This is a genomic window from Streptomyces sp. NPDC001292 (assembly GCF_042896465.1).
In the GTDB taxonomy this organism is placed as follows: Bacteria; Actinomycetota; Actinomycetes; order Streptomycetales; family Streptomycetaceae; genus Streptomyces.
This window is the reverse complement of the sequence record NZ_JBIAXG010000006.1, coordinates 55,367-168,896: the sequence shown is the minus strand read 5'-3', so window position 1 is coordinate 168,896 and position 113,530 is coordinate 55,367. Positions and strand designations below refer to the sequence as shown.

Genomic DNA, 113,530 nt, shown 5'->3' with positions numbered 1-113,530 from the left:
GCCCTCCGGGCACACCCCCGGGCGTACCCGGGCGCCGAGGCGGACGGCGCGGGCAGACGTCCGGCGGCCTGTCCGCGGCGGGGGCCACCCTACGGCGGTCCGCCGCGCCATGAAATCGGCCGGGCACACGGGATCCGGTCGTCCGGCGGTCCGCATCCTCCCCAGCCCACCCCGTTTCTGACGCTGCGTCAGGTATGCATGGATATCCGGGAGTACAGAATCCCGGCCGGTGTCACACCACCTGGCCGGGCCGCCCCTCGTCGGTCACGACGGGCCGGCCCGAGGCGGCCCACACCTGCATGCCGCCGTCGACGTTCACCGCGTCGACGCCCTGCTGGACCAGGTACATCGCGACCTGCGCCGACCGCCCGCCGGAGCGGCAGATCACATGGATCCGCCCGTCCTGGGGCGCGGCCTCGGTCAGTTCGCCGTACCGGGCCACGAACTCGCTGAGGGGAATGTGCAGCGCCCCCTCGGCGTGACCCGCCCGCCACTCGTCGTCCTCGCGGACGTCCAGCAGGAAGTCGCCGTCCTCGAGGTCCTGGACCCCGACCGTGGGCACACCAGCTCCGAAATGCATGAGTCGACGCTACCCGAAGCACACCGGAGGGATCCGGCTCGGACCGCCACGGACCCGGCACCCCGCCGGTGACGAGTGACGCGGGTCACGCGGGACAGGGGCACCACGTCACTTATGACACGCAGGACACATGGGTCACGTGTGGGTCACTCCTGGCTCAGCAGCGCGGCCAGTTCCGCCTCCCGCTCCGCGACCTCCTTGCGCAGCTGCTCGGCGATCTCGTCGAGGAGACGGTCGGGATCGTCGGGGGCCAGCCGGAGCATCCCGGCGATCGCGCCGTCCTCCAGCCCCTTGGCGACCACCGTGAGCAGTTCCTTGCGCTGGGCGAGCCATTCGAGGCGGGCGTAGAGCTCCTCGCTGCGGCTCGGCCGCTGCTCCTTGGGCTTCGGGCCGGCCGCCCACTCCGCGCCCAGCTCCCGCAACTCGTCCTCGTCGCCGCGCGCGTAGGCGGCGTTGACCCGGGTGAGGAACTCCTCGCGCCGCTTGCGCTCGTCGTCCTCCTGCGCCAGGTCGGGGTGGGCCTTGCGGGCCAGCTCGCGGTACAACCGGCGGGCCTCCTCGCTGGGGCGCACCCGCCGCGGAGGCCGCACGGGCTCGCCGGTGAGCATCGCGACGGCCTCCGGATACAGGCCGCCCGAGTCCATCCAGCCGTTCAGCAGCTCCTCGACCCCAGGGATCGGCTGGAGATCGGCCCGCGCCTCCCGCGCCTTGCGCAGGTCCTCGGGGTCACCGGTGCGCGCGGCCCTGGCCTCGGCCGTCAGCGCCTTCAGCTCCTCCAGCCGGGCGTAGAGCGGTCCGAGTCTCTGCTCGTGCAGCCGGGCGAAGTTCTCGACCTCCACCCGGAAGGTCTCCACCGCGATCTCGTACTCGATGAGCGCCTGTTCGGCGGCCCGTACGGCCCGCTCCAACCGCTCCTCGGGCCGCGCCGAGGCGCCCTCGGACGTCGCCCGGTCCGACCCGGCGACGTCACCCTGTTCAGCTTCCGGGGTCGTCACCCGACCAGACTAGCGCCGCGCGGGGCAGGCCCCGGTCCACCGCCGCGACGGCCGTCTACCCCGGCTCCCGCGACCCTGTCCGCCGGGCCGCCCATAACGCCGGACAGGGGGACACAACGACATCTCCTCCGGCGTGACCGGCGCGATTACCGTCGTCGGCGGCCCCCGCCGGAGCGCGACCGCGCGCCGAGCACACCGCGCCGAGCGCACCACGCTCTCCGTGTCATGCGCGGTCCGTCCTTCTCCCCCCACTCGAGGAGACCGAGGAGCCGCCATGACACCAACAAACCCCGACGGCTCCGCGTCCGAGCACCGGATCAGCCGCAAGAGCCTGCTCAAGGCGGCCGTCGCCGCCGTGCCGCCATCCCGCCGGCCACCGGCACGGCGGCGCTCACCCGGGGCTCCGCCGCCCCGGACCGGTCCCTTCCGCCGACGCCGACGTGCGACGACGGGGACGGCCCGACCCACGACCGGATCGAGGGCCCCTGCTGCACGCCGAACTCACCACTGCGCACAGCCCCGGTGACACCGGGCACCCCCGGCACCCGGCTGACCGTCAGCGGCCATGTCCTCGGCCGCAACTGCGTCCCGCTGCCCGGCGTACTGCTCGACTTCTGGCAGGCCGACGACGCCGGCGCCTACGACATGAGCGGATACACCTTGCGGGGCCACCAGTTCACTGACCCCACCGGCGCGTACTCGCTGAGCACGATCGCGCCGGACCCCCACCCCGGCCGCACCCGGCACCTCCACGTCAAGGCGCGGGCGCCCGGCCGGCCGGTGCTCACCACCCAGCCGTACTTCCCCGGCGATCCACGCAACGGCAACGACGCCCTCTTCACCTGGCCCTGCTGATGAACGTCCGCAAGGCCGGCAACGCCAAGCAGGGCACCTTCGGCTTCCTCCTGAACGTCGACGGCACACCGGGCCCGAGCGACCCCGGCACCCCGCCCAGCGGCACCTGGGCGCCCGGCCGCTCCTACGCCGCGGGCGACCGCGTCACGTACGCCGGCACCGCCTACCGCTGCTTCCAGGCCCACACGTCCATGACCCCCTGGGAGCCGCTGAACGTCCCCGCCCTCCGGCGGCGCGAGTGAGACCGTTCCGGCAGCAGACAACGGGCCCCGGTACGTGAGATACCTCACGTACCGGGGCCCGTTGTCCGTCGGCCGAGTTGTGCGATGCCCCACACCGGCCGACACAACGAGAAACGGGCCCCCACCGTGACTTCCGTCACTGGCGGAGACCCGTTCCATCGGTATCTCATGGTGCGCGAGGGGGGAGTTGAACCCCCACGCCCTTGCGGGCACTGGAACCTGAATCCAGCGCGTCTGCCTATTCCGCCACCCGCGCATTGGGTGTGTCCTCCGACTCCCTCCCCCTTGGGGGCTGGCGCCTTCCGACATCCAGAACATTAGCACGCCACGGAGGGTGGATTCACATCGCTTTCCCAGGGCAGGCGCCCGGCACGGGCCGCACCCGTGTCCGCCCGCCGCGGCGGCCCGCCGGCCCCGGGCCGCGCCGCCCGGACAGGACCTCGTTCCGTCTCGGGACGCGCCCGTTCACGTATCAACCTCGTACCGGTCGCGCCCGTCTGCCCAGGAGCCGGACAAGGTCCGCAGTCAGGTGCGGGACACTGGTCTGCGAGCCCCTCTACGATCCTGTGCAGAAGTACCGAGCGACACCGGGTACGCAGCAGGCGTCGACACCCGTCGACAGGGCCGACAGGGGGAACCAGCCGATTTACCGGCGCGTGGATACGATCAGTAAGCAGTACCAGGCAGGCAATACGCAGCACGACGGCAAGACCCGCAGCGACGGCAACGACGGAGGAGGTGCCCCATGGGAGTCCTGAAGAAGTTCGAGCAACGTCTCGAAGGTCTGGTCAACGGCACCTTCGCCAAGGTCTTCAAGTCCGAGGTCCAGCCCGTGGAGATCGCGGGTGCGCTCCAGCGCGAGTGCGACAACAACGCGACCATCTGGAACCGCGACCGCACCGTCGTACCCAACGACTTCATCGTGGAGCTCAGCGCGCCCGACTACGAGCGCCTGAGCCCCTACTCCGGCCAGCTCGGCGACGAGCTCGCCGGCATGGTGCGCGACTACGCCAAACAGCAGCGCTACACCTTCATGGGGCCGATCAAGGTTCACCTGGAGAAGGCGGACGACCTGGACACCGGCCTGTACCGGGTGCGCAGCCGTACGCTCGCCTCCTCCAGCAGCCAGCAGGCGCCCCAGGCCCCCTCGGCCGGCCCGGGCGGCCGTCCCGCAGCCCCGGGCGGATACGGCTACCCGCCCGCCGCCGGCCCCTCGGCAGCGCCCCCCATGCCGTCCGGGCCGCCGCCCGGCGCCCGCCCCGGCGGCTACGGCTACCCGCCGCCCGCCGCCCAGCGGCCCGCGCCCGCCCCGACGGGCGGCGGCCGCACCCGCTACTGGATCGAGATCAACGGCACCCGCCATCAGATCTCCCGCCCGACCCTGGTGCTCGGCCGCAGCACCGAGGCCGACGTGCGGATCGACGACCCCGGCGTCTCCCGCCGGCACTGCGAGATCCGGACCGGAACGCCCTCGACGATCCAGGATCTCGGGTCCACCAACGGCATCGTGGTGGACGGGCAGCACACCACCCGCGCTACGCTCCGCGACGGCTCGCGGATCGTCGTGGGCAGCACCACCATCATTTACCGGCAAGCCGAAGGGTGAAGCGGGGGCAATGTCAGAGCTGACCCTCACGGTCATGCGGCTGGGTTTCCTGGCCGTACTGTGGCTGTTCGTGATCGTGGCCGTGCAGGTCATCCGCAGCGACCTGTTCGGTACGCGCGTCACCCAGCGGGGGGCCCGCAGGGAGACAGCCCGGCCGCAGCAGGCCGCGCGCCAGGCGCCGCCACAGCAGCGCGGTCAGCAGGGCGGCGGCCGCCAGCGCCGCAACGCCCCCACCAAACTCGTGGTGACCGAGGGCATCCTCACCGGCACCACCGTCGCGCTGCAGGGCCAGACCATCACCCTGGGCCGCGCGCACGACTCCACGATCGTGCTGGACGACGACTACGCCTCCAGCCGCCATGCCAGGATCTACCCGGACCGCGACGGCCAGTGGATCGTCGAGGACCTCGGATCCACCAACGGCACATACCTGGACCGGACCCGGCTGACGACCCCCACACCGATCCCGCTGGGCGCGCCGATCCGCATCGGCAAGACCGTCATCGAGCTGCGGAAGTAGTACGACTAATGAGCGAGCGGAGCGAGCACGCAGCGGTGGCCGGCACCCCGGGCCCCGGCGCGCTCCCGACCGGAGGGTGGGCACCGTGCGGATGTACCCGGAGCCGACGGGCGAGGTGCGCATGAGTCTGTCACTGCGCTTCGCCGCCGGATCGCACAAAGGCATGATCCGCGAGGGCAACGAGGATTCCGGCTACGCCGGTCCGCGCCTGCTCGCGATCGCCGACGGAATGGGCGGCCAGGCCGCCGGCGAGGTCGCCTCCTCCGAGGTGATCTCCACCATCGTCGCCCTCGACGACGACATCCCCGGCTCCGACATCCTCACCTCGCTCGGCACCGCCGTACAGCGCGCCAACGACCAGCTGCGCGCCATGGTCGAGGAGGACCCCCAGCTGGAGGGCATGGGCACCACGCTCACCGCCCTGCTGTGGACCGGCCAGCGACTCGGCCTCGTGCACGTCGGCGACTCGCGCGCCTACCTGCTGCGCGACGGCGTGCTGACCCAGATCACGCAGGACCACACCTGGGTGCAGCGCCTCGTCGACGAGGGACGCATCACCGAGGAAGAAGCCAGCACCCACCCGCAGCGCGCGCTGCTCATGCGCGCCCTCGGCAGCGGCGAACACGTCGAGCCCGACCTGTCCATCCGCGAGGTGCGCGCCGGCGACCGCTACCTGATCTGCTCCGACGGCCTCAGCGGCGTCGTCTCCCACCAGACGATGGAGGAGACCCTCGCCGGCTACCAGGGCCCGCAGGAGACCGTGCAGGAGCTGATCCAGCTCGCGCTGCGCGGCGGCGGCCCCGACAACATCACCGTCATCGTCGCCGACGTCCTGGACCTGGACACCGGCGACACCCTCGCCGGACAGCTGTCCGACACCCCGGTCGTGGTCGGCGCGGTCGCCGAGAACCAGCACCACCTGCACGACAACGGCATCATGCAGACCCCGGCCGGACGCGCCTCCGGCCTCGGCCGCCAGGTGCCCGGACAGGGCGGCGGTGGCGGCGAGTTCGGCCCGCCCGGCTCCGGCGCCACCGCCGGCTACGCCCCCGCGGCCGGCTTCGGCGACTACGACGACGATGACTTCGTCAAACCCCGCAAGAGCCGCAGGTGGCTCAAGCGGTCCCTCTACGGCGTGCTCACGCTCGCCGTCCTCGGCGGCGGCCTCTACGGCGGCTACCGCTGGACGCAGACGCAGTACTTCGTCGGCGCCAACGAGGAGCACGTCGCGCTGTACCGGGGCATCAGCCAGGACCTGGCCTGGCTGAAGCTGTCGAAGGTCCACACGGACCACCCCGAGATCGAACTCAAGTACCTGCCGCCCTACCAGCAGCAGCAGGTCAGGGCGACGATCACCGAGGGCGGTCTGGAAAACGCCCGGAAGAAGGTCGACGAGCTGTCCGTGCAGGCCTCCGCGTGCAAGAAGGAGACCCAGCGCCGCACCGCCGAGGACAAGAACGGCGCCAAGACGGGCCAGGGCCAGGCCGGCGGCACCACGGGAACCACCCGTACCGCCTTCACGTCCAAGGCGACGCCGACGCCGAACCCGTCGACGGCCAAGTCCCCGTCCTCCCCGTCCACGTCCGCCACCGCGTCCACTCCCAGCCCCGGCCCCACTCTCTCGGAGGAAGAGCAGAAGGTCGTCTCGCTGTGCGGTAAGCAGTAGGCAAGCCGTGAGAGGCCCTGTCACACGATGAGCAGCACTACCAACCCGTCGACGCACCACACGTCCACGATCGGCGCGATCGGCGCGCCCAGCCGACGCAACACCGAGCTGGCGCTGCTGGTCTTCGCCGTCGCCATCCCGGTGTTCGCCTACGCCAACGTGGGCCTGGCCATCAACGGCCGGGTGCCCGCAGGCCTGCTGAGCTACGGCCTGGGCCTCGGTCTGCTGGCCGGCGTCGCCCACCTCGTCGTCCGCAAGTTCGCCCCGTACGCGGACCCGCTGCTGCTGCCGCTGGCCACGCTGCTGAACGGGCTCGGACTGGTCGTCATCTGGCGCCTGGACCAGTCGAAGCTGCTCCAGGCCATCAACCAGGCGGGAACGGCCGCGCCACGGCAGCTGATGTACACGGCCCTGGGCATCGCCCTGTTCGTGGTGGTGCTGATCTTCCTCAAGGACCACCGCGCCCTTCAGCGCTACACCTACATCTCCATGGTCGGCGCGCTGATCCTGCTGCTGCTGCCGCTCGTGCCGGGCCTCGGCGCCAACATCTACGGCGCCAAGATCTGGATCTCGGTCGCCGGATTCTCCATCCAGCCCGGTGAGTTCGCCAAGATCGTGCTCGCCATCTTCTTCGCCGGCTACCTCATGGTGAAGCGGGACGCGCTCGCCCTGGCCAGCCGCCGCTTCATGGGCCTGTACCTGCCCCGCGGCCGCGACCTCGGACCCATCCTGGTCGTCTGGGTGATCTCGATCCTCATCCTGGTCTTCGAGACCGACCTCGGCACCTCGCTGCTGTTCTTCGGCATGTTCGTCGTCATGCTGTACGTCGCCACCGAGCGGACCAGCTGGATCGTCTTCGGTCTGCTGATGTCCGCCGCCGGCGCCGTCGGCGTGGCCAGCTTCGAGCCGCACGTCCAGCAGCGCGTCCAGGCCTGGCTCGACCCGATGAAGGAGTACAAGCTCAGCCAGGCGGGCGTCGGCGGCCACTCCGAGCAGTCCATGGAAGCGCTGTGGGCGTTCGGCTCCGGCGGCACCCTCGGCTCCGGCCTCGGCCAGGGCCACTCCGACCTCATCAAGTTCGCCGCCAACTCCGACTTCATCCTCGCCACCTTCGGCGAGGAGCTGGGCCTGGCAGGCATCATGGCGATCCTGCTGGTCTACGGCCTGATCGTGGAACGCGGTGTGCGCACCGCGCTGGCCGCCCGCGACCCCTTCGGCAAGCTGCTCGCCATCGGCCTGTCCGGCGCCTTCGCGCTTCAGGTCTTCGTCGTGTCCGGCGGCGTGATGGGCCTCATCCCGCTCACCGGTATGACGATGCCGTTCCTGGCGTACGGCGGCTCCTCCGTCATCGCCAACTGGGCCCTGATCGGCATCCTGATCCGGATCAGCGACACCGCCCGCAGACCCGCGCCCGCGCCCGCCTCCAACCCCGACGCCGAGATGACCCAGGTGGTCCGCCCGTGAACAAGCCCCTGCGCCGAATCGCGATCTTCTGCGGCCTCCTCGTCCTCACGCTGCTCGTCCGCGACAACTGGATCCAGTACGTCAAGGCCGACACCCTCAGGGAGGACAAGCACAACCGCCGCGTCACCATCGCGCGTTACGCCACCCCGCGCGGCGACATCATCGTCGGCGGCAACCCGGTCACCGGGTCGGTCGAGACCAAGAGCAACGGACTCAACGACCTCAAGTACAAGCGCACGTACAAGAACGGCCCGATGTGGGCGCCCGTGACCGGCTTCACCTCCCAGGCCTACGGCGCCACCCAGCTGGAGAGCATCGAGGACGGCATCCTCACCGGCAACGACGACCGGCTCTTCTTCCGCAACACCCTGGACATGATCACGGGCAAGCCCAAGCAGGGCGGCAACGTGGTCACCACGCTCAACGCGGCCGCTCAGAAGGCGGCCTTCAACGGTCTGAAGAACGTCGGCGGCAAGGGCGCCGCGGTGGCCCTGGACCCCTCCACGGGCAAGATCCTCGCCCTGGCGTCCTACCCGTCCTACGACCCGTCGTCGTTCGCCGGCACCTCCGACAAGGACGCCAAGGCCTGGCAGAGGCTCCAGAAGACGTCCGACGCCAACGACCCGATGCTGAACCGGGCACTGCGCGAGACCTACCCGCCGGGCTCCACCTTCAAGGTGGTCACCGCGGCCGCCGCGCTGGAGAACGGCCTGTACAAGTCGGCGGACGAAGCCACCGACTCGCCGCTGCCGTGGACCATGCCCGGCACCACCACCGAGCTGCCGAACGAGGGCAACATCCCCTGCAGGAACGCCACCATGCGCGAGGCGCTGCGGGTCTCCTGCAACACCGTCTTCGGCAAGATCGGCGCGGACCTCGGCAACGAAAAGATGCTCCAGGAGGCGAAGAAGTTCGGCTTCAACAGCGAGCAGTTCACGCCGGTGCGCGCCAACGCCTCGGTGTTCTCCCACGACATGAACAAGTCGCAGACCGCGCTGTCCTCCATCGGCCAGTTCAACACCGCGGCCACCCCGCTGCAGATGGCCATGGTCGCCTCCGCCGTCGCCAACGACGGCAAGCTGATGAAGCCGTACATGATCGACAAGCTCCAGTCGCCCAACCTGGACACCCTGGAGCAGACCCAGCCGCAGGAACTGAGCCGGCCGCTCAGCTCGCAGAACGCCCAGATCCTGCAGTCGATGATGGAGACCGTCGTCAAGGACGGCACGGGCAAGAACGCACAGATCAACGGCATCACGGTGGGCGGCAAGACCGGTACCGCCCAGCACGGCGTCGACAACAGCGAGAAGCCGTACGCCTGGTTCATCTCCTACGCCAAGCTCGCCGACGGCAGCTCGCCGGTCGCCGTGGCCGTGGTGGTCGAGGACAACAACGCCAACCGCGACGACATCTCCGGCGGCGGCCTGGCGGCGCCCATCGCGAAGAACGTCATGGAGGCGGTCATCAACTCCAGGCAGTGACCTGCTGTCACGTTCCCTTCACATCGGTGCACGTTGCGATACCGGTCCTGTATCGGGTGACGGGCTTGGCCAGGTCACACAGAGCTAGCCGGGTACGGTAGGCCCGGGACAGCAGCCTCCGGCGGCACAAGCGGTGCCGGTCGGGACCGACGGAGAGGGCTGGTAGGTAGCTATGGAAGAGCCGCGTCGCCTCGGCGGCCGGTACGAGCTGGGCCATGTGCTCGGCCGTGGTGGCATGGCGGAGGTGTACCTCGCGCATGACACCCGGCTGGGACGCACCGTGGCGGTGAAGACGCTGCGCGCCGACCTGGCGCGCGACCCTTCCTTCCAGGCCCGGTTCCGCCGGGAGGCCCAGTCGGCCGCCTCGCTCAACCATCCCGCGATCGTCGCGGTCTACGACACGGGCGAGGACTACATCGACGGGGTCTCGATCCCGTACATCGTGATGGAGTACGTCGACGGCTCCACGCTCCGCGAGCTGCTGCACAGCGGCCGCAAGCTGCTGCCGGAGCGGTCCATGGAGATGACCATCGGCATCCTCCAGGGCCTGGAGTACGCCCATCGCAGCGGCATCGTGCACCGCGACATCAAGCCGGCCAACGTCATGCTGACCCGCAACGGCCAGGTCAAGGTCATGGACTTCGGCATCGCCCGCGCCATGGGCGACTCCGGCATGACCATGACCCAGACCGCGGCCGTCATCGGCACCGCCCAGTACCTGTCTCCCGAACAAGCCAAAGGCGAGCAGGTCGACGCGCGCTCGGACCTGTACTCGACGGGTTGCCTGCTCTACGAGCTGCTGACGGTCCGCCCGCCCTTCGTGGGCGACTCCCCGGTCGCGGTGGCCTACCAACACGTCCGCGAGGAGCCGCAGCCGCCCAGCGTCTTCGATCCCGAGATCACGCCCGAGATGGACGCGATCGTGATGCGGGCGCTGGTCAAGGACCCCGACTACCGCTACCAGTCAGCCGACGAGATGCGCGCCGACATCGAGGCCTGCCTCGACGGCCAGCCGGTCGCGGCCACGGCGGCCCTGGGCTCCGTCGGCTACGGCGCCTACCCCGACGACCAGCCGACCACCGCGCTGCGCCCCGACGCCGGTCCCGCGGGCGCGACGACGATGCTGCCGCCCATGAACCCGGACGACGGCGGCTTCGGCTACGACGACCGCCCCGACCGGCGGCGTCAGAAGAAGTCCAACACCTCGACGATCCTGCTGATCGTCGCCGGCATCCTGGTCCTCGTCGGCGCCATCTTCATCGGCATGTACGCCTTCGGTGGGAAGGGCGCCAACAACGACCTGGTGCCCGTGCCCAACTTCGTCGGCCACACGAAGATCGACGCCGAGAAGATGGCCACGAACGGCAGCGTCGCAGTGGCCTTCACCCAGGACACCTGCGAGGACCAGCCCAAGGGCAGGGTCTGCTCACAGGATCCCAAGGACGGCGAGATCAAGAAGGGCGAGACGGTCAACCTGGTGCTCTCCACCGGGGCGCCGAAGGTGACGGTTCCCGACGTCCGCGGCCTGACCTTCGACAAGGCGCAGTCCCAGCTGGTGGAGAAGGGCTTCAAGGTCGAGAAGCGGACCCAGGAGTCCGACCAGTCCCCCGACGTGGTCATCGACCAGGACCCCAAGGGCGACACGGAGAAGGAAAAGGGCTCCACCATCACCCTCACGGTCGCCAAACCGGCCGAGAAGGCGACGGTCCCCAATGTCGTCGGCGCGACCTGCGACGAGGCCATGGCCCAGATGCAGCAGAACAACCTCGTCGGTGAGTGTTCCGATGAACCCGTCAGCGACCCCAACCAGGACGGCAAGGTCATCCAGACCTTTCCGAACTTCAACCAGCAGGTCGATAAAAACTCCAAGGTGACCATCAAGGTCGGCAAACTGGCCCAGCAGAGCAAGGTCGCGGTACCTGACATCCAGAACAAGAAGCTGAAGGATGTCAGGCAGATGATCGCGCAGGCGAATCTCCAGGTCGGCAAGATCAACGGCTCCGAGGACGACAACGCCGTCGTCATCGCCTCCAACCCGCCCCAGGGCAGCCAGGTCGACCCGGGCAGTCCGATCGAGCTCTGGACCGTGGACAAGGGCCCAGGCAACAACGGAGGCGACGGCGGCTTCTTCGGCGGCTGACCCCGAGCCCTAACGCTCAGCCCTGACGCTCAGAGCCCCGGCCCCCTCCCACGAGGGGAGCCGGGGCTCCGTCGTACGCCCGCCCCGTCACCACATACCTGTACGCAATCCGATCGTGTCTTCATATGTCACGACTCGTTGATCGGATGGGGCGGGGAATCGGAACGCTCTGCCCCGGCCATGTGGCCCGCACACGACAGAAGGGCAGAACGTGATCAACGATGCGGCGCTGTTGGAATCAAGAAGCCTGCGCAACAGCGTGCTCGACCGCATGGACGTCCTCGACAAGGTGAAGGCGCTGTCACTGCTGCCGGACGGGACGCATGTCACGACGGCGATGGTGGCGGCGTACTTCGGAGTCACCTCGGAGGCGATCCGTCAGCTGAAGGCACGGCACTACGAGGAACTCGCATGCAATGGAATGGTGACGCTCCAGGGCCGTGACCTCGCAGAATTTAAGCGTGACGTCTTGTCACGCTATCCGGGAGGTTATCCACAGCCTCGGTCGAGCCTCACGCTCTACTCACGCCGAGCCGTCCTCAACGTCGCCATGCTTCTCCGCGACAGCGACGTCGCCCGCCAGGTACGCACATACCTGCTCGACATGGAGTATCCGGCCCGCACACAGCCTGTGGAAAACCCTCCCCAGTCGGACGTCGTCTCCCTCGACGACCGCATCGACCAGCGCATCACCCACATCCTCGGCAAGACCGTCGTCCCGATGTTCAACGCGCTCATCGCCACCTCCGGCGAACACCGCCGCGAGCTCATCGAACTCCGCCAGGACATCGAGAACGTCGAACGCAGGCTGTGTCAGCAGCATCAACGCATCAGCATCCTGGAGGAGGAACCCCCCACAGGACATGCCAGGACACTACTCAACTCAATGACCTGGCAGGCCCTCGAACGTCACGCCGCTGGTCTCCTGCGCCGTGACGGCTGTACGGACGTCATCGTGAGGCAGGCAAACAGGGACCGGGGCGTCGACATCACCGCACGCACCGCCGACGGCCGCACCGTGGCCGTCCAGTGCAAGAACTACACCGGCCGCCGGGTCGTCCCCAGCGCCGCCATGCAGAAGTTCGCGGGCGCAGCACGAGCCGTCATTCGTGTGGAGGTCCCGATCTTCGTGGCCACGTGCAACTTCAGCAGCGAGGCGCAAGCGATCGCCGGCCTGAGCGGGATCACCACGGTGGACCGTGACGAGTTGGAGGCGTGGAGCGCAGGCTCGCGTCTCAGGGTGCTGCGCTAGCCCTGGAACCACGAGGCCCGAAGCCGCAAGACGAAGTTGCGGCTTCGGGCCTCCTCCATGTTAAAGGACCGAGCTCCTTCAGGGGGCTCAGTCAGCTTCGCAGTTCCTTGGGCGGTGTCCGCTTGGCGTCCACCTTCTCCGTCCGGACCAGTTCGCCCCAGACCACGTAGCGGTAGCGCGAGGTGTACACCGGTGTGCAGGTCGTCAGGGTGATGTAGTGGCCGGGCTTCTTGACGCCCGACTCCTTGGGGACCGAGGACAGGACCTGGACGTTGTACTTGGAGGTCTCGGGGAGGATGTCGTAGACCTTGTAGACGTACCACTTGTCCTTGGTCTCGAAGACGACCGGATCGCCCACGCGCACCTTGTCGATGTTGTGGAACTTCGCGCCGTGGCCGTCCCGGTGGGCGGCGAGGGTGAAGTTGCCGGTCTTGCCGGACGTCGGCAGGGTCGCCTTGGCGGGGTCCACGTAGTAGCCGGCCACGCCGTCGTTCAGCACCTCCGGCGACGTGCCCTTCTCGACCAGGACCTCGCCGTTGCGCATCGACGGCACGTGCAGGAAGCCGATGCCGTCCTTGGTGTCCAGCGTCCCGGGGCCGCCGGCCACGGACTGGGCCCACTCGTCGCGGACCTTGCCGCCCTCCCGGTCGGCCTTGCGGTCCGCCAGGACGTTCGTCCACCACAGTGAGTAGACGACGAACAGGCCGAGGACCAGGCCGGCCGTGATGAGGAGTTCCCCGAAGACACTGACGGCGAGGGCCAGCGGGCCGGTACCCCGGCGGCGCCGCGCGCGGCCGCCGCCCGACGCGTCACCGTGCCCTTCGCGGCTGTCGGTGTGCCCTGCCGTGTCGTCCGTGGTCGCTGCCACTGTTCATCCGCCCTTTAACTGACGAGCGCATCCGGCTTGCCCTTGCTGCGCGGCCGTTCCTCGACCATCTTGCCCCAGACGATCAACCGGTACTTGCTGGTGAACTCCGGTGTGCAGGTGGTCAGCGTGATGTAGCGGCCGGGCCCGGTGAAGCCCGATCCCTTCGGGACGGGATCGAGGACACTGATGTTGGCCGGCGACGTCACCGGCAGTATCGACGCCATCTTGTAGACGAAGTACGTGTCCTGCGTCTCCACGACGATCGCGTCGCCCGGCGAGAGCCTGTTGATGTAGCGGAACGGCTCACCGTGCGTGTTGCGGTGGCCCGCGAGCCCGAAGTTGCCCGTCTTCGCGTCCGGCATCGCCGTGTTGAGGTCGCCCTGCCCGTAGTGCCCGACCATGCCCTTGTCCAGCACCTTCGCCTTGCTGGTGCCCTCCGCGATGGGCACCACCACGTCCAGCTTCGGGATGTGCAGGAGGGCGAAGCCCTGCCCCGGCTCGAACGTCCCGGGATTGCGCTTGCCGCTCGCCCAGTCGTCCTGCAACTGGTGCGCCTCACTGCCCGCCTGGGCGGCCGCCCGGACGTTCGTCCACCACAACTGGTAGGTGACGAAGAGAAGCATCACCACACCGGTGGTGATGAACAGCTCGCCGATGACCCGGCTGGCGATGACGGCCGGGCTCGCCCTGCGTGCCCGCGCCTGCCGTCGCGCCTCCACGCGGGACAGCGGCGCGGACGGCCGGCCGGCCGGGCTGTCCTCCTCCGACGGCGGGCCCGCCGTGGCCCCACGACGGCCGTGACGGCGCCTGGCGGCCTTTCTGCGGGCCGCGCGTCCACCCGGCGGCGGTGCGGGGGCCCGCGCGGCGGAAAACGCCCCAGGCGGCGGATCCGGGATCCGCAGCGCCATCGTCTCCTCGTCGACGGGAGGCAGATACGCCGTCGCGTCTTCCGGGGGCCCGTACGGCGCCCCCACCGCGCTCTGCTGGGGTGCCGCGTTCCGCGGGGGCCCGTTCCCCCCGGGAGACCCGTAGGACGCCGCGTAGGGGTCCTGGGGCGCGCCCTGCGCCCCAGCCCCGTACCACTCCTCGAACGCGTCCGGCCCCCCGTACGACTGCTGCCCGTACGAGGTGTCCGTCTCGCGCTCGGGGCGCAGCGCGGTCACGCCGTGGCCCTGCCCACCACCGGGGCGAGCCCCGCCGACCTCGCCACGGCCTCCTTGTCGCCGCACTCCGCCAGCCAGTTGGCCAGCATCCGGTGCCCGTGCTCGGTCAGCACCGACTCGGGATGGAACTGCACGCCCTCGACGGGAAGTTCACGGTGGCGCAGGCCCATGATGATGCCGTCGTGCGTGCGCGCCGTGACCACCAGCTCGTCGGGCACGGTCGCCGGCTCGGCGGCCAGGGAGTGGTAGCGGGTCGCCGTGAAGGGGGAGGGCAGGCCCGCGAAGACGCCCGTGCCCTCGTGCTCCACCAGCGAGGTCTTGCCGTGCAGCAGCTCGGGCGCGCGGTCCACCACACCGCCGTAGGCCACCTGGATCGACTGCATGCCCAGGCACACACCGAAGACGGGAACACCGGTCGCGGCGCAGTGCCGGACCATCTCCACGCAGACACCTGCCTGCTCGGGCGTGCCCGGCCCCGGCGAGAGCAGCACGCCGTCGAAGCCGTCCTGCGCGTGCGCCGTCGACACCTCGTCGTTGCGCAGCACCTCGCACTCGGCCCCGAGCTGGTACAGGTACTGGACCAGGTTGAAGACGAAGCTGTCGTAGTTGTCGACGACGAGAATCCGCGCACTCACTGGTTGTCCACCGTCACATCGTTGAAGGGAAGCAGCGGTTCGGCCCACGGGAAGACGTACTGGAACAGGGCGTAGACCACGGCCAGGACCAGCACCAGTGAGATCAGCGCCTTCACCCACGCGTTCCCCGGCAGATGCCGCCAGATCCAGCCGTACATGCCGTCCCTTCCGTCTCCCACGGCACCAGATTCACGCCGTACGCCACCAGACTAACGGCGCGGCGCCCGAGGTTTCCCGGCCTCCGCGAGCTGTGCGGAAACCGCACGCGCCCGGACGTACGTGGCACAGAGTCGATCAGCTCAACGACCGCGGACGCGGTTTTGTACGGCCCTTTGTCGATCCGATACGCGAACCAGGCCGTTCCGTTCATCAGTACGACCATCAGTACGACGTGTACGACGGCGACGGCCGCCCGCACCGGCAGCCCTGCGCTCCGGCACCCGCGCCTACTCCACGGGCTTCGCGTAGTGCAGGTCCACCGTGCCCGAGTAGCCGGGCAGCGTCACCGTTCCGTCGTCGGTGACCTTCCAGCCGAGGCCGTAGACGTTGACGTACACCATGTAGTTCTGGATCGCCGGGGAGTCCGCGAGCGCCTTCTGGAGCTTCCCCGGATCGCCGACCGCCGTGATCTTGTACGGCGGCGAGTAGACGCGGCCCTGGAGGATCAGCGTGTTTCCCACGCAGCGCACCGCGCTGGTGGAGATCAGCCGCTGGTCCATCACCTTGATGCCCCGGGCGCCGCCGTTCCACAGCGCGTTGACCACGGCCTGGAGGTCCTGCTGGTGGATCACCAGGTAGTCGGGCTGCGGCTCGGGGTAGCCGGGGAGCTTCGCGGTGGCGTCGGGCGGCGCGTCGTTGAGCGTGACCGTGATCGCCCGGCCCGTGAGCCTGCGGGTGCCCGCGCTCTTCTCCAGACCGGTCAGCCTGCCGTCCTGGGGCTTGCCGCCGTCGTCGCGCGCGGCGAGGGACTCGATGTCGTCGCGCAGGGCGGCGTTGGACTCGTCGAGCTCCTTGTTCTTCCGGCTGCGCTCATGGACGAGGTCGGACAGCTTCAGAAGGGACGTGTCCGTGCGGATGTTGGTGCCCTTGGCCGTGTTGAAACTGGTGAAGAAGATCACCCCGGCGAGGGCGAAGACGGCCACGGTCATGATCCGCACGGGCCTCGGGCGGCGCGTGCGGGCCGGGTCGGTACCCGTCCCCGGGAAGTCGGCAGAATTGCTCAACGTACCCTTATCTCCTTCGGCGCCGCGGAAGCACTACGCTAACGGACATCCGGGGGAGTGCTCAGTGTGCCCTTGTACGCTGCCCCGGAACCAGCCCAGGACCCCGCGCGGCCACCAGCGCATCGACAGGAGAGACCCTCGTGCCGAAGTCACGTATCCGCAAGAAGGCCGACTACACGCCGCCGCCCGCCAAGCAGGCCGCGAGTATCAAGCTGGAGAGCCGCGGCTGGGTGGCGCCGGTCATGCTGGCGCTGTTCCTCATCGGCCTGGCCTGGATCGTCGTCTTCTACGTGACCGACGGCTCACTGCCTGTCGACGCCCTCGGCAACGCGAACATCGTCGTGGGCTTCGGCTTCATCGCCGCCGGATTCGCCGTCTCCACGCAGTGGAAGTGACGTCGGCCTCCCGGTGAACACAGCTCTGCCCACGGCTATCCGCTGAGTTATCCACAGGCCGGAAGAATTTCCACATGCAGGCTGGGGAAAACGCCGATGATCTGTGGATAACCCGTCCGCCGTTGACACCGGTACGATTGTCACACTGCCCGTGCAGGGCGTGCACGCCCCCTGCCTGACCTGCGACAACACAGGTCAACGGCAGGGGGCACACCTGTTCCCGCACGCTGTGCACAAGATCGGACACGCTGTGGACAACGGACGCTCTCAGGTGAGCTGAACCGTTCTGAGCAGCGTCAACACGGCGACCACCACCAGCACCAGCCCACAGGTGCCGTACTGCACCAGGGCCCGTCGCTCGCGCGGGGCGTGCACCATCGCGTAACCCACCACCACACCGGCGACCAGACCGCCGATGTGCGCCTGCCAGGCGATGCCTCTCCAGCTGAAGGTGAAGATCAGATTGATCACCAGCAGGACGATGATCGGCCGCATGTCGTAGTTGAGTCGGCGCATCAGCACCGCGGTGGCGCCGAACAGTCCGAAGATGGCGCCCGAGGCACCGAGCGTGGCCTGGCTGGGCGAGGCGAGCAGATACGTCAGCGCTCCGCCCGCGAGCCCGGAGACGAAGTACAGCGACAGGTAGCGCAGCCGGCCCAGGGCCGCCTCCAGGGGGCCGCCCAGCCACCACAGGCTCAGCATGTTGAAGCCGATGTGCCAGATCTCCTGGTGCGTAAACATCGAGGTCACCAGGCGGTACCACTCGCCGGCCGCGACACCCGAGATGGCGGTCAAGGGCTGCGGCGGCCACGCGCCGATCAGGACCAGATCCCCCAGGAGCGAGGAGTCGACGCTGACCGCGATGAACACCGCGACGTTGATCCCGATGAGGATCTTGGTGAGCAGGCGGGGGTCGGCGGTCATGGTGCCGCCGGCCAGCGTGCGGGGCCGGGTCGCGGCGGGCGGATGGCCGGTGCCGGAGCCGCCGCGGACGCAGTCCGGGCACTGGAAGCCCACGGAGGCGTCGACCATGCACTCGGGGCAGATCGCCCGGTCGCAGCGGGCGCAGCGGATGCCGGTCTCGCGGCCCGGATGGCGGTAGCAGGTGGGCAGGCGGTGGGCGTCCGGCGGGCCCTGGTCCGCCGGGTCCTGGCCCGTCGGGCTGCCTGGTGCCTGGTCCATGGGGTTCCCCTCGATTCGTCCTGCGCGGAGCACGGCTGCGGCTGCTCGTGGGCAATGCACCGCCCCGCCCATCCTTACGGACAAGCGGGGCGTTTGGTTCCCTCGGGGAGCTGTCGGGACGAGCCCTTCACTCAGCCTTCGCGGGTCTCGACGACGACCGACTCGATGACGACGTCGTTGAGCGGGCGGTCGGTGCGCGGGTTGGTCTGCGCGGTCGCGATGGAGTCGACGACCTTCTGGCTGGCCGCGTCGGTGACCTCGCCGAAGATGGTGTGCTTGCGGTTCAGCCAGGACGTCGGGGCGACGGTGATGAAGAACTGCGAGCCGTTGGTGCCCGGGCCCGCGTTGGCCATCGCCAGCAGGTAGGGCTTGTCGAAGGAGAGGTCCGGGTGGAACTCGTCCTTGAACTGGTAGCCGGGACCGCCGGTGCCGTTGCCCAGCGGGTCACCGCCCTGGATCATGAAACCGCTGATCACCCGGTGGAAGACCGTGCCGTCGTAGAGCTTCGCCGTGGACTTCTCGCCGGTGGCGGGGTGGGTCCACTCACGCTCGCCCTTGGCGAGTTCGACAAAGTTCCGGACCGTCTCGGGGGCGTGGTTCGGCAGGAGCCGGACCTCGATGTCGCCGTGGTTGGTCTTCAGGGTGGCGTAGAGCTGCTCAGCCACGATCTGCCTTCCGTTGTCCTCCTGTGACTCCCCGATCCTCGCACGGCCCGCGCCGTGCGTCGCCCGACGGTCGCTTCCGAGGGGAGATCCGCCGGATTCGGTTGCGGAAAACCGGGTGAGTCCTCCCGGCCGGGAGCGCGGCGCGGCGATCCGTGGCATTGTCGACGACAAGCTTCTGTTGCTCCATTTTCATCCCCTATCGCACGTGATCGTCTCCCGGCGGACTCCCGATCGGCAGGGCCACCGCGGTGACCGCGGTCGTCGTCCGTGACCCGGATGCCCGTTCGCACATGCCGCCGGGCCCGTTGGCAGGCATGATCCGTAAAAGGGTGGAAAGTCGAAATACCGTACGCCACCGAGGAGGAGGAACCCGTGACCCGCATCGACAGCGTGCGCGCCGCGACCGGCTCGGCGAAGGACAGCGTGCTGCACGCCGCGGAAGTGGTGGCGCCCTACGCCGACACGGCCAGGGAAAGGGCCGCGCACTACGCACACGAGGCACGCGTACGGCTCGCGCCGAAGGTGACGCTGGCCGCCGACCAGGCCCGCGTCCAGTACGGCGCCCATGTCGCACCACGGCTGGAGCAGGCCCGTGCGCAGGCCATGGCCCATGTGCCGCCGAAGGTCGACCATGCGGCCCAGGAGGCCGCCGAGCGGACGCGCAGGGTCGCCCGGCAGGCCGCCGAGTACTCCCGGCCGCGGATCGAGCAGGCGATGGCCGCGGCGGCGCCGGTCGCGGACGAGGCCGCCGCGCGCGGTGCCGCCGCGCTGGTGGCACTGCGCGGCCAGGTCCCGGCCCGGAAGATCCAGAAGCTGGCCCGCACACACGAGCGGCGGGCGAAGGCCGGGCGTGTCGTGAAGCTGCTCGCGCTGGCGGGCGCGCTCGCCGGCGGTGCCTTCGCCGCCTGGAAGTGGTGGGACAAGCAGGCCAACCCCGACTGGCTGGTGGAACCGCCGGCCGCGACGGAGGTGCCCGAATCGGGCCGGCTGACGTCCGTGGACGGCACCGGCCAGTCCGTACTGGACCCCGAGGTCCAGGCGAAGCAGGCCGAGGAGGAAGCGGCGGACCGCGACGAACAGGGCTGACCGCCAGGGACGAAAGGGCCCGCCTGACCGGTGTTTTCACAGGTCAGGCGGGCTTTTTTCAGGTGGAGCCTAGGGGAGTCGAACCCCTGACATCTGCCATGCAAAGACAGCGCTCTACCAACTGAGCTAAGGCCCCGGATGACAGCATCCGGCCGGAAGGTCCGCCCACCGGTCGGGTGCCGCAGACCAGAGTACCGGGTCACCCCCCGGATCTCGCAAAAAGATTGGGGCTCCCCGCGGCCGACCACTCTCCGTAAGATGCTCCGCGTGGTTCGCTACAGCGAACCGCGGTACTCGGGGAAGCGATGGGGAGACGCAATGGACGCCGCACAGCAGGAAGCCACCGCAAGAGCGCGGGAACTGCAGCGGAACTGGTACGGGGAGCCGTTGGGGGCGCTCTTCCGCAAGCTCATAGACGACCTCGGGCTCAACCAGGCCCGGCTGGCGGGGGTACTGGGACTGTCCGCCCCGATGCTGTCGCAGCTGATGAGCGGGCAGCGCGCGAAGATCGGTAACCCGGCGGTGGTCCAGCGGGTGCAACTGCTTCAGGAGCTGGCGGGCCAGGTGGCGGACGGCAGCGTCAGCGCGGCCGAGGCGACCGAGCGCATGGAGGAGATCAAGCGGTCGCAGGGCGGCTCGGTGCTCAGCAACACCACGCAGACGACGAGCACTTCGGGGGCGCCGACGGTCAAGCGGGTGGTCCGCGAGATCCAGTCGCTGCTCCGCTCGGTCGCGGCGGCCGGTGACATCATCGAGGCCGCGAACACCCTCGCCCCGACCCACCCGGAACTGGCGGAATTCCTCCGGGTGTACGGCGCGGGCCGCACCTCTGACGCGGTCGCGCACTACCAGTCCCACCAGAACTGACGCCGCGGCGGTCGTATCGCGCGTCGAGGGGGATGCAAGAGGGACAACCTCAGGGGGAGGAGCGACGCACAGCCATGGGTGAGGTCTTCGCCGGCCGGTACGAGCTGGCCGACCCGGTCGGACGCGGGGGAGTCGGCGCGGTCTGGCGGGCCTGGGACCACCGCCGCCGCCGGTACGTGGCCGCCAAGGTCCTTCAGCAGCGCGACGCGCACTCCCTGCTGCGCTTCGTGCGGGAGCAGGCGCTGCGGATCGATCACCCCCATGTGCTCGCACCGGCCAGTTGGGCCGCTGACGACGACAAGGTCCTGTTCACCATGGACCTGGTGGCCGGCGGCTCCCTGGTCCACCTGGTCGGGGACTACGGCCCGCTTCCCCCGGCGTTCGTCTGCACCCTGCTCGACCAGTTGCTGTCGGGGCTCGCCGCGGTGCACGCGGAGGGTGTCGTGCACCGCGACATCAAGCCCGCCAACATCCTGCTGGAGGCCACCGGGACCGGTCGGCCCAGGCTGCGGCTGTCGGACTTCGGCATCGCCATGCGGCTGGGCGAACCCCGGCTGACGGAGGCCAACCTGGTGGTGGGAACGCCTGGTTACCTCGCTCCCGAGCAGATGATGGGCGCCGAACCGGACTTCCCCGCCGATCTGTTCGCCACCGGGCTGGTCGCCCTCCATCTGCTTCAGGGGGCCAAGCCGGACGCCAAAGCGCTCGTGGAGTATTTCGCGGAGCACGGAACGCCCGGTGCGCCCAAGGGTGTTCCCGAGCCGCTGTGGCAGGTCGTGGCCACCCTGCTGCAACCCGATCCGCAGGCCAGGTTCCGTACGGCGACGGGTGCGCGCAAGGCCCTCGTCGCGTGCGCCGAGCTCCTGGCGGAGCCGGGCCCGGACGATGAGCTGATCGAGATCTTCGACCAACTGGGCCCGCTGCCACCGGGGTTCGGACCCGAGGGTCCGCTCACCCGGAGCCCTGGGATGACGGCCGGGCATACGGCGGCGTCCCCCTCCGCCGGTTCGGCCACCGGTTCTGTGGTTCCCGGCACCGGTGCGGCCGCTTCCGGTACCGGCTCCGCGGCTTCCGGTACAGGCACCGCTTCCGGTACCGGGGGCGTGCCGGACCCGCGTCTCGACCCCCGGGAGGGGACCGGGTCGACGCCGAGGACGGACGGCAGCGGCTTGTCGCCCGGACCAGCCCAGCCCTCCACCAAGTCGGACACAGGCAGCTTCCACCTGCCGCCGCCCCAGACCGCCGCCACGGAGCGGGAAGTCCCGCCGCACCAGGCCGCTCCCCCGCAGGCTGTTCCACCCCCCACTGTGCCCCCGCAGGCCGTCCCCCCGGCACCGGCCGCCCCGCCCTTCGGCGGCGTGCCGCTCGAACCTCCGGTCCAGTCCCCGGTCCAACCCGCGGTCCAGCCCGTGGTCCACGTCTCCCCTCACGACCCCACCCATGTGCTGTCCTCCCCCGATCCTCGGCAGCGTGCTGACGTCTCTACTGCTTCGTACACCGCCCAGTCCCCGCAGGTTCCCGTTCCGGCGCGGGGAATCTCGCGCCACCGCGCCGGACGCTCCCGCCGCCCCGGCCCGCCCGCGACGGTGGCGATCCCGCTGCTGCTCCTGGCGCTGGCCTGCTACGCCGTCGGTTTCTGGGCGCTGAGCCGTCTGTGAGGCCCGCCAGGGGCCCGATGCAGGCCGACCGCGGCCCCGCGCCACTCCCGCCGCCCTACAGGGCTTCGGCCCTGCGCCGGGCGAGCACCGTCCACACCCCGAGGGCAGCCAGCAGGACCGTTCCCGCGCCGATCCCGCCGACGGCGAGCGCCCGGAGTGCCGTGGAGCCGTCCGCCGCCCCGGCCGGGGTCGCCGCGGCCCGGTCGTGGGCGGTGACGTCGAAGAGCTGCCCGGGTTCGGACCGGCCCGCGTAGTCCGGCCCTGGCTGCGCCGTGCCGTCCACCCGCACCCGCAGGATCAGGCCGTAGGGCCCCTCGCCGAAGGAGTCGGCGGTCTGGGCGGCGAGGTGCACGACCAGGTAGTGGAGACCGGCGAACCGCATCCCCTTGACCTGGTCGGCGAAGCCGTGGCGGTTGGCGTGGGCGACGGGCGGCACGGGTGCGAGGGTGGCGGACGTCTGCCGGCCGGTGTATCCGGCGTACGCCTCCTCGACGTGTCCGCGCACCGGGTTGTAGAGCGACAGGGTCAGCGCGCCGCTCACATAGCCGCTGCCGCCGCTGGAACTGCCCAGCTCGACGGTGGCGTTCGGCTGCTGTCCCCAGTCGACCGGGACCTTGTAGAAGAGCGTCTGGCCGGGCCGGATCCGGGTCCGCCACACGCCTTGCCCGACCGTGCTCGCCGCGTCGAACCCGGCGCCGCCGGCCCGGCCGACCGCCTGGCCGGTGACCGGCTCGGGCGAAGCGGAGTTCCACGACTCGGGCGCGCTCGTGGCCCCAGTGCGTTTCAGCGGCGGCTCCGAGACCGCGGCGAGCTCCAGGGGCCAGGTGTCGGACGAGGATCCCTTGGCGCCGACGCGTTCGACGAGCACGTAGTACGCCCCGGCGCCCTGGCACAGGGTGCGGCCGGAGGAGACCTCGCGCGCGCCCCACGCGGCGATGGGGTGCGGACTGCGGCTCGGGCCGAAGCGAGCGGCCTGCAAGGAGCAGGAGGTGCCTCGGGCGTCCTGCACCGAGATCGTGAGGCCGTCGGTGGCGGCGACCGTGGTGTCTGCACCGGGCGCCGCCGTGGCGGAGACGTAGGCGGTGGAGGTGGCGTCGAGGTCGAGGCGGTAGTAGAGCTTGCCGCTGCCCGGCAGGGAACTCCGGTAGGTGTGGCCGGGCTCGAGGCGTACGGCGTCCGTGGTGCTCGTGGCTCCGGAGACGGACCGGGCGCCGTCGGTGAAGGCGTACGGGCCCGGTGGCCCGGCCGCGAACGCGCTCGGCCCGGTGACGGCCGCCGTGAGGCACAGCGCCGCCGCGGCCACGGCCAGGCGCACGGCGAGGCGGTGCGCGGGACATCGGCCGCGCCGGTCACGCCGGGGGCGCCCTGACCTCGCCAGCCGTCCCGTCCCACGCCGTACCATGCCGCGCCACCCCTCGCGTTCCGTCGCTCCGGACGTCGCCCATCCTGCCCCGCCGGCCGCTAGGCCATCCGCGCCTTTCCCCGGCGCATGTGAAACACCGGCCTCAGGAAGCGACCCCTACCCCACGGTCCGCGACCGCGCAACACGAGACCTGGCCCGCCCGGTCTCGGACCACAACACAAAACCCCGACCGCTACGGCGGTCGGGGCCTGCTCAGTTCGGGATGTCAGTGCTCACGAACCCGTGGGCACGGAGTCAGTCGCCTCCGTCCACAGATCCTGCTCGGCGCGATCCGCCTGGATCTGGCGGTACACGAGGAGCCCGCCGATGGCGGCCAGTGCGACCAGGAGAAGCTTCTTCACCGCGCGACCTCGTCTTTCCTTGACGTAGGGGACCTCTGGCGCCCGACTATACACACCGGCCGATACCGATCGGTGACCTGCGTCGGCTGTCAACTGCCGTGCGCGGGAGCGCAATAGATGAGGTCGAAACCGCTCCGATCGGAGGGTGATCACACCCGCACGGACGGTGACTTTGATCACCCTCCTCCCACCTTCGCACCTTTTCACCGCTCATGCGCCCATCCGAGTGGTGTTCATCCGAAGATCGCTGCGCCACGGGCGTCGGTCCACCACTTCGCGGCCCTCATACACATGATGAGCAAAGTACGCAAATCGCCCAACCCGAAAGTGAGGGGCCATGGACCAGCACAAGGTCATGAAGTTGTGGACAGCCATCGTCACCGCCTTCCTCGCGCTCTGCACGGCGCTCGGACTCATCACCCCGACCGCCGCCTCGGCGGCCGCGGCCGCACCGCGGCCCAAGGCGGCGCCCAAGCGCACCGCACCGGTGCCGGCACAGACGACGTCATCCTTGTCCAGTCCCCACACCCGGTCCCTACCCCCCACGATGAAACAGCGCATCCGCGCCGAGGCCCACGGAAGGACCCCCGGCTGCCGCCACCGCCCGCCGACCGACGCCTTCTCCCTCGCCGCCGCACCCCGATGCCTCCCGGCCGAACCGCCGGCCCGCCCGACCATCCCCCTCCAGCGCTGACAGGGCCGCACCGGCCCAGCCGGTGCCACCACCAGCACCCATGACGTAACGGCGATTTGCGTACAGCACCAGCCGCAGAACGCGAAGCTCCCCGGTCACCACGGCCGGGGAGCTTCGCCTGCGTCCGCGGCGCCCTTCGGCTGCTCCGCCCCGGGCTCTTCGTACCCTGTCCGAGACGCCCCCCGACCTTCACCCGCCAGCTTCACCGACCAGGCGTCAGGCGTCTTCCCTTCGCCCACCGTGCGCCCGTCGGCTTCCACGCGGCTGCCCTGCGGTTGCCGGGTGATGCCGACTCCGTGGCGACGGACGGCAGCCCGTGCCGGCGGTATCGAGCCTGGCGGCGGAGCGCCGCCCTGGCCGCGGGCGTCGGCCGCAGACGCGAAAGACCCCCAGCCCATACGGACCGGGGGTCTTCTCGCTGGTGGGGCTAACAGGATTTGAACCTGTGGCCTCATCCTTATCAGGTCGATCACGGCGGGCTTGGAACGTCGGTCAACCAGCTCTATACCTCGGCGGTTCGTCCGTTAGGGTCCAGCGGCAACCGCCGCTGTCCGTGCTTGTTGGTGTCAGACGGTGATGTCAGCCACTGCATGCGGCCTTGACAAGGGGGATGAGGTTGTTCCTGTTCGGACTCTTGATGCTGATCACGCTGTCCATCATCTTCGCCGTTGTAGGGGCACACGCTCTGCTCCTCGGCCGCATGCCGGGCCAGTGGCTCCAGCAACGGGTGCGGCAACCCAGGCTCTGGGGAGCGGGTGCGCTGCTGATGCTGATCAGCTGGAACCTCCACTCGCTGTCACTTCTCGCCGTGGGAATCGGCCTCGTCGCGTTGGGCCATGTCCTGAAGCCCATGCAGTGACAGCGAAGGCCGGCGGACCTCAATGGACGTGGCAAGCGCTGGCAACTGCGGTCAGTAGCCGAAGAAGTGACAGGCCGAGTCTCTGACCTGCCGCCGTGCAATCGATCAACGCTGCGACCTGCGACTTAGCTGTCGCTGGTTGTCAGCGTTGGTCGTCGTTGAGCACCCTCCGACGGCCCCGGGACGGCCCGGCGAAGCTAGAACGGCCGGAACGCCTCGTGCGGCCAGCCGTCTGGAAGCGTGTTCGTGAAGTGCGCGTAGATCGGCCCGTGAGCGGACTCGGTGACGAGGTTCTCCCACTGATCCAGTTCGTAGTGCAGGTAACGGCGCAGCAGGTTGGTGAACTGCTGAAACTCTTCGTCTGACAGCGGGCCCGTCTGATCCTGTATAGCGTCCATGCGGCTCAAGGTATCCGGAGGGCAGGAGAACGGCGTTGGGTGAGAGCCCCAGTTTGGAAGATCGCGTACGCGGATGGCCACTGAGCTGGCAAGACGCTGACCTGCACGTTCGCGGGACCCTTGCCGGTGCTCCCCGCTGCTCCCCGTCCGTGACTGTTCGACCGGGCACGGAAGGGGCACGGCTTTAACTTGCGTGCCGGATCTCGTCTTCGTCGGTGACGCACAGCAACCGATGATGCGGGAACACCAGCTCGTTGGGCAGCGGGTCGATGCCTCGCACGCGTACCGCCACGAAACCGGCGGGCGTCGGGACCAGACGCCAACGGTATCGTTCCGGGACATCCTTGGCGGGCATCTCCCGGGTGGCCAGACTCACCCAGCGGTCGTAGTTGGTCGGGTAGATGCGGATCGCGGCGCCGCACTGGTCACACATCGGTGGTTCGATCCATGACACGTCGTCGGGGTCTGGGTCTGGTAACGGCGTCGCTGTGGCGTCTTCCTCCTCGGCGATGTCGTTGACCAGCCTGTTCCAGCAGGAGTCGCAGAGCTCGACCAAGAGCCCGATCCGGCCGCGTCCTCGTACGGCGGGATCGTGCGTACCACACATCTGGCATAAAGCCCACTCGTTGCCCCGAGTCGCCCCCATGTGTTCGAGTGTGAACAGACGTGTAGAACCTCGACAGGTCGCGATTTGGCCTCTTTCGGTCAGGCACTCGCGCGGTCGGTGGCCTCTTCCTCCCCCGGCCCACCACTCACCCCAGCTCCCATCCCGTCCGCCGTCGACCCACACACCGTGGAGCGGGCGTGGTTCCTGGCGTCCAGGTGGAGCGCGCCACTGTACGAACGACCTGGACGCCAGGTGCCGCGTCTGCTCGGCTCTGCCTGGGTCGGCGGTGGACGGGATGGGAGCTCCCCGCGCACGCCACGATGGACCCGCAGTCGGGTACGGCGCCCCCTCCATCCCGGTGTCGGCCGATCCCCCGCCGGAGGCACTGTTCTGACCTCGGCTGTGCCGTCTCAGTCCAGCCCCGGCCTGGTCTTCGCCCCCTTGTGGGCGCGGGCGGGCGACGGCGCGCGGCCCCGGTGACGAAGGCAAGGAGGGGTGGCGCGGCGGCGACCGACCGGCGCCGCCGCGCTGTGCGCGGCACCTTCGATCTTCGATCGGACTGCTTACAGTTCAGGAGGCCGGGAGCGACGGCGAGCGAAGCGAGCCCTTGATGAAGTAGGGAAACTCTTACCGCGCTTGGATCAGGTGCTTGCCATCATGGCTCCGGACATGAGGCCCGTTGCCGTCCAGCGCATCGAGCAGGCGTACCGCGTAGACCTCGGCCATGCGCTCGGCGACCTCTTCGGGCGTGAGCCAGTCCACCGCTGTCGACTCCGCGGAAGTGCGCTCGGTGCCTCCCGAGGGCTTGCACCGGAACACCAGGGCGACGACGCCTCGTGTCGTGTTCTTGTAGACCCCGGTGAGCTCGTCGACCTCGACGCGGATGCCGGTCTCTTCCCAGACCTCTCGGGCTACGCCGTCTTCCGGGGACTCGGAGAGCTCCAGTACGCCGCCCGGCAGCTCCCACGTCCCGTTGTCCGCTCGGCGGATCGCCAGAAGTCGTCCGTCCTCGCGCACCACGACTCCCGCCACGGACACGGAGTGCAGTGGCGTTGACTGGGTCTCTCGGACGCTGTTACTCATGTACAGGAGCATAGGAGAGTGAGAAGGACTATGGGAACAACCGTAGGAGGTGGCAGGGCCGTACCTCGGTACGTTCAGATCGCCGACGAGATCATTCAGCAGATCCGGGCTGGTGTCCTCAAGCCTGGCGACATGGTGCCGAGTGAGTCCGAGCTGGTCGAGCGTTACGGCGTCTCCGGCGGGACCATCCGTAAGGCCATGGCGGAGGTCCGTGCCAGTGGCCTGGTGGACACCCGCCACGGCAAGGGCTCGATCGTGAAGGACCGTCCGCCGGTGCGGCTTCGTTCCTCCGACCGGTTCCGGGCCTCGCATCGCCGAGCCGGGAAAGCCGCGTACCTCGCTGAGTCGGCACAGTCGGGCGCCACGGCCAAGGTGAGCGTTCTGTACATCGGCCCGATGGAAGCCCCGGAGGAGATCGCCGACCGGCTCAACGTTCCCGTCGGCACTCAGGTCCTCGCCCGGCGGCGGCTCTACTTCCGCAACGGCGTCCCGGTCGAGACAGCCAACTCGTACCTGCCGTGGGACGTGGTCAAGGACATCCCCGAGCTGTTCGCCGAGAACCCCGGGCCCGGCGGCATCTATGCCCGCCTGGAGGACGACGGCCACGTGTTCGCCGAGTTTATCGAGACGCTGACAGCGCGTCCGGCCTCTAAGGCTGAAGCCTCCGAACTGGCGCTGAGCCCTGGCGCGCCTGTCGTTCACCTCATCCGCAACGCGGTCACCGAAGCGGGCCGGGTGGTGGAGGTCTGCGACACCCTCATGGCTGCTGACCAGTTCGTTTTCGAGTACCGCATCCCCGCGACCGACTGACGCTCGCTCACATCTCCTCAACCCGCCGGGACTTCTTCGCCCTGACGGGTTGACTCATGTACAGGAGTCAGGCACTCTTCTTCAAGTCACTCATGTACATGAGTGACGGAGTCCAACACTTCTAGAGGAGTGATCTCTGTGCGTCAGATCCCCGTCGACACCTCCGCCGCCACCGTGATGGTGGCCCAGCCCCCGCAGCCCAAGGTGAAGGACCGCCGCACCGGCGAGCGTGCGATGGACGCCGAGACCGGTGCCGCGCTGTCGACCGTGGACGTGATGTTCGCGGCGAACGGTGCGGTGGAGATCCTGTCGGTGACCGTGCCGGAGTCGGGCGTCTCCGAGGACCTGACCATGGGCACCCCGGTCGCGCTGACCGGTCTGGTCGCCCGTCCGTGGGAGAACGAGTTCAACGGCCAGAAGCGGCACGGCATCGCCTTCCGTGCGGTCGCGGTGACCTCGCTGGTCGCCACCGGCTCGGCCTCGAAGGCGGCCTGAGCCATGACGTGGCTGATCGTCGCCCTGGTGCTGGTCGTCGCCGCTGCGGGTCTCCTGCGGTGGCGGCGCCCCGCCTGGTACTGGCTGACCTTCGGGGTCACCCTCGCCGCGGTGCAGGTCCTGGTCCGCTACGGCTCGGTCATGGACGCCTGCGGCCTGACGGTCCCGGCCTCCCGCTGGCGCCTCACCGTGGCCCGGATGGCCAACCGGCCGGTTCCCGCTCCCCGTGCCCCGCGCATCCTGCGGGTGCGGCCGACCCGTACCGGCCTGGTGCTGCGGCTGGGGCTGCGGCCCGGTCAGGACGCCTTCGACGTGGCTGCCTCGTCTGACCGGCTGCGGCACTCCTTCGGCCTGTACGGCGTCACCTCGCGTGAGCTGCGCTCCGGCGTCGTTGAGGTGCGGATGACCGGCTATGACGTGCTCAAGCGGGTGCAGATGCCGACGCAGGTCGACAACACCCGGCCGATGCGGATTCCGGTTGCCCTGCGCGAGGACGGCTCCGTGCACTTCCGCGACTACCGGGCCGTGCCCCACGCCCTGACGCTCGGGGCGACGGAGTCGGGGAAGTCGATCTATCAGCGCAACCTGGTGGCCGGGCTCGCGCCGCTGGACGTCGCGCTGGTGGGCATCGACTGCAAACAGGGTGTCGAGCTGTTCCCGCTGGCCCGCCGGTTCTCCGCGCTGGCCGACAACCCCGACACCGCCGCCGAGATCCTCGATGCCCTCGTGGCGCACATGGAGGACGTCTACCGGCTCATCCGCGCCAACCAGTCCATCAGCGTGAGCGTGCCGGATGCCGAGATCGCCGCCGACATCTGGGACCTGCCCGCCGACATGCGGCCCGTCCCGATCGTCGTCCTGGTCGACGAGGTCGCCGAACTCGCGCTGTTCGGCAACAAGGAGCAGGAGAAGCGGCGGGACCGGATCATCACCGCCCTGGTCCGTCTGGCCCAGCTCGGCCGCGCCGCCGGGATCTATCTGGAGATCTGCGGGCAACGCTTCGGCTCCGAACTCGGCAAGGGCATCACCATGCTCCGCGCCCAGCTCACCGGCCGGACCGCGCACCGCGTCAACGACGAAACCAGCGCCAACATGGCCTTCGGCGACATCTCCCCGGATGCCGTGCTCGCCGCGATCACGATTCCCGCCGAAGCGCGCGGGGTCGCCATCGCCGGTGACTCCACCGGCGGCTGGCACCGCATCCGCGCTCCGCACACCTCGCTACGGCAGGCCGTGAACCTCTGCAACAAGCACGCCGACCGCACTCCCGACCTGCCCGGCCTGGAAGCCTTCCGCCCCGTCACGGGCCACTTGAAGCCAGTCACCGCCCCGGCTGTCGAGTCGGCCCCGGCCGCCGCCTGAGCCGGAAGGAGAAGCCACCATGCCTCGCTCTGCCCTGCGTGTGGATGCCGTCCTGGTCCAGGCCGTCATCGCCGGTGCCCTGTCCTTCGCCCACCTGCACGACCTGGCCGCCGCAGCCGGACAGGACGGCTGGAAAGCCTGGGCCTACCCCGTTTCGGTGGACCTGCTGCTGGTCGCCGCCTGGCGTCGGCTGCGCTCCGACGGGCCGTCCCGGCTGGCCTGGTGCTGGTTCCTGATCGCCTTGGTCGCCTCGCTCGGCGCGAACGTCGCCACCGCCGGACTGCTCGACCTGAACGACGTTCCCGCCTGGCTGCGCATCCTGGTCGCCGCTTGGCCCGCCCTGGCCTTCATGGGCGGCACCCTCCTCGCCCACTCACCCGCCGGGCACACCCCGGATCGGCTGGCACCCCCCGCCCCTGATTCGGACCCCGTGCCCGAGGTGGAGCGCGAACCGGCCGCCGTGGCTGAGCCGGACCCGGTGCCCGAACCCGTGACGGTCCCGGCGCCCGAGGAAACCCCGGCCCTGCCCACCGCCGAACCGCCCCCGGCCGTGCCGGTCCCGGCAGCGCTGGTCGAGCACGCCCGCAAGGTCGCCGACGACCACCACTCCCGCACCGGCACCCGCATCGACATCGACACCCTCCGCGCCCGCCTCGGCGTCCCCGCCCCCATGGCCGACGCCATCGCCGCCCAACTCACCTGAACCGAAAGGAGATCAGCACATGCCTGCCCGCGACTTCTTCCACTCCGTGATGCGGATCGGACCGGTGCAGATCGGCACCCACCGCGACCGCCACGGCACCACCAAGCACGCCGCCGTCTGCGGCTCGGACGGCTGCGGCTGGTCCGCCGACTACTCCAGCCAGTCCGCCGCCCAGCTCGCCGCCCGCACCCACCGCTGCACCGTCCGCTAGGAGGCCACCGTCATGGACGTCCCGCTCTGGTTCGCCCTGATCGTCGTCGGCTGGCTCGGCGTCAAGCTCATCCGCCCGCCGCTGTGGCTGGTCCTGGTGCTGCTGCTCGGCGGCTACCTCCTCGCCGACAGCCTCCTGTCCCCGGTCATCGACACCGCCGTCAAGTAACCCGCCGCGAAAGGAGACTCGCTCATGTTCCGGCCCAAGCTCCCGACCATGCCCCAGCCCACCGGCCTGGTCACCCCGCCCGCCGTCGTCGAGCCGACCACCATCACCCCCGGCACCCCGGGCACCTCGACCCCGCCGACGGCCCCCGTCGCCCCGGCCCCGGCCTCGACCCGGACCACGGCCCAGCTCACGCCCGGTACCGTGCTCGCCCTCGTCGGCAGCGGCACCGCCGTCGTCCTGGTCGTCGGCGCCGTCCTGGTCTCCATGCTCCTCGCGGTCGCCATCACCGGCGCTTCGGTCGCCGTGTGCGCCCTGGTGATCCGCTCCCTGATCAGCGCCGACAACCGGCGCCGCTGAACGGCCCCCGGAGCGGCCTCGGTCGCCAAACTTCGTCCGCTCCGGGCGCCTTCCCACCCTCCAGATCCAACGGACCCGAAAGGCAAGCCCATGATGCCCCAGCACGCCCCGACCGCGCGGATCTGCCGCGACTGCGACGGCTTCGCCGCCGCCGCCATCACCACCGGCACCCGCCACCCGGACGGCACCCGCGTCACCCTCCGCATCACGTGCCCGACCTGCCAGGGCACCGGCCACACCACCCCCGCCACCGGCCTCGTCCGGGCCGGGAGGTGACCGCGTTGAAGACCATCACCACCTCGGCGCACCTGGAGCCGGGCACCACCATGCGCGTGACCGTGTTCGACAGCACGCCCGACGGTGAAGGCTTCGTCAGCCTCCGCATCGGCGGCGACTCCATCGACCTCGCGCTCCTCGCCCGCCCCGGCACCGCCGACGCCCTGCGCGCCCTGGCCCGTGCAGCCACCGAAGCCGCCGCCGCGCTCGACCGGCTCACCGGACCCGCCTCGGACGGTGCCGCGTGACCGACACCGCCACCCCGGCGGGCCTGGACCCGGTCACCCTCGGCGATCTGCTGCGGGTGGCCGGGTCCCCCGGCTTCGACCGCTGGCAAGACCAGATCCGCCGCACCGGAGGATGCGCCGACCCCATCCGGCTGACCGGCTGGGTCCTGCACAAGGACAAGACCACCGGCGAGACCCTGCACCGCTACTCGACCGAGGGGGAGCCGGGCGGACGGCTCCGCGTCGCCTGTGGCAACCGCCGCGCCTCCCGCTGCCCCGCCTGCGCCTGGACCTACGCCGGGGACACGTATCACCTGATCCGTGCGGGCCTGGCCGGGGACGACCGACGGGACATCCCCGCCACCGTCCGCGATCACCCGCGCGTGTTCGCCACCCTCACCGCGCCCTCGTTCGGCCGCGTGCACAACCGGCCCGACCATGGCACCTGCCGCTGCGGCACCCGCCACGCTGCCGATGACCCCGCCCTCGGCGCCGCCCTGGACCCGGCCACGTACGACTATGCGGGCGCCGTGCTGTTCAACAACCATGCCGGGCAGCTGTGGCAGCGCTTCACCAACCGGCTCCGCCGTGAGATTGCCGCCCGTGCCGGCATCACCCAACGGGAGCTGAAGGAGTGCGCTCGGCTGTCGTACGGCAAGGTCGCCGAGTTCCAGAAGCGGGGCGCCGTGCACTTCCATGCCGTGGTCCGCATCGACGGACCCGATGGCCCGGACACCCCGCCGCCGTCCTGGGCCACCGTTGATCTCCTCGCCGACGCGATCCGGGCCGCCGCCGCGCATTCGTACACCTCGGTCTCCGTCCCGGCCGCCGCCGACCAACCCACCCGCACCTTCCGCTGGGGCCGACAGCTCGACGTCCGGCCGGTCAAGGCGTTCGGGGACGGCTCCGACATCACCGAACAGGCGGTTGCCTCCTACGTCGCCAAGTACGCCACCAAGGCCGCCGAGAACACCGGCACCCTGGACCGCCGCATCGGCGAACTGTCCGAACTCGACCGCCACGGCGTGCCCGACCACACCCGCCGCCTGATCACCGCATGCCGTGACCTGGACAGCCTGTATCCCGACCGGCGGCTGTGGGCCTGGGCTCACATGCTCGGCTTCCGCGGCCACTTCTCTTCCAAGTCGCGCCGCTACTCGACCACCCTCGGCGCCCTCCGCCAGGCCCGCGCCGACTACCGCGCCGCCCAGGAAACCGCCGCCCTCGGCCTGGACGACCGCGAGCCGGACACCGTCCTGGTCCTGACCGACTGGCAGTACGCCGGACACGGCCACACCCCCGGCGAATCCGCGCTCGCCGCCACCATCGCCCGCGACCTCCAACTCAACCGCGAAACCGCCCGCGAAGCCCTACGCGACCAACTCGTCCAGGAAGGAGCCGCAGCATGACCACTGCAACCGATGAGCTGCTGACCGTGCCGGAGGTCATGGCGCGGCTGAAGGTCGGGCGTACCAAGGTCTACGACCTGATCCGTACCCGCCGCCTCGTGTCCTTCAAGGTCGACGGATGCCGCCGCATCCCGGACCACGCGCTCCGCGACTTCATCGCCCGCCAGATCGGGGAGGCTGCCTGATGGCGAAGCGTCGGCCCAACGGCGGCGGCACGATCACCAAACGGTCCGACGGTCGCTACCAGGGCGCTGCTTACGTGACCGACACGGACGGCAACCGGGTGCGCAAGTACGTGTACGGCCGGACCTGGGACGAAGCGAACGAGAAACTCGGCAAGCTCCAGGACCAGGAGCGCAACGGCGTCCCCGTGCCGTCCCGGTCCTGGACGCTCGGCGAGTGGCTGTCCTACTGGCTTGAGCACATCGTCGCTCCGGAGCGCGAGCACAACACGTACGTCAAGTACGAGTCCAAGGTCCGCCTCTACCTGGTGCCGCACCTCGGCAAGAAGTCACTGGTCAAGCTCACTCCGGCACAGATCCGCGTCTTCATGGCCGCGCTGAGGCGTGAGAAGGTCGGCGCCTCCGCCCGCTTCGAGGTCCTGCGCGTTCTCCGCAACGCCCTCAACCGGGCCATCCGCGAGGAGCTGGTGACGCGCAACGTCGCCCTCCTGGTCGACATGCCCAAGGTCGCCAAGGACAAGGGCAAGGCGTGGAACGCTCGGGAGGCGATCGCCTTCCTTCGGTCGGCCCGTGCCCACCGGCTCTACGCGGCCTGTGTCCTCGTCCTGGTCCTCGGGCTGCGGCGGAGCGAGGTGCTCGGGCTTCGCTGGCAGGACATCGACTTCGAGGCCGGCCACTTCACCCCGGTCAAGCAGGTGCAGCGGGTCAAGGGCGTGGGCCTGGTCCTCAAGGACCTCAAGACGGAGTCCTCACAGGCGGTGCTCCCGCTTCCGAAGTTCTGCGCCCGTGCCCTGGAGGAGCGCCGGGAGCTGCAAGAGCTGGAACGGAAGATCGCCGGTGAGCACTGGTCACAGGAGCCGGGCCATGACCTGATCTTCTCGTCCGAGCACGGCGGCATGATCGACCCGATGGGCTTCTCTCGCACCTTCGATCGGCTCGTCAAGCGGGCCGGTGTCCGCCGCATCACGGTCCGCCTCGCCCGGCACACCTGCGGGACCCTGCTCGCCTTCCTGAAGGTGCACCCCAAGGTGGCTCAGGCGATCCTCCGGCACAGCCAGATCAGCATGACCATGGACGTGTACACGCACGTGGTCGGCGAGAGTGAGCGGGAAGCAGTCGGCATGCTCGCCGAGCTTCTGGAAGATCCACTCATCGGCTGATGTCACCCGTGGATGTCAAAGACCCCCAACCGTAACCGGCTGGGGGTCTTTTGGCTGGTGGGGCTAACAGGATTTGAACCTGTGGCCTCATCCTTATCAGGGATGCGCTCTAACCAACTGAGCTATAGCCCCGCCGCGCTCTGCGGTGTGTGTCCCGCGCGCTGACTCCTGAAGATTAGCGCACGAGGGGGGCAGTCCCAAAATCGGTTGTCGGAGGATCGTCGGCGGACGTTTCGCGACACCGGCGCAAGCGCGGTCAGCCGGTCTACTCGTCCTCGGCCAGCGTCAGCTCGACGCCGCCGACGAAGCCCGCGGACAGGTTGTAGATGAACGCTCCGAGGGTCGCGAGGGCCGTCGCCAGCACCACGTCGATCACGGCGATGATCGACGTGAACATCAGCACGTGGGGGAGGGACAGGAAGGACTGGAGGTCGAAGCCGTTCGACTCGTTCGAGCCGGTGGCCTCGGAGATCGTCCCGCCGACCGTGGAGAACACGCCCATCGCGTTCATGACCATCCACAGCACGGCGGAAGCCACGATCGTGCAGATGCCCAGGGCGATGGAGAGCAGGAAGCTGACCTTCATCACCGACCACGGGTCGGCCTTGGCCACGCGCAGCCGGGCCTTGCGGGTGCGCGGTGTGGTACGCGCGCCCGTGCGCGGCCGGCGCACCGCCTGGGAGGCGGACTCGGCCGACGGGTAGGCCTGCGGCGGGTGGTACGGCCCGGAGGGCTGCTGCGGCTGCCGCTCCCCCGGCAGCGGAGAACCCGCCGCCTGCTGGCCGGACGCGGCGTTCGCCTGCTGCGCCTGCGGGCCTCGGGTGTCCGTCACCGTTCCCCCCTGGGATCCATGAGTGTGGGGCGTGTGTGCATCGGTCGCGGGCGACTTGATCGCTTGCAGATTGGTCGTACGCGTGTCCGTCGCAGGCGCGGCGGAGCCACGGCCGCCGCCGCCCGCTCCCGTACCAGTGGAGGTACCGGCCGATCCGGCGCCCGTGGCTCCGCTCACGATGACTCTCTCCTCGTGCTACTCGGCCGAGGGCACCTCGCCCTCGTCCGTGCCGCTGGTCGCGGCCCCCTCGACGGTCTCGTCCACGGCCACGTCGCCGTCGACTTCCTCCGCCTCGCGCCCCGCCTCGGCGTTACGTGCGATGCCGACGACGGCATCGCGCTTCCCCAGGTTGATCAGTTGGACGCCCATGGTGTCACGGCCCGTCTCCCTGACCTCGTTGACTCGCGTACGAATCACACCGCCCGAGAGCGTGATGGCGAGGATCTCGTCGGTCTCCTCGACAATCAGCGCCCCCACGAGCGAACCGCGGTCCTCCACGATCTTGGCGGCCTTGATGCCGAGGCCGCCGCGCCCCTGGACGCGGTACTCGTCGACTCGGGTCCGCTTGGCGTACCCACCATCGGTGGCAGTGAACACGAACGTACCGGGTCGAACAACATTCATCGAGAGCAGTTCGTCGCCCCCGCGGAAACTCATGCCCTTGACACCCGAGGTTGCGCGGCCCATCGGACGCAGGGTGTCGTCGGAGGCGGTGAACCTGATCGATTGCGCCTTCTTGCTGATCAGAAGCAGATCGTCCTCGGCGGAGACCAGCTCGGCCCCGATCAGTTCGTCGTCGGAACCGTCCTCCTGCTCGCGCAGGTTGATCGCGATGACGCCGCCGGAGCGAGGCGAATCGTAATCCTTCAGAGGCGTCTTCTTGACCAGGCCCGCCTTGGTGCCGAGCACCAGGTACGGCGCCGCCTCATAGTCGCGGATCGCGAGGATCTGGGCGATCGCCTCGTCCGGCTGGAAGGCCAGCAGGTTAGCCACGTGCTGGCCGCGCGCGTCCCGGCCGGCGTCCGGCAGCTCGTAGGCCTTCGCCCGGTAGACACGGCCCTTGTTGGTGAAGAACAGCAGCCAGTGGTGCGTGGTGGAGACGAAGAAGTGGTCGACGATGTCGTCTTCCTTCAGCTTCGTACCGCGCACGCCCTTGCCGCCGCGCTTCTGGGCGCGGTAGTCGTCGGTCTTGGTGCGCTTGATGTAGCCGCCGCGGGTGACCGTGACGACGATGTCCTCCTCGGCGATCAGGTCCTCGATGGACATGTCGCCCTCGTAGGGGATCAGCTTGGTCTGGCGGTCGTCGCCGTACTTCTCGACGATCGCGGCCAGCTCCTCGCTGACGATCCCGCGCTGGCGGACCGGAGAGGCGAGGATCTGGTTGTACTCGTTGATCTTGGCCTGGAGCTCGTCGTGCTCCTGGACGATCTTCTGCCGCTCCAGGGCGGCCAGTCGCCGCAGCTGCATCTCGAGGATGGCGTTGGCCTGGATGTCGTCGATCTCCAGCAGGCTCATCAGGCCCTCACGCGCCACCTCGACGGTCTCGCTGCGCCGGATCAGCGCGATGACCTCGTCGATGGCGTCCAGGGCCTTCAGCAGACCGCGCAGGATGTGCGCCCGCTCCTCCGCCTTGCGCAGCCGGAACCGCGTACGGCGGACGACGACCTCGACCTGGTGCGTCACCCAGTGGCGGATGAACGCGTCCAGCGAGAGGGTGCGCGGCACCCCGTCGACCAGCGCCAGCATGTTGGCGCCGAAGTTCGTCTGCAAGTCGGTGTGCTTGTAGAGGTTGTTCAGGACGACCTTGGCGACCGCGTCCCGCTTCAGGACGATCACCAGGCGCTGGCCGGTGCGCGAGCTGGTCTCGTCGCGGACGTCCGCGATACCGCCGATCTTGCCGTCCTTCACCAGGTCGGCGATCTTCTGCGCGAGGTTGTCCGGGTTGACCTGATAGGGCAGCTCTGTGACCACCAGGCACTGGCGGTTCTGGATCTCCTCGACCTCGACCACGGCGCGCATGGTGATCGAGCCGCGGCCGGTGCGGTACGCCTCCTCGATGCCCTTGCGGCCGACGACGAGCGCCCCGGTGGGGAAGTCCGGGCCCTTGATCCGCTCGATCAGCGCGTCGAGGAGCTCCTCGTGGGAGGCTTCCGGGTTCTCCAGGTACCACTGGGCACCGGAGGCGACTTCGCGCAGGTTGTGCGGCGGGATGTTGGTCGCCATGCCCACCGCGATACCGGCCGAGCCGTTGATCAGCAGGTTCGGGAAGCGGGAGGGCAGGACGGTCGGCTCCTGGGAGCGGCCGTCGTAGTTGTCCGTGAAGTCGACGGTCTCCTCGTCGATGTCGCGGACCATCTCCATCGACAGCGGCGCCATCTTGCACTCGGTGTAGCGCATGGCCGCCGCCGGGTCGTTGCCCGGCGAGCCGAAGTTGCCGTTGGAGTCCACCAGCGGCATCCGCATCGCCCACGGCTGCGCGAGGCGGACCAGCGCGTCGTAGATCGAGGAGTCGCCGTGCGGGTGGTAGTTGCCCATGACGTCGCCGACGACGCGGGCGCACTTGTAGAAGCCGCGGTCGGGGCGGTAGCCCCCGTCGTACATCGCGTACAGCACGCGGCGGTGGACGGGCTTGAGACCGTCCCTGACGTCCGGCAGCGCACGCGAGACGATGACGGACATCGCGTAGTCGAGGTACGAGCGCTGCATCTCCGTCTCGAGGCCGACAGGCTCGATACGGAGGGTGGTCTCGCCTTCTTCTTCAGGCGTGGACGGAGTGTTCTCGTCGGCCATTGCTGGTGGGGATCCTTCCTGGTGCGGTCAGCTGAGACCGACTCAGATGTCGAGGAAGCGGACGTCCTTGGCGTTGCGCTGGATGAACTGCCGGCGGGCCTCGACGTCCTCGCCCATCAGGACCGAGAACAGATCGTCGGCCTGGGCGGCGTCGTCGAGGGTGACCCGGCCGAGGACCCGGTGGTCGACGTCCATGGTGGTCACACGCAGCTCCTCGGCGTTCATCTCGCCGAGGCCCTTGAAGCGCTGGATCGAGTCCTCACGGACCCGCTTGCCGCGCTGGCGGCCCATCTCCAGCAGCGCGTCGCGCTCCCGGTCGGAGTAGGCGTACTCGATGTCCTCCCGGCCCCACTTGATCTTGTAGAGCGGGGGACGGGAGAGGTACACGTGGCCCCGCTCCACCAGGTCCCGCATGAAGCGGAAGAGGAAGGTCAGCAGCAGGGTGTTGATGTGCTGGCCGTCGACGTCGGCGTCCGCCATCAGGATGATCTTGTGGTAGCGGAGCCTCTCGATGTCGAAGTCCTCGTGCACACCGGTGCCGAACGCGGAGATCAGCGCCTGGATCTCCTGGTTCTGCAGGATCTTGTCGAGGCGTGCCTTCTCGACGTTGAGGATCTTGCCGCGGATCGGGAGGATCGCCTGGTACTCCGGGTTCCGGCCGGACTTGGCCGAGCCGCCCGCGGAGTCACCCTCGACGATGAAGATCTCGCACTTGGTGGGGTCGTTCGACTGGCAGTCGGACAGCTTGCCCGGCAGCGACGCCGACTCCAGCAGGCCCTTGCGACGCGTCAGGTCACGCGCCTTGCGGGCCGCCACGCGCGCGGTGGCCGCCTGGATGCCCTTGCGGACGATGTCCGCGGCCTCGACCGGGTTGCGGTCCAGCCAGTCGTTCAGGTGCTCGTAGACCGCCTTCTGCACGAAGGTCTTGGCCTCCGTGTTGCCCAGCTTGGTCTTCGTCTGGCCCTCGAACTGCGGCTCGCTCAGCTTCACCGAGATGATCGCCGTCAGACCCTCGCGGATGTCGTCACCCGTGAGGTTGTCGTCCTTCTCGCGCAGCAGCTTCTTGTCACGCGCGTACTTGTTGATCAGCGACGTCAGCGCGGCCCGGAAACCCTCTTCGTGCGTACCGCCCTCGTGGGTGTGGATGATGTTCGCGAACGAGTACACACCCTCGCTGTAGCCGCTGTTCCACTGCATCGCGACCTCGAGGGACAGGCTCCTGTCCTTGTCCTCCGCCTCCAGGTCGATGACGGTGTTGTGCACCACCTCTCCCTTGCGGGAGTTGAGGTACTTCACGAAGTCGACGATGCCGCCCTCGTAGTGGTACGTGACCGACTTGACCTCGGCCTTCTCGTCGGCTCCCGCCTCGTCCGCACCGCTGGTGGCCTTCGCCGACTCGCGCTCGTCGGTGAGCTTGATCGTCAGGCCCTTGTTGAGGAACGCCATCTCCTGGAAACGCCGGGACAGCGTCTCGAAGGAGTACTCGGTGGTCTCGAAGATGTCGGGGTCGGCCCAGAAGGTGACCGAGGTGCCGGTCTCGTCCGTCTCCTCGTGCTGGGCGAGCGGGGCCGTCGGGACACCGAGCTTGTAGTCCTGCGTCCAGCGGTGACCGTCGGTCCTGATCTCGACGGCGACCTTCGTGGACAGGGCGTTCACGACGGAGACACCGACACCGTGCAGACCACCGGAGACCGCGTAGCCGCCGCCGCCGAACTTGCCGCCCGCGTGCAGCACGGTCAGCACGACCTCCACGGCCGGCTTGCCCTCGGACGGCACGATGCCCACCGGGATGCCACGGCCGTTGTCGACCACACGCACGCCGCCGTCGGCCAGGATCGTCACGTCGATGGTGTCCGCGTACCCGGCCAGCGCCTCGTCGACGGAGTTGTCGACCACCTCGTACACGAGGTGGTGCAGGCCGCGCTCACCGGTGGAACCGATGTACATGCCGGGTCGCTTGCGGACCGCGTCCAGACCCTCGAGGACGGTGATCGCGCTGGCGTCGTAGGAGGCCGTGACCTCACCGTTCGAGGATGCGGCCCCGTTCGCGCCGGCTTCGGTGGACGGGATGTTCTCGTTGGGGTTGCCGGAATCGGCCACGAAGCGCCCTTTCTGGCACAGCACGAGCCGGGCTCGTCGGCGGGTTGCCGGAGCGGCTGCGGCATGTTGCGTTGGTAAGCCTTGATCAGCGTTGCTCAGCTTTTCCCGGACGGTCCCCACGATTGGGGCGGGATTGCCTTCCAGTCTACCGGTAGCGCTGACAGTGATGGGGGTTTGCCGGTACCTGAGTACGCATGTGGCGCCCTCAACCGGTCTTGGCCGGGTCCCGATATGCACAAGGGGTCTCCAAGAGGCTCACAGCGGCACTCAGCGCTTCCGGACGTCAACACTTCGCTACTCCCGGCTCGGGTCGGGATTCGCAAGAGCGTGCGGTTGTACGAAGGACGGCGGTCATGCACCCCGAGAGGACCACCACAACCCCGTTGTGTGACGTCTGTCACCCATAGGTGTCGCCGGGGCCCGTGCTGCCCGGCACCCGCAGCGGACCGTACCGGCGGCCACCGCCGCCCGGCCCCAACACCTTGATCGTCCGCACCGAGCCGTGCCCCAGGTCCTCGTTGAGCCGGGCCACCAACGTCGGAGCGAGCAGCCGCAGGTTCGTCGCCCACGCCGTCGAGTCGCAGCGCACCGTCAGCACCCGCTGGTCCTCGTCGTACCGGTCCGGCACACAGTGCTTGGCCACATCCGCCCCGACCATCTGAGGCCAGCGCCCCATCACACCGCCCACCGCGGCCGGCGCCTCCCAGCCGCGCTCGGTGATCAGCCGGTTGATCGCGGCACCGAGAGCCATCGGATCACGGCCGTCGGCCCGCGCGCCGGAACGCAGCCCGCCACGCCGCGCCTGCCTCCGCTGCTGCGCCACGTCCCCACGCGCGCGTGCCGCCTCCTTCGCCGCGCGCAGCGCCACACGCGCGAGGTCGACGCCCGACGGCTCGGGCACCTTCCCCCCGCCCGGGTCCCGCTCGCCGCTCATACGCGCTCCACCGTCCCGTCCGACACGTCGAACCGCGTACCCGTCAGCACGTGCGGCACGTCGTCGTCGACCGCGGCGGTCACCAGCACCTGCTCACCGGGCGCCACCAGCTCCGCCAGGCGCTCACGACGACGGGTGTCCAACTCGGCGAAGACGTCGTCGAGGATCAGCACCGGCTCATTGCCCTCCGCGCGCAGCAGGTCGTACGACGCCAGACGGAGCGCCAGCGCGAACGACCAGGACTCGCCGTGGGAGGCATACCCCTTGGCCGGCAGCTGACCGAGTCTGAGCACCACATCGTCCCGGTGCGGCCCCACCAGCGTCACGCCCCGCTCGATCTCCTGCTTGCGGACGTCCGCGAGCGCCGCCATCAGCTGCGCGAAGAGATCCTCGCGCGTGTGTGCCTCGCCCGGCGCCGACGGCTTGTACTCCAGCACGACCGGACCACCGCCCGGAGCCAGCTGCTCGTACGCCTTGTCCGCCAGCGGCTCCAGCGCGCCGACCAGGTCCAGGCGCTGGGCCAGCAGCTCGGCGCCCGCCCGCGCCAGGTGCTGGTCCCACACGTCCAGCGTGGACAGGTCCATCGAACGGCCGCCGTGCCGACGCGCCAGCGCGGCCGACTTCAGCAGCGTGTTGCGCTGTTTGAGCACTCGCTCGTAGTCGGAACGCACCCCCGCCATGCGCGGAGAGCGCGCCGTCACCAACTCGTCGAGGAAACGCCGCCGCTCCCCCGGATCGCCCTTGACCAGCGCCAGGTCCTCGGGCGCGAACAGCACGGTCCGCACGATGCCCAGCACATCCCGCGGCCTGACCTGCGAGGACCGGTTGACACGGGCGCGATTGGCCCGGCCGGGGTTCAGCTCCAGCTCGACCAGTTGCTGCCGCTCCCCCTGCCGCACCTGCGCCCGGATCACCGCACGCTCGGCGCCCATGCGGACCAGCGGGGCGTCGGAGGTGACCCGGTGGCTGCCGAGCGTGGCCAGGTAGCCGATCGCCTCGACGAGGTTCGTCTTGCCCTGGCCGTTGGGGCCGACGAACGCCGTGACGCCCCGGTCGAGCGGGACCTCGGCCCGGACGTACGAGCGGAAGTCGGCCAGCGACAGATGCGTGACGTGCATGGTCGTTCGCCGACCTCCCCCGGCGTTGCGGACCGCCGAGGCGGTCCGGTGAACTACTTCTTCTCCACGGCGTGACCGCCGAACTGGTTGCGCAGCGCGGCGATCATCTTCATCTGCGGCGAGTCCCCCTGACGCGAGGAGAACCGCGCGAACAGCGAGGCAGTTATCGCGGGCAGCGGCACGGCGTTGTCGATGGCGGCCTCCACGGTCCACCGGCCCTCGCCGGAGTCCTGCGCGTAACCCCTCAGCTGCTCCAGGTGCTCGTCCTCGTCGAGGGCGTTCACCGCCAGGTCGAGCAGCCAGGAGCGGATGACGGTGCCCTCCTGCCAGGAGCGGAAGACCTCGCGGACGTTCTCCACGGAGTCGACCTTCTCCAGCAGCTCCCAGCCCTCGGCGTAGGCCTGCATCATCGCGTACTCGATGCCGTTGTGGACCATCTTGGCGAAGTGGCCCGCCCCGACCTTGCCGGCGTGCACCGCGCCGAAGTCGCCCTCCGGCTTGAGCGCGTCGAAGACCGGCTGCACCTTGGCGACGTTCTCCGCGTCGCCGCCGTACATCAGCGCATAGCCGTTCTCCAGGCCCCACACGCCGCCGGAGACGCCGCAGTCGACGAAACCGATGTCCTTGGCGGCCAGCTCCTCCGCGTGCCTCTCGTCGTCCGTCCAGCGGGAGTTCCCGCCGTCCACGACCACGTCGCCGGGCTCCAGCAGCTCGGCGAGGGCGTCGATCGTGCCCTGGGTGGGCTCGCCCGCCGGGACCATCACCCAGACCACGCGCGGGCCGTGAAGCTTGTCCACAAGCTCTTCCAGGCTGTGGACATCGGCGAGGTCCGGGTTGCGGTCGTATCCGATGACGGTGTGGCCGGCGCGGCGGATCCGCTCGCGCATGCTGCCACCCATCTTGCCGAGGCCGACGAGACCGAGCTCCATCAGTTGCGTTCCTTAGGTTTCACGACGTGGCGTTCCGGCACTTTCGTACCTGCGTCCGAGCCTAGACCCGGACGCTCACGCACATCCGTGGGCATACGCGCTCATACGTATGCCCGGACCTGGGGTCGCCACCTGGGGAAAAGCGCCCGGCCGTCAGCCCGCTCAGCCGCTCAGCCGCACCGGCATGATCAGGTACTTGTAGGCCTCGTCCGCCTCGGCGTCCACTGCGGGCTTGCCGCTGAGCAGCGCCGGCTTGGTGGACGTCGTGAAGGCCAGCTGCGCCACCGGGGAGTCGATCGCGCTCAGGCCGTCCAGCAGGAACGTCGGGTTGAAGGCGATCGAGATGTCGTCGCCCTCCAGCTGCGCGTCGACCCTCTCCACAGCCTGTGCGTCGTCGCTGGAGCCGGCCTCCAGGATCAGCACGCCCTGCTCGAAGCTCAGGCGCACCGGGGTGTTGCGCTCCGCGACCAGCGCCACGCGCTTGACGGCCTCCACGAAGGGGGAGGTCTCGATGACGGCCACGGAGTTGAACTCCGTCGGGAACAGGGTGCGGTACTTCGGGAGGTCGCCCTCCAGCAGACGCGTGGTCGTCCGCCGCCCGGCACCCTCGAAGCCGATCAGGCCCTCACCGGCACCCGAGCCGGACAGCGCCAGGATCACACTGTCGCCGCTGGTCAGCGCCTTGGCGGTGTCCAACAGGGTCTTGGCGGGCACCAGGGCGACCGCGGAGGCGTCCGGGTTCTCCGGCTTCCACAGGAACTCGCGGACCGCGAAGCGGTAGCGGTCGGTCGAGGCCAGCGTGACGGTGTCGCCCTCGATCTCGATGCGGACACCGGTCAGCACGGGCAGCGTGTCGTCGCGGCCGGCCGCGATCGCCACCTGCTGCACGGCGGAGGCGAAGACCTCGCCGGGGACCGTGCCCGTCGCGTTCGGCATCTGCGGGAGCGCCGGGTACTCCTCCACAGGCAGGGTGTGGAGGGTGAAGCGCGAGGAGCCGCAGACCACCGTCGCCCGTACACCGTCTGTGGAGATCTCCACCGGGCGGTTGGGCAGGGCGCGCGAGATGTCGGCGAGCAGGCGGCCGGAGACGAGGACCGTGCCCTCCTCCTCGACCTCGGCCTCCACGGACACGCGCGCGGAGACCTCGTAGTCGAAGCTGGACAGGCTCAACTGGCCGTCCTCCGCCTTGAGCAGCAGGCCGGCGAGAACAGGCGCCGGCGGACGGGCCGGGAGGCTGCGTGCCGCCCAGGCCACTGCCTCCGCGAGTACGTCGCGTTCCACCCGGATCTTCACCGTAAGCCGCCTCCTGCTGTTGCTACTGAGTCCTCCGACTCGGTGTCACCGCCCACTGGGACGGGAAGGACACCGGGGACCAGTCTGACGCACGGCGCTGACAGTGGGCGCCCGTCGGGGTCAAGTCGCTCCGAGGGGCGGTCGGGCTCGAGAGCTCGAGTTGTGCACAGGCCCCGCTTCGAAACGGATTCCGCACTCTCTCTGGTTGGGAGTAGTAGTAGGGGCTGTGGATACCGTGGATAACCACGTTTGCCCAGCTCAGCGCGGAGATTTTGTCCACGGGCCCTGTGGGTGGGACCGGTGGACAACTCGCCGTCTCTGTGGAGAACGGGAAGTTCTGCACACCCTGCCCACAGCCCGAGGGCAGTTCTCCCCAGCTGCGTCCCCAGCTTTACCCAGGTTTCCCACACGCCAACCGCGCACCTTGGTGTGACGGCTTTCACTCGACGCGGTGACCGGTGGCGTCACGTTGCCGAACAGTGGACAGGGGTGTGGAGAAGCAACCGATCACTGGGGACAACGACCCCCAGCCTGTGGGTTGCCGGTGGACAACTCTCGCCGCGACCTGTGGACACCCGCTTCGTCCACAGTCTGTGGAGAGCGCTCGTCCACCATTCCACAGGCCTCTGAACTGGGGTGATGGCTTGTCGGCCGCACAGCCTGTGGAAGCGATCTGGACAACTTTCCCGTCCCCAGGATGTGGACGGGAAAAAGCCGGCGGATCTGTGGAGAGCGGCCGTAACCCGTTGCGGATTCGAACAGCGGCGGACGCCCACAACGACTCAGGGCGCCCCCGGGATCCGCTCCCGGGGGCGCCCTGAGCGCCGCTCTGCGTGTTCTCAGCCGTTCTTGATGCGGTTGGTCAGCTCCGTGACCTGGTTGTAGATGGAGCGCCGCTCGGCCATCAGCGCGCGGATCTTGCGGTCGGCGTGCATGACCGTCGTGTGGTCGCGGCCGCCGAACTGGGCGCCGATCTTCGGCAGCGACAGATCGGTCAGCTCACGGCACAGGTACATGGCGATCTGGCGGGCGGTGACCAGGGCGCGGCCGCGCGAGGTGCCGCACAGGTCCTCGACGGTGAGGCCGAAGTAGTCGGCCGTGGCCGCCATGATGGCCGTCGCCGTGATCTCCGGGGCCGTGTCCTCGCCGCCGGGGATCAGGTCCTTCAGGACGATCTCCGTCAGGCCCAGGTCCACCGGCTGCCGGTTGAGCGAGGCGAACGCCGTCACCCGGATCAGCGCGCCCTCCAGCTCGCGGATGTTGCGCGAGATCCGGGAGGCGATGAACTCCAGCACCTCCGGCGGGGCGTTCAGCTGCTCCTGCACCGCCTTCTTGCGCAGGATCGCGATGCGGGTCTCCAGCTCGGGCGGCTGGACGTCGGTGATCAGGCCCCACTCGAACCGGTTGCGCAGCCGGTCCTCCAGCGTCACCAGCTGCTTCGGCGGCCGGTCGCTGGAGAGCACGATCTGCTTGTTGGCGTTGTGCAGGGTGTTGAAGGTGTGGAAGAACTCCTCCTGCGTCGACTCCTTGTCCGCGAGGAACTGGATGTCGTCGACGAGCAGGATGTCCATCTCGCGGTAGCGCTTGCGGAAGCTGTCGCCCTTGCCGTCGCGGATGGAGTTGATGAACTCGTTGGTGAACTCCTCCGAGCTCACGTAGCGCACGCGCGTGCCCGGGTACAGGCTGCGCGCGTAGTGGCCGATCGCGTGCAGCAGGTGGGTCTTGCCGAGCCCGGACTCCCCGTAGATGAACAGGGGGTTGTACGCCTTGGCGGGTGCCTCGGCGACGGCGACCGCGGCCGCGTGCGCGAAGCGGTTGGACGCGCCGATGACGAACGTGTCGAAGAGGTACTTGGGGTTCAGGCGCGCGGTCGGTTCGCCGGGGCCGGCCGCCGGTGCGGGCTGCGCGGCCAGCGGGCCGGCGGCGGGCAGGTTCGGCTCGCGGTGGCCGGTGTCACGCTGGTCGTAGTCGCGCTGGTCGTAGTCGCCGCGGGACGGGTCGTAGTCGGAGCGCGGCTGGTCGTACGGCGGGCGCTCCATCGACGGGGGACGGTAGTCCTGCGCGTAGGAGTCCTTGGCCGGCGGATACCCGTCCTGGTGGCCGTACCCGGTGTCCTGCGGGCCGTAGGCGTCCTGGGACGGCGAGGCGTAGGGGTCGCGCTCCGGGAAGCCGAGCCGTTGCTGCTGCCACCCGTAGTCGTCCTGGTGGTGACGCGGCCAGGCGCCGGGCTCGGGGCGCTGGTACTCGGCGTACTCCGCGGGATAGGCGGGGCGGGCGGCCGGGAGATGGTCGCCGCCGTCCGCAGGCTGGGGGCTCGTGCGCGGGGGCGGCAGCTGATCGCCCTGGGCGCCCGGGTACTGGTTGGGGCGGGCGGGACGGTGGACGTCCGCCCGGCGCCGGCCGTAGCCCTCGTAGCCGCCGCCCTGGCCCGTGGGCAGCTCCTGGTCCTCGTAGCGCGGCGCCGGTGCGGGCGCGGGGGCCTGGGTCTCGCCGACGGAGCTGTCGACGGTGATCGCGATACGGATCGGGCGGCCGCACTCGCGGCTCAGCGTCTCGCTGACGACCGGGGCGAGGCGCCCTTCGAGTACGCCCTTGGCGAACTCGTTCGGTACGGCGAGCAGCGCGGTGTCCGCGACCAGCGCGAGTGGCTGGCAGCGCCGGATCCAGTGTTCGTCCTTCACCTCGACGCCCTGTCCGCGTCCCTCGCCGAGAAGCTGCTCCAGAACTCGTGGCCACACTGCGGCAAGATCGGCAGGTACGTCAGCCACAGGGCACGCTCTCTCACAGGTCCCACGAACGTGTGGTGCGGGACGGGTCGGTATCCAAAACGGGTGGGGCGGGGGACATGGGAACGAATCGGAGTCCAGTTACGGTAGTCAGCGCGACGGCTGCGGTTCAAGTCGTTGTCCCCAGGCTGTGGACAGTGTCTCTCGGGGGCGGCTGGTTTGACCGGATGGCGTAGCCGCGCGTACCGTAACCAGGTCGAGTTGTCGATGGCTGCTGCCGCCTGCCTCCGAAGGGCACAGATCGCGTCAAGGTGATCGGAAAGCGGTGCACTCGGGCGTAACTGCGAGCTACTCGTGGGCGCACGGTGACAGCCAGGACGGCACCCCGCCACTACTGATTCTTTCTGGAGCCCCCGAGTGAGCAAGCGCACCTTCCAGCCGAACAACCGTCGTCGCGCGAAGACCCACGGCTTCCGGCTGCGTATGCGCACCCGTGCCGGCCGCGCGATTCTCGCGTCCCGCCGCAGCAAGGGTCGCGCCCGTCTGTCCGCCTGATTCCGGTCAGGTCATGACATCGTGCTGCCCACCGAGAACCGGCTGAGGCGGCGCGAGGACTTCGCGACCGCGGTACGACGAGGGCGTCGCGCTGGACGCCCGCTTCTCGTCGTGCATCTACGTAGCGGTGCCACGGACCCGCACGTGCCAGGGGAGAGCGCTCCCCCGTCACGTGCGGGTTTCGTCGTGAGCAAGGCGGTGGGTGGCGCGGTCGTCCGCAACACGGTGAAGCGCAGACTTCGCCATCTGATGCGTGACCGAGTCGCCCTGCTGCCCCCCGGTAGCCTGGTAGTCGTACGAGCGCTGCCCGGTGCGGGCGACGCCGATCACGCACAGCTGGCCCGAGACCTGGATGCCGCCCTTCGACGGCTGCTGGGAGGGGGCGCGCGATGAAGTACCCGCTGCTGGCTCTGATCAAGCTGTACCAGTGGACCATCAGCCCGTTGCTCGGGCCGGTGTGCAAGTACTACCCGTCGTGTTCCCACTACGGCTACACGGCCATCGACCGGCATGGTGCGATCAAGGGAACCGCGCTCACCGCGTGGCGCATCCTGCGGTGCAATCCGTGGTCGCTCGGCGGTGTGGACCATGTCCCGCCGCGCAAGCGTCCGCGGTGGCACGAAATGCTGCGCAACGCCTGGCGTGCGCGTAAGGGCGGGACCTCCGCCGCCGAAACGGCCACCGACGGGAAGATGCCGGCGGTCCCGGCCGCAGAGACCTCGTCCCATGCCCAAGGAGCATGATTAGTGGACACGATTGCCAGCCTCTTCAGTTTCATCACCTGGCCCGTCTCCTGGGTCATCGTCCAGTTCCACACGGTGTACGGAGCGCTCTTCGGGCCTGACACCGGGTGGGCCTGGGGCCTGTCCATCGTGTCCCTGGTGATCCTGATCCGCATCTGCCTGATCCCGCTCTTCGTGAAGCAGATCAAGGCGACCCGGGCGATGCAGACGCTCCAGCCCGAGATGAAGAAGATCCAGGAGCGCTACAAGAACGACAAGCAGCGCCAGTCCGAAGAGATGATGAAGCTGTACAAGGAGTCGGGTACCAACCCGCTCTCCTCGTGCCTTCCCATCCTGGCGCAGTCCCCGTTCTTCTTCGCCCTGTACCACGTGCTCAACGGCATCGCGACGGGCAAGACGATCGGCGTCATCAATGATCAGCTGCTCACCAGCGCCCGTCAGGCGCACATTTTCGGGGCTCCGCTCGCCGCGACGTTCACGGACAGCGCCGACAAGGTCGCCCAGCTCGGTGCCTCGCTGACCGATGTCCGGGTCGTGACCGCTGTCATGATCATCCTGATGTCGGCGTCGCAGTTCTACACGCAGCGCCAGTTGATGACGAAGAACGTCGACACGACGGTGAAGACGCCGTTCATGCAGCAGCAGAAGATGCTGATGTACGTCTTCCCGGTCATGTTCGCCGTCTTCGGCATCAACTTCCCCGTCGGTGTCCTCGTCTACTGGCTGACCACCAACGTGTGGACCATGGGCCAGCAGATGTACGTCATCCACAACAACCCGACCCCGGGTTCCAAGGCCCAGGCCGCCTACCTGGACCGGCTCTTCAAGCACGTCACGCACCACGGCAAGACCCGCAATCGGCGTGAGAAGGCCATCGTCAAGGCGATCGTCGTCAAGGGCCGTGACCGCAACGAGTTCGAGCGCAAGTTCGTCAACGGTCTGAGCAAGGCGGGTCTCGCGGCCCAGCCCGACGGCTCCGTGGTGAAGAGCGAGAGCGCCGCAGTGGCGCAGGCCGAGGACGGTACGACCGCCACCGCCACCGCTCCCCGGCGCCAGCAGCCCAAGCGGCAGACCAAGGCGCAGCGCCAGTCGGGCGGCACGAAGCCGGCCGGTGAGGCGACGGAGCCCTTGTCGTTGACCAAGTCCGACGAGCCGGAGGACGCTCCGGCCGCCACCGGCAAGAAGGCCGCCGCCTCGAAGCCCGGCAACGGCACCCGCAGCAAGGCCCAGTCCGGACAGCGCAAGGGTCCGCAGCGGCCCAAGTCCCCGTCCAAGAAGTAAGAAGGAGCCCATCCCGTGACGGAAGGCACCACCTCCGCCGCTGCCGAGGGCGCAGACGCCCTGACCCGCCTGGAGCAGGAGGGCGAGATCGCGGCGGACTACCTCGAGGGTCTACTGGACATCGCCGACCTCGACGGTGACATCGACATGGATGTCGAGGCCGACCGGGCCTCTGTCTCGATCATCAGTGACACCGGCGGTCGCGACCTGCAGAAGCTGGTCGGCCCTGATGGTGAGGTGCTGGAGGCACTGCAGGAGCTCACGCGCCTGGCTGTGCACCGGGAGACCGGCGACCGCAGCCGTCTGATGCTGGACATCGCGGGCTACCGCGCCAAGAAGCGGACCGAGCTGTCCGAGCTGGGTGCGAAGGCCGCAGCCGAGGCCAAGAGCAGTGGCGAGCCCGTGAAGCTGAAGCCGATGACTCCGTTCGAGCGCAAGGTCGTGCACGATGCGGTCAAGGCCGCTGGCCTGCGCAGCGAGTCGGAGGGCGAGGAGCCGCAGCGCTTCGTCGTCGTGCTTCCCGCCTGAGCGGTCCGACGTTCCACCGGCCCCGTCTGTTGCGCAGGCGGGGCCGTACTTTGTCAGCCTGGTAGTTCTGATGGTCGGCGTCGAGAGCGCCGATGCGGTACGGAAGGACGGTCCCCGTGACGGCGGAAGCGGAGCTCCCCCCTGCGCCCGAGCAGGCACGTGACGTATTTGGTGATCGCTTCACGGATGCGGTCCGGTACGCCGAGCTGCTGGCCGAGGCAGGAGTGCAGCGAGGGCTCATCGGCCCGCGTGAGGTACCCCGTCTGTGGGAGCGGCATCTGCTGAACTGTGCGGTGCTCTCGGAGGTGGTTCCCGAGGGGGTGACGGTGTGCGACGTCGGCTCGGGCGCCGGCCTGCCGGGCATTCCCCTGGCCCTGGTCCGGGAGGACCTGAAGATCACGCTATTGGAGCCGCTGCTGCGGCGCACCAACTTCCTCACCGAGGTCGTGGAGCTGTTGGGTCTCGACCACGTCACCGTCGTCCGGGGGCGTGCGGAGGAAGTGATGGGCAAAATGCCACCGGTGCATGTGGTGACCGCCCGAGCGGTCGCGCCGCTGGACCGCCTGGCCACGTGGGGCATCCCGCTGCTGCGTCCCTACGGGGAGATGCTCGCCCTGAAGGGGGACACCGCCGAGGAGGAGCTGAAGAGCGCGGCCACCGCCCTGAGCAAGCTCGGCGCGGTGGAGACCTCCATCCTGCATGTGGGTGAGGGCATCGTGGATCCGTGCTCCACCGTCGTGCGGGTCGAGGTCGGAGAGAGTCCGGGCGGCGTACGCTTCGCGGCCAAGCGGGCGAAGGCGGCGCGTACGGGGCGGACGCGACGGCGCCGATAGCCGGCCGTACTCCACACAAGCTGCCAAACCTCCGCATGCCGGAGTGTCGCGACAGTCCGGCCATGGCCGCTGTGCATCGTGTTTCACGTGAAACGTCGCTCACTGCTGCACGGCATCATCAACCGTGGCCGCGCTGCGGCCCAACCTCGCGACCGCAAGCCTCTCGGTTCACTCGGACAGGAAACGAAGTTGTCCACAGAGGTGGATTTCTCCACAGAACGTCAGGCCTCACTGGTTCACGACCCCGAAGGCATGGGAGGCTCTGTTCATTGCGAGCCTGAAGTCGAGGAGAGTGAATCCTTGCGGTCCGACGCCAACATTGCGGGACCGATGACCGATCCGGTCCCCGGTCCCCGTACCGAATCGATGGGGGAGGATGTTTCACGTGAAACACCGCCCCCGATGGACGACACTCCCATCGGTCGTGCTGCCCAACTGGCGGTCGAGGCTCTGGGCCGCGCCGGCGAGGGTCTGCCCCAGCCTGAACAGACCCGTGTCATCGTGGTGGCCAACCAAAAGGGTGGCGTGGGCAAGACGACGACGACCGTCAACCTTGCCGCTTCGCTGGCTCTGCACGGTGCCCGTGTCCTGGTGATCGACCTCGACCCGCAGGGCAATGCCTCCACGGCGCTGGGCATCGACCATCACGCCGAAGTCCCTTCCATCTATGACGTCTTGGTGGAGAGCAGGCCGCTGTCTGAGGTCGTCCAGCCCGTCCCCGATGTTGAGGGTCTCTTCTGCGCCCCCGCCACGATCGATCTCGCCGGTGCGGAGATCGAGCTGGTGTCCCTGGTGGCGCGGGAGAGCCGGCTGCAGCGGGCGATCCAGGCCTACGAGCAGCCGCTGGACTACATCCTCATCGATTGCCCGCCCTCACTCGGCCTGCTGACGGTCAACGCGCTCGTCGCCGGCCAGGAGGTCCTCATCCCGATCCAGTGCGAGTACTACGCGCTGGAGGGCCTGGGCCAGTTGCTGCGCAATGTCGACCTGGTGCGGGGGCACCTCAACCCCGCCCTGCATGTGTCGACCATCCTGCTCACCATGTACGACGGCCGGACGCGCCTTGCGTCCCAGGTCGCGGAAGAGGTGCGCAGCCACTTCGGTGACGAGGTGCTGCGGACGAGCATTCCTCGCTCCGTCCGTATCTCCGAGGCGCCGAGCTATGGGCAGACGGTGCTGACTTACGATCCAGGGTCAAGCGGTGCCCTCTCCTATCTTGAGGCGGCACGAGAAATCGCGCTGAGGGGCGTCGGTGTCAGCTATGACGCCACGCACGCCCACCTCGGCGCACAGGGTGATCCGAACTTGGTGGAGGGGATTCAGTGAGCGAGCGACGGAGGGGGTTGGGCCGTGGTCTCGGCGCGCTGATCCCCGCTGCCCCGACCGGGGAGAAACAGCCGGCTCCGGCGACGGCGGGGGGCGCGGGCTCCGCGTCGTCCACGGCCGTCCCCGTGCTGACCGGTGACCGCGGTGACCGGGGTGTGGCGGCGGCGAAGGTGACCACGCTGCCGCCTGTTTCACGTGAAACATCGCAGCCGCAGCCGAACAGCGCGACTGAGATGACCGCGTCGGTGATGGGTGCCCACTTCGCCGAGATCCCCCTCGGCTCCATCACGCCGAACCCGCGCCAGCCACGTGAGGTCTTCGACGAGGACGCGCTGGCCGAGCTCGTCACCTCCATCAAGGAGGTCGGACTCCTCCAGCCCGTCGTCGTCCGGCAGCTCGGCCCCGCGCGCTACGAGCTCATCATGGGTGAGCGGCGCTGGCGGGCCTGCCGCGAGGCGGGGCTCGCGGCCATCCCGGCGATCGTGCGGGCTACGGATGACGAGAAGCTTCTCCTGGACGCCCTGCTCGAGAACCTGCACCGGGCCCAGCTGAACCCGCTGGAAGAGGCGGCTGCGTACGACCAGCTGCTGAAGGACTTCAACTGCACGCACGACCAGCTGGCGGACCGGATCGGCCGGTCCCGCCCGCAGGTTTCCAACACCCTGCGTCTGCTGAAGCTCTCGCCGGCCGTGCAGCGCCGGGTCGCCGCCGGGGTTCTTTCGGCCGGACACGCGCGGGCGCTGCTCTCGGTCGAGGACTCGGAGGAGCAGGACCGGCTGGCCCACCGGATCGTCGCCGAGGGGCTGTCGGTGCGGGCGGTCGAGGAGATCGTGACCTTGATGGGGTCGCGGCCGAAGGCGGCTCCTCGCTCCAAGGGCCCGCGTGCCGGTGGGCGGGTCTCTCCGGCACTGTCAGATCTCGCCACGCGTCTGTCCGACCGCTTCGAGACGCGGGTGAAGGTCGACCTGGGCCAGAAGAAGGGCAAGATCACCGTCGAGTTCGCTTCCATGGAGGACCTGGAGCGCATCCTCGGCACGCTGGCTCCGGGCGAGGGCCCGGTGATGCAGAAGAGCCACCTGGACGACGAAGCGTTGGACGAGGAGACGGAGGGCTGAGGCCGTCCGATGCACGTGTTTCGGCTCGACCGATCGGCACAGGCGGGTCGTGTCCGGTGTGTACCGGAACACGGCCCGCTCTTTGCTTTCAGGCGGTATCGATGGAATCGCATGGTCGATACGATGCGTTCATGTATGACGCATCCACCCGGCGGTACCTCTAGCGGGAGGCAGGGCATGCGAACGGTGAGCCGCACCGGAATGCTCGGCGCGGGCCTGGGGCTGGGTGCGGTCGGCGGATTCGTCGGCAGCCTCCTCAAGGAACGCAGCGCTCTGACAGCCGCGCGTGGCGCCGCGGGCGAAGGAAGCGAGGAACAGCCTCCATGGGCCGTAGGCTCGTACCGCTCACTCTGGACAACCTTCAAGACCTGCCGCAGCGCTGCCGTGCGTGCGTCTTCTGGGAGCTGGATCCCGTCAGTGGCGAAGCAGCGGTGAAGGCGGGCACAGCCGCAGCGGAAAAGGAAGCATGGATCTCCGCCGTCCTGCTGGACTGGGGCTCCTGCGGCCGCGTCGTCTACGTCGACGACGCACCCGTGGGCTTCGTGCTCTACGCTCCCCCCGCCTACGTCCCTCGTTCCACGGCGTTCCCTACGAGCCCCGTCTCTCCGGACGCGGTGCAGCTAATGACCGGCTTCATCATGCCGGGCTACCAGGGTCAGGGGCTGGGCCGTGTGATGGTCCAGACGGTCGCGAAGGACCTGCTGCGGCGGGGCTTCAAGGCCATCGAGGCATTCGGGGACGTCCGCTGGAAGGAACCCGCCTGCATGCTCCCCGCCGACCATCTGCTGGCCGTGGGGTTCAAGACGGTCCGGCACCACCCGACCCACCCGCGGCTTCGACTGGAACTGCGGTCGACGCTGTCCTGGAAGGAAGACGTGGAGATGGCGATCGACCGGCTGCTGGGAGCCGTGCAGAAGGAACCGGCACTGAGGCCGCTGTAAACGAGCTGCCACATACGAATGGGCCAACTTTTCAGGGTTGGCCCATTCGTGTTTCACGTGAAACATCGCCGCCGTCTTGGCGGCCCTGCCGCGCTTACTCGGCGACGAAGTCCTCGAGGTCGCGAACGATCGCGGCCTTCGGCTTCGCTCCCACGATGGTCTTGGCGACCTCGCCGTTCTGGTAAACGTTCAGGGTCGGGATGGACATGACCCCGTACTTGGCGGCGGTGTTCGGGTTCTCGTCGATGTTGAGCTTGACGACCTCGATCTTGTCGCCGTACTCGGCGGCGATCGCCTCGAGGGACGGAGCGATCTGGCGGCAGGGACCGCACCAAGCGGCCCAGAAGTCCACCAGGACGGGCTTGTCGCTCTTCAGGACGTCCTGCTCGAAGGAGTCGTCGGTCACGTTCTTCAGGGTGCCGGCCACAGCGGGCTCCTTAACTGGTCGTGCGGTGGGGTGGTTGGGGGTTTCAGACGGTGGACTTCTCGGGCTCGGCCTTCTGCTCGTTGTCCGCGAGAGCCGCGAGGAAGCGCTCGGCGTCGAGGGCGGCGGAGCAGCCGGTGCCGGCCGCGGTGATCGCCTGGCGGTAGGTGTGGTCAACCACGTCGCCGGCGGCGAAGACACCGGTCAGGTTGGTGCGGGTGGACGGCGAGTCGACCTTCAGGTAACCCTCCTCGTCCAGGTCCAGTTGGCCCTTGAAGAGCTCCGTGCGCGGGTCGTGGCCGATCGCGATGAACAAGCCCGTCACCGGCAGGTCCGACAGCTCGCCGGTCTTGACGTTGCGCAGCTTCAGACCGGAGAGCTTCTGGTCGCCCTGGATGTCCGCGACCTCGCTGTCCCAGATGAACTTGATCTTAGGGTCGGCGAAGGCGCGCTCCTGCATCGCCTTGGAGGCACGCAGGGTGTCCCGGCGGTGGACGACGGTGACGGACTTGGCGAACCGGGAGAGGAAGGTGGCCTCCTCCATGGCGGTGTCACCGCCACCGATCACGGCGATGTCCTGCTCCCTGAAGAAGAAGCCGTCACAGGTGGCGCACCAGGAGACACCGCGGCCGGAGAGCGTGTCCTCGTTCGGCAGACCGAGCTTGCGGTGCTGCGAGCCGGTGGTGACGATGACGGCTTTCGCCCGGTGTACCGTGCCCGCGGTGTCCGTGACGGTCTTGATCTCACCGCTCAGATCGACGGAGACCACGTCGTCCGGGATGAGCTCGGCACCGAAACGCTCGGCCTGCGCACGCATGTTGTCCATGAGCTCGGGACCCATGATTCCGTCGCGGAAGCCGGGGAAGTTCTCCACGTCGGTGGTGTTCATCAGGGCACCACCCGCGGTGACCGCACCCTCGAAAACCAGCGGCTTCAGCGACGCGCGCGCGGTGTAGAGCGCCGCCGTGTAGCCGGCGGGCCCGGAGCCGATGATGATCACGTTACGGACATCGCTCACGGCTTGATTCCTCGTCTCTGGACTGTGTCGTACGGCCGGTGGGAGCCTCTCTCACAGCTCTCACCCCACCCAACGGATCCTAAGGGGCAAGCATTCCCGGTGTGCCGGGGCACACGGAGGCGCGACATCGCACGGGATGCCATGCAGCGCAAGGACCGAGCGTGCGGGCTCAGGGACGCGCGTAGGAGTGCGACAGCAGCACCTTGGCCGTGACCGCCGGTTGGCGGACACAGCTCGCGTCGACCAGGTAGGCCGTGACGCGAGTGCTGTCGCCGGAGGCGTCGGGCAGCACGACGAGATAGGCGTCCATGCCGTCATAGGTGCCTGTCCGGGCGGCGAGCGGGGTGCCGCTGTCATTGATGCCCTGCCGCACGCACGAGGGGACCGTTGGGGGTCGGCTCTTCAGCAGCTTCGGCTTCCCGGTACCGGGAGCGGAGTCCACGCCGAAGCTGTGCGGGGCGTGGGTATCGCTTTGCGCCTGCTGCTCCTGGTCGAGGAGATCGGCGACCTCGCTCTTGAGGGTGCCCGCGGAGAAGGTGTCCGCAGACGTATGCGGACGGTCGTGCGACGCTGCGGTGTCGGCTCCCATGTTCTCGTGGAGCGTCGCCAGAACCACGGATGTCACGCCCAGGACTGCGAGAGCGACGACGGATCCCAGAACGGCGACCCTGCGGCGTCCGCGCCGGGTGCCTGTCTTACGACCCGGGCCGGTGCTGGAGGCGCGAGGGTGACCGGAGGGGCGCTCCGCGGCCGATGTTTCACGTGAAACACGCACGCCACCGTCCACAGGGGCCTCGGCAGCGAGAGCCGCATCGATACGGTCCGCCACGTCGGCCGGCATGGCGGGCACATCCGGCAGGGTGCCGAGCAGGCCACGGATCTCCGTCAGCGACGCGTGGACATCGGTGCACAGCTCGCACTCGTCCAGATGCCGCTGTAGGACCTCGGCCCGGGAGGCTCCGAGGAGGCCTTCGGTGAGGTCGGAGATCTCCGTGACGTCCGGGTGCCCGGCCGCGTCTGTCGTGGATGTCACGCTCGCCCACCTCCGCCCTTCACAGCAGCTGAATCGCTTGATCCCGTGTCCTGCGCCTGCGTGCTCTCAGGACTCGCCGACGGTGGGACGGATGTCCCCTGCATCCGGTTCCGTCCCGCGCCCGATTCCTTCTCGTCGCCGCTGCGTCCTGGTCGCAGATGGGTGAGCAGCGGCAGGAGCCGCGCTCTGCCCCGGGCGCAACGGCTCTTCACCGTTCCGGTCGGCACGTCGAGAATGCGGGCGGCCTCGGCGACCGGGTAGCCCTGCATGTCCACAAGCACCAGGGCGGCCCGCTGGTCCGGTGGGAGAGTGTCCAGTGCCTCGACGAGCTGCCTCTGCACGTCGTTCCTCTCGGCGGGCGCCGAGGCCGATTCGTGCGGCTCCAGCAGCTGCTCCAGGCGCTCGGCGTCGTTCACGGGCGCGGTCTTGCGGGAGGCGGCCTTGCGGACCCGGTCCAGGCAGGCATTCACCGTGATCCGGTGCAGCCAGGTCGTGACGGCCGACTGGCCGCGGAAGGTGCCTGCGGCCCGGTAGGCGGAGACGAACGCGTCCTGCACGGCGTCAGCGGCCTCCTCACGGTCGCCCAGCGTGCGCAGGGCGACCGCCCAGAGCCGGTCACGGTGGCGGCGTACGAGCTCACCGAAGGCTTCGGGGTCGCCCTCCACGTGACGGGTGAGCAGCTCCTGATCGCTTGCTCCGCCGTATCCGGCGCCGTCCGCCATCTGACCCCTTCCCCCTCGGTGGGATGTCAGCCCGTGAACTTCACGTCCGTGATGGCCTGTTTGTAGCCGGCTCCGCTGTAGCCGTCACTGGGCGCCATGGGCACGTCCGTGAGCCACAGAAGCACGTACTGCGTCTTGATCGACTTGGTCGCCTTCACCGTGAGAGAGGCCCCGCTGGTGGTCGCGGTTCCAATCTCCTTCATCCCGTCGATCCCGGTCGAGGGACTCAGGGAGTCAGCGGCATAGAGGTGGACCGTCGTGTGGTCACCGGTATAGCGCAGCCCTATCGACGCCGTCGAGATCTCCTTGTCCGAGCCGAGGTCGTAGACGATGCCCACGCCCGGCTTGTAGGGAGCCAGCCGTGGGCCGTCGTTGTAGCGCTTGGTCCGCCAGTACGTGGAACTGTCACCGTCGTACGTCTTCCCGACGTCTCCGGGAGCCTGGGCGTCACCACTGGCGACGTACTCCTGCGCGCGCTGGATCTGGAGCGGCTGGGCCGGCTTCGGCTGCTTGTCGTTCTTGTCGCTGCCGTCCTGCGTCTGCGTCTGGGTGTCGTCGGACTTGCCGCCCTGGCCCAGCAGGGCATCCGCGAGCTGCCAGCTGCCCAGGCCCAAGGCGGCGATGAGGAGGGCCGAGACGGCCCACTTCAGGGCCTTGCCGGTGCGGCTCTGCAGCGGAGGCGGCGGGGCCGGGACCGGCTGAGTGACCCCGGGGCGCGGTGCCGGACGGCCGTACGAGCCCTGCTGGTAGGAGGTGCCCTGGTACTCCGGCGGTGCGGTGAACGTCGGCTCCGGCGGCCGGACGCGCGGCATCTCACCGATCGCCTTGACCAGTTCCTCCGGGGTGGTGCACGCCGACTCGTGGCGGGAGGCGGTGGCGCCGTCGTTGGCGAGGGCGCGCATGGCGAGTTCGGACAGGCCGCGGTGGACGCCCGCGCGCACCTGGTCGGGGGCGATGAGGCCGATGTCCTTGGGCAGGCCGGACAGGCCGTAGGCGTCGCTCTCGTACGGCCAGCGCTGGGTGAGCGCCGCGTACAGCAGGGCGCCGATCGCCTCGGTGTCCGTGCGCTGCGGGGTGTCGGAACTGATGCCGCGCAGCGCGGCGTTCACGGCGAGGCCGCGGATCCGCCACTGGCCGGTGGAGGTGCGCAGTACGGCGTTGGGGTTCAGGCGCAGATGGGCGAGGCCTTCGCGGTGTGCGGCGGCCATGGCGGAGGCGATCTGACTGACCAACTGGTAGGCGTCGTGCGGTTCCAGAGGGCCCGAGGCCAGAAGCGTGGTCAGCTCCGTCGCGTCGGGCAGCCACTCGTGGACGACGTAGACGAGGTCGTTCTCCTCGACGGCGTCGAGCACCTGCACGAAGCGGGGATCGCCGAGCAGCGCGGAGGAGCGGGCCGCGGCCAGCACGGACCGGGCTCGTGCATGGTCCGCGGGAAGGATGTGCACCCCGACGGCGCGACGGAGCTTCTCGTCGACAGCTCGCCAACTGCTGAATCCGTCCAGACGGGTGACGCACTCTTCGAGGCGGTAGCGTCCGGCCAGCTTGTGACCGCTGTGAAGTTCGGGCGGTGAGGCCTTCTTCCCGGAACCCTCCGTCCCGCTGTTCCCCTGTGCCTTGTCGTTGTCCGTGCCCCGCTCCCGATTTTGGGCCACCCCGTCGGACGTGGACTGGTCCGCCTCGGCGGTCAGCGACTGCTCGCCGCTGTTGTCTGCCACGTCGACGGCAGCCGTGATCCGTTCCGCCACCGTCGCTCCTGCCTCCCCATCCATCGCGCGCTGTCCGACGCCGAATCCAATTGTGCCCACAGTCCGCCGCTATGCACGACACACGGCTGCGGACGATGGTTGTGCGCCTACCCCCGACTCAACGCCCCAGGCGCCCGCGGACCATGCCCACGAGACCGTTGATTTCCTCGATGCGCATCCGGCGGGCGGCGACGAAGAAGACTCCGAGCAGCAGTACTCCACCGGCCAGCAGCGCGACGAAGGACCCGAGGACGCCCTGGCCCAGCGTGTGGCCGATGCCGTAGCAGGCCGCGCCACTGATGAGTGCCGCCGGCACCGAGGCGATGCCCAGCCGCGCGTACGTCCGCAGCACACGGGAGCCGTCGAGGTCGCCGCCCAGCCGCTGGCGCAACCGGCGCCAGGCGACACCGACGCCGGTCGCGTACGCGAGACCGTACACGGCCGCCATGCCGGCCACGGACCAGCGGGCCGGAAGTAGGAAGTAACACAGGAGTGAGGCGCCCGCGTTGACCGCGGCCACGATGACCGTGTTGTAGAAGGGCGTGCGGGTGTCCTCGAAGGCGTAGAACGCGCGCAGGACGACGTACTGCACGGAGTACGGGATCAGGCCGAGTCCGAAGGCCATCAGCATGTAGCCCATGTTGGTGGCGGCCGTGGTGCCCTGGGAGCCGAAGATCAGCGTGCACATGGGGATGCCGAGGGCGAGGAACCCGAAGGCGATGGGCACGATGGCGACCGCCGTCGTCCGCAGACCCTGCGAGATGTCGTCGCGGACGGCGCCGGCGTCGTTCTCGGCGGCCGAACGCGAGATGCGGGGCAGCAGGGCCGCCATCAGCGAGACCGTGATGATGGCCTGGGGCAGGCCCCAGATCAGCTGGGCGTTGGCGTAGGCGCTGAAGCCGGTGCCGTCGATGTGCGTGCGGGCGACGGCGGAGGTGGCCAGTTGGGTGACCACCAGGGCGCCCGCCTGGTTGGCGAGGACGAAGAGGACCGTCCACTTGGCGAGCATGGCCGCCTTGCCGAGGCCGTGCCCTTTCCAGTCGAAGCGCAGACGGAGCTTGAACCCGGTCTCGCGCAGGTACGGGATCATGGCGAGTGCTTGCACGACGAGGCCGAGGAGCACACCGACGCCCAGCAGCCGCTGGCCTTCCGGCGGGATGTTCGTGACGGTCATGTGGGAGTTCGCGGCCGTGCCGTAGACCCACAGGAACGTGCCGAGCGTGAAGATGATGACGATGTTGTTCAGGACCGGCGTCCACATCATCGCGCCGAACTTGCCCCGGGCGTTGAGGATCTGCCCCATCACCACGTGGACGCCCATGAAGAAGATCGAGGGCAGGAAGTACCGGGTGAAGGTGATGCCGACTTCGTTGGCGGCCGGATTGCTGGCGACCGAGTTGGAGAGCATCCGGACCAGAAGCGGCGCCGCGAACATCGTGATGGCGGTGAGTGCGCCCAGTGCGACCATCACCAGGGTGAGCAGCCGGTTGGCGAACGCCTCGCCCCCGTCGTCGTCCTCCTTCATGGCGCGGACGAGCTGCGGGACGAACACGGAGTTCAGACCGCCGCCGACGGTCAGGATGTAGATCATCGTCGGCAGCTGGTAGGCCACCTGGAAGGTGTCGCCCAGCAGGGCCGTGCCCAGCGCGGCCACGATCATCGCCGAGCGGATGAACCCGGTGAGCCGGGAGACCATCGTGCCCGCCGCCATGACGGCGCTCGACTTCAGCAGTCCCGCGGCCTTCCCGCCCTTCTTCGCCGCCGGAGCGGGGGCGGGCTCGGCCGCCGCGGCAGAAGCCTCGGCGACGGCCGGTGCGGAGGCGTACGGTCCCATCGGTCCTCGACCGGCCGCCGGGGCCGGGGCGGGGCCGGGAACCGAGGGGACCGCCATCTGCGGGCGTCCGCCCATGTCCTGCGGTGGCTGGTAGCCGTGCTGGCCAGGGCCCTGGTGGCCATAGCCGTCCTGGCGCATGTCCGAACGGCCGCCGTGTTGCTGGTCCCGGAAGAGGTGGGCGAAGGCGTCCGGCTCGTGGTGCTCCTCGCCGGAGTGGCTGACCAGGTCGTCGACGCCCACGAACTGCGTGGTGCGGGGATCCTCACCGTGCGGCAGGTACTGGGTGGGGCCTGACGGCTCCGGCGGGGGGGTCTGCGCCCACACGCGGGGGTCGGGGGGGTACGGCGACTGCGCGGGGCGGCCGTACAGCGGCTGCTGCGGCCCGTTCGTGCCCGGGGGAGGCGGAGGGTGCGCGGCACGGTCGTACAGAGCCTCGCCGACCGGATCCTGGGCGGTGAGGTCCTGTGCCCGGTAGGGGTCGTCGTCGTAGGCGTCCTGGAGGTACGTGTCCGCGGGAGGCTGCGGCGGCAGCTGGCCGTGTCCGGGCGGCGGCGCGTCGGGGTGGCCCGAGCCGCCCACGGCCTGGCCGCGGTCACCGTCGTACGGCGCGTTCATGCTTACCCCACCTCATCGTCCCGGGCCCTCCGGGCCACGACATCCTCAACGGTCCACTTTCTCACCCGTGCCGGACGGGTCTGTGCTTTCCGCTGCGGTGTCCGGTGTCGGGTCACTCGGCTGCTCCGGGTCGTCTGCCCGGGACCGGGTGCCGGACTCTTCTGTGAGACGACCGGCGGAGCCTGCGGGGTTCTCCGGCTCGCCGCCTTCGGGCTCGTCCGCGCTGTCACCGGCCTCTCCGGCGCCGTCCTCACTGCTTCCGGCGTCCTGCGGGTCCTGGGCGGCCTCCTTGGCCGCCGCGCGCTTGCGCTGTGTGTACATGCGGAAGCCGGCTAGGACGAGCAGCAGGACGCCGCCGCCGATGACCAGCATCACCGTGGCCGTGATCTCGGTGACCTTCACATCGAAGGTGACGGGCGCGCCGTATTCCCGGCCGTCCTGCGTGTAGAGCTGGGCGACCACCGTCACGGGGCCGTTGGCGTTGGCCGACGTGGGGAACTTCACGGACTGGCTGTGCCCGCCGGAGACCGCGACGGGCTGCTCCGCGTACGCCTTGCCGCCGATCTTGAGGCGGGTGGGGTTGGTCGAGGTGAGGCGCAGCATCAGGTGGTCGACGCCCTGGACCAGGTTGTTCTGCACGGTCACCGGGATCGTGGCGCTGCGGCCGGAGAGCTTTGTCTCCGACTTGTCGATCAGCTTGACCTGCTCGGAGAGGTCGTCGAGGTACGCCTCCACGCCGTCCCGGAAGCTCGACGCCTCGCCGGACCGGCCGCGCCACGACGTGGCCATCTCCCGGTTCATGGCCCGTCCGAACGGCGTGACGACCCGGGACGGGTCCGTGAGGACGACCTGGAAGTTGTCGACCTTGTCCTGCGTCCTGGCGATCGCCCAGAAGGCGGCTCGCCCGATTTCCTTCTTGCGCAGCGAGGAGGGGTAGTCCGCGGTGGACGGGATCTTCGTGGTGGCGTCGGGGTCCGGCTTGGCCATGGCGGCCGCTGTCAGGTCCTGCGACTGGGACCACGTGCTCTGCTGGAGGGCCGTCAGCGCCTGCGCCATGGCCTGGGCCTGGTGCGCGGTGGGCATGCGCTGCGGGGCCACGACGATGCTGCGCTGCCGGTTCGTCTGGTTGTCGAGCTCCAGGCTCTGGGCGAGGAACTCCTGCACGGCGAGCGTGGTGGCGTCGGCCTGAGTCATGTCACCCTCGAACGCCGTCGACAGGCGGGCGTCCGCGACGACCGCCGTGGTGCCACTGCCGATCGGGCGGGCTGCGGAGGGCGTGTAGGTCAGCCCGCTGGTCTCCTGGAGGCTGTCGCTGCGCGTGATGACCTTGTCTGCGCCCGCGGAGGTGGCGACCTTGACGATCGACCGGTCGATGGCGCCGTCCACAGGCCAGGCGAAGTCCGTGCTCGGTTTCACGTGGAGCACCGTCTCCACCGTGCTGGCGGCGACGTCGGTGGCGTCCTTGAGCTGACTCAGTGAGCCGGTGACGCTCGTGCCGTGGTGGGCGAGGGAGGCCAGGTCCGGGTCGGCGAAGGGCAGCGCCACGACGTCCTTGCCCGCCACCGCCTGCTGGAGCTCGGCGAGCCACTTCTTGGCGACATCCTGATGGGTGCCCGGCACGGGCGTGCCGTCGTCGGTCTGGACGCGGTAGTTGCGGGTCATGGCGTCGACGGACGCCAGCAGGTCGGGGTCGATCACCCAGGTGACGTCGAGATCCTTGCCCAGCGACAGCATCTGCTCCAGGCGTCCGCCGGGAGCGAGGTCCTTGGCGAGGTCGTCGTCGAGGAAGACCGGCGTCTGCTGTGCTCCGGGGCCCGTCTCGGCCGTCATGTGGACGCTGGACACGAGCGGCCACAGGTAGGTCGTCTTCGTCTTCGTGCCCGCCTCGTCCGGCTGCCACGGCAGGAACGTGCGCTGGATGCCCAGGACCTGTTCCCAGGGCTGGACGGAGGTCTGGCCGGACAGCGAGACGGAGAGCTCGTAGACCCCGTTCGTGCCGAGGTTCAGCTTGTCGACCGGCACGGAGATGCTGAAGTGCTCGGCGACGCCGGGAGCGAGCTGGGGGAACTTCTGGACGTACTTGCCGCCGACCTCGGGGCCGTCTGCGCCCGGATCGAATTTGGTGCGCTGGGCCACGGTGTCGATCGCCGAGCGGGTGTCCAGCTCCGGGCCCACGCGCAGACCCACGTGGGCGTCGGTGACGGCCTGCTTGCCCTTGTTCGTCACCGTGCCGGAGACGGTCAGCGTGTCCCCCTCCGAGGGGGCGCTGGGGCTGAACGAGTCGAGGGAGACGGCGACCGTACGCGAGCCCGACGCGGTCTGCGGGGACTGCTGCCCGGCGGCGTGTGCGGACGGCGTGGCGGGCAGTTGGAGCAGAGCGGCCAGCAGCGGGGCTCCGGCGAGCAGTGCCCCGGCACGCCGCAGCCGGCGGCGGGCAGGTGAGGGACTGGTCCCCTGGAAGTCTGCCGCCTCGGCCACGCGCTCGCCCGTCCCTCGTCGTCAGTGGTCGTCGGAATGTGCGTCCACGCATGGTAACGATGTGCGCCGAGGGGAAGTGCCTCGGAGGCGGTCACAAGATCGCTGGACGTTGGTGGACGCCCTGGATATGCCCGTATCCGGGGATGCTGTTTGTTACGTCACCAAGGCATGGTTTGAGTAGGTAATAAGGGGTCTGGTGCCGTGCCCCCGGTGATGTAGTTCTCGCGGACCGGCCGAGCCCGGCGCCCGAACAATGACGGCGCGGCCGAGTGCCCGGGCCACGTACCCTTTTCTGTTGTGCCGAACGCCAACGAAGAAACTTCCCCTGCCCTGAGCCAGGTGCAGCAGCGCGCGGTGAGCGAGCTGCTGCGGGTGGCCCCCGTCGCCGACGACCTCGCGCGCCGTTTCCAGGAGGCCGGGTTCTCCCTCGCCCTGGTCGGCGGCTCGGTCCGGGACGCGCTGCTCGGCCGGCTCGGCAACGACCTGGACTTCACGACCGACGCCCGCCCCGAGGACGTACTGAAGATCGTGCGGCCCTGGGCGGACGCCGTCTGGGAGGTCGGGATCGCCTTCGGCACGGTCGGGGCGCAGAAGCGGGCCCGCGTCGGGGACGTCGACCGGTGCTTCCAGATCGAGGTGACCACCCACCGGTCGGAGGCCTACGACCGCTCCTCGCGCAAGCCCGAGGTGTCGTACGGCGACTCCATCGAGGAGGACCTCGTCCGTCGTGACTTCACGGTCAACGCCATGGCCGTGGCGCTGCCGGAGAAGACGTTCATCGACCCGCACGGCGGGATCGGCGACCTCGAGGCGGGAGTGCTGCGCACCCCCGGCACACCCGAGGAGTCCTTCTCCGACGACCCGCTGCGCATGATGCGGGCCGCGCGCTTCGCCGCCCAGCTCGACTTCGACGTCGCCCCGGAGATCGTGACGGCGATCAAGGAGATGGCGGGGCGCATCGAGATCGTCTCGGCCGAGCGGGTCCGGGACGAGCTGAACAAGCTGATCCTGTCGACCCACCCGCGCAAGGGTCTGACCCTGCTCGTCGACACCGGTCTCGCCGGCCATGTCCTGCCCGAGCTGCCTGCCCTGCGCCTGGAGAGCGACGAGCACCACCGGCACAAGGACGTCTACGACCACACGCTGATCGTGCTGGAACAGGCGATGGCGCTGGAGGAGGAGCCCGACCTGACCCTCCGCCTTGCCGCCCTTCTGCATGACATCGGCAAGCCGCGCACGCGCCGCTTTGAGAAGGACGGCCGGGTCTCCTTCCACCATCACGAGGTGGTCGGCGCGAAGATGACCAAGAAGCGCATGACCGCGCTGAAGTACTCCAACGAGCTGGTGAAGGACGTTTCGCGGCTGGTCGAACTCCATCTGCGTTTCCATGGCTACGGCACCGGCGAGTGGACGGACTCGGCTGTCCGCCGATACGTCCGCGACGCCGGCCCGCTGCTCGACCGCCTTCACAAGCTGACCCGCTCGGACTGCACCACCCGTAACAAGCGCAAGGCGTCCGCGCTGTCTCGGGCGTACGACGGCTTGGAGGAGCGCATCGCCCAGCTCCAGGAACGGGAGGAGCTCGACGCGATCCGTCCGGACCTCGACGGCAACCAGATCATGGAGATCCTCGGTGTCAAGCCTGGCCCGGCCGTCGGCAAGGCGTACAAGTACCTGCTGGAGCTCCGCCTCGAGAATGGCCCAATGGAGCACGACGCTGCGGTGGCGGCGCTCAAGGAGTGGTGGGCCGAGCAGGAGGAGCAGGGCTGAGGCTGTGCGAAGAGCGCTCGTGTTTCACGTGAAACGCGAGCCCGGAAACGACGAGGGGCGATGTTTCACGTGAAACATCGCCCCTCGTCATGGTCATACGGGTGCTACTGGGCCGCGGCGCCGGTCTCCTTCAGGCACAGCACCACGTCGTGCCCGCCTCCGGACTGGACGTAAGAGACGGTCCACCCCTTGACGCCTTCGCACTTCTCCTCGTCGGAGGAGCCGTCGAATTTCTGGATCACCTTGTACTCGGACTCACCGGACGAGCAGCCGACCTCCTGGAGGTCGGGATTGGAGTCGGTCCCCTCGTTGTGCAGGCAGGCGCCCACCGAGGCCGTCTCGGCGTCGGTCTGGTTGAACCACCAGCCGATACCGAACTTGACGAGGAGGATGACGACAGCAACGACAACCGCCCCGATGATGCCCAGCGCCTTCTTGGCTCCGGACTTCGGCGGAACGGGCGGCGGGACCGGTGCACCCTGCTGCTGCGGGAAGGGGGCGTACGGCGCCTGCGGCGGGTAAGGCTGCTGCGGGGCTCCGGGCTGACCGGGCTGCTGCCCCATGGGAGCGGTGGGCGCCTGGGCGTGCGGGTTCTGGCCCTGGGGCGGCGGCGGAGTGGTCACTTGGGGGTCCCCCTGGAACTTGGGCATGACGGCAAGAACATGCTGTCGAAATAAGACGCACGTAAGTTACAGGTCAGGACTGACACTGCTGTAGCCCACTGGGACTCTGTGTCATTGATGTGACACTTATCGGCCTGCAAAGCGGGTCATAGCGGCCGCAACCGCTCCATAGATCACGGCAACCATGACGACGAGCACGGCCGAGCGGCCGTCCGGTGGCAGCATCAGCGCGGCGACCTCCGCGGCACCGACGAAGGCCACGTTGAACAGCACGTCGTACACGGAGAAGATCCGGCCGCGGAAACCGTCGTCGACCGCGGACTGCACCATCGTGTCCGTGGCGATCTTCGCGCCCTGGGTGATGAGCCCCAGCATGAACGCCGCGACCAGCAGAGGGCCGGCGGCGAACGGCAGGCCCAGGGCGGGCTCGAGAACCGCGGCGGAGCCGGCGCACACGGCGATCCAGCGGGCCGGCCCGAGCCGGCCCGCCGCCCACGGTGTGACCACGGCCGCCGCGAAGAACCCGGCGCCGGAGAGGGCCAGCGCCAGCCCGAGCAGACGCAGCCCGTCCCGTGTGTTCGAGGTCAGGCCGTAGCGGCACAGCATCAGCACCAGGACGGTCAGCGCCCCGTAGCAGAACCGCATCAGCGTCATCGAGGCCAGCGCCCAGGCGGCCTGCCGCCGTGACGGCGCGGCAAGGTGCCGTACAGCCGCCATCAGATCGCGTGCGGTGACGGTCAGTGCCGCACCCAGCCCTGGCCCCTCCGGCCGCCGGTCGGGGCCGAGCAGATCCGGTGCCATGAGCAGCGAGGTCAGGGCCGCGCACAGATACAGGGCGGCCCCCAGCAGCACCACGGCCGCGTCGGAGTCCGCTCCCACCAGCCGTACGACGAAGGCGAGACCGCCACCCGCGAAGGCGGCCAGGGAGCCGGCGGTCGGAGACAGGGAGTTGGCCATCACCAGCCGCTCGGCGTCGACCACACGCGGCAGTGCGGCGGACAGCCCGGCGAGGATGAAGCGGTTGACGGCGGTGACGCACAGCGCGGAGACGTAGAACAGCCAGTCCGGCACGGCGGCGACCATCAGCACGGCCGTGGCGGCCGCCATCACGGCACGCGCCAGGTTGCCGTGGAGGAATACCTGGCGGCGGCGCCAGCGGTCCAGCAGGACGCCCGCGAAGGGGCCGACCAGGGAGTACGGCAGGAGCAGTACCGCCATCGCGGAGGCGATCGCGGCGGGCGAGGTCTGCTTCTCCGGGGAGAAGACGACGTAGGTGGCGAGCGCGACCTGGTAGACGCCGTCGGCGCTCTGGGAGAGCACCCGCACGGCGAGCAGGCGTCTGAAGTTCCTCAAGCGCAGCAGGACACGCAGGTCACGGACGACGGCCATGGGGCACAGCCTCACATGTGGGAGGGCCCCCGGGTGCACGCACGGCGTACACGGACGGGGGCCCAACAGCCCTGGCAGGAGCGGTTTTGCGAAGCGCTCTCTAGCGCTCGACCTCGCCGCGGATGAACTTCTCCACGTTCTCGCGGGCCTCGTCGTCGAAGTACTGCACCGGCGGGGACTTCATGAAGTACGAGGACGCCGACAGGATCGGACCACCGATGCCCCGGTCCTTGGCGATCTTCGCGGCGCGCAGGGCGTCGATGATGACACCGGCGGAGTTCGGGGAGTCCCAGACCTCGAGCTTGTACTCCAGGCTCAGCGGGACGTCGCCGAAGGCGCGGCCCTCGAGGCGGACGTAGGCCCACTTGCGGTCGTCGAGCCAGGCCACGTAGTCGGACGGGCCGATGTGGACGTTCTTCTCGCCGAGGTCCCGGTCGGGGATCTGGGAGGTGACGGCCTGCGTCTTGGAGATCTTCTTGGACTCCAGCCGGTCGCGCTCCAGCATGTTCTTGAAGTCCATGTTGCCGCCGACGTTCAGCTGCATGGTGCGGTCCAGGATGACACCGCGGTCCTCGAACAGCTTCGCCATGACGCGGTGCGTGATGGTCGCGCCGACCTGCGACTTGATGTCGTCGCCGACGATCGGGACGCCCGCCTCGGTGAACTTGTCCGCCCACTCCTTGGTTCCGGCGATGAAGACCGGGAGCGCGTTGACGAAGGCGACCTTGGCCTCGATGGCGCACTGGGCGTAGAACTTCGCCGCGTCCTCGGAACCCACGGGCAGGTAGCAGACCAGGACGTCGACCTGCTTGTCCTTGAGGACCTGGACGACGTCGACCGGGGCCTCGGCGGACTCCTCGATGGTCTGCCGGTAGTACTTGCCGAGACCGTCGAGGGTGTGGCCGCGCTGAACCGTCAGACCGGTGCTGGGCACGTCGCAGATCTTGATGGTGTTGTTCTCGGAGGCGCCGATGGCGTCCGCGAGGTCCAGGCCGACCTTCTTCGCGTCGACGTCGAAGGCGGCGACGAACTCGATGTCACGCACGTGGTAGTCGCCGAACTGCACGTGCATGAGGCCCGGGACCTTGGACGCCGGGTCGGCGTCCTTGTAGTACTCGACGCCCTGCACCAGCGACGCGGCGCAGTTGCCCACGCCGACGATGGCTACGCGAACCGAACCCATTCCGGTTGCTCCCTGTGTGTAATCGGTGAAGCCCCGACGGGACCTCACGTGGCGGTGTCGTCGGGCGTATCCGGTCGGGGAGACTCCCCCGACCGGGGCAGGCCGCCCGTCGCTCCAGTGGTGGTGTCCAGCGACGCGGGCCCCCCGGAGGCGGAACCCTTGAGGTCCCGCCCGGCCCGCTCGCTCTCGATGAGCTCGTTCAGCCAGCGCACTTCGCGCTCCACGGACTCCATCCCGTGGCGCTGGAGCTCGAGTGTGTAGTCGTCGAGGCGCTCCCGGGTGCGCGCCAGAGAGGCGCGCATCTTCTCCAGACGCTCCTCCAGCCGGCTGCGGCGGCCCTCCAGCACGCGCATGCGTACGTCGCGCGACGTCTGCCCGAAGAAGGCGAAGCGCGCGGCGAAGTGCTCGTCCTCGTACGTGTCGGGGCCCGTCTGCGAGAGCAGCTCCTCGAAGTGCTCCTTACCTTCGGCCGTCAACCGGTAGACGATTTTGGCGCGGCGCCCCGCGAGCGCGGCGGAGACGGCGTCCTCAGGAGCGTTCCCCGGCTCCTCGATCAACCAGCCGTTGGCGACCAGCGTCTTGAGGCAGGGATAGAGCGTCCCGTAGCTGAACGCACGGAACACACCCAGTGACGTATTGAGTCGTTTGCGCAGCTCATAGCCGTGCATCGGAGATTCGCGGAGCAGGCCGAGTACGGCGAACTCGAGGATGCCGGAACGCCGGCCCATCGTCGCCTCCTCTTTCCCGGGACCCGGTGGCGGCGGGCCGCTCCGGGTGCCGTGCCGGTGCTTATCTCGCTCTGATGTATCGACTCGATACATCACGACGATAGAACCCAGCCCGGGATGCGACAAGAGGGGGCAGGGTGAACGGGATCACATCGCCGGTTGGTCGGGGGTAAGTTGCCTGATTTGGGGTGAACTTCGAGGCTCAGCGGGTTTTGACAGTGCGTAGTCTGTGCGCCATGCACACCGCCGGGAACCAAGTGACACCTGGGGAACGTCCTCGTCCCCGGTGCGGTACGGGTGAATACACGACCGACCACATCCGTACTTCGGGGGGACCGGAAACCAGCCGCCGTTTCCAGGCGCGCAAGGGTGCGCCTGCCCGAGGAGTAATCGTTCGATGAGCGAGCACCGTCGCAAACCGCCGCAGCCGCAGGGAGGCGGACGTGCCGCGGCCCGACGTGGCCAGTCCGGCTCGTCCACCGGCCGCCGCGCGGCACCGCGAGGCGCCAGCGGATCTCCTGCCGACTCCTATGGATCCGATTCCCACGGGCCGGTTCCGGGGTCGGGTTCGTATGGCGCGGGAGGTGAGGAGCGCCCGTACGAAGGCCGTGCCGCCGCTCGGCGGGCGGCGCAGAGAAGTGGCGGCCGTCGCGCCCGGCCCGGCGGTCCGAACGGGCCCGGGCGCGGCCGTGGCCGGGCGGCGCCGTCCGCCAAGAACCGGTTCGTCGACTACCCGCGCGCGGGCAAGGACGGGTGGCGCCGCTGGATGCCGTCCTGGAAGCTCGTGACGGGGCTGTTCATCGGCTTCGTCGGGAGCCTGGTCGCGGTCGCCGGTATCGGGTACGCCATGGTGGGCGTGCCCGATGTGGCGCAGACCGCGACCGCGCAGAACAACGTCTACCTCTGGTCCGACGGTTCGCCGATGGTCTCGACGGGTGGCGAGACGAACCGGCAGATCGTCAACCTGTCGCAGATTCCCGAGGCGATGCAGTGGGCGGTCATCTCCCAGGAGAACAAGACCTTCTACTCCGACAGCGGAGTCGACCCCAAGGGCATCGCCCGCGCGTTCTTCAACATGGCCACCGGCGGCCAGACCCAGGGTGGTTCCACCATCACCCAGCAGTACGTGAAGAACGCGAGGCTGGACGACCAGTCGCAGACGATCTCCCGTAAGTTCAAGGAGATCTTCATCTCGGTCAAGGTGGGCGCCACCGTCGACAAGAAGGAGATCCTGGCGGGTTACCTGAACTCGGCCTACTACGGCCGGGGTGCCTACGGGATCCAGGCGGCCGCGCGCGCTTATTTCGACAAGGACGCCATCGACCTGGACCCGGGCGAGTGCGCCTTCCTGTCCGCGATGCTCAAGGGCGCGACATACTACGACCCGGCGGGCCAGACCTCCATCGATCCCACCGAAGCCACCGCGGAGAAGAACACCAGGCGGGCCCTGATGCAGATGCAGGACACGCTCAACAAGATGGTCCAGTCCAAGCATCTGAGCGCCACCGATCGGGCCAAGTACACCAAGCTCCCCGACTGGAAGAACCCGCGGTCGAACACCCAGCTGAGCGGTCAGACCGGCTACCTCGTGGACCTGGCCAACAGCTATCTGGTCACCCACAGCGACGAGACCGGCATCACCGCGGACAAGCTGCGGCTGGGCGGCTACACGATCAAGACGACCTTCGACAAGAAGAAGGTCACGAAGCTGGAAAACGCGGTCAAGAAGGTCCAGAAAGCCAACATCAACCCCAAACTGCGCCCGAAGACGGACACGCACGTCCAGTTCGGCGGTGCCTCGGTGGACCCGAAGACGGGTGCCATCGTGGCGATCTACGGCGGCGAGGACGCGACCAGGCACTTCACCAACAACGCCGACGCGACCGGTGCCCAGGTCGGCTCGACCTTCAAGCCGTTCGTGCTGGCCGCGGCCATGCGGGACGGCGTCCGCGACCCCAGTCTGGGCGAATCGCAGTCACAGGACGAACGCACCCTGGTGTCGCCCAAGAGCCGGTTCAGCGGTAAGAACAAGCTCAAGATCAAGAAATACGACGGGACCGTCTGGAGGAATGAGAAGGGCGAGGAGTGGCTGCAGACCAACGACGGTCACAAGACGTACGGTGAGCCCCCGAATTACTTGATCGACCTTCGCGAGGCGATGCGGGAGTCGGTGAACTCGGCCTTCGTGCAGCTCGGCATGGACGTCGGCCTGGACAAGGTCAAGCAGGCCGCCCTCGACGCCGGTCTGAAGGACAACAGCCTGACCGGCACCAGCTACCCGTCCTTCTCCATCGGCATCTCCGACCCCAGCGCCATCCGCATGGCGGGCGCCTACGCCACCTTCGCCAAGAGCGGTGAGCAGAACGACCCGTTCTCCGTCCTGGAGGTCAACAGCAAGGACGGGCAGATCTACAAGCACGAGGGCAAGCCCAGGCAGGCCTTCACGTCGGCCGTCGCCGACAACGTCACGGACATCCTCAAGACCGTGGTCGAGAAGGGTACGGGCACCAACGCCCAGCTGCCCGGGCGCGAGGTGGCCGGCAAGACCGGTACCACCGACGGAAACAAGTCCGCCTGGTTCGTCGGCTACACCCCGCAGCTGTCCACCGCGATCGGCATGTTCCGGCTGGACGACAACGAGAAGAACAAGTCGCGCAAGTTCGAGGAGATGTACGGCACGGGCGGCCAGGACAAGATCCACGGTGCCTCGTTCCCGTCCGAGATCTGGCACGACTACATGCTGGAGGCACTCCAGGGCGCGCCGGCCGAGAAGTTCCCGAAGCCCGAGCCCATCGGCGAGATCGTCAACGCGGCGCCCAGCCCCACGCCGACGCCCTCGGCCACCCCGACCGAGGAGGCGAGCCCGACGCCGTCTCCCACGCCCAGCGAGGTCGAGCCCAGCCCGACTCCCTCGCCGTCCCGGTCGCGCTGCGGCTTCTTCGGCTGCAACGACAACGGCGGCGAGACAGGCGCCGGCGGCGCGGACGGAGGCATCACCCCGACACCGTCACCGACCGATTCAGGCGGCAGCGGCGACGGCAATGGAGGCGGCAGCAAGGGCAACGGCAACGGAGGCAGCTTCTTCGGAGGCACGACCAACTAGCCGCCTGACCGCCCCACGAGGGTGTTTCACGTGAAACAAGGGCCGCCGCACCCACCGGGTGCGGCGGCCCTCGGCTTTCTCTTGGACGTGTACGGCAGGATGTGTCCCATGCCCAGTGCTGAATCGACGCAAGCGAGCGTGCACGAGCCGGACCCGGTGCGGCCCACCAAGGAGGACGAGGTCGCGGCGGCCGGCAGTGAGCTGATCGGCGGCCCCGTCGGGCGGCGTGCCCTGCTCGGGAGGTCCTGGTGGACCCCCGTACGGGTCGTTGCGCTCGTCGCGATCGGCATGTTCGCCATCGGCCTGGTCCAGAAGGTGCCCTGCTACCAAGGCGCCTGGTTCTTCGGCGCGAGCTCGCAGTACACGAAGGCCTGCTACTCGGACATTCCGCACCTCTACCAGGGGCGCGGCTTCGCCGAGAGTCTCGTGCCCTACTTCGACAAGCTCCCCGGCGACATGCCGTACCTGGAGTACCCCGTACTGACCGGGGTCTTCATGGAACTGGCCTCTTGGCTGACCCCGCACAGCGGCAGTATCCAGCACCAGGAACAGTGGTACTGGATGGTCAACTCCGGGATGCTGATGGTGTGCGCGGCCGTCATCGCCGTCTGCGTGGCCCGTACACACGCCCGGCGGCCGTGGGACGGTCTGCTGGTCGCCCTCGCGCCGGCCTTCGCGTTGACCGCCACCATCAACTGGGACCTGCTGGCGGTCGCCCTGACGGCCGCCGCGATGCTGATGTGGTCCCGCGGGCGCTCGGTCGCCTTCGGTGTCCTGCTGGGCCTCGCCACGGCCGCCAAGCTCTATCCCGTCTTCCTGCTCGGCCCGCTGTTCGTGCTGTGCTGGCGGGCGGGGAAGTGGCGGGACTTCGGCAAGGCGCTGGCGGGTGCCGTCGTCGCCTGGCTGGTGGTGAATCTGCCGGTGATGGCCTTCGCCTCCGAGGGCTGGTGGCAGTTCTACAAGTTCAGCCACGACCGGGGCGTCGACTTCGGCTCCTTCTGGCTCATCTGGGCCCAGAACTCGAGCAGTCCGCCGAGCACCGATTTCGTCAACACCACGGCCACGCTGCTGGTAGTGCTGTGCGCACTCGGCATCGCGGTGCTGACGCTGTACGCCCCGCGCCGTCCGCGCTTCGCCCAGCTCGCCTTCCTGATCGTGGCGGCCTTCATCATCACCAACAAGGTCTACTCGCCGCAGTACGTCCTGTGGTTGGTCCCACTGGCCGCGCTGGCCCGGCCCAAGTGGCGGGACTTCCTGATCTGGCAGGCCTGCGAGGTGGCGTACTTCCTCGGCATCTGGATGTACCTCGCGTACACGACCAGCGGAGACGCCCACAAGGGTCTGCCGACCGAGGGCTACCACTGGGCGATCGCCGTGCACCTGCTGGGCACGCTGTACCTGTGCGCGGTCGTCGTGCGCGACATCCTCATGCCGGAGCGGGACGTGGTGCGCCGCGCCGGCGACGACGACCCCTCGGGCGGTGTCCTCGACGGTGCCGAGGACGTCTTCGTCCTCGGCACCCAGGCGCGTCCGCGATACCGGGAGGCGGACTTGGGCGGCCCCCAGGTGGAGTGGGGCGGACAGGGCAAGCCCGCACCCCAGGGCGGTTCGCTCTGAGCGAACAGCTTTCAGGAGGTCACACGAAAGGCCGTACCCGGCACTGCCGGGTACGGCCTTTCGCATGAGAACGGCTGCTTGAGGACCGCTCAGTGGTCCATGAGCCGGTCGAACTGCGTGGTGGTGTGGCGCAGATGGGCCACCAACTCGTCACCGACCTTGGGCTCCTGTGCGTCCGAGGGGACGAACAGGATCGACACCTGCATGTGCGGCGGCTCCGCGAACCAGCGCTGCTTGCCGCTCCAGACGAACGGGGAGAGGTTGCGGTTCACCGTGGCCAGGCCGGCGCGGGCGACGCCCTTGGCGCGCGGCATGACGCCGTGCAGCGCCTTGGGGGCCTCCAGGCCCACCCCGTGGGACGTACCGCCCGCCACGACCACCAGGAAGCCGTCCGAGGCCGCCTTCTGCTGACGGTAGCCGAATCGGTCGCCCTTGTTGACCCGCGTGACGTCCAGGACCGCGCCGCGGTACTCGGTTGCCTCGTGGTCCCCCAGCCAGAGCCGCGTGCCGATGCGGGCACGGAAGCGCGTCTGCGGGAACTGCTGCTGCAACCGGGCGAGTTCCTCTGCCTTGAGGTGGCTGACGAACATCGTGTGCAGCGGCAGGCGGGCCGCGCGCAGCCGGTCCATCCAGCCGATGACCTCCTCCACGGCGTCCGAACCGTCCGTGCGGTCCAGCGGCAGATGGATGGCGAAACCCTCCAGCCGGACGTTCTCGATGGCGGCGTGCAACTGCGGCAGGTCCTGCTCGCTGATGCCGTGCCGCTTCATCGAGGACATCACCTCGATGACGACACGGGCCCCGACGAGGCCGTACACCCCGTCGACCGACGACACCGAGCGGACCACACGGTCGGGCAGCGGCACCGGCTCCTCGCCGCGGCGGTACGGCGTCAGCACCAGCAGGTCACCGCTGAAGAAGTCCTTGATGCGGGCGGCCTCGTACGTCGTGCCGACGGCGAGGACGTCGGAGCCCAGCCGGGTGGCCTCCTCCGCCAGCCGCTCGTGCCCGAATCCGTAGCCGTTGCCCTTGCAGACCGGGACCAGCCCGGGGAACTGCTCCTGCACGTGCTTGTGGTGCGCCCGCCAGCGCGCGGTGTCGACGTAGAGCGTGAGCGCCATGGCCGGACCTGGAACCTTTCTCGTGGCTGCGGTGTATCAGAAGTATGGAAGGTGTCGACGGGGTCGAAGCGAAGAGCGTCAGGTCAGCGGCGCGACATGTAGATGTCGAGCGCCTTGTGGAGCAGCTTGTTCAGCGGGAAGTCCCACTCCCCGAGGTACTCGGCGGCCTGACCGCCGGTGCCGACCTTGAACTGGATCAGACCGAAGAGGTGGTCGGTCTCGTCCAGCGAGTCGGAGATGCCGCGCAGGTCGTAGACCGTGGCGCCGAGCGCGTAGGCGTCGCGCAGCATCCGCCACTGCATCGCGTTCGAGGGCCGGACCTCACGGCCGATGTTGTCGGAGGCGCCGTAGGAGTACCAGACGTGCCCGCCGACGATCAGCATCGTCGCCGCTGCCAGATTCACGCCGTTGTGCCGGGCGAAGTACAGCCGCATCCGGTTGGGGTCCTCGGTGTTGAGGGCCGTCCACATGCGCTGGAAGTACGACAGCGGGCGGGGCCTGAAGTGGTCGCGCACCGCCGTGATCTCGTACAGCCGCTGCCATTCCTCGAGGTCCTGGTAGCCGCCCTGGACGACCTCGACCCCGGCCTTCTCCGCCTTCTTGATGTTGCGGCGCCACAGCTGGTTGAAGTTCTTGTGCACCTCTTCCAGGGACCGGTTGGCGAGCGGCACCTGGAAGACATAACGGGGCTGCACGTCGCCGAAGCCGGCGCCGCCGTCCTCGCCCTGCTGCCAGCCCATGCGTCGCAGCTTGTCGGCGACCTCGAAGGCGCGGGGCTCGATGAAGTCGGCCTCCAGGTCGCGCAGGCGCTTGACGTCCGAGTCCTGGATGCCCTTCTTGATCGTCTCGGCGTTCCAACGGCGGATGATCACCGGCGGGCCCATCTTCACCGAGAAGGCGCCCTGCTGCTTCAGATGGGCCAGCATCGGCTGGATCCAGTCGTCGAGATTCGGCGCGAACCAGTTGATGACCGGGCCCTCGGGCAGGTAGGCGAGATACCGCTTGATCTTGGGCAGCTGGCGGTACAGGACCAGGCCCGCGCCGACCAGTTCGCCGGTGCGGTCGTCGAACCAGCCCAGGTTCTCCGAGCGCCACTCCGCCTTGACCTCTGCCCAGGCCGGGACCTGCATGTGACTCGCCGCGGGCAGGTTCTGGATGTAGGCCAGATGCTGCTCTCGACTGATGGTCCTCAGGGTCAGGCTCATTCGGGGCGCTCCTCGGGCTGGCGTGTCCCCATGGGTGGGGCTCCGGCTCTCGCGCCGAAGCCTACTGCGCCCTGGGAGCGCGCAGACTGGCCGCACGCAACCATCGCCCCGGCCTGTTCACCGCCGTGGCGCCGGGCGTGCGGTCGTACGGACGGCGTCCGCGGTGTCCGGCGGACGCCGTCCGTGAGGAACGGCCGGGCGTGCCCGGTGTCAGCTGAACAGGCCGCCGAAGAGGCCGCCGTGCGCCAGGCCGAGATAGAAGCCGACCGCGGAGGCGCCGAGGCCGAGCACCAGCCCGAAGCGCTCGCGCGTCGTCACGGAGATCCACTGCCCGTAGGCGCCGGTGAGGATCCCCACCAGACCGGCCCAGGAGCTCAGCAGGTGCAGGCTGTGGAAGAGGAGCCCGGTGATGAACGCCAGCACGCCCAGCACCAGGGTCACCACGAGCAGGGTGTCCTGGACCGGGTGGGACTTGCCATCGGTGGCGAAGAGGCCGCCGCCCGCGGCGGTGTTCGGTCGCATCGTCTGTGCCATGGGGCACCTCCAGCGAAAAGCGGCGCATCTTAGCGCCGTACACACCCGAGGTGTCCAGGTTGACGGGTCCGGCGCCCCGATTTCAACCGGAAGCGGGTGTGCGGGTAGTCTGTACGTTCTGCACGGTGTCTGCCCAGGCTGAGCCACGGCGAACCTGGAGAGTCCGTCAGTCCGCCCTCATTGTCAGTGGCGGCTGATGTACTGCAAGCACTGTTGCGTACGCATCACAACCCTCCTGCCACGGAACGACCGTGGCCGTTGAGTCCAAAGGAGGTGGGTTCCACATGCGTCACTACGAGGTGATGGTCATCCTCGACCCCGATCTCGAGGAGCGTTCTGTCTCCCCCCTGATCGAGAACTTCCTTTCCGTCGTCCGTGACGGTGGCGGAAAGGTCGAGAAGGTCGACACCTGGGGCCGTCGTCGTCTCGCGTACGAGATCAAGAAGAAGCCCGAGGGCATCTACTCGGTCATCGACCTGCAGGCCGAGCCTGCGGTCGTCAAGGAGCTCGACCGCCAGATGAACCTGAACGAGTCGGTCCTCCGGACCAAGGTCCTTCGCCCCGAGACCCACTGAGCCCTTCGCTCAGCTGATCTCGGGATTCGAGTAGCAAGCAGCCAGAGCAAACCCGCCGAGAGGTTCCCCCATGGCAGGCGAGACCGTCATCACGGTCGTCGGCAATCTTGTCGACGACCCCGAGCTGCGCTTCACCCCGTCCGGTGCGGCGGTCGCGAAGTTCCGCGTCGCGTCCACTCCTCGCACCTTCGACCGCCAGACGAACGAGTGGAAGGACGGCGAGAGCCTCTTCCTGACCTGCTCGGTCTGGCGTCAGGCGGCGGAGAACGTCGCCGAGTCGCTCCAGCGAGGCATGCGCGTCATCGTGCAGGGCCGGCTGAAGCAGCGGTCCTACGAGGACCGTGAGGGCGTCAAGCGCACGGTCTACGAACTGGACGTCGACGAAGTCGGTGCCAGCCTGCGCAACGCCACGGCCAAGGTCACCAAGACCTCGGGCCGCGGTGGGCAGGGTGGTTACGGCGGCGGTGGCGGCCAGGGTGGCGGTGGCTGGGGCGGTGGCCCCGGCGGCGGCCAGCAGGGCGGTGCTCCCGCCGACGACCCGTGGGCGACCGGCGCTCCCGCCGGTGGCAACCAGGGTGGCGGCGGCTGGGGCGGCGGCTCCGGCGGCGGTGGCGGCTACTCGGACGAGCCCCCCTTCTAGGCGGGCCGTACCCCAACTTCTTGATCACACAGGAGAAACACCATGGCGAAGCCGCCTGTGCGCAAGCCTAAGAAGAAGGTCTGCGCTTTCTGCAAGGACAAGGTCACGTACGTGGACTACAAGGACACGAACATGCTGCGGAAGTTCATTTCCGACCGCGGCAAGATCCGTGCCCGTCGCGTGACCGGCAACTGCACGCAGCACCAGCGTGACGTCGCCACGGCCGTCAAGAACAGCCGTGAGATGGCGCTGCTGCCCTACACCTCCACTGCGCGCTAAGGGAAGGGTGAGCCACTCATGAAGATCATCCTCACCCACGAGGTCTCCGGCCTCGGTGCCGCGGGCGACGTCGTGGACGTCAAGGACGGTTACGCTCGCAACTACCTGATCCCGCGGAAGTTCGCGATCCGCTGGACCAAGGGCGGCGAGAAGGACGTCGAGCAGATCCGTCGTGCTCGCAAGATCCACGAGATCCAGACCATCGAGCAGGCCAACCAGATCAAGGCCCAGCTCGAGGGCGTGAAGGTCCGCCTGGCCGTCCGCTCCGGCGACTCCGGGCGCCTGTTTGGTTCCGTCACCCCGGCCGATATCGCCTCGGCGATCAAGGCTGCCGGCGGGCCCGAGGTCGACAAGCGCCGCATTGAGCTGGGCGCGCCGATCAAGTCCCTGGGCGCCCACGAGACGTCCGTGCGTCTGCACCCCGAGGTTGCCGCCAAGGTCACCATCGAGGTCGTCGCCGCGTAAGGCACTTCGCTCGGCTTGATCAGTCGGGAAGGGGCCGCATCCGTCGAGGATGCGGCCCCTTCCGCGTGACTGAGATCAGCGGCGCGGGAAACGGCGTTCCATATGAAACGTGGCAGCCCGCGGTGTTTCACGTGAAACGGAAACGGTCAGCGTGTCGCTCCCGTGACGAGCCAGCGGCCCGAGCGGGAACGCAGCCACAGTGTCAGCATCCGCACGGTCATCATCAACGTCATGGCCGACCAGAGCGCGGTGAGCCCGCCGCCCAGAACAGGGACGAGCAACGCCACGGGCGTGAAGACCGCCAGGGTCACCAGCATGGCGCCGGCGAGATACGGTCCGTCTCCCGCGCCCATCAGCACACCGTCCAAGACGAAGACCACGCCGCAGATCGGCTGGGAGAGCGCCACCAGAAGCAGTGCGGCCACTGCCGCGTCCTTGACGAGGGCGTCACTGGTGAACAGCGAGAGGAAGAGCGGTCGGCTCAGGATCACCAGGAGCCCGAGGACGAATCCGACGGCTATCCCCCACTGCACCATGCGTCGGCAGGCCTCGCGAGCGCCCTGGGGATCGTCGGCGCCGAGATAGCGGCCGATGATGGCCTGTCCGGCGATGGCTATGGCGTCGAGGGCGAACGCGAGCAGGCTCCACAGGGACAGGATGATCTGGTGGGCGGCGATGTCCGCGTCACCGAGGCGGGCCGCGACGGCTGTGGCGATCATCAGGATCGCGCGCAGGGAGAGCGTACGGACGAGCAGCGGGGCACCGGCCTGTGCGGACGCCCTGATGCCGGCCCGATCGGGCCGCAGGGAGGCGTGGTGCCGACGGGCTCCACGGACGACCACACAGAGGTAGACCGCCGCCATGCCGCACTGGGCGATGACGGTGCCCCAGGCCGAGCCCGCGATGCCGAGTCCGGCGCCATAGACGAGCCCGACATTGAGGACGCCGTTGGCGACGAACCCGGCGACGGCCACATACAGCGGCGTCCGGGTGTCCTGGAGCCCACGAAGGACTCCGGTCGCGGCCAGCACGACGAGCATGGCCGGAATGCCGAGTGAGGAGATGCGCAGATAGGTCGTCGCATACGGTGCCGCCGTGGGCGAGGCGCCGAAGAGGTCCACCAGGGCGGGCGCGGTGGGCAGGACGACCGCGATGACGGCGGCCCCGAGCAGCAGTGCCAGCCAGATGCCGTCCATCCCCTGGCGGATGGCTGCCTGGATATCGCCCGCGCCGACACGGCGAGCGACGGCTGCCGTGGTGGCGTAGGCGAGGAAGACGAAGACGCTGACGGCGGTTGTCAGAAGGGCCGAGGCGATGCCGAGTCCGGCGAGTTGCGCCGTGCCGAGATGGCCGACGATCGCGCTGTCGGCCATCACGAAGAGCGGTTCGGCGACGAGTGCGCCGAAGGCCGGTACGGCCAGCGCGACGATCTCTCGGTCGTGCCGGCGCCGAGTGGCCGGACGGCGTGCGGGGGCCTGTGTCATGAGCACCAATGTAATCGTCCACAGGTAAGAGATGCAAAGCCATTGCACTCCTTACTTGAGGTTTGGTGGCGTTCGCTTGTGCGTACCGTTCGAGGCGATCTTGGTCTGACTGGGAAAGTTTTTCTTCTGCACAGCCAGTGGACGGGAAAACACCAGGTCAGGCGGGTCCTGTGGGTGGTGCCGAGGGCTTTTTCACAGGGCTGTCCACCGGCTCGTGCACAGGTTTCGCCGAGTTCTCCACAGCATCCGGGCGGTCGTCCACATGGCCTGTGGATAACCAGATTGGCTGACGCCGTCCTGGGCCCTACCGTGGTCCGGCGCCCGCTCCGTCCACCGGCTTCCAAAGCGTCACAAACCTGACGCGCCTGAAGCGGAGTTGGGCCTCTTATTTGTCAGTGCCGTCCCGTACAAAAGAGGGGCACGGCGAGGTCCGCTCGGCGGACGGGAGGAGGCTGCTCGGTGAGCATTTCCGAGCCCTTGGACGACCCGTGGGCCGACAGCGGTCCAGGTGATCGTCTGCCCGCCTCCCGCCGCCGCCCCGACGCGGAGCGCGGCCGGGACGAACAGCACGACCGCGGCCGGGAGAACGGCGCGTGGGACGACGGGGGCTCCGCCTTCGAACGCGTCCCCCCACAGGACCTCGACGCCGAACAGTCGGTCCTCGGCGGCATGCTCCTGTCCAAGGACGCCATCGCCGACGTGGTGGAGATCCTCAAGGGCCACGACTTCTACAAGCCGGCGCACGAGACGATCTACCAGGCGATCCTCGACGTCTATGCCAAGGGCGAGCCGGCCGACCCCATCACCATCGCCGCCGAGCTCACCAGACGCGGCGAGATCAACAAGGTCGGTGGTGCCTCGTATCTGCACTCGCTTGTACAGACCGTGCCGACGGCGGCGAATGCTGCGTACTACGCCGAGATCGTCCACGAACGTGCGATCCTGCGCCGCCTGGTCGAGGCGGGTACACGCATCACCCAGATGGGATACGCGGCCGACGACGACGTCGACGAGATCGTCAACCGCGCCCAGGCCGAGGTCTACGCGGTCACCGAGCAACGCACCAGCGAGGACTACCTGCCGCTGGGCGACATCATGGAGGGCGCGCTCGACGAGATCGAGGCGATCGGCTCGCGCAGCGGGGAGATGACCGGTGTGCCCACCGGGTTCACCGACTTCGACTCGCTGACGAACGGTCTGCACCCGGGCCAGATGATCGTCATCGCCGCGCGTCCCGCGATGGGCAAGTCCACGCTCGCACTGGACTTCGCGCGAGCGGCGTCGATCAAGCACAACCTGCCCAGCGTCATCTTCTCGCTGGAGATGGGGCGCAACGAGATCGCGATGCGTCTGCTGTCCGCCGAGGCCCGTGTCGCCCTGCACCACATGCGTTCGGGCACGATGACCGACGAGGACTGGACGCGGCTGGCCCGCCGGATGCCGGACGTCTCGGCCGCCCCGCTCTACATCGACGACTCCCCGAACCTGTCGATGATGGAGATCCGCGCCAAGTGCCGGCGTCTGAAGCAGCGCAACGACCTCAAGCTGGTCGTGATCGACTATCTCCAGCTGATGCAGTCCGGCGGTTCCAAGCGTGCCGAGAGCCGGCAGCAGGAGGTCTCGGACATGTCCCGCAACCTCAAGCTGCTGGCCAAGGAGCTGGAGATCCCGGTCATCGCGCTCTCCCAGCTCAACCGTGGCCCCGAGCAGCGCACGGACAAGAAGCCGATGGTCTCCGACCTGCGTGAGTCGGGATCCATCGAGCAGGACGCCGACATGGTCATCCTGCTGCACCGCGAGGACGCCTACGAGAAGGAGTCGCCGCGCGCCGGCGAGGCCGACCTCATCGTCGCCAAGCACCGCAACGGTCCGACCGCGACGATCACGGTCGCCTTCCAGGGCCACTACTCGCGGTTCGTGGACATGGCACAGACCTGATCCGGCGCCCGTGTAGGGTCTCAGATTTCGTGGCACAGTCTCAGCCGCGATGGCACAACCGTGGCACTTGTGCCGCTGTTGTGAGACTCCCTGGTCGGAGCTTTCATCCTTTCGGGTGTTGGAGATTCTGGTCCGGCCGTCGAGGGAACGAGGCGATGCGTGAGGAACTCTGGCAAGTCAGCATCACCAGCATCGACGGCTGGGGGCGCGACCTGAGCACGGTCCTGAACGCGGTGCACCTCGCGGCTCTTGCACCCAGCATGCGGCCCAATGAACAACTCTGGCATCGCACCCCCCACCGCCATGCCCCGTCGCACGGAGAAGACCAGCCGGGACATCGACCGAAGAGCCCGGAAGATCCCCAGCATTCTGGCCCGCCTGGACTACGCGGCTCACTCCGCCAGAAGGGGTCTATCCCCGCGCTATCGCCCCGGTCCTGGCCGCTTCCCTGCTGATCGTCGGTGGCAAAGCACGACTAGAGGACGTTGCCGGACGCCTCGGCTCGGCCACCAACGGGATCAACATCTCTCGCATTCTGCAGTGGCTTCAGGATCAGCCGCAGTGGACCGACACGGCTGTTGCCCTGGTCCGGCTCGCTGATCATCTCGATGCCACCGAGGTTCCTGTCGACTATCAGCGGCGACGCCGCCTGGACTACACCCGTCTGCTTCCCCACAGCCGCTGGTCACAGATCTGCCGCCACACCGGCACCCCGGTCGGCAGAGGACCCCGCGAACAGATCGTCCGAAGCCTGCTCTTCCAACGCATCAGCGGCCTCCCCGCCGAAGCCTTTCCCCGTTGCCAAAACCTCACCGAAGCAGAGTTCAGGCAACAGACCGCCTACTTCGCGGCCCTCCAAACCCCCGAACTCGCCGATGCGCTGGCTGAAGAAGCAAGGCACTTCCTTGCCGAGAACCGCATCCACTGTGCCGATCACCTGGCAGCCGCCCGCCATGCTGCTGAGCGGTCTCGACCTGCCCGGGTCCGACCCAGATCACATCGACGTCCCCCGCCTCCACCAACTCGTCCGCCAGCACAAGCATCCCGTCCAACATGCGGCCCGCGTGCTCGACACCAGCATCTCTGCCGTCCGCTATGTCCTGGACGAACACCCCGCCCCCGCAGCCGAGGTGACCGAACGCTCAGCGCGATCCACCGTCCAGATCCGCCAGCGGGCCCGCCGCGAAGTCCCGAAGGACGTCCTCGCACGCCTCTATCTCGAGAACGCCACTCACTCCAGGCGATCGCCGATATGACCGGCTTCTCCCGCGGATTGCTGACCGATCTTGCCCGCGAATACGACATCCCGATCGCTGGCTTCCAAGGCCGCCAGCCCCGCGTGACCATCGAACGGGCCTGGATCTTCGCCGGGACACGCCTCTGTTGAGTCAGACCGCGGACGGACACCGGACCGGCGACATAGCCCGGGAGAGCCAGCCCCGAAGAGCGGCAGACGGTTCACGAGCCACCCGGCCCGGCGTCCTACGGCACGCTACGAGCGGCCAACCCGACCGCGTCCCGCTACCCCCATACAAGTCGGCGGTTCAGGCTGAGGAAATGCCACGACGGTGAGAGGAAACACCCATCCAAGCCGTGAGACAGCGGGAAGCTGCTCAGCGCCTCGTCTCGTACCTGGTCAGGACCACGCCGCCGGGAACCGTCCGCGTCTCCACCAGGTTCAGGTTCACCCAGCTGTCCAGCGCGGTGAAAAACGGCGTGCCGCCGCCCACCAGGACCGGATGGGCGGCGATCACGTACTCGTCGATCAGCCCGGCGCGCATGGCCGCCCCGGCGAGCGTTGCGCCGCCGATGTTCATTGGGCCGCCGTCCTCGGCCTTGAGCCGGGTGATCTCGGCGATCGCGTCGCCGGTGACCAGGCGGGTGTTCCAGTCGACCTTGTCGATCGTCGAGGAGAACACCACCTTCGGCGTGTCCCGCCAGTTCCGCGCGAACTCGATCTCCGCCGGGGTGGCGTTGGGCTGCTGGTCGCCGGTCGGCCAGTAGGAGCTCATCGTCTCCCATAGCTTGCGCCCGTACAGCGACAGGCCACTCGCCTGCTCGTGGTCGAGCCACCACTGGAACAGCTCGTGGCTCGGCGGTCCGCTCCAGCCGATGTCGTCGCCGGCCGCGGCGATGTAGCCGTCCAGGGTCAGGTTCATGCCGTAGATCAGTTTCCGCATGGCCTTGCCTTCCGTCCGTGGGTGTCCGGCGTATAGACCAGCGCGGCGCGGGAAACTCATCGGTGCGCGATCTGGGCTCGCCGGTAGTCCTCGTGCTCGGGGCTCAGCGTGGTGTACTCGGCCGACACGGGCAAGCCGCCTGATCTCGACCTCGCCCTCGCGAGGAAATGCCACGGATTTGAGACTGATCATGGGTGACAAGGCCGTGAGACAGCCAAGAACGCCCAGGTCACGCAAGATCGACATGTCACGAGCGGCGAGACCCCACACGCCCGTGTAGGGTCTCAGATTTCGTGTCGGAATCTCACGGTCGATGTCGGATGGAAGTCGGCTCCGACATCTCGGTGAGACACCGCAGTTCAGCGGGTGCCCCGTCTTTGACGACCTGGCCTCAGTCTCAGACAATCTGGTCCGATTCGCCTGCGGCCTCGAGCGATCTGGCCGGGACGGAGGGGTGTTCGGGCGACCGTGCTCGGAACAATCCGCCGTCGTTTGGTCTCAGGGGGCCGCGCCTCTTTGGACTCACCCACCCGCGCTCGGGCCGTTCCCGGGGCCTTCTCTTGTTCTGCGGCAGCGAGTCCCGACGGTTCATGTCCCCGCTGCGCGCACTGAGCCCCGCGCTTCACTTTCCGGAGATCTTTGCGCGGGCATCGGACAGCAGTTGGAAGGCGTGCTTGCGGTCCTGCTTCAGCGTGCCGTCGACTCCGTCGACAGTGACTGTGATCAGCTTCCTGCCTTCGCCCGCGTAGGCGTTCACCCTGCCGCCCACCAGGAACTCCTCGGGAGGGTCGGCCCGGTAGGTGCCGCACGCCCCCTTGGTCCCCTTGAAGGTCTTGGTGACTTTGTCGGCCGACGTGGCGTGACACTTCCCGCCGACGTACTGGGCCACCTGGGCGGGATCCTTCCAGTCGAGGATCTCCAGCGAGACCTTCGCGACGGTGTGGAGCGGCCCGCTCGTACCGCGGCCCGCCTCCCTGACCGAGATATTGATCAGGCACGACCCCTTGCCGTCCTGGAAATGCCCGTTGACGTCGGCGAACTTGTTGTCGCCGAGCGCTGCGGCGACCGTTTCCGGCTTCAGGTAGTGGCCGCAGCCTGTGTTCACCCCCTCGGTCAGCGCTGGGGTCACCGAGGGGCCGGTCTCGCTCCTGCCGCCTCCTCCTCCACACCCGGTCATGAGCAGCAACACCACAACCAACCCGGCCCCAGCAGACCCGCTGCGACGCATCGCCGCCCCCATCACCCTGGCGCATCACCGCTACCCGTTCATGGCGGCAAGACCTTAACAGGCATACCGGAGGCCGTGGTTGAGCCCGCAACTCAGTGGAGGCACAGAGCGGGGTGACCGCCTCGACGGAGCTGGAACCACGTCGAGGCAGCCGAGCGGGACCAGATCCTTTGAGACGGGACAGCGGGCCGCGTCACATCCGTCGGCCGGTGGCGCCCGCGGCTTACCGACAGGGAACCAAGACACCGAGTGCCCGACACGACGTGAGACGGCGGACGAACTTGCAGGTCACGGGACCGACGTCCGACACGAGCCGCGAGACCCCACAGCCCGCGTCCCCCCGAGCGCGGTTCTCCCCCCCCGTCCGGAGAAATGTGCTCGACGTGTGCCGGACGCTCCGGGTGGACTGGGGGCATGACGACATCTCAGGATGACCTGCTGCCCGGTACCCGCCGGGCGCTGCTGCACCGGATCGCCGTGGCCCAGACCGAGGGACGGGTGCCGTCGCTTGTCGCCGCGGTCGTGCGGGAGGGGCGGACGGTCTGGCACGGTGCGCGGACGTCGGTGGACGGGCACGCACCGGACCAGAACACGCAGTACCGCATCGGCTCGATCACCAAGACCTTCACCGCCGTGCTCGTTCTGCGGCTGCGCGACGAGGGCGTACTCGATCTCGGGGATCCGCTGGAGAAGCATCTGCCGGGCACCGGCGTGGGGGAGGCGACCGTAGCCGGTCTGCTGGCGCACACGGGTGGACTGGCCGCCGAGTCGCCCGCGCCCTGGTGGGAGAGATCGCCGGGAGCCCTGCGTCCCGAACTGGCCGATGTGCTGGGCGAGGAGCCGCTGCGGCATCCGGTCGGCCGGCGGTTCCACTACTCGAATCCCGGCTACACCCTGCTGGGTGCGCTCGTCGAGGAGTTGCGGGGCGCTCCCTGGGAGGAGGTTCTGCGGCGGGAAGTGCTCGAGCCCCTGGCTCTGCACCGCACGGGTGCCCGCCCCGAAGCGCCGCACGCGGGGGGCTGGGCGGTGCATCCCTGGGCCGATGTGCTGCTGTCCGAGCCCGCCGAGGACCTCGGGCGGATGGCTCCGGCCGGTCAACTGTGGTCCACGACAGGGGATCTGGCCCGCTTCGCCGCATTCCTGGTCCAGGGGGACGACCAGGTGCTGAGCGCTGAGTCGCTTCGGGAGATGAGGACTCCGGCGGCCCCGCCCGAAGCGGCGGATGTGGCGTCCGGGTACGCGTACGGCCTGGGGCTCGAGGTGCGGCGGTGGGGCGAGCGGCTCCTTGTCGGGCACGGCGGGTCGCTCCCGGGCTTTCTGGCCTCGCTCACCATCGGTGTGGAGGATGACGTGGCCGCGGTGGTACTGGCGAACTGCACGTCCGGGCCGGCCCTCGCCACGGTGGGGGCCGACCTCGTGCGGATCGTCGCCGACGCCGAGCCGCGGATCCCGGAGCCCTGGCGGCCGCTGCGGAAGGTCGAGCCGTCGGTGCTGGAGCTGGCAGGGCAGTGGTACTGGGGGACGTACGGGTTCGGCCTGCGGCTGACGGCCGACGGGCTCGCCTCACTGGAGCCGCTGTCCGGCAATGGCCGGCGTTCGCGGTTCCGGGCGAACGGTGACGGGACCTGGACGGGGCTGGAGGGCTACTACGCCGGAGAGGTGCTGCGGGTGGTGCGACGGCCGGACGGGTCCGTGGACCATCTGGACCTCGGGTCGTTCGTGTTCACGCGTCAGCCGTACGACGTAGAGGCTTCCGTGCCCGGCGGCGTGGACCCGGAAGGATGGCGAGGTATCGGATAGGGCTCGGAGGCCTCCACGACCCGAGGGGCGGGCGTTTCACGTGAAACGCCCGCCCCTCGGGTGCTCGTGTTCGAGGTGCTCACAGTTGGAGCTTGAAGCCCAGGTGCGAGGCTTCGAAGCCCAGCCGCTCGTAGAAGCGGTGGGCGTCGGAGCGTGTCCTGTCCGATGTCAGCTGGACCAACTGGCAGCCCTCACGCCGTGACGTGTCGACGGCCCACTCGATGAGCCGCGTGCCCAGTCCGCTGCCGCGCTCGTCCGCGTGGATGCGGACGCCTTCGATGATCGACCGGGTGGAGCCGCGCCGGGACAGGCCCGGAATGATCGTGAGCTGGAGCGTGCCGACGACGCGACTCTCACGGACGGCGACCACCAGGTGCTGGTGGGGATCGGCGCAGAGCCGCTCCAGCGCCGCCAGGTAGGGCGCGAGGTCGTCCGGGGACTCGCGCCGCGCCCCCAGCGGGTCGTCCGCGAGCATGGCCACGATGGCGGGGACGTCGGCGGCGACAGCGGCTCGTATGGCGAGATCTTCCATGTCCCGCACCCTATGCGGTGATCCGGCTCGCGCCGGGACTATGCCGGGGCGGTCGCGTGCAAGGACTCGACGACCCGGACCAGCGGTGCCAGATCCGGGTTCTTAGCGGCCTCGTCGAGTGCCTCGCGGAGGGCGCCGTCGTTGGTCGGCCGGGCCTGGGCCAGGAGCTTGAGGCCGGCTTCGGTGACGTTGGTGTAGATGCCGCGGCGGTCGGTGGGGCACAGATAGCGCTCGAGCAGACCGCGGTCCTCGAGCCGGGTCACCAGTCGGGTGGTGGCGCTCTGGCTGAGGACGACCGCGTCCGCGACCTGCTTCATCTGCAGATGGCCGCCCTCGCCGTCGTGCTGCCGGCTGAGCACGTCGAGAAGCGAGTATTCGCGCACGCTCAGATCGTGCCCGGCCTGCAGGGCGCGCTCGACGTGCGCCTCGATCCTGCCGTGCAGTAGGGCGAGCGTGGACCAGCCCTGGGCTAGGGCGGTGAGCGCGGGGTCCGTCGCTGTCATGGGCGTTTCCTCCGTCCCGGAGCGGCTGAGTCCAGGATAGGGCAGCGCAACAATAGACAGCCTTTAAATATAGAGCGCGTGTGCAAGTGTTTTTCGGCTTGGCGAAAGCCGGGAGCCGCGTGGAGGCACGAGCCCGGGGCGGTCTCCTCAGCCCGCCGCCACGGTGAGCGGTGCGAACCGGCGGGTCCAGTCCCCGGGCGGCTCCGCGATGCCGTACATCATGACGTCGTTGCGGAATACCGGCGCCAGCCCGCGTTCCGTCACCCAGGCCAGCAGCTCCTCGTGGCGTACGTCGATGTCGGTGCGCAGTGGGCGGTCGGTTCCGGCGGCGAGGGAGGTGATCAGGGCCTTGGCCGTCTCCGTGTCCCGGGAGATCAGGGGACCCACGACTTGGGTGTCCATGTTGGGCCAGGCCACCGCGTACCCGATGATCCGGCCGTGGTCCTCGGCGACGCACAACTGGTCGGCGAAAGCGGGCAGTCGTGTGATGACCGGGGTTCGATCGACGCCGAACACCGCCTCGTCGAGCCTGAGGATGTCCGCAAGGTCCGCCGCGGTGGCCGCGCGCGTGGCGATGCGAGGTCTGGTCTCATCCGGCGTGAAGTGCCCGACCACCATCTCCGCCCTGCCGGTGACCTTGAAGCCCAGCTCCTCGTAGAGCGGGCGGCCGAACGGTGTCGCATGGAGGGTCAGGGGTGTGCTGCCCATCGTCGAAACGACGTGGCGCATCAGCCGCCGTCCGATGCCCTGGCGGGCATGTCGTTCGGCGACGAGGACCATGCCGATGGCGCCGAGATGCGGGCGGCCCTGCGGTCCGTACTCGCTCACGACACACGCGGCGACGAGCCCTCCGTCCGGGTCGTCGATGCCGTAGCCCGTCCCGGCCGTCAGGAGGAAGCCCCACTTGTGCTCCTCCCGCGGCCATCCCCGGTTCTCGGACAAGTCGGCGCAGGCGGTGAGATCGCGAAGCGTCAGGCGGCGGATGGGGGAATGAGTGGGAGAAGGAGTCGACACGCAGGTCAGGCTGTCCGAAGGACCCCCTCGGCGTCCACCCGTTTCGGACCGGACGTACATGCTTTTGGCCACGCCGTGCTGACCGGTTCCTCAGCCCAGGTCGGGAGCGTGCATGGCCCGCACGCCCTCGATGTTTCCGTCCAGGTAGTGGCGCAGGGACAGCGGGACCAGGTGGACGGAGGCGATGCCGACGCGTGTGAACGGCACGCGTACGATCTCGTACTCGCCGGCGGGCTGGTCAACTTCGGGGCCATGCCGCTGGGAGGGGTTCATGGACTCCAGCCGGCAGACGAAGAAGTGCTGCACCTTCACACCGGTCGCGCCGCCGTCCTCGCCGATGTGCTCCACGGTGTCCACGAAGCAGGGCACCACGTCGATGATCTTGGCGCCGAGTTCCTCGTGCACCTCGCGATGCAGAGCGTCGACGACGGTCGCGTCCCCGGGCTCGACCCCGCCACCGGGAGTGACCCAGTAGGGATCGACACCGGGCTTGGTGCGCTTGATCAGGATCAGGTCGTCACCATCGAGGAGAACGGCGCGGGCGGTGCGCTTGACCACGGGTCGGACGGTCATGGGGGAAATGTGGCCCGGCTGGTTCCACGTGAAACATCGCATGCCGCCCCGGTCTCACGCCGCACCCTTCTCCTCCGCTCAGCACCAGGCGGCGGCCGCCCGCAGCAGCCACTCATGGGCCCGCGCGATGTGCGGCACCGCCAGCGTTCCGGTGCGGACGGCGAGGAAGTAGGTGCGCAGCGGTGGCACCGCCGGCTCGTGCAGGGGCACGACCTCCCCGCGCCCCAGGGCGGCCGCGCACAGATACCGGGGAAGCACCGCGAGCCCCGCGCCCGCCACCACGCAGGCGAGGACCGCGCGCAGATCGGGGACGATCACCGTGCCGGATGCCGCGGGCCGGGCGTCGAAGACCGAGCCCCAGTAGCGGGAGGCGAAGGGAAGCGACTCGTGGACCTCGATCACGGGAACGGTCTCCAGGGCGGGCACGACCGTGCGGTGTGGTGTCGCCGGGTCGATCCGCTCGGCCCAGCGTGGAGCGGCGACCAGAACGTGCTCCTCGTCGCACAGTGGAGCCGCCGTGAGCAGTCGGCCACGGGGCCTGGCCGTGCTGATGGCCAGATCGTGATGCCCGGCGGACAGGCCGTCCAGAGTCTCCTCGGCGGTCCCGAAGGAGGTGCGCAGCGCGAAGCCCTGTCCGTCGTCGCCGGTCAGCCCGGTCAGCGCGGGAAGCGCCCGTTCCGCGATGAACTCCGGCGGCCCGGCCAGATGCAGCGTGCGCAGGGAGAACTCGTCGTCGAGGCCGGACTCGGTGATCTCCACGAGCGCGTCCAGGTGCGGCGCGGCCTTGTGCGCGAGTTCGTCGCCGATCGTCGTGGGCGTGACACCACGGGCCTGGCGCAGGAACAGGGGACGGCCCAGCTGCCGCTCCAGCGTGCGGATCTGGGAGGTGACGGCCGGCTGGGAGAGACCGAGGAGCGCCGCGGCGCGGGTGAAGGAGCCCGCGCGGTGCACGGTCACGAACGTGCGCAGCAACGCCAGATCCATGGCACGCCCACCCCTCTTGGTGCCCTTTCGCACGACCCCCGACCCCGCCCAACTATAAATATGTCGATAGGTCTCTGTCGCTACCGTGATTGGACTCTGACAGAGAGTCAACTAGCCTTGTTCGCGCGGTTCTTCGCGCGCGGAACCGAGGGCGGTCCGAGCCACGAGGGGGGAGGCTCGGACCGCCCGCTGTGCACGGACGGAAACGAACGGAAACCGCCGGAGACCCGCAAGGGATCCGCCGAGGACCGGTCGGCGTCCGGGAAGCGGTCAACGGGCCGGCTCGGCCGACTCGTCCAGCGCCCGCAGTACGTCCGTCACCAGGTCCTCCGGGTCCTCCGCACCGACGGACATCCGGATGAAGCCCTCCGGCACCGCGTCGCCGCCCCAGCGTCCGCGCCGCTCGGCCGTGGAGCGCACTCCGCCGAAGCTCGTCGCGGGGTCCACGAGCCGCAGCGCGTCGAGGAAACGCTCGGCACGCGCACGCATGGGCAGAGTGAAGGACACCACGCACCCAAAGCGCCGCATCTGCCGTGAGGCGATCTTGTGCGAGGGGTCGTCGGTCAGCCCGGGATAGCGCAGCCCGGTCACCTCGGGGCGCCCGCGCAGCGCCTCGGCGAGAGCGAGGGCGGAGGCGTTCTGCCGGTCGACGCGCAGTTGCAGGGTGGCGATCGAACGGTGGGCGAGCCAGGCCTCCATCGGCCCCGGGATCGCACCGACGATCTTGCGCCAGCGGCGTACGGCCGCCATGGCCTCGCCGCCGCGGCCGACGACGTATCCCAGCAGGATGTCGCCGTGTCCGGTGAGCTGCTTGGTGCCGCTGGCCACGGAAAGGTCCGCGCCGAGTGCCAACGGCCGCTGTCCGAGCGGGGTCGCCAGGGTGTTGTCGACGGCGACGAGGGCGCCACGCGCGTGTGCTGCCTCGACCAGCCGCCGGATGTCGCACACGTCCAGCCCCGGGTTCGACGGGGACTCGATCCACAGCAGCCGTGCCCCGTCCAGCGCGTCGAGCTGGGCGTCACCGCCGGTCGGCGCGGTGCGTACCTCGATCCCGTACTCCTGAAGCTGCTCGCGCACCAGGGGCAGTGCCTGGTAGCCGTCGCTGGGCAGCACCACCGCGTCGCCGGCACGCAGCTGGGAAAAGAGCACCGACGAGATGGCGGCCATGCCGGAGGCGAACACCAGCGTCTCGACGTCGCCCTGCCCGGGAGCCTCGAGCTCGCCGATGGCGCGCTCCAGCAGTGTCCAGGTCGGGTTCTCGTCGCGGCCGTAGGTGTATGGGCCCGTCGGATCGCCCGGCAGATGGAAGTGGGCGGCGAACACCGGCCCCGGAAGTGTCGGTTCGTGCTTGACCGGCTCGGGCAGCCCGGCCCGCACCGCACGCGTGCCGTCACCGGCGCCGGTGGGGAAGCGGGGCCGCTCCCGCCTGCCCTGCGGGTCGTCCGCAGCGGAGTTGTTCATGGGTTCAGTCCTCTTCCGGCAGGACCAGGTTCAGCGCCCAGGAGACGACCGAGACGATCAGGCCGCCCAGGACGGCCGTCCAGAAGCCCTCGACGTGGAAGCTCAGGTGGAGCTTGCCGCACGCCCACGACGTCAGCAGCAGCATCAGAGCGTTGACCACCAGGGTGATCAGGCCCAGCGTCAGTATGAACAACGGGAAGGTCAGAACCTTCACGATCGGCTTGACCAGGAAGTTCACCAGCCCGAAGATCAGAGCGACGACGATCAGCGTGCCGGCCTTCTTGGCGGTGCTGTCGCCGGTCAGGGTGATCTTGTCGAGCAGCCACACGGCGACCGCCAGGGCGCCCGCGTTGGCGATCGTCTTGACTACGAAATTCTTCATGTGTCTGATCGTGGCAGACCAGATCGACTACGAGTACGGGCGAGGGCGATGAAGGCATTCCGGCTGGACGAACTGGAGGCGGAACGAGCCGCCAACGAGGGTGCCTACCTTCAGTTCCTGCGTGAGCGGAACATGTCGGTCGGTCTGTACGCGCTCAACGCGGGCGAGCACGACCCGCAGAAGCCGCACAACCAGGACGAGGTGTACTTCGTCGTGAGCGGCCGCGCCTCGATCACGGTCGGCCTGGAGACGACCGAGGTGGCCCGCGGCAGCGTGGTGTACGTACCGGCCGGAGTCGCCCACAAGTTCCACCACATCAGCGAGGATCTGCGGGTCCTGGTGGTGTTCTCTCCCCCGGAGGCCTGAGGCGGCGTCTCGGGGTTCCCTAGGGGACCGGTCAGGGCAGGACAAGGGGTGCGAGGGCTCCGCGGGGCGCCCTCCCGGCTCTAGCATCGAGTGCAGAACATCGACAGGGCCCGCACCGGGGAGTGCGGGACGCCGACAGGGCCCGGCACTGCGCCGGCGACGAGATGAGGACGAGGGCAATGCGAGAGATCTTCGCGAGTCTGCCGTGGTGGGTGAAGTGGATCGCGGTGCCCGTCATCGCTCTGGTCGTCTTCGGCAGCGTGATAGCGAGCGTGATCGGCTTCGTGGTCTGGCTGCTGTTCAAGGTGCTGATCTTCGTCGCCCTGGTCGGCGGGCTGATCTACATCGTGCGGAAGTTCATGGCGGGCTCGTCCTCGCGTGGCGACTGGTGAGTGCCACGGGGCACCGGTGACCGGTAACGGGAATCGCCGGTTCCCTCGCGGGAGGGAAGTTTCCCGGACAAGCCGTCCGTGTGCGGTGACAGGCGGATAAGGTCCGGAGATCGACGCGGGGGTCGGCCCCCGCGGGCGGCGTACACCCCCCTTCGTGTTCCCCGCACGGCTGCCCCCTCGCGCTACGGGAGTGACCCTTTGGCCACGGTTGACACCGCACCCGCAGAACGGCACGCGCCGCCCGTACCCCGGGGGCCGTCCCGCTCGACGGCTCTCCCGGCGCAGCCACGTTCGTCGCCCCCCGTGGAACGGCCGAGGGCCACGGTCCCGGAGCAGCCGCAACCCCAGCAGCCCCCGACCCTCATCGGGTCCGTGCAGCGCGCGATGCGCCTGCTGGAGACCGTCGCGCGGCACGAGCACGGAGCGCCCGCCAAGCAGCTCGCCCGTGAGACGGGCCTGGCCCTGCCCACCGCCTACCACCTGCTGCGCACCCTCGTCCACGAGGGCTATCTGTGCCGCGACCGGGGCCTGTTCTTCCTGGGCGAGGCCGCCGAGCGGCTGAGCAGCAGCGGAGCGGCGCAGAAACGTCGCACCACGATCGTCGAGGCGCTCGCCCAGTGGCGGGATTCCATCGGTGCCCCGCTGTACTACGCGATGTACCGCGAGGGCGAGATCGAGCTCATGTGCGTCTCCGCCACCGCGGCCACCCCGGCGGTCGAGGAATGGGCCGGCTTCCGCGAGACCGGGCACGCGCACGCGATCGGCCAGTGCCTGCTGTCCCAGCTGGACGACAGGGCCCGCCGCGACCATCTCGACCGATACCCCGTGCGATCCCTCACCCCGTACACGGTCCGTGACGACCGCACGCTGCTGCGGCGTCTGGAACGGACCCGGCCGATGGAGCCGGTGACCGAGCGGCAGGAGTACGCGCTGGGGGCGGTCTGCGCGGCGATCCCCATCACGGTGGGCACCACGGCGGCCGCGATGGCCCTCTCCCTGCCGGCCCACCAGGCGGACCGGCTGCTGCCCGCCGCGCGCCAGCTGCAACGCGAGGTGGGACGGCGTCTGGGCTCCCTGGCGCTCTCTATCAGTATCTGAAAACTCACTCCTTGTGATCTGTTGTGCACGTTCAGCAAGATGCACCATTGTCACGGGATGGATTCCCGGCCAGTCGACGGCAAACACCGGGGTAGCGATGCGCGAGTCCGTACAGGCAGAGGTCATGATGAGCTTTCTCGTGTCCGAGGAACTCTCCTTCCGCATCCCGGTGGAGCTGCGGTACGAGACCTGTGATCCCTATGCCGTGCGGCTGACCTTCCATCTCCCCGGAGACGCCCCGGTGACCTGGGCGTTCGGGCGGGAGCTGCTGATCGACGGGGTGGGGACTCCGTGCGGGGACGGTGACGTGCGCATCTCACCGGCCGGCCGCGATGCGCTGAGCGAGGTCCTGATCCGGCTTCAGGTCGGCGGCGACCGGGCGCTGTTCCGCTCCTCGACGGCGCCGCTGGTGGCGTTCCTGGACCGTACGGACAAGCTGGTGCCACTGGGCCAGGAGGGTGCGCTGGCCGACTTCGACGCCCACCTCGGCGAAGCCCTGGACCGCATCCTGGCGGAGGAACAGAACGCGGGCTGAGGCCTCGCGGCCTGGGGGGGGGCGGTGATGTAACGCTTCGCCATGGCCTCGGAGGGATGCAGGAAAGCTTCGCCGGCCGTCCGGGGCTCCCGGGCCCGGCGTCAGCGCCTGCGGCGCCTGCCCCTTCCGCCGCGCGCCGGAGCGGGCAGGGTGGCCGGTGCCGCGGCCTGGGCCCGCCCCGGGCGGTCGGCCGAGACCACGAGTGCCGCCAGCGCCGTGGTGACCGGCACCGAGGCGACCAGGCCGATCGAGCCCACCAGCGTGCGCACGATCTCCTCCGCGACGAGCTCACTGGTGGCGACGGTCGCCACGCTGCTCTGCGCGATGGAGAACAGCAGCAGCAGCGGGAGGGCGGCACCCGCGTACGCGAGGACCAGGGTGTTGACGACGGAGGCGATGTGGTCGCGTCCGATGCGGATGCCCGCGCGGTACAGCCCGCGCCAGCCCATCGCAGGGTTGGCCTCGTGAAGCTCCCAGACCGCCGAGGTCTGTGTCACCGTCACGTCGTCCAGGACGCCGAGCGAGCCGATGATGACACCGGCGAGCAGCAGGCCGCTCATGTCTATCGACGGATACAGGCCGTGGATCAGACCGGTGCTGTCGTCGGTGTTGCCGGTCAGCGCGGCCCAACCGATGAACAGCGAGCCCAGGAAGCCGATCAGCATCAGCGAGATCAGCGTGCCGAGCACCGCGACCGAGGTACGGGCGGACAGGCCGTGACACATGTACAGCGCGATCAGCATGATGGCGCTGGCCCCCACCACCGCCACCACCAGTGGGTTCGAGCCCTGCAGGATCGCGGGCAGAACGAAGAGGTTCAGCACCAGGAAGCTGATGGCCAGCGCGACCAGCGCCATGACGCCCCGCATCCGCCCGACGACCACGACGGCGAGTGCGAAGACACCGGCCAGCAGCGCCATCGGGAAGCGCCGGTCGACGTCGGTGACCGAATACTGCAAGTCCTTTGGTGCCGAAGGCTCGTAGGCGACCACGACCTTCTCGCCCTGGTGCAGCTGCCGGGACTGGTCGGGCTGCACGACCTCGGTGAAGGTACGGCCCCTGTCCTGGCCGGTGTCCACCCGGATCGTGGCCTTCTTGCAGGTCCCGGACTGCCGCTGCTGTGCGGAGGAACCCTTGGCGGTGGAGGTGTCGCCGGTCGGTGTGGCCCCCGAGGCGTTCATCGACCCGCAGCCGGCCTCGAGCACCTTGACGACGGTGGCCTGCTGCATCTGCCGGTCGAAGCCCACGCCGGTGCGCTCGTGCGACGGGGCGCCGCCCGGCCACAGCACGGCGAGTCCGGTCGCCACCACGGCGGCGAACGGGATCAGGATCGCGGCGATCACCTTACGGAGGTGCTTCGACACCGGTGCGGCCGGCCCGTGGCTGTGACTGTGCCCGTGTCCGCCACCGCTCCCCGGGCCGTGTCCGCCACCGCTCCCCGGGCCGTGTCCGCCACCGCTCCCCGGGCCGTGTCCGCCACCGCTCCCCGGGCCGTGTCCGTGGCCGGTGCCGGTGGCTTCCCGGCCGTGCCGGAAGTCCCGTCCGTGTCGTGGCTCGGGCGGCGGATGGGGGAGCTGCTCTGTCGTGGTCACCGCCCGATCATCGCAAGAACGGCACAGGCCCACTGTTCACCGCACCACAAATGACGCTAGCGTGGAGGCACCTTTGCACACGCGGGAGCTCGGAGCACCGGGCTGAGAGGGCGCTGACCTCCGTCTTCGCGATGTTTCACGTGGAACGTGCGATGTTTCACAGGAAACGTCGGCAGACGGACACCGCTGCGTCGACCGCCGAACCTGTTACCGGGTAATGCCGGCGTAGGGAGTAGGTCTCATGACCAACAAGGACGTACGCACGCCTGCCTCCAAGCAGATCTCCAGCGGCGGGGAGCGGACCGCTTCCGACGCTTCCGACGGGGAGGCCGGGAAGTCCATCGGCTGGCACAAGGGCTACGTGGAGGGCTCACGTCCCGATCTGCGGGTGCCGGTCCGTCAGGTGCACCTCACCAACGGGCAGTCCGTCACGCTGTACGACACCTCCGGCCCGTACACCGATCCACTCGTCGGCACCGACGTCCGCAGGGGCCTGCCGCCGTTGCGGGAGAACTGGATCGTGGCCCGCGGCGACACCGAGGAGTACGCGGGCCGTCCCGTCCGCCCCGAGGACGACGGGATCAAGCACACCTCGCCACGCGGCGGTCTGCGCAACCTCGACGCGGTGTTCCCGGGGCGGCCGCGCCAGCCGCGCCGCGGCCGCGACGGCCGAGCGGTGACCCAACTCGCCTACGCGCGCCGCGGGGAGATCACCCCGGAGATGGAGTTCGTGGCCATCCGGGAGAACGTCGCTCCCGAGACCGTCCGCGAGGAGATCGCGGCAGGCCGCGCGGTGCTGCCGGCCAACGTCAACCACCCGGAGATCGAGCCGATGATCATCGGCAAGCGGTTCCTGGTGAAGGTCAACGCCAACATCGGCAACTCCGCGGTGACCTCCTCCATCGAGGAGGAGGTGGAGAAGATGACCTGGGCGACCCACTGGGGCGCCGACACCGTCATGGACCTTTCCACCGGCCGCAACATCCACACCACCCGGGAGTGGGTGCTGCGCAACTCCCCCGTTCCCATCGGCACGGTCCCGCTCTACCAGGCGCTGGAGAAGGTGGACGGCAAGGCCGAGGAACTGACCTGGGAGATCTACAAGGACACCGTCATAGAGCAGGCCGAACAGGGCGTGGACTACATGACCGTCCACGCCGGTGTACGCCTCGCTCACGTGCCGCTGACCGCGAACCGCAAGACCGGTATCGTCTCGCGCGGCGGCTCGATCATGGCCGCCTGGTGCCTGGCACACCACAAGGAGTCGTTCCTCTACGAGAACTTCGAGGAGCTCTGCGAGATCCTCGCCGCCTACGACGTCACGTACTCGCTGGGCGACGGGCTCCGGCCCGGCTCGATCGCGGATGCCAACGACGAGGCCCAGTTCGCGGAACTGCGCACGCTCGGGGAACTCGGCCGGACCGCCAGGCGTTTGGACGTACAGACCATGATCGAGGGCCCGGGCCATGTCCCGATGCACAAGATCAAGGAGAACATCGACCTTCAGCAGGAGATCTGCGACGAGGCTCCGTTCTATACGCTCGGCCCGCTGACGACGGACGTCGCCCCGGCGTACGACCACATCACCTCCGGCATCGGCGCCGCGATGATCGCCTGGTGGGGCACGGCCATGCTCTGCTACGTCACGCCCAAGGAACACCTGGGGCTGCCCAACCGCGACGACGTCAAGACCGGCGTCATCACCTACAAGATCGCCGCCCATGCGGCCGACCTCGCCAAGGGGCACCCGGGCGCGCAGGAGTGGGACGACGCCCTGTCCGACGCCCGCTTCGAGTTCCGGTGGGAGGACCAGTTCAACCTCTCCCTCGACCCGGACACGGCACGGGAGTTCCACGACGAGACCCTCCCGGCGGAACCCGCCAAGACGGCCCACTTCTGCTCGATGTGCGGTCCGAAGTTCTGCTCGATGAAGATCTCGCAGGACATCCGTCGTGAACACGGTGTCAGCCGGGCCGAGATCGCGGAGGGGATGGCGCAGAAGTCGAAGGAGTTCGCGGAGGCGGGCAACCGGGTGTACCTGCCGATCGCGGACTGAGGCTCGCCGGTTGCGGAAGGGACGCTCGCGGTTCGGGCGTCCCTGACGCCCCGGCCCGGCAGGTGCGGGACGGGGTGGTGGGGCGTGTGCCGGGCCCTGGGAGGTAAGGGCGCGGCCCTCGGCGAGGCGCGGCCTCGGGGCGAGGCTCGGCCTCCGGGTCGAGGGCGTGATGCGCTCGTTACTCCGGTCGGTGTTCCGGGCCTCCGAAGTCCGGGCTGGTGAAGTCGGGGCTGGAGAAGCGTGGGCGGCGGCTCGGGGCTCCGTCGTCCGGGCTGCTGAAACCTGGCCGGTCGTAGCCGAGTTGCGGCATGCGGCCGGTCGGTGCCGCCGGGCCCGTATGCCCCGGTGCGGGGGAGCGGGGGTCGGCGAGCGCATCGCGCAGGAACGGCAGGATGCCTCGTTCGAGCAGGGCCTCCTGCCAGGCTTCCCTCGCCTGGGCGACCTCTTCGCCCAGTTCGGCGTAGGCGCCGCTGTCGAGCGAGGGACGGTTGCGCAGCGCGGTGAGCAGCAGCCCGGCGGCGGCGGCGAGGATCGCGGCCGCGGTCAGGGCGCCGAACACCCAGCCCGCGGTGATCATGGACTGGGCGAACGCCTGGGTCGGGTCCAGCATCCTCAGGATGTAGCCGACGAGCAGGAAGAGGGCCGCGGCGGTTCCGGCGAGGACGGGGGCGAGCACCGCGACGACGGCACCCGCGCCCGCGCCGCTGGTCTCGGTGACCTCGCCCATGGTGGCGGCGAGCCGGGTGGGCGCGGCCCGCTCGGCGGGGTCGGCTTCGGCGAGGGAGGACGGGACGGCCGGCGCCGGCCTGCGCAGTTCCTCGCGGACCTTGACGTAGTGGTGGTACTCGGTCGCCGCGGCCGCCGTTATGACAGCGGTGGCGCTCAGCGCCATGGTGCGCAGCTGTTCCGGGTTGAGCCGTTGTCCGGCAGTGGTCAGTTCCGGGTGGTGTGGGGCGGAGCGCAGCGCCTCATCGAGGATCCGCTCGTATTCCTGGCGGTCCTCGCTCAGCAGGTGCTGCGGAACGCTGTTCATGTGCATCCCCCGATGCTCCGTAGGGCTTGGGGCTCGCATGGCGGCGAGCCGTCGGGCAGAAACGGAGGGGAGCCTGCTACGGATAAACCGATGGTAGAGCCGTGACGGCGCGCGGTGACAGGGGGTTTCCACAAATTGGGTGCCGACCTGGGCGGTCGTCTCCGCAGGCGGGCTGCCCCGGTGAACGGTCAGATGTCGAGGGGCAGTTGCTGGACCAGCAGTTTTCCGGCCATGGTCACGCCGCCGTCCATCGCGATGGCGAGTCCGTCGGCGTAGACGTGCGGTCCCTCCACGACCGGCCCCGCGGACTCCTCGCCGTCCTCGGAGCCGACTTCGCCCAGCAGATAGGGAATGGGGCTGTGGCCGTGAACGATGCGGGTGCCGCCGTACGTATCGAGCAGGGAGCGTACGGCGTCGGCACCGCCCTCGTCGCGGAAGGAGAAGCGCTTGGTGAACTTGCGGAACAGTTCCCAGACTTCGTTCACGTCGTTGCGGGTGAGCGTCTCGCGGACGGTGTCGTTGACCTCTTCGATCGAGGCACCGTAGTCGAGATAGGCGGTGGTGTCGGAGTGCACGAGCAGATAGCCGTCGACCGCCTCAACGGCGTCGAGACGGGCCATCCACTGCAGGTGGTGGTCCTGGAGGCGGTCCATGTCGGACTTCTGGCCGCCGTTGAGCAGCCAGGCCGCCTGGAAGGTCGCGGTGCCCGCGCCGGAGTTGACGGGCGTGTCACCGAACCGCTTGGCGCCGAGTAGCAGCAGCTCGTGGTTGCCCATGAGGGCCTTGCAGTAGCCGCCGGCCGCGGCCGCCTCCGCGGACAGCCGCATCACGAGGTCGATGACGCCGATGCCGTCCGGGCCGCGGTCGGTGAAGTCGCCGAGGAACCACAGCCGCGAGGTGCCCGCGCACCACTGGCCGGCGGAGTCGATGAGCCCCTTTTCCTGGAGGGCGGCGACCAGCTGATCGAGGTAGCCGTGCACGTCACCGACGACGTAGAGGGGGCCCGGGCCGGTGGCGGACTGCCGGGTCGGCGCGGAAACCGGGTCGACCGCCACTTGAAGCGTGTCACCGCGCTTGATGACCGGCAGGTCGCGCTCGGTGGGCGTGTACGCGGCCGGGTAGCCCTCCTCGGGTGCCGCGGGGGCCTCCTCGGCCGGCCGGACCGTCTCGGCGGGGTGCGTGCCGTGGGCGTACGGACCGGTCTCGTTCACGTACGCGGGAACCCGGAAGTCGCGCAACGTAGCCGTCCGCTCCGTCTCGGGTCCCTGACCGGCCCCCTGAGTCATCGACCCCTCCACCATCGCGCCGCCTGTGCACCGCTTCGGACTGCCTGGTCGCAGCGGCCCGCGGTGTCGTGGGCCCATCATAGGAACGCGGATCGCGCCATGTGATGACCCAGGGGTGGTGAATCGGGACTGGATGCCGGTTCACCGTGGCTTTCGCCCCGATTGGACAGTCTTCGGCGATCCCGCGGTCCCCGTGTCCTAACGGTCCTCCGACGCGCGGGGCGGGCTGACCGTCCTGCGCTGGGTGCGCCGCTGGGACGAGGTGCGCACGATCAGCTCGGTCGGTATGACCTGTTCGACCGGTTGGTCCGACTCGACGCCTTCGATGGCGTCGATGAGGAGCTGGACGACCGCCGTGCCGATCCGGCGCGGCTTCAGGGAGAGCGTGGTGATGGGCGGCTCGGTACTGGCGTACACCGTGGACTCGCTGCAGCACACCAGCAGCAGGTCGTCGGGGACGCGCAGGCCGTAGCGGCGGGCGGCGGCGAGCAGGTCGGTGCCGTTGGGGTCGAACAGTCCGTAGACGGCGTCGGGCCGGTCGGGGCGGGCCAGCAGCCGGTCGGCGGCGACGGCGCCCGCGCACGGGTCGTGGGCGGGGTAGGCCTCGTACACCGGGTCCTGGCCGACGCGCTTGCACCACTGGAGGTAGGCGGTCGTCGACAGGTGGGTGTAGGTGTCCGTCGTGGTGCCGGTGAGCAGCCCGATACGGCGGGCGCCGGCCTCGGCGAGGTGGTCGAGGATGCCGAGGACGGCGGCTTCGTGGTCGTTGTCGACCCAGGCGGTGACCGGGAGCGCGCCGGCCGGGCGGCCGTCGCTGACCACCGGTAAGCCCTGCCGTACCAGTTCGCTGACGACCGGGTCCTGGTCGGAGGGGTCGATGACGACCGTGCCGTCCAGGGCGACGTTCGACCACACGTCGTGCCGCGAGGTCGCGGGCAGGATGACGAGGGCGTAGCCGCGGGCGAGCGCGGCCGAGGTGGCGGCGCGGGCCATCTCCGCGAAGTACGCGAACTCGGTGAAGGTGAAAGGTTCATCCCCGTACGTCGTCACGGTCAGGCCGATGAGGCCCGACTTGCCGGTACGGAGAGTGCGGGCCGCGGCCGAGGGGCGGTATCCCAGCCGGTCGGCGACCTCGCGGACATGGCGCCGGGTGGCGTCGGGGAGCCGCCCCTTGCCGTTGAGGGCGTCGGAGACGGTCGTGATGGAGACTCCGGCGGCGGCGGCCACGTCTCTGATGCCCGCCCGGCCCGGCCGGCTGCCTCGGCGTGAGGTTTCCGCGCGGCTCACCTGGTGCTTCCCTGCTGCTGTCATGGCGAGCCGATAGTAGGGCTCTTGCGGTGGGGTAGTGCGGACGCATATGCACGCGTTGACAGGCACGATTCTGCATGGTCATTGTGGCCCAAGCGCCTTTGAAACCATGGTAGTTACCCGGTGCAATGTTAGGACGTGACGTGGTGGCACGCGTGGGCCTGCCGAGTCCTCGATGTCTCGAAGAGGTCTCAACTCACCTTCACGAGGGATGCGCGCCACGGCGCAAGCCACCGGCGCATAGATATATGTGTGACGCGCCCCCCAATTCGTACGCGTTCGTACGAAGGCGCCGTTGATGTCGGTGTGGCGGACGAGGCCGGCCCTCGCGCAGGGTGATGGCTTCCGACCCATACGCAGCGGCGCCCAATCCTCATAAGGTGTGCAGTATTGGATGCCGGTGGTGGTCACGAGGAGGACTGCGGTGAGCGAGACAAGCCCGAAGCTGCGTGCCGAGCTGGAGGGTATCCCCACCTACAAGCCGGGGAAGCCCGCCGCGGCCGGCGGTCCGGTGGCCTACAAGCTGTCCTCGAACGAGAACCCCTACCCGCCGCTGCCGGGGGTGATGGAGACGGTGACGGCGGCCGCCTCCGCCTTCAACCGCTACCCGGACATGGCGTGCACGGCCCTGACCAACGAGCTGGCCGAGCGCTTCGCCGTGCCGGCCTCGCACGTGGCCACGGGCACGGGTTCCGTCGGTGTCGCCCAGCAGCTGATCCAGGCCACCAGCGGCCCCGGCGACGAGGTCATGTACGCCTGGCGGTCCTTCGAGGCGTACCCGATCATCACGCAGATCAGCGGGGCGGCCTCCGTGCAGGTCCCGCTGACCCCGGGTGACGTGCACGACCTGGACGCGATGGCGGACGCGATCACCGAACGCACGCGTCTGATCTTCGTCTGCAACCCGAACAACCCGACCGGCACGGTGGTGCGGCGGGCCGAGCTGGAACGGTTCCTCGACCGCGTGCCCTCCGACGTGCTGGTGGTCCTGGACGAGGCCTACCGCGAGTTCATCCGCGACGCCGAGGTGCCGGACGGGGTGGCGCTCTACCGTGACCGGCCGAACGTCTGCGTGCTGCGCACGTTCTCCAAGGCCTACGGCCTCGCCGGGCTGCGCGTCGGCTTCGCCATCGCCCACGAGCCGGTGGCGGCGGCGCTGCGCAAGACGGCCGTGCCGTTCGGCGTGAGCCAGCTGGCACAGGAGGCGGCGATCGCCTCGCTGCGCGCCGAGGACGAGCTGCTGGGCCGGGTCGGCTCGCTGGTGTGCGAGCGCACCCGCGTGGTCGACGCGCTGCGCGGACAGGGCTGGACGGTGCCCGAGACGCACGCCAACTTCGTGTGGCTGCGGCTGGGTGAGCGGACGGTCCCCTTCGCCGAGGCCTGTGAGCGGGCCGGCGTGGTGATCCGGCCGTTCCCGGGTGAGGGCGTGCGGGTCACCGTCGGGGAGACCGAGGCGAACGACATCTTCCTGAAGACGGCGGAGGCGTTCCGCAAGGAGGCCTGAGCCGGGCCGGCCCTCGGTCGGCGAGAACGTCGCAGGGCTCGCGAGGTGGGGTCCCCCAGGTTTTGGGGACCCCCCTTCGTTGTTCGCAAACAGGTGCGCCATAATTGCTTGTGAATGTGAACGCGTTCACAAGCGCGCCCGATTGTTGCCTGTTGTGCAGGACGCATCGGGATGAACCGCCGCCGTGATCGCGATGACGTAAGGAGAGTGACGACGTGAACCTGGCTTTGGCGCCGGAGACACTGGCGCGCTGGCAGTTCGGCATCACGACCGTCTACCACTTCCTGTTCGTTCCCCTGACGATCTCGCTGGCCGCCCTGACGGCCGGGCTGCAGACCGCCTGGGTGCGCACGGAGAAGGAGAAGTACCTCAGGGCCACCAAGTTCTGGGGCAAGCTCTTCCTGATCAACATCGCCATGGGCGTGGTCACCGGCATCGTGCAGGAGTTCCAGTTCGGCATGAACTGGTCGGATTACTCGCGCTTCGTCGGTGACATCTTCGGCGCCCCGCTCGCCTTCGAGGCGCTGATCGCGTTCTTCTTCGAGTCCACGTTCATCGGACTGTGGATCTTCGGCTGGGACAAGCTGCCCAAGAGGATCCACCTGGCCTGCATGTGGATGGTGTCGCTCGGCACGATCCTGTCGGCGTACTTCATCCTCGCGGCCAACTCGTGGATGCAGCACCCCGTCGGCTACCGGATCAACGAGGCCAAGGGGCGCGCCGAACTCACCGACTTCTGGGCGGTGCTGACCCAGAACACGGCGCTCAGCCAGGCCTTCCACACGCTCTCGGCGGCCTTCCTGACCGGTGGCGCCTTCATGGTCGGCATAGCCGCCTACCACCTCGCCCGCAAGAAGCACGTGCACGAGATGAAGGCCTCGCTGCGGCTCGGCCTGGTCACGGTCGTCATCGCCGGCCTGCTCACCGCGGTCAGCGGTGACGTCCTCGGCAAGGTCATGTTCAAGCAGCAGCCGATGAAGATGGCCGCCGCCGAGGCGCTGTGGGACGGACAGGAGCCGGCGCCGTTCTCGGTCTTCGCCTACGGCGATGTGGACAAGGGCCACAACACGGTGGCCATCGAGATCCCCGGCCTGCTGTCCTTCCTGGCCAACGACGACTTCACCTCCTACGTCCCAGGCATCAACGACGTCAACAAGGCCGAGCAGGAACAGTTCGGGCCCGGCGACTACCGGCCCAACATCCCCGTCGCCTACTGGGGATTCCGCTGGATGATCGGCTTCGGCATGGCGTCCTTCGCCATCGGCCTCGCGGGACTGTGGCTGACCCGCAAGAAGTTCCTGCTGCCGCAGCATCTGCGGGTCGGCGACGACGAGGTGCCCCATCTGGTGCTGCTGCCGAACAAGGCGCTCGGCCCGAGGCTGACCACGTGGTACTGGCGCATCGCGATCTGGACGTTGGCCTTCCCGCTGATCGCCAACTCCTGGGGCTGGATCTTCACCGAGATGGGCCGCCAGCCGTGGGCCGTCTACGGCGTCCTGCAGACCCGGCACGCGGTGTCCCCCGGTGTCTCCCAGGGCGAGGTTCTCACCTCGATGACCGTCTTCACGCTGCTCTACGCCCTTCTCGCCGTGATCGAGGTCAAGCTGCTGGCGAAGTACGTCAAGGCCGGCCCGCCCGAGCTCACGGAGGCCGATCTCAACCCGCCCATGAAGATCGGCGGCGACGAGCGTGACGCCGACAAGCCGATGGCCTTCTCGTACTAGGCCGAGGGAGCTGCACAGCCATGGAACTGCACGACGTCTGGTTCGTCCTCATCGCCGTCCTGTGGACCGGCTACTTCTTCCTGGAGGGCTTCGACTTCGGGGTCGGCATCCTCACCAAGCTGCTCGCCCGGAACCGGCCCGAGAAGCGGGTGCTGATCAACACCATCGGCCCGGTCTGGGACGGCAACGAGGTCTGGCTGCTCACGGCGGGCGGCGCCACCTTCGCCGCCTTCCCGGAGTGGTACGCCACGCTCTTCTCCGGCTTCTATCTGCCGCTGCTCGTCATCCTGGTCTGCCTGATCGTGCGCGGAGTCGCCTTCGAGTACCGGGCCAAGCGGCCGGAGGAGAACTGGCAGCGCAACTGGGAGAACGCGATCTTCTGGAGCTCGCTGATCCCCGCCTTCCTGTGGGGTGTGGCCTTCGGCAACATCGTGCGCGGTGTGAAGATCGACCGGAACCTCGAGTACGTCGGCGGGGTCGGAGACCTGCTCAACCCGTACGCGCTCCTCGGCGGGCTGGTCACCCTGACACTGTTCACCTTCCACGGCACGGTGTTCACGGCGCTGAAGACCGTCGGTGACATCCGTGAGCGGGCGCGGAAGCTGGCCCTGCGCGTGGGGCTGGTGACGGCCGTGGCGGCGCTGGCCTTCCTGCTGTGGACCCAGGCCCACACGGGCAACGCCAGGAGCCTGGTGGCGCTCCTCGTGGCGGTGGTCACCCTGGTGTCCGCGCTCGCGGCGAACCAGGCGGGGCGCGAGGGCTGGGCGTTCGGGCTGTCGGGCGTCACCATCGTGGCCGCCGTGGCGATGCTGTTCCTGTCGCTCTTCCCGAACGTCATGCCGTCCACGCTCAACGCCGAGTGGAGCCTGACGGTCACCAACGCCTCGTCCAGCCCGTACACCCTGAAGATCATGACTTGGTGCGCCGGGATCGCCACACCGATCATCCTGCTCTACCAGGGGTGGACCTACTGGGTGTTCCGCAAGCGGATCGGTACGCAGCACATCGCCGAACCCGCGCACTGAGTCCGGTGAGGGTGTGTTTCACGTGAAACACACCCTCAGGGCCGAAGGGCATGTTCTCCATGAAACCGATCGATCCGCGACTTCTGCGTCACGCCCGCGCCACCCGGCTCTTCCTGGTGGCCGTCGTCGGGCTGGGCGCCATCGGGGCATGCCTGGTCATCGCTCAGGCGATGCTCATCGCCGAGGTGGCGGTGGGCGCTTTCCAGCACCGGATGCCGGTCGCTGACCTCCGTACTCCCCTGCTGCTGTTGGCCGTCGTCGCCTGTGGCCGTGCGCTGGTCTCCTGGTTGACCGAACTCGCCGCGCACCGGGCGAGCGCGGCGGTGAAGTCCGAGCTGCGCGGGCGGCTGCTGGACCGCGCGGCGGCGCTGGGACCCGGCTGGCTGAGCGGGCAGCGCACCGGCTCGCTCGTGGCCCTGGCGACGCGGGGTGTCGACGCCCTGGACGACTACTTCTCGCGCTATCTGCCGCAGTTGGGGCTGGCCGTGGCCGTCCCGGTGGCGGTGCTCGCCCGGATCGTCACCGAGGACTGGGTCTCGGCGGCCATCATCGTCGCCACCCTGCCTCTCATCCCCGTCTTCATGATGCTGATCGGCTGGGCCACCCAGTCCCGCAGGGACCGCCAGTGGCGGCTGCTGTCCCAGCTGTCGGGGCACTTCCTGGACGTCGTCGCGGGACTGCCGACCCTGAAGGTGTTCGGCCGGGCCAAGGCGCAGGCGCAGTCGATCCAGCGCATCACCGGGGAGTACCGGCGGGCGACCATGCGTACGCTGCGGATCGCCTTCCTGTCCTCCTTCGCGCTGGAACTGCTCGCCACGCTGTCGGTGGCGCTGGTCGCCGTGACGATCGGCATGCGGCTCGTGAGCGGCGACATGGACCTCTACATCGGGCTGGTCATCCTCGTGCTCGCGCCCGAGGCGTACCTTCCGCTGCGTCAGGTGGGTGCGCAGTACCACGCGGCGGCGGAGGGACTGGCGGCGGCCGAGGAGATCTTCGCCGTGCTGGAGACCCCAGTGCCGGAGTCCGGCACGGGGGCCGTGCCCACCGGGGCCCTGACCTTCGAGGACGTGAGCGTTCGCCATCCCGGGCGGTCCGCGGACGCGGTGACGGGTGTGTCCTTCTCCGTGCGGCCGGGGGAGACGGTCGCGCTCATCGGGCCGAGCGGTGCGGGCAAGTCGACGCTGCTGAACGTCCTGCTGGGGTTCGTGCGGCCCAGTGCGGGCAGGGTGCGCGTCGCGGAAGCCGATCTCGCCGATGTCGACCTGCAGCAGTGGCGCTCGCGCATCGCCTGGGTGCCGCAGCGGCCGCACCTGTACGCGGGAACGATCGCCGAGAACGTACGGCTGGCGCGGCCCGACGCGGACGACGCCGCCGTACGCGGGGCGCTGGCCGACGCCGGTGCGCTGGAGTTCGTGGACGGGCTGCCGGAGGGACTGGACACCCGACTCGGAGAGGACGGGGCCGGGCTCTCCGCCGGGCAGCGGCAGCGGCTCGCGCTCGCCCGGGCCTTCCTCGCCGACCGGCCCGTCCTGCTGCTCGACGAGCCGACTGCCGCCCTGGACGGAGCGACCGAGGCGGAGGTCGTGGACGCGGTGCGACGGCTGTCCGTGGGCCGGACAGTGCTCCTTGTGGTGCACCGGCCCGCACTGCTGGAAGTGGCGGACCGGGTCGTGCGTCTCGACGGGACCGAGTCCCCCGGGCCGGCGCCGGCCGTGGCCAGCACCGCCGAGACCCGCTCCGCGCACACAGCGGAGCCCGGACCGGCCTCGGCCCCGGCCGAACCCGGGACCGAGGTCACCACCGTCGCGCGGGGCGTCCTCGCCCGGGTGCGCGCGATGTCCGGTCCCCGGCGCGGCCGGCTCGCCCTCGCCCTGCTGCTGGGCAGCCTGGCGCTCGGCAGCGCGGTCGGGCTGATGGCGACCTCCGGGTGGCTCATCTCGCGGGCGTCCCAACAGCCGCCCGTGCTCTACCTGATGGTGGCCGTCACGGCGACCAGGGCCTTCGGCATCGGGCGGGCGGTCTTCCGGTACGCGGAGCGGCTGGTCTCGCACGACGCGGTGCTGCGGATGCTCGCCGACACACGGGTGGCCGTCTACCGGAGGCTGGAGCGGCTGGCGCCCGCCGGGCTGCGCCGGATGCGCCGCGGCGATCTGCTGACGCGGCTCGTCGCCGACGTGGACGCACTCCAGGACTACTGGCTGCGCTGGCTGCTGCCCGCCGGTGCGGCACTGACCGTGTCCGCCGCCTCCGTCGCCTTCACGGCCTGGCTGCTGCCGGAGGCCGGGGCGGTGCTCGCGGCCGGACTGCTCGCCGCCGGGGCCAGCGTCCCGCTGGTCACCGGGGCCGTGGCCCGGCATGCCGAGCACCGGCTCGCCCCCGCGCGCGGCGCCCTGGCCACCCGCGTGACCGAACTGCTCACCGGAACCGCCGAACTGACCGTCGCGGGCGCCCTGCCCGCCCGCACCGCCGAGACCCGGCGGGCCGACCGGCTGCTCACCCGGATCGCCTCGCGCGCCGCCACCGCCACCGCGCTCGGCGACGGGCTCACCGCGCTGATCTCCGGACTGACCGTCGCGGCGGCCGCCCTGGTCGGTGCCCAGGCGGTCGCCGACGGGCGGCTCGGCGGCGTGACCATGGCCGTCGTCATCCTCACCCCGCTGGCCGCCTTCGAAGCGGTCCTCGGCATGCCGCTCGCCGTGCGCTACCGGCAACGGGTACGCCGCAGCGCGGAGCGGGTGTACGAGGTCCTGGACGCCCCCGAGCCCGTCCGCGAACCGGAGCGGCCCCGGCCTGTACCGGCCTCACCGTTCCCGCTGGTCGTCAGGAAGATGACGGCGCGTCACGCGGGGCAGGACCGGACGGCGCTCACCGGACTCGACCTGACGCTCCGGGAGGGCCGCAGGGTCGCCGTGGTCGGTCCGTCCGGCTCCGGCAAGACGACGCTCGCCCAGGTACTGCTGCGCTTCCTCGACCAGGAGACGGGCACGTACACCCTCGGCGGCGTCGACGCCAGCGCCCTGGCCGGCGACGACGTACGGCGGCTGGTCGGGCTGTGCGCCCAGGACGCGCACCTCTTCGACAGCTCGGTCCGCGAGAACCTGCTGCTCGCGAAGAAGGACGCGACCGAGGCCGACCTGCGGGACGCCCTCGCGCGGGCCCGGCTGCTCGGCTGGGTCGACGCCTTGCCCGACGGGCTCGACACGCTCGTCGGCGAGCACGGTGCCCGGCTGTCGGGCGGCCAGCGTCAGCGGCTGGCCCTGGCCCGCGCGCTGCTCGCCGACTTCCCGGTGCTGGTGCTCGACGAACCCGCCGAACACCTCGACCTGGCGACCGCCGACGCGCTCACCGCCGATCTGCTGGCCGCCACCGAGGGCCGTACGACGCTGCTCATCACCCACCGCCTGGCCGGCCTGGCGGCCGTGGACGAGGTGATCGTCCTCGACGATGGGCGCGTCGTCCAGCGGGGACCGTACGCGGAACTGGCCGCGCTGCCGGGACCGCTGCGGCGGATGGTCGAACGGGAGACGCAGACGGAGCTGGTGGTGGGTGCGAGATAGCGGCCCGTTCGCGGGCCGCCCCCGGCGGACGGCTCGCCCGCTACGGCCGCTCCCCCAGCAACTGCTCGATGACGACCGCGACCCCGTCCTCGTTGTTGGCGACGGTCCGTCCGGACGCCGCAGCGATCGCGGCGGGGTGCGCGTTGCCCATGGCGTAGGACCGGCCGGCCCAGGTGAGCATCTCGACGTCGTTCGGCATGTCACCGAAGGCGACGACCTCCTCGTGGGAGATGCCGCGCTCGGCGCAGCACAGGGCCAGCGTGCTCGCCTTGGAGACGTTCGGACCGCTGATCTCCAGCAGGGCGCTCGGGCTGGACCGGGTGATGGTGACGCGGTCGCCGACGGCGAGACGGGCGACGGTGAGGAAGGCGTCGGGGTCCAGCGTGGGGTGGTAGGCGAGGATCTTCAGGATCGGCTGGCCGACACCGACTCCGCCCGGCGCCAGCAGTTCCTCGGCCGGCGCGAGGACGTCGGGTAGCTCCATGTGCAGCTTCGGATAGACCGGCTCCTGATGGAAGCCGTAGGTCTGCTCGACCGCGTACACCGTGCCCGGTGCCGCCTCGCGCACCAGCCGTACGGCGTCCAGCGCGCTCTCCCGGGCCAGCTCCCGCACCTTCACGAAGCGGTGGGCGCCGGGACCGCCGTGCAGGTCGACCACGGCGGCGCCGTTGCCGCAGATCGCCAGACCGTGGCCGTGCACATGGTCGCTGACCACGTCCATCCAGCGGGCCGGGCGGCCGGTGACGAAGAAGACCTCGATGCCCGCCTCCTCGGCCGCCGCCAGGGCGGCGACCGTGCGCGGGGAGAGCGACTTGTCGTCGCGCAGCAGGGTGCCGTCGAGATCGGTGGCGATCAGCCGAGGCGGAACGCCGGGGGTGCCCCCCGGCTCGAACGAGGTCGAGAGCTGGGGTGAGGCCGGGGTCTCGGGCCGTCGAGTCGCTGAGGTCACCGCGTCATTGTCGCCTATATGTCCGCACGAGCGTGCGAGAGTTCGCACATCTGAGGGGTTGCCTCGGTCACGTCAGTTGGGAGGGCGCTTCCATGGCGATCCTCTCGAAGACCTTCTGGTCCGCGGCGAAGTCCGAGCCGGGGATGGGCCAGTGGATCACGATCTCGGTGAAACCCAGTTCCTGGTGCCGGCCCGCGAAGTCGACGAACGCGTCGAGGGACTCGAGCGGACGACCGCGATCGGGGGTGAATCCGGTGAGCAGGACCTTGTCGAGCACGGAGGCGTCACGGCCTGCCGCGGCACACGCGTCCGCGAGCTTCTGGGTCTGGGCGCGGAGGGCCTGGACGGACTGCTCCGGCGTGCCGCTCTCGTAGAGCTTCGGGTCACCCGTGGTCACCCAGGCCTGCCCGTACCGTGCGGCCAGCCGTAGCCCGCGCGGTCCGGTCGCGGCCACGGCGAACGGCAGCCGGGGCCGCTGAACACAGCCGGGGATGTTGCGCGCCTCGTGCGCCGAGTAGAAGTCGCCCTCGTACGACACCGCGTCCTCGGTCAGCAGCCGGTCCAGCAGCGCAA

The 113,530-nt window shown here is 69.3% G+C and carries 106 protein-coding genes, 3 tRNA genes, 3 pseudogenes and 1 riboswitch (1 of these 113 only partly in view); of the genes and pseudogenes, 55 read left to right on the top strand and 57 right to left on the bottom strand.

The window, feature by feature from the left end; translation table 11 throughout:
- Positions 1 to 232: 232 nt before the first annotated feature.
- Both ACFY4A_RS09950 and ACFY4A_RS09945 read right to left on the bottom strand, forming a co-directional pair.
- Positions 233 to 562, bottom strand: a complete 330-nt coding sequence (locus ACFY4A_RS09950; RefSeq protein WP_390828995.1) for a rhodanese-like domain-containing protein — start codon at positions 560 to 562, stop codon at positions 233 to 235.
- A 164-nt stretch (positions 563 to 726) separates the two neighbouring features.
- Positions 727 to 1,575, bottom strand: a complete 849-nt coding sequence (locus tag ACFY4A_RS09945; protein WP_390828913.1) for a hypothetical protein — start codon at positions 1,573 to 1,575, stop codon at positions 727 to 729.
- Positions 1,576 to 1,849: 274 nt separating this feature from the next.
- Here ACFY4A_RS09945 and ACFY4A_RS09940 point away from each other — a divergent pair.
- Positions 1,850 to 2,672, top strand: a pseudogene (locus ACFY4A_RS09940) (carbohydrate-binding protein).
- 169 nt (positions 2,673 to 2,841) lie between these two features.
- On the opposite strand, the gene ACFY4A_RS09935 reads toward ACFY4A_RS09940, so the two are convergent.
- Positions 2,842 to 2,928 (bottom strand) — tRNA-Leu (locus tag ACFY4A_RS09935).
- Between the two features lie 489 nt (positions 2,929 to 3,417).
- On the opposite strand from ACFY4A_RS09935, the gene ACFY4A_RS09930 reads away from it, so the two are divergent.
- From ACFY4A_RS09930 to ACFY4A_RS09900, 7 genes are all read left to right on the top strand, one after another.
- A complete protein-coding gene (locus ACFY4A_RS09930; protein WP_390828912.1) occupies positions 3,418 to 4,278 on the top strand; it encodes an FhaA domain-containing protein in 861 nt (286 codons plus the stop codon).
- Positions 4,279 to 4,288: 10 nt separating this feature from the next.
- Positions 4,289 to 4,798 carry an FHA domain-containing protein gene (locus ACFY4A_RS09925; protein ID WP_390828911.1) on the top strand — a complete coding sequence of 170 codons (510 nt, stop codon included), beginning with the start codon at positions 4,289 to 4,291 and terminating at the stop codon, positions 4,796 to 4,798.
- A gap of 121 nt (positions 4,799 to 4,919) precedes the next feature.
- Complete coding sequence (locus tag ACFY4A_RS09920) at positions 4,920 to 6,464, top strand: Stp1/IreP family PP2C-type Ser/Thr phosphatase (RefSeq protein ID WP_390828910.1); 1,545 nt, start codon at positions 4,920 to 4,922, stop codon at positions 6,462 to 6,464.
- Positions 6,465 to 6,491: 27 nt separating this feature from the next.
- Entirely contained in the window at positions 6,492 to 7,928 is a 1,437-nt protein-coding gene (locus ACFY4A_RS09915) for an FtsW/RodA/SpoVE family cell cycle protein (protein WP_390828909.1), read from the top strand.
- On the top strand, positions 7,925 to 9,409 hold the full coding sequence (locus ACFY4A_RS09910) for a peptidoglycan D,D-transpeptidase FtsI family protein (protein ID WP_390828908.1): 1,485 nt from the start codon (positions 7,925 to 7,927) through the stop codon (positions 9,407 to 9,409). The genes ACFY4A_RS09915 and ACFY4A_RS09910 overlap by 4 nt, the downstream gene beginning before the upstream one ends.
- 172 nt (positions 9,410 to 9,581) lie before the next feature.
- Positions 9,582 to 11,549, top strand: coding sequence for a Stk1 family PASTA domain-containing Ser/Thr kinase (pknB, locus tag ACFY4A_RS09905; protein ID WP_390828907.1), 1,968 nt, complete (start codon positions 9,582 to 9,584; stop codon positions 11,547 to 11,549).
- 211 nt (positions 11,550 to 11,760) lie between these two features.
- Positions 11,761 to 12,801, top strand: a complete 1,041-nt coding sequence (locus tag ACFY4A_RS09900) for a restriction endonuclease (protein WP_390828906.1) — start codon at positions 11,761 to 11,763, stop codon at positions 12,799 to 12,801.
- Positions 12,802 to 12,892: 91 nt separating this feature from the next.
- Here the strand turns inward: ACFY4A_RS09900 and ACFY4A_RS09895 are convergent, their stop codons facing one another.
- The 6 genes and pseudogenes from ACFY4A_RS09895 to ACFY4A_RS09870 all read right to left on the bottom strand — a co-directional run bounded on the left by ACFY4A_RS09895 (position 12,893) and on the right by ACFY4A_RS09870 (position 16,690).
- The gene (locus tag ACFY4A_RS09895) at positions 12,893 to 13,669 is read right to left on the bottom strand and encodes a class E sortase (protein ID WP_390828905.1); all 777 of its coding nucleotides are present in this window, start codon (positions 13,667 to 13,669) and stop codon (positions 12,893 to 12,895) included.
- A 14-nt stretch (positions 13,670 to 13,683) separates the two neighbouring features.
- Positions 13,684 to 14,832 (bottom strand): class E sortase, encoded by a 1,149-nt coding sequence (locus tag ACFY4A_RS09890; protein WP_390828904.1) that lies wholly within the window; start codon positions 14,830 to 14,832, stop codon positions 13,684 to 13,686.
- Entirely contained in the window at positions 14,829 to 15,467 is a 639-nt protein-coding gene (locus ACFY4A_RS09885) for an aminodeoxychorismate/anthranilate synthase component II (RefSeq protein ID WP_390828903.1), read from the bottom strand. Before ACFY4A_RS09885 ends, ACFY4A_RS09890 begins: the two co-directional genes overlap by 4 nt.
- A pseudogene (locus ACFY4A_RS09880) lies at positions 15,464 to 15,672 on the bottom strand (hypothetical protein). The gene ACFY4A_RS09885 and the pseudogene ACFY4A_RS09880 overlap by 4 nt, the downstream one beginning before the upstream one ends.
- Before the next feature lie 54 nt (positions 15,673 to 15,726).
- Positions 15,727 to 15,846 (bottom strand): annotated as a pseudogene (locus ACFY4A_RS09875) (class E sortase); the annotation flags it as partial.
- A 67-nt stretch (positions 15,847 to 15,913) separates the two neighbouring features.
- On the bottom strand, positions 15,914 to 16,690 hold the full coding sequence (locus ACFY4A_RS09870; protein ID WP_390828902.1) for a DUF881 domain-containing protein: 777 nt from the start codon (positions 16,688 to 16,690) through the stop codon (positions 15,914 to 15,916).
- Positions 16,691 to 16,830: 140 nt separating this feature from the next.
- Between ACFY4A_RS09870 and crgA the strand changes: the two genes are divergently transcribed.
- Entirely contained in the window at positions 16,831 to 17,085 is a 255-nt protein-coding gene (gene crgA / locus ACFY4A_RS09865; RefSeq protein WP_390828901.1) for a cell division protein CrgA, read from the top strand.
- 267 nt (positions 17,086 to 17,352) lie between these two features.
- Here crgA and ACFY4A_RS09860 read toward each other — a convergent pair whose 3' ends face one another.
- Both ACFY4A_RS09860 and ACFY4A_RS09855 read right to left on the bottom strand, forming a co-directional pair.
- Positions 17,353 to 18,267, bottom strand: coding sequence for a rhomboid family intramembrane serine protease (locus ACFY4A_RS09860; protein WP_390828900.1), 915 nt, complete (start codon positions 18,265 to 18,267; stop codon positions 17,353 to 17,355).
- A gap of 131 nt (positions 18,268 to 18,398) precedes the next feature.
- Positions 18,399 to 18,932, bottom strand: a complete 534-nt coding sequence (locus ACFY4A_RS09855; protein ID WP_390828899.1) for a peptidylprolyl isomerase — start codon at positions 18,930 to 18,932, stop codon at positions 18,399 to 18,401.
- Positions 18,933 to 19,304: 372 nt separating this feature from the next.
- Between ACFY4A_RS09855 and ACFY4A_RS09850 the strand changes: the two genes are divergently transcribed.
- Positions 19,305 to 20,018 carry a DUF5324 family protein gene (locus ACFY4A_RS09850; protein ID WP_390828898.1) on the top strand — a complete coding sequence of 238 codons (714 nt, stop codon included), beginning with the start codon at positions 19,305 to 19,307 and terminating at the stop codon, positions 20,016 to 20,018.
- 63 nt (positions 20,019 to 20,081) lie between these two features.
- Here ACFY4A_RS09850 and ACFY4A_RS09845 read toward each other — a convergent pair.
- A tRNA-Ala gene (locus ACFY4A_RS09845) sits at positions 20,082 to 20,154 on the bottom strand.
- Between the two features lie 182 nt (positions 20,155 to 20,336).
- Here ACFY4A_RS09845 and ACFY4A_RS09840 point away from each other — a divergent pair.
- Together ACFY4A_RS09840 and ACFY4A_RS09835 are read left to right on the top strand one after the other, a co-directional pair.
- A complete protein-coding gene (locus ACFY4A_RS09840) occupies positions 20,337 to 20,885 on the top strand; it encodes a helix-turn-helix domain-containing protein (RefSeq protein WP_390828897.1) in 549 nt (182 codons plus the stop codon).
- A gap of 74 nt (positions 20,886 to 20,959) precedes the next feature.
- A complete protein-coding gene (locus ACFY4A_RS09835; protein WP_390828896.1) occupies positions 20,960 to 22,543 on the top strand; it encodes a serine/threonine-protein kinase in 1,584 nt (527 codons plus the stop codon).
- A 55-nt stretch (positions 22,544 to 22,598) separates the two neighbouring features.
- Here ACFY4A_RS09835 and ACFY4A_RS09830 read toward each other — a convergent pair whose 3' ends face one another.
- Both ACFY4A_RS09830 and ACFY4A_RS09825 read right to left on the bottom strand, forming a co-directional pair.
- A complete protein-coding gene (locus ACFY4A_RS09830) occupies positions 22,599 to 23,858 on the bottom strand; it encodes a hypothetical protein (RefSeq protein ID WP_390828895.1) in 1,260 nt (419 codons plus the stop codon).
- A 320-nt stretch (positions 23,859 to 24,178) separates the two neighbouring features.
- Positions 24,179 to 24,307, bottom strand: coding sequence for a DLW-39 family protein (locus ACFY4A_RS09825; RefSeq protein ID WP_003999697.1), 129 nt, complete (start codon positions 24,305 to 24,307; stop codon positions 24,179 to 24,181).
- A 337-nt stretch (positions 24,308 to 24,644) separates the two neighbouring features.
- Here ACFY4A_RS09825 and ACFY4A_RS09820 point away from each other — a divergent pair, with 337 nt between their 5' ends.
- Positions 24,645 to 25,001, top strand: coding sequence for a DUF6344 domain-containing protein (locus ACFY4A_RS09820; protein WP_390828894.1), 357 nt, complete (start codon positions 24,645 to 24,647; stop codon positions 24,999 to 25,001).
- 610 nt (positions 25,002 to 25,611) lie between these two features.
- Entirely contained in the window at positions 25,612 to 25,860 is a 249-nt protein-coding gene (locus tag ACFY4A_RS09815; RefSeq protein WP_390828893.1) for a hypothetical protein, read from the top strand.
- A gap of 197 nt (positions 25,861 to 26,057) precedes the next feature.
- Here the strand turns inward: ACFY4A_RS09815 and ACFY4A_RS09810 are convergent, their stop codons facing one another.
- The 3 genes from ACFY4A_RS09810 to ACFY4A_RS09800 all read right to left on the bottom strand — a co-directional run bounded on the left by ACFY4A_RS09810 (position 26,058) and on the right by ACFY4A_RS09800 (position 27,960).
- Positions 26,058 to 26,258, bottom strand: a complete 201-nt coding sequence (locus tag ACFY4A_RS09810) for a hypothetical protein (protein ID WP_390828892.1) — start codon at positions 26,256 to 26,258, stop codon at positions 26,058 to 26,060.
- 184 nt (positions 26,259 to 26,442) lie between these two features.
- Positions 26,443 to 26,814 (bottom strand): DUF6083 domain-containing protein, encoded by a 372-nt coding sequence (locus tag ACFY4A_RS09805; protein WP_390828891.1) that lies wholly within the window; start codon positions 26,812 to 26,814, stop codon positions 26,443 to 26,445.
- Between the two features lie 678 nt (positions 26,815 to 27,492).
- The gene (locus tag ACFY4A_RS09800) at positions 27,493 to 27,960 is read right to left on the bottom strand and encodes an NUDIX domain-containing protein (protein WP_363032459.1); all 468 of its coding nucleotides are present in this window, start codon (positions 27,958 to 27,960) and stop codon (positions 27,493 to 27,495) included.
- 18 nt (positions 27,961 to 27,978) lie between these two features.
- Here ACFY4A_RS09800 and ACFY4A_RS09795 point away from each other — a divergent pair, with 18 nt between their 5' ends.
- The 12 genes from ACFY4A_RS09795 (at position 27,979) to ACFY4A_RS09740 (ending at position 35,308) form a co-directional block, all read left to right on the top strand.
- A complete protein-coding gene (locus ACFY4A_RS09795) occupies positions 27,979 to 28,758 on the top strand; it encodes a GntR family transcriptional regulator (RefSeq protein WP_390828890.1) in 780 nt (259 codons plus the stop codon).
- Positions 28,759 to 28,896: 138 nt separating this feature from the next.
- A complete protein-coding gene (locus tag ACFY4A_RS09790; protein ID WP_390828889.1) occupies positions 28,897 to 29,253 on the top strand; it encodes a hypothetical protein in 357 nt (118 codons plus the stop codon).
- Positions 29,254 to 29,256: 3 nt separating this feature from the next.
- A complete protein-coding gene (locus ACFY4A_RS09785) occupies positions 29,257 to 30,615 on the top strand; it encodes an FtsK/SpoIIIE domain-containing protein (RefSeq protein ID WP_390828888.1) in 1,359 nt (452 codons plus the stop codon).
- 19 nt (positions 30,616 to 30,634) lie between these two features.
- Positions 30,635 to 31,318, top strand: a complete 684-nt coding sequence (locus ACFY4A_RS09780) for a DUF2637 domain-containing protein (RefSeq protein ID WP_390828887.1) — start codon at positions 30,635 to 30,637, stop codon at positions 31,316 to 31,318.
- A 19-nt stretch (positions 31,319 to 31,337) separates the two neighbouring features.
- Positions 31,338 to 31,529, top strand: coding sequence for a mobile element transfer protein (locus ACFY4A_RS09775; RefSeq protein ID WP_390828886.1), 192 nt, complete (start codon positions 31,338 to 31,340; stop codon positions 31,527 to 31,529).
- Between the two features lie 12 nt (positions 31,530 to 31,541).
- Positions 31,542 to 31,697 (top strand): hypothetical protein, encoded by a 156-nt coding sequence (locus tag ACFY4A_RS09770; protein WP_107080639.1) that lies wholly within the window; start codon positions 31,542 to 31,544, stop codon positions 31,695 to 31,697.
- Between the two features lie 24 nt (positions 31,698 to 31,721).
- Complete coding sequence (locus ACFY4A_RS09765; RefSeq protein WP_390828885.1) at positions 31,722 to 32,054, top strand: SpdD-like protein; 333 nt, start codon at positions 31,722 to 31,724, stop codon at positions 32,052 to 32,054.
- Between the two features lie 93 nt (positions 32,055 to 32,147).
- Positions 32,148 to 32,330: a hypothetical protein gene (locus tag ACFY4A_RS09760; protein WP_390828994.1), complete on the top strand. Its 183-nt coding sequence runs from the start codon at positions 32,148 to 32,150 to the stop codon at positions 32,328 to 32,330.
- A gap of 5 nt (positions 32,331 to 32,335) precedes the next feature.
- Positions 32,336 to 32,578: a hypothetical protein gene (locus ACFY4A_RS09755; RefSeq protein WP_390828884.1), complete on the top strand. Its 243-nt coding sequence runs from the start codon at positions 32,336 to 32,338 to the stop codon at positions 32,576 to 32,578.
- Complete coding sequence (repSA, locus tag ACFY4A_RS09750; RefSeq protein ID WP_390828882.1) at positions 32,575 to 33,966, top strand: replication initiator protein RepSA; 1,392 nt, start codon at positions 32,575 to 32,577, stop codon at positions 33,964 to 33,966. The genes ACFY4A_RS09755 and repSA overlap by 4 nt, the downstream gene beginning before the upstream one ends.
- Positions 33,963 to 34,151: a helix-turn-helix domain-containing protein gene (locus ACFY4A_RS09745; RefSeq protein ID WP_390828881.1), complete on the top strand. Its 189-nt coding sequence runs from the start codon at positions 33,963 to 33,965 to the stop codon at positions 34,149 to 34,151. Before repSA ends, ACFY4A_RS09745 begins: the two co-directional genes overlap by 4 nt.
- Complete coding sequence (locus tag ACFY4A_RS09740) at positions 34,151 to 35,308, top strand: tyrosine-type recombinase/integrase (RefSeq protein WP_390828880.1); 1,158 nt, start codon at positions 34,151 to 34,153, stop codon at positions 35,306 to 35,308. The genes ACFY4A_RS09745 and ACFY4A_RS09740 overlap by 1 nt, the downstream gene beginning before the upstream one ends.
- Positions 35,309 to 35,363: 55 nt before the next feature.
- Here ACFY4A_RS09740 and ACFY4A_RS09735 read toward each other — a convergent pair.
- The 9 genes from ACFY4A_RS09735 to dnaA form a co-directional block, all read right to left on the bottom strand.
- Positions 35,364 to 35,440 (bottom strand) — tRNA-Ile (locus ACFY4A_RS09735).
- A 133-nt stretch (positions 35,441 to 35,573) separates the two neighbouring features.
- Positions 35,574 to 36,317, bottom strand: coding sequence for a DUF3566 domain-containing protein (locus ACFY4A_RS09730; protein ID WP_390828879.1), 744 nt, complete (start codon positions 36,315 to 36,317; stop codon positions 35,574 to 35,576).
- 18 nt (positions 36,318 to 36,335) lie between these two features.
- Positions 36,336 to 38,930 carry a DNA gyrase subunit A gene (gyrA, locus tag ACFY4A_RS09725; RefSeq protein ID WP_390828878.1) on the bottom strand — a complete coding sequence of 865 codons (2,595 nt, stop codon included), beginning with the start codon at positions 38,928 to 38,930 and terminating at the stop codon, positions 36,336 to 36,338.
- Positions 38,931 to 38,972: 42 nt separating this feature from the next.
- A complete protein-coding gene (gene gyrB / locus ACFY4A_RS09720) occupies positions 38,973 to 41,054 on the bottom strand; it encodes a DNA topoisomerase (ATP-hydrolyzing) subunit B (protein ID WP_390828877.1) in 2,082 nt (693 codons plus the stop codon).
- A gap of 373 nt (positions 41,055 to 41,427) precedes the next feature.
- Positions 41,428 to 41,964, bottom strand: coding sequence for a DUF721 domain-containing protein (locus tag ACFY4A_RS09715; RefSeq protein ID WP_390828876.1), 537 nt, complete (start codon positions 41,962 to 41,964; stop codon positions 41,428 to 41,430).
- Positions 41,961 to 43,082, bottom strand: a complete 1,122-nt coding sequence (gene recF / locus ACFY4A_RS09710; protein WP_390828875.1) for a DNA replication/repair protein RecF — start codon at positions 43,080 to 43,082, stop codon at positions 41,961 to 41,963. Before recF ends, ACFY4A_RS09715 begins: the two co-directional genes overlap by 4 nt.
- A 53-nt stretch (positions 43,083 to 43,135) precedes the next feature.
- Positions 43,136 to 44,011, bottom strand: coding sequence for a phosphogluconate dehydrogenase (NAD(+)-dependent, decarboxylating) (gene gnd / locus ACFY4A_RS09705; RefSeq protein WP_390828874.1), 876 nt, complete (start codon positions 44,009 to 44,011; stop codon positions 43,136 to 43,138).
- 162 nt (positions 44,012 to 44,173) lie between these two features.
- Positions 44,174 to 45,304: a DNA polymerase III subunit beta gene (gene dnaN, locus ACFY4A_RS09700; protein WP_390828873.1), complete on the bottom strand. Its 1,131-nt coding sequence runs from the start codon at positions 45,302 to 45,304 to the stop codon at positions 44,174 to 44,176.
- Between the two features lie 839 nt (positions 45,305 to 46,143).
- The gene (dnaA, locus tag ACFY4A_RS09695) at positions 46,144 to 48,072 is read right to left on the bottom strand and encodes a chromosomal replication initiator protein DnaA (RefSeq protein ID WP_390828872.1); all 1,929 of its coding nucleotides are present in this window, start codon (positions 48,070 to 48,072) and stop codon (positions 46,144 to 46,146) included.
- A gap of 375 nt (positions 48,073 to 48,447) precedes the next feature.
- On the opposite strand from dnaA, the gene rpmH reads away from it, so the two are divergent.
- From rpmH to ACFY4A_RS09650, 9 genes are all read left to right on the top strand, one after another.
- Complete coding sequence (rpmH, locus tag ACFY4A_RS09690; protein ID WP_003956500.1) at positions 48,448 to 48,585, top strand: 50S ribosomal protein L34; 138 nt, start codon at positions 48,448 to 48,450, stop codon at positions 48,583 to 48,585.
- Between the two features lie 21 nt (positions 48,586 to 48,606).
- Positions 48,607 to 48,978 (top strand): ribonuclease P protein component, encoded by a 372-nt coding sequence (rnpA, locus tag ACFY4A_RS09685; RefSeq protein WP_376397421.1) that lies wholly within the window; start codon positions 48,607 to 48,609, stop codon positions 48,976 to 48,978.
- Positions 48,975 to 49,328: a membrane protein insertion efficiency factor YidD gene (gene yidD, locus ACFY4A_RS09680; RefSeq protein ID WP_390828871.1), complete on the top strand. Its 354-nt coding sequence runs from the start codon at positions 48,975 to 48,977 to the stop codon at positions 49,326 to 49,328. The genes rnpA and yidD overlap by 4 nt, the downstream gene beginning before the upstream one ends.
- Before the next feature lie 3 nt (positions 49,329 to 49,331).
- Complete coding sequence (gene yidC, locus ACFY4A_RS09675; protein ID WP_390828870.1) at positions 49,332 to 50,609, top strand: membrane protein insertase YidC; 1,278 nt, start codon at positions 49,332 to 49,334, stop codon at positions 50,607 to 50,609.
- Positions 50,610 to 50,624: 15 nt separating this feature from the next.
- The gene (locus ACFY4A_RS09670; RefSeq protein WP_390828869.1) at positions 50,625 to 51,137 is read left to right on the top strand and encodes a protein jag; all 513 of its coding nucleotides are present in this window, start codon (positions 50,625 to 50,627) and stop codon (positions 51,135 to 51,137) included.
- A gap of 116 nt (positions 51,138 to 51,253) precedes the next feature.
- Positions 51,254 to 51,970, top strand: coding sequence for a 16S rRNA (guanine(527)-N(7))-methyltransferase RsmG (gene rsmG / locus ACFY4A_RS09665; protein WP_390828868.1), 717 nt, complete (start codon positions 51,254 to 51,256; stop codon positions 51,968 to 51,970).
- 252 nt (positions 51,971 to 52,222) lie between these two features.
- Positions 52,223 to 53,296, top strand: a complete 1,074-nt coding sequence (locus ACFY4A_RS09660) for a ParA family protein (RefSeq protein ID WP_390828993.1) — start codon at positions 52,223 to 52,225, stop codon at positions 53,294 to 53,296.
- Positions 53,293 to 54,411, top strand: coding sequence for a ParB/RepB/Spo0J family partition protein (locus ACFY4A_RS09655; protein ID WP_390828867.1), 1,119 nt, complete (start codon positions 53,293 to 53,295; stop codon positions 54,409 to 54,411). Before ACFY4A_RS09660 ends, ACFY4A_RS09655 begins: the two co-directional genes overlap by 4 nt.
- Before the next feature lie 323 nt (positions 54,412 to 54,734).
- Complete coding sequence (locus ACFY4A_RS09650) at positions 54,735 to 55,352, top strand: GNAT family N-acetyltransferase (RefSeq protein WP_390828866.1); 618 nt, start codon at positions 54,735 to 54,737, stop codon at positions 55,350 to 55,352.
- A gap of 94 nt (positions 55,353 to 55,446) precedes the next feature.
- On the opposite strand, the gene trxA is transcribed toward ACFY4A_RS09650, so the two are convergent.
- The 7 genes from trxA to ACFY4A_RS09615 form a co-directional block, all read right to left on the bottom strand.
- On the bottom strand, positions 55,447 to 55,779 hold the full coding sequence (gene trxA, locus ACFY4A_RS09645) for a thioredoxin (RefSeq protein ID WP_141359862.1): 333 nt from the start codon (positions 55,777 to 55,779) through the stop codon (positions 55,447 to 55,449).
- Positions 55,780 to 55,822: 43 nt separating this feature from the next.
- Positions 55,823 to 56,794: a thioredoxin-disulfide reductase gene (gene trxB / locus ACFY4A_RS09640; protein WP_390828865.1), complete on the bottom strand. Its 972-nt coding sequence runs from the start codon at positions 56,792 to 56,794 to the stop codon at positions 55,823 to 55,825.
- Between the two features lie 169 nt (positions 56,795 to 56,963).
- Entirely contained in the window at positions 56,964 to 57,827 is an 864-nt protein-coding gene (locus tag ACFY4A_RS09635; protein ID WP_390828864.1) for a hypothetical protein, read from the bottom strand.
- Positions 57,824 to 58,549 (bottom strand): RNA polymerase sigma factor SigM, encoded by a 726-nt coding sequence (sigM, locus tag ACFY4A_RS09630; RefSeq protein WP_390828863.1) that lies wholly within the window; start codon positions 58,547 to 58,549, stop codon positions 57,824 to 57,826. The genes ACFY4A_RS09635 and sigM overlap by 4 nt, the downstream gene beginning before the upstream one ends.
- Positions 58,550 to 58,575: 26 nt before the next feature.
- Positions 58,576 to 60,294, bottom strand: coding sequence for a protein kinase family protein (locus ACFY4A_RS09625; protein WP_390828862.1), 1,719 nt, complete (start codon positions 60,292 to 60,294; stop codon positions 58,576 to 58,578).
- A gap of 118 nt (positions 60,295 to 60,412) precedes the next feature.
- Positions 60,413 to 62,743, bottom strand: coding sequence for a murein biosynthesis integral membrane protein MurJ (gene murJ / locus ACFY4A_RS09620; protein WP_390828861.1), 2,331 nt, complete (start codon positions 62,741 to 62,743; stop codon positions 60,413 to 60,415).
- Positions 62,744 to 62,788: 45 nt separating this feature from the next.
- Positions 62,789 to 65,221 carry a DUF6049 family protein gene (locus ACFY4A_RS09615; protein WP_390828860.1) on the bottom strand — a complete coding sequence of 811 codons (2,433 nt, stop codon included), beginning with the start codon at positions 65,219 to 65,221 and terminating at the stop codon, positions 62,789 to 62,791.
- A 297-nt stretch (positions 65,222 to 65,518) separates the two neighbouring features.
- Between ACFY4A_RS09615 and ACFY4A_RS09610 the strand changes: the two genes are divergently transcribed.
- On the top strand, positions 65,519 to 66,991 hold the full coding sequence (locus tag ACFY4A_RS09610; RefSeq protein ID WP_390828859.1) for a CCA tRNA nucleotidyltransferase: 1,473 nt from the start codon (positions 65,519 to 65,521) through the stop codon (positions 66,989 to 66,991).
- Between the two features lie 104 nt (positions 66,992 to 67,095).
- Here ACFY4A_RS09610 and ACFY4A_RS09605 read toward each other — a convergent pair whose 3' ends face one another.
- From ACFY4A_RS09605 to ACFY4A_RS09590, 4 genes are all read right to left on the bottom strand, one after another.
- Positions 67,096 to 67,641 (bottom strand): hypothetical protein, encoded by a 546-nt coding sequence (locus ACFY4A_RS09605; protein WP_390828858.1) that lies wholly within the window; start codon positions 67,639 to 67,641, stop codon positions 67,096 to 67,098.
- A gap of 99 nt (positions 67,642 to 67,740) precedes the next feature.
- Positions 67,741 to 69,003 carry an MFS transporter gene (locus ACFY4A_RS09600; protein ID WP_390828857.1) on the bottom strand — a complete coding sequence of 421 codons (1,263 nt, stop codon included), beginning with the start codon at positions 69,001 to 69,003 and terminating at the stop codon, positions 67,741 to 67,743.
- 100 nt (positions 69,004 to 69,103) lie between these two features.
- Positions 69,104 to 70,186 (bottom strand): inositol-3-phosphate synthase, encoded by a 1,083-nt coding sequence (locus tag ACFY4A_RS09595; protein ID WP_390828856.1) that lies wholly within the window; start codon positions 70,184 to 70,186, stop codon positions 69,104 to 69,106.
- Positions 70,187 to 70,230: 44 nt separating this feature from the next.
- The gene (locus tag ACFY4A_RS09590) at positions 70,231 to 70,914 is read right to left on the bottom strand and encodes a helix-turn-helix transcriptional regulator (protein WP_390828855.1); all 684 of its coding nucleotides are present in this window, start codon (positions 70,912 to 70,914) and stop codon (positions 70,231 to 70,233) included.
- 397 nt (positions 70,915 to 71,311) lie between these two features.
- Between ACFY4A_RS09590 and ACFY4A_RS09585 the strand changes: the two genes are divergently transcribed.
- Together ACFY4A_RS09585 and ACFY4A_RS09580 are read left to right on the top strand one after the other, a co-directional pair.
- Positions 71,312 to 74,017, top strand: a complete 2,706-nt coding sequence (locus ACFY4A_RS09585) for a transglycosylase domain-containing protein (RefSeq protein ID WP_390828854.1) — start codon at positions 71,312 to 71,314, stop codon at positions 74,015 to 74,017.
- Positions 74,018 to 74,125: 108 nt separating this feature from the next.
- A complete protein-coding gene (locus ACFY4A_RS09580; RefSeq protein WP_390828853.1) occupies positions 74,126 to 75,634 on the top strand; it encodes a glycosyltransferase family 87 protein in 1,509 nt (502 codons plus the stop codon).
- Between the two features lie 89 nt (positions 75,635 to 75,723).
- Here the strand turns inward: ACFY4A_RS09580 and ACFY4A_RS09575 are convergent, their stop codons facing one another.
- The 3 genes from ACFY4A_RS09575 to ACFY4A_RS09565 form a co-directional block, all read right to left on the bottom strand.
- Positions 75,724 to 76,755 (bottom strand): alanine racemase, encoded by a 1,032-nt coding sequence (locus ACFY4A_RS09575; protein WP_390828852.1) that lies wholly within the window; start codon positions 76,753 to 76,755, stop codon positions 75,724 to 75,726.
- An 83-nt stretch (positions 76,756 to 76,838) separates the two neighbouring features.
- Positions 76,839 to 77,960, bottom strand: coding sequence for a peptidoglycan bridge formation glycyltransferase FemX (gene femX / locus ACFY4A_RS09570; RefSeq protein WP_390828851.1), 1,122 nt, complete (start codon positions 77,958 to 77,960; stop codon positions 76,839 to 76,841).
- A gap of 210 nt (positions 77,961 to 78,170) precedes the next feature.
- Complete coding sequence (locus ACFY4A_RS09565) at positions 78,171 to 78,494, bottom strand: hypothetical protein (RefSeq protein ID WP_358738313.1); 324 nt, start codon at positions 78,492 to 78,494, stop codon at positions 78,171 to 78,173.
- A 284-nt stretch (positions 78,495 to 78,778) separates the two neighbouring features.
- Between ACFY4A_RS09565 and rpsF the strand changes: the two genes are divergently transcribed.
- The 4 genes from rpsF to rplI all read left to right on the top strand — a co-directional run bounded on the left by rpsF (position 78,779) and on the right by rplI (position 80,453).
- The gene (gene rpsF / locus ACFY4A_RS09560; protein WP_009189556.1) at positions 78,779 to 79,069 is read left to right on the top strand and encodes a 30S ribosomal protein S6; all 291 of its coding nucleotides are present in this window, start codon (positions 78,779 to 78,781) and stop codon (positions 79,067 to 79,069) included.
- Between the two features lie 70 nt (positions 79,070 to 79,139).
- Positions 79,140 to 79,709 carry a single-stranded DNA-binding protein gene (locus tag ACFY4A_RS09555; RefSeq protein WP_390828850.1) on the top strand — a complete coding sequence of 190 codons (570 nt, stop codon included), beginning with the start codon at positions 79,140 to 79,142 and terminating at the stop codon, positions 79,707 to 79,709.
- A 42-nt stretch (positions 79,710 to 79,751) separates the two neighbouring features.
- The gene (gene rpsR / locus ACFY4A_RS09550) at positions 79,752 to 79,988 is read left to right on the top strand and encodes a 30S ribosomal protein S18 (RefSeq protein ID WP_003949403.1); all 237 of its coding nucleotides are present in this window, start codon (positions 79,752 to 79,754) and stop codon (positions 79,986 to 79,988) included.
- 18 nt (positions 79,989 to 80,006) lie between these two features.
- Positions 80,007 to 80,453: a 50S ribosomal protein L9 gene (gene rplI / locus ACFY4A_RS09545; RefSeq protein ID WP_390828849.1), complete on the top strand. Its 447-nt coding sequence runs from the start codon at positions 80,007 to 80,009 to the stop codon at positions 80,451 to 80,453.
- 146 nt (positions 80,454 to 80,599) lie between these two features.
- Here the strand turns inward: rplI and ACFY4A_RS09540 are convergent, their stop codons facing one another.
- A complete protein-coding gene (locus tag ACFY4A_RS09540) occupies positions 80,600 to 81,937 on the bottom strand; it encodes an MATE family efflux transporter (protein ID WP_390828848.1) in 1,338 nt (445 codons plus the stop codon).
- Positions 81,938 to 82,396: 459 nt separating this feature from the next.
- Between ACFY4A_RS09540 and dnaB the strand changes: the two genes are divergently transcribed.
- Complete coding sequence (gene dnaB, locus ACFY4A_RS09535) at positions 82,397 to 83,875, top strand: replicative DNA helicase (RefSeq protein WP_390828847.1); 1,479 nt, start codon at positions 82,397 to 82,399, stop codon at positions 83,873 to 83,875.
- Positions 83,876 to 84,560: 685 nt separating this feature from the next.
- Here dnaB and ACFY4A_RS09530 read toward each other — a convergent pair.
- Entirely contained in the window at positions 84,561 to 84,812 is a 252-nt protein-coding gene (locus ACFY4A_RS09530; RefSeq protein ID WP_390828846.1) for a hypothetical protein, read from the bottom strand.
- On the opposite strand from ACFY4A_RS09530, the gene ACFY4A_RS09525 reads away from it, so the two are divergent.
- Positions 84,802 to 85,131, top strand: a complete 330-nt coding sequence (locus ACFY4A_RS09525) for a hypothetical protein (RefSeq protein ID WP_390828845.1) — start codon at positions 84,802 to 84,804, stop codon at positions 85,129 to 85,131. The genes ACFY4A_RS09530 and ACFY4A_RS09525 overlap by 11 nt on opposite strands.
- Positions 85,128 to 85,262, top strand: coding sequence for a hypothetical protein (locus ACFY4A_RS09520; RefSeq protein WP_390828844.1), 135 nt, complete (start codon positions 85,128 to 85,130; stop codon positions 85,260 to 85,262). Before ACFY4A_RS09525 ends, ACFY4A_RS09520 begins: the two co-directional genes overlap by 4 nt.
- Before the next feature lie 226 nt (positions 85,263 to 85,488).
- Here ACFY4A_RS09520 and ACFY4A_RS09515 read toward each other — a convergent pair whose 3' ends face one another.
- Both ACFY4A_RS09515 and ACFY4A_RS09510 read right to left on the bottom strand, forming a co-directional pair.
- Positions 85,489 to 86,055, bottom strand: coding sequence for a dihydrofolate reductase family protein (locus ACFY4A_RS09515; protein WP_390828843.1), 567 nt, complete (start codon positions 86,053 to 86,055; stop codon positions 85,489 to 85,491).
- Between the two features lie 622 nt (positions 86,056 to 86,677).
- Positions 86,678 to 87,184: a hypothetical protein gene (locus ACFY4A_RS09510; protein WP_390828842.1), complete on the bottom strand. Its 507-nt coding sequence runs from the start codon at positions 87,182 to 87,184 to the stop codon at positions 86,678 to 86,680.
- A 513-nt stretch (positions 87,185 to 87,697) separates the two neighbouring features.
- Between ACFY4A_RS09510 and ACFY4A_RS09505 the strand changes: the two genes are divergently transcribed.
- Entirely contained in the window at positions 87,698 to 89,083 is a 1,386-nt protein-coding gene (locus ACFY4A_RS09505) for a serine hydrolase domain-containing protein (protein ID WP_390828841.1), read from the top strand.
- A gap of 79 nt (positions 89,084 to 89,162) precedes the next feature.
- On the opposite strand, the gene ACFY4A_RS09500 is transcribed toward ACFY4A_RS09505, so the two are convergent.
- The 7 genes from ACFY4A_RS09500 to ACFY4A_RS09470 all read right to left on the bottom strand — a co-directional run bounded on the left by ACFY4A_RS09500 (position 89,163) and on the right by ACFY4A_RS09470 (position 94,532).
- Positions 89,163 to 89,615 carry a GNAT family N-acetyltransferase gene (locus ACFY4A_RS09500; protein WP_390828840.1) on the bottom strand — a complete coding sequence of 151 codons (453 nt, stop codon included), beginning with the start codon at positions 89,613 to 89,615 and terminating at the stop codon, positions 89,163 to 89,165.
- Positions 89,616 to 89,653: 38 nt separating this feature from the next.
- Complete coding sequence (locus tag ACFY4A_RS09495) at positions 89,654 to 90,118, bottom strand: MarR family winged helix-turn-helix transcriptional regulator (RefSeq protein ID WP_390828839.1); 465 nt, start codon at positions 90,116 to 90,118, stop codon at positions 89,654 to 89,656.
- Between the two features lie 147 nt (positions 90,119 to 90,265).
- Complete coding sequence (locus tag ACFY4A_RS09490; RefSeq protein WP_390828838.1) at positions 90,266 to 91,132, bottom strand: GNAT family N-acetyltransferase; 867 nt, start codon at positions 91,130 to 91,132, stop codon at positions 90,266 to 90,268.
- A 90-nt stretch (positions 91,133 to 91,222) separates the two neighbouring features.
- Positions 91,223 to 91,705 (bottom strand): NUDIX domain-containing protein, encoded by a 483-nt coding sequence (locus ACFY4A_RS09485; protein WP_390828837.1) that lies wholly within the window; start codon positions 91,703 to 91,705, stop codon positions 91,223 to 91,225.
- Positions 91,706 to 91,783: 78 nt separating this feature from the next.
- Positions 91,784 to 92,689 carry a LysR family transcriptional regulator gene (locus tag ACFY4A_RS09480; protein WP_390828836.1) on the bottom strand — a complete coding sequence of 302 codons (906 nt, stop codon included), beginning with the start codon at positions 92,687 to 92,689 and terminating at the stop codon, positions 91,784 to 91,786.
- Between the two features lie 270 nt (positions 92,690 to 92,959).
- Positions 92,960 to 94,150, bottom strand: a complete 1,191-nt coding sequence (locus tag ACFY4A_RS09475) for a cystathionine gamma-lyase (RefSeq protein ID WP_390828835.1) — start codon at positions 94,148 to 94,150, stop codon at positions 92,960 to 92,962.
- A 4-nt stretch (positions 94,151 to 94,154) separates the two neighbouring features.
- Positions 94,155 to 94,532, bottom strand: coding sequence for a phage holin family protein (locus ACFY4A_RS09470; protein ID WP_390828834.1), 378 nt, complete (start codon positions 94,530 to 94,532; stop codon positions 94,155 to 94,157).
- 48 nt (positions 94,533 to 94,580) lie between these two features.
- Here ACFY4A_RS09470 and ACFY4A_RS09465 point away from each other — a divergent pair, with 48 nt between their 5' ends.
- The 4 genes from ACFY4A_RS09465 to ACFY4A_RS09450 all read left to right on the top strand — a co-directional run bounded on the left by ACFY4A_RS09465 (position 94,581) and on the right by ACFY4A_RS09450 (position 96,923).
- A complete protein-coding gene (locus ACFY4A_RS09465; RefSeq protein ID WP_023548672.1) occupies positions 94,581 to 94,898 on the top strand; it encodes a cupin domain-containing protein in 318 nt (105 codons plus the stop codon).
- Positions 94,899 to 95,077: 179 nt separating this feature from the next.
- Positions 95,078 to 95,290: a DUF5326 family protein gene (locus ACFY4A_RS09460; protein WP_390828833.1), complete on the top strand. Its 213-nt coding sequence runs from the start codon at positions 95,078 to 95,080 to the stop codon at positions 95,288 to 95,290.
- A gap of 198 nt (positions 95,291 to 95,488) precedes the next feature.
- Positions 95,489 to 96,388 carry an IclR family transcriptional regulator gene (locus ACFY4A_RS09455; protein WP_390828831.1) on the top strand — a complete coding sequence of 300 codons (900 nt, stop codon included), beginning with the start codon at positions 95,489 to 95,491 and terminating at the stop codon, positions 96,386 to 96,388.
- Between the two features lie 97 nt (positions 96,389 to 96,485).
- On the top strand, positions 96,486 to 96,923 hold the full coding sequence (locus tag ACFY4A_RS09450) for an SsgA family sporulation/cell division regulator (protein WP_390828830.1): 438 nt from the start codon (positions 96,486 to 96,488) through the stop codon (positions 96,921 to 96,923).
- A gap of 101 nt (positions 96,924 to 97,024) precedes the next feature.
- Here the strand turns inward: ACFY4A_RS09450 and ACFY4A_RS09445 are convergent, their stop codons facing one another.
- Entirely contained in the window at positions 97,025 to 98,515 is a 1,491-nt protein-coding gene (locus ACFY4A_RS09445) for a YibE/F family protein (RefSeq protein ID WP_390828829.1), read from the bottom strand.
- A gap of 71 nt (positions 98,516 to 98,586) precedes the next feature.
- A riboswitch (TPP riboswitch) is annotated at positions 98,587 to 98,764 on the top strand.
- On the opposite strand from ACFY4A_RS09445, the gene thiC reads away from it, so the two are divergent.
- On the top strand, positions 98,757 to 100,571 hold the full coding sequence (thiC, locus tag ACFY4A_RS09440) for a phosphomethylpyrimidine synthase ThiC (RefSeq protein WP_390828828.1): 1,815 nt from the start codon (positions 98,757 to 98,759) through the stop codon (positions 100,569 to 100,571). Its footprint overlaps the riboswitch before it by 8 nt.
- Before the next feature lie 178 nt (positions 100,572 to 100,749).
- On the opposite strand, the gene ACFY4A_RS09435 is transcribed toward thiC, so the two are convergent.
- The 3 genes from ACFY4A_RS09435 to ACFY4A_RS09425 form a co-directional block, all read right to left on the bottom strand.
- Positions 100,750 to 101,610, bottom strand: a complete 861-nt coding sequence (locus ACFY4A_RS09435) for a hypothetical protein (protein WP_390828827.1) — start codon at positions 101,608 to 101,610, stop codon at positions 100,750 to 100,752.
- 182 nt (positions 101,611 to 101,792) lie between these two features.
- Positions 101,793 to 102,905, bottom strand: a complete 1,113-nt coding sequence (locus ACFY4A_RS09430) for a metallophosphoesterase (RefSeq protein ID WP_390828826.1) — start codon at positions 102,903 to 102,905, stop codon at positions 101,793 to 101,795.
- A 183-nt stretch (positions 102,906 to 103,088) separates the two neighbouring features.
- Positions 103,089 to 104,201 (bottom strand): LacI family DNA-binding transcriptional regulator, encoded by a 1,113-nt coding sequence (locus ACFY4A_RS09425; protein ID WP_100570486.1) that lies wholly within the window; start codon positions 104,199 to 104,201, stop codon positions 103,089 to 103,091.
- Positions 104,202 to 104,622: 421 nt separating this feature from the next.
- On the opposite strand from ACFY4A_RS09425, the gene hisC reads away from it, so the two are divergent.
- The 4 genes from hisC (at position 104,623) to cydD (ending at position 112,008) form a co-directional block, all read left to right on the top strand.
- Positions 104,623 to 105,702: a histidinol-phosphate transaminase gene (gene hisC, locus ACFY4A_RS09420; RefSeq protein ID WP_390828825.1), complete on the top strand. Its 1,080-nt coding sequence runs from the start codon at positions 104,623 to 104,625 to the stop codon at positions 105,700 to 105,702.
- Positions 105,703 to 105,917: 215 nt separating this feature from the next.
- Positions 105,918 to 107,426: a cytochrome ubiquinol oxidase subunit I gene (locus ACFY4A_RS09415; protein WP_390828824.1), complete on the top strand. Its 1,509-nt coding sequence runs from the start codon at positions 105,918 to 105,920 to the stop codon at positions 107,424 to 107,426.
- Positions 107,427 to 107,446: 20 nt separating this feature from the next.
- Positions 107,447 to 108,451: a cytochrome d ubiquinol oxidase subunit II gene (gene cydB, locus ACFY4A_RS09410; RefSeq protein ID WP_390828823.1), complete on the top strand. Its 1,005-nt coding sequence runs from the start codon at positions 107,447 to 107,449 to the stop codon at positions 108,449 to 108,451.
- A 59-nt stretch (positions 108,452 to 108,510) separates the two neighbouring features.
- Positions 108,511 to 112,008, top strand: coding sequence for a thiol reductant ABC exporter subunit CydD (cydD, locus tag ACFY4A_RS09405; protein ID WP_390828822.1), 3,498 nt, complete (start codon positions 108,511 to 108,513; stop codon positions 112,006 to 112,008).
- Between the two features lie 40 nt (positions 112,009 to 112,048).
- Here the strand turns inward: cydD and ACFY4A_RS09400 are convergent, their stop codons facing one another.
- Together ACFY4A_RS09400 and ACFY4A_RS09395 are read right to left on the bottom strand one after the other, a co-directional pair.
- A complete protein-coding gene (locus ACFY4A_RS09400) occupies positions 112,049 to 112,957 on the bottom strand; it encodes an HAD hydrolase family protein (RefSeq protein WP_390828821.1) in 909 nt (302 codons plus the stop codon).
- A gap of 67 nt (positions 112,958 to 113,024) precedes the next feature.
- Positions 113,025 to 113,530 carry the 3' portion of an LLM class flavin-dependent oxidoreductase gene (locus ACFY4A_RS09395; protein WP_390828820.1) on the bottom strand. 397 nt of this gene lie beyond the right edge of the window, so the window shows 506 of its 903 coding nt (coding positions 398-903); the start codon falls outside the window, past its right edge — the gene reads right to left on this strand; it ends in the stop codon at positions 113,025 to 113,027.

Coding starts and splice junctions, on each gene's coding strand:
- ACFY4A_RS09915 (WP_390828909.1), top strand. CDS start 6,492: ATGAGCAGCACTACCAACCCGTCGACGCACCACACGTCCACGATCGGC.
- ACFY4A_RS09425 (WP_100570486.1), bottom strand. CDS start 104,201: ATGACAGCAGCAGGGAAGCACCAGGTGAGCCGCGCGGAAACCTCACGC.
- ACFY4A_RS09820 (WP_390828894.1), top strand. CDS start 24,645: ATGGACCAGCACAAGGTCATGAAGTTGTGGACAGCCATCGTCACCGCC.
- ACFY4A_RS09740 (WP_390828880.1), top strand. CDS start 34,151: ATGGCGAAGCGTCGGCCCAACGGCGGCGGCACGATCACCAAACGGTCC.
- ACFY4A_RS09835 (WP_390828896.1), top strand. CDS start 20,960: ATGGGTGAGGTCTTCGCCGGCCGGTACGAGCTGGCCGACCCGGTCGGA.
- rplI (WP_390828849.1), top strand. CDS start 80,007: ATGAAGATCATCCTCACCCACGAGGTCTCCGGCCTCGGTGCCGCGGGC.
- ACFY4A_RS09595 (WP_390828856.1), bottom strand. CDS start 70,186: ATGGGTTCGGTTCGCGTAGCCATCGTCGGCGTGGGCAACTGCGCCGCG.
- ACFY4A_RS09920 (WP_390828910.1), top strand. CDS start 4,920: ATGAGTCTGTCACTGCGCTTCGCCGCCGGATCGCACAAAGGCATGATC.
- ACFY4A_RS09555 (WP_390828850.1), top strand. CDS start 79,140: ATGGCAGGCGAGACCGTCATCACGGTCGTCGGCAATCTTGTCGACGAC.
- ACFY4A_RS09470 (WP_390828834.1), bottom strand. CDS start 94,532: ATGAAGAATTTCGTAGTCAAGACGATCGCCAACGCGGGCGCCCTGGCG.
- ACFY4A_RS09600 (WP_390828857.1), bottom strand. CDS start 69,003: ATGGCCGTCGTCCGTGACCTGCGTGTCCTGCTGCGCTTGAGGAACTTC.
- ACFY4A_RS09520 (WP_390828844.1), top strand. CDS start 85,128: ATGACCGGCTTCTCCCGCGGATTGCTGACCGATCTTGCCCGCGAATAC.
- ACFY4A_RS09795 (WP_390828890.1), top strand. CDS start 27,979: ATGGGAACAACCGTAGGAGGTGGCAGGGCCGTACCTCGGTACGTTCAG.
- ACFY4A_RS09475 (WP_390828835.1), bottom strand. CDS start 94,150: ATGAACAACTCCGCTGCGGACGACCCGCAGGGCAGGCGGGAGCGGCCC.
- ACFY4A_RS09480 (WP_390828836.1), bottom strand. CDS start 92,689: ATGGATCTGGCGTTGCTGCGCACGTTCGTGACCGTGCACCGCGCGGGC.
- ACFY4A_RS09585 (WP_390828854.1), top strand. CDS start 71,312: ATGAGCGAGCACCGTCGCAAACCGCCGCAGCCGCAGGGAGGCGGACGT.
- ACFY4A_RS09430 (WP_390828826.1), bottom strand. CDS start 102,905: ATGGTGGAGGGGTCGATGACTCAGGGGGCCGGTCAGGGACCCGAGACG.
- ACFY4A_RS09660 (WP_390828993.1), top strand. CDS start 52,223: ATGGGAGGCTCTGTTCATTGCGAGCCTGAAGTCGAGGAGAGTGAATCC.
- ACFY4A_RS09540 (WP_390828848.1), bottom strand. CDS start 81,937: ATGACACAGGCCCCCGCACGCCGTCCGGCCACTCGGCGCCGGCACGAC.
- ACFY4A_RS09815 (WP_390828893.1), top strand. CDS start 25,612: ATGAGGTTGTTCCTGTTCGGACTCTTGATGCTGATCACGCTGTCCATC.
- cydD (WP_390828822.1), top strand. CDS start 108,511: ATGAAACCGATCGATCCGCGACTTCTGCGTCACGCCCGCGCCACCCGG.
- ACFY4A_RS09580 (WP_390828853.1), top strand. CDS start 74,126: ATGCCCAGTGCTGAATCGACGCAAGCGAGCGTGCACGAGCCGGACCCG.
- ACFY4A_RS09800 (WP_363032459.1), bottom strand. CDS start 27,960: ATGCTCCTGTACATGAGTAACAGCGTCCGAGAGACCCAGTCAACGCCA.
- ACFY4A_RS09450 (WP_390828830.1), top strand. CDS start 96,486: ATGCGCGAGTCCGTACAGGCAGAGGTCATGATGAGCTTTCTCGTGTCC.
- ACFY4A_RS09575 (WP_390828852.1), bottom strand. CDS start 76,755: ATGGCGCTCACGCTCTACGTCGACACCGCGCGCTGGCGGGCGCACCAC.
- ACFY4A_RS09565 (WP_358738313.1), bottom strand. CDS start 78,494: ATGGCACAGACGATGCGACCGAACACCGCCGCGGGCGGCGGCCTCTTC.
- rpsF (WP_009189556.1), top strand. CDS start 78,779: ATGCGTCACTACGAGGTGATGGTCATCCTCGACCCCGATCTCGAGGAG.
- ACFY4A_RS09500 (WP_390828840.1), bottom strand. CDS start 89,615: ATGGAAGATCTCGCCATACGAGCCGCTGTCGCCGCCGACGTCCCCGCC.
- ACFY4A_RS09590 (WP_390828855.1), bottom strand. CDS start 70,914: ATGGGCCGGCGTTCCGGCATCCTCGAGTTCGCCGTACTCGGCCTGCTC.
- ACFY4A_RS09745 (WP_390828881.1), top strand. CDS start 33,963: ATGACCACTGCAACCGATGAGCTGCTGACCGTGCCGGAGGTCATGGCG.
- rpsR (WP_003949403.1), top strand. CDS start 79,752: ATGGCGAAGCCGCCTGTGCGCAAGCCTAAGAAGAAGGTCTGCGCTTTC.
- ACFY4A_RS09515 (WP_390828843.1), bottom strand. CDS start 86,055: ATGCGGAAACTGATCTACGGCATGAACCTGACCCTGGACGGCTACATC.
- ACFY4A_RS09460 (WP_390828833.1), top strand. CDS start 95,078: ATGCGAGAGATCTTCGCGAGTCTGCCGTGGTGGGTGAAGTGGATCGCG.
- ACFY4A_RS09930 (WP_390828912.1), top strand. CDS start 3,418: ATGGGAGTCCTGAAGAAGTTCGAGCAACGTCTCGAAGGTCTGGTCAAC.
- gyrA (WP_390828878.1), bottom strand. CDS start 38,930: ATGGCCGACGAGAACACTCCGTCCACGCCTGAAGAAGAAGGCGAGACC.
- ACFY4A_RS09495 (WP_390828839.1), bottom strand. CDS start 90,118: ATGACAGCGACGGACCCCGCGCTCACCGCCCTAGCCCAGGGCTGGTCC.
- recF (WP_390828875.1), bottom strand. CDS start 43,082: ATGCACGTCACGCATCTGTCGCTGGCCGACTTCCGCTCGTACGTCCGG.
- ACFY4A_RS09780 (WP_390828887.1), top strand. CDS start 30,635: ATGCCTCGCTCTGCCCTGCGTGTGGATGCCGTCCTGGTCCAGGCCGTC.
- thiC (WP_390828828.1), top strand. CDS start 98,757: ATGACCAACAAGGACGTACGCACGCCTGCCTCCAAGCAGATCTCCAGC.
- ACFY4A_RS09860 (WP_390828900.1), bottom strand. CDS start 18,267: ATGGACCAGGCACCAGGCAGCCCGACGGGCCAGGACCCGGCGGACCAG.
- femX (WP_390828851.1), bottom strand. CDS start 77,960: ATGAGCCTGACCCTGAGGACCATCAGTCGAGAGCAGCATCTGGCCTAC.
- ACFY4A_RS09770 (WP_107080639.1), top strand. CDS start 31,542: ATGGACGTCCCGCTCTGGTTCGCCCTGATCGTCGTCGGCTGGCTCGGC.
- ACFY4A_RS09760 (WP_390828994.1), top strand. CDS start 32,148: ATGCCCCAGCACGCCCCGACCGCGCGGATCTGCCGCGACTGCGACGGC.
- ACFY4A_RS09715 (WP_390828876.1), bottom strand. CDS start 41,964: ATGAGCGGCGAGCGGGACCCGGGCGGGGGGAAGGTGCCCGAGCCGTCG.
- ACFY4A_RS09435 (WP_390828827.1), bottom strand. CDS start 101,610: ATGCACATGAACAGCGTTCCGCAGCACCTGCTGAGCGAGGACCGCCAG.
- ACFY4A_RS09765 (WP_390828885.1), top strand. CDS start 31,722: ATGTTCCGGCCCAAGCTCCCGACCATGCCCCAGCCCACCGGCCTGGTC.
- pknB (WP_390828907.1), top strand. CDS start 9,582: ATGGAAGAGCCGCGTCGCCTCGGCGGCCGGTACGAGCTGGGCCATGTG.
- gnd (WP_390828874.1), bottom strand. CDS start 44,011: ATGGAGCTCGGTCTCGTCGGCCTCGGCAAGATGGGTGGCAGCATGCGC.
- murJ (WP_390828861.1), bottom strand. CDS start 62,743: ATGAACGCGCCGTACGACGGTGACCGCGGCCAGGCCGTGGGCGGCTCG.
- ACFY4A_RS09785 (WP_390828888.1), top strand. CDS start 29,257: ATGACGTGGCTGATCGTCGCCCTGGTGCTGGTCGTCGCCGCTGCGGGT.
- ACFY4A_RS09810 (WP_390828892.1), bottom strand. CDS start 26,258: ATGGACGCTATACAGGATCAGACGGGCCCGCTGTCAGACGAAGAGTTT.
- ACFY4A_RS09650 (WP_390828866.1), top strand. CDS start 54,735: ATGGGCCGTAGGCTCGTACCGCTCACTCTGGACAACCTTCAAGACCTG.
- yidD (WP_390828871.1), top strand. CDS start 48,975: ATGAAGTACCCGCTGCTGGCTCTGATCAAGCTGTACCAGTGGACCATC.
- cydB (WP_390828823.1), top strand. CDS start 107,447: ATGGAACTGCACGACGTCTGGTTCGTCCTCATCGCCGTCCTGTGGACC.
- ACFY4A_RS09505 (WP_390828841.1), top strand. CDS start 87,698: ATGACGACATCTCAGGATGACCTGCTGCCCGGTACCCGCCGGGCGCTG.
- ACFY4A_RS09605 (WP_390828858.1), bottom strand. CDS start 67,641: ATGCCCAAGTTCCAGGGGGACCCCCAAGTGACCACTCCGCCGCCGCCC.
- sigM (WP_390828863.1), bottom strand. CDS start 58,549: ATGGCGGACGGCGCCGGATACGGCGGAGCAAGCGATCAGGAGCTGCTC.
- ACFY4A_RS09465 (WP_023548672.1), top strand. CDS start 94,581: ATGAAGGCATTCCGGCTGGACGAACTGGAGGCGGAACGAGCCGCCAAC.
- ACFY4A_RS09840 (WP_390828897.1), top strand. CDS start 20,337: ATGGACGCCGCACAGCAGGAAGCCACCGCAAGAGCGCGGGAACTGCAG.
- ACFY4A_RS09485 (WP_390828837.1), bottom strand. CDS start 91,705: ATGACCGTCCGACCCGTGGTCAAGCGCACCGCCCGCGCCGTTCTCCTC.
- ACFY4A_RS09775 (WP_390828886.1), top strand. CDS start 31,338: ATGCCTGCCCGCGACTTCTTCCACTCCGTGATGCGGATCGGACCGGTG.
- ACFY4A_RS09925 (WP_390828911.1), top strand. CDS start 4,289: ATGTCAGAGCTGACCCTCACGGTCATGCGGCTGGGTTTCCTGGCCGTA.